At 60.4% G+C, this 113555-nt stretch carries 109 protein-coding genes and 1 pseudogene (2 of these 110 only partly in view); 63 read left to right on the plus strand and 47 right to left on the minus strand.

The window, feature by feature from the left end; genetic code table 11:
* A protein-coding gene (locus tag C4J90_RS04070) for a methyl-accepting chemotaxis protein (RefSeq protein WP_124419276.1) crosses the window boundary here: on the plus strand, positions 1-1476 show its 3' portion. 555 nt of this gene lie to the left of the window's left edge; 1476 of the gene's 2031 nt are visible here — the last part of the coding sequence; its start codon lies off the left edge, out of view; the stop codon is at positions 1474-1476.
* Between the two features lie 126 nt (positions 1477-1602).
* Positions 1603-2031 carry a hypothetical protein gene (locus C4J90_RS04075; RefSeq protein WP_124361252.1) on the plus strand — a complete coding sequence of 143 codons (429 nt, stop codon included), beginning with the start codon at positions 1603-1605 and terminating at the stop codon, positions 2029-2031.
* On the opposite strand, the gene C4J90_RS04080 is transcribed toward C4J90_RS04075, so the two are convergent.
* Positions 1978-2754, minus strand: coding sequence for a TatD family hydrolase (locus C4J90_RS04080; RefSeq protein WP_124419277.1), 777 nt, complete (start codon positions 2752-2754; stop codon positions 1978-1980). The genes C4J90_RS04075 and C4J90_RS04080 overlap by 54 nt on opposite strands.
* Positions 2755-2756: 2 nt before the next feature.
* Positions 2757-3752, minus strand: a complete 996-nt coding sequence (cra, locus tag C4J90_RS04085; RefSeq protein ID WP_124361254.1) for a catabolite repressor/activator — start codon at positions 3750-3752, stop codon at positions 2757-2759.
* A gap of 294 nt (positions 3753-4046) precedes the next feature.
* Between cra and ptsP the strand changes: the two genes are divergently transcribed.
* From ptsP to C4J90_RS04105, 4 genes and pseudogenes are all read left to right on the plus strand, one after another.
* Positions 4047-6905 carry a phosphoenolpyruvate--protein phosphotransferase gene (gene ptsP, locus C4J90_RS04090; RefSeq protein WP_124419278.1) on the plus strand — a complete coding sequence of 953 codons (2859 nt, stop codon included), beginning with the start codon at positions 4047-4049 and terminating at the stop codon, positions 6903-6905.
* Positions 6906-7825 (plus strand): annotated as a pseudogene (gene pfkB, locus C4J90_RS04095) (1-phosphofructokinase).
* Positions 7826-7836: 11 nt separating this feature from the next.
* Positions 7837-9537 (plus strand): PTS fructose-like transporter subunit IIB, encoded by a 1701-nt coding sequence (locus tag C4J90_RS04100; RefSeq protein WP_124419279.1) that lies wholly within the window; start codon positions 7837-7839, stop codon positions 9535-9537.
* 184 nt (positions 9538-9721) lie between these two features.
* The gene (locus C4J90_RS04105) at positions 9722-11263 is read left to right on the plus strand and encodes an alkaline phosphatase (RefSeq protein ID WP_124419280.1); all 1542 of its coding nucleotides are present in this window, start codon (positions 9722-9724) and stop codon (positions 11261-11263) included.
* A gap of 132 nt (positions 11264-11395) precedes the next feature.
* Here C4J90_RS04105 and C4J90_RS04110 read toward each other — a convergent pair whose 3' ends face one another.
* The gene (locus C4J90_RS04110; protein WP_124419281.1) at positions 11396-13933 is read right to left on the minus strand and encodes a sulfite reductase flavoprotein subunit alpha; all 2538 of its coding nucleotides are present in this window, start codon (positions 13931-13933) and stop codon (positions 11396-11398) included.
* Positions 13934-14068: 135 nt separating this feature from the next.
* Positions 14069-16354: a TonB-dependent siderophore receptor gene (locus tag C4J90_RS04115; protein ID WP_124413828.1), complete on the minus strand. Its 2286-nt coding sequence runs from the start codon at positions 16352-16354 to the stop codon at positions 14069-14071.
* Between the two features lie 205 nt (positions 16355-16559).
* Here C4J90_RS04115 and C4J90_RS04120 point away from each other — a divergent pair, with 205 nt between their 5' ends.
* Together C4J90_RS04120 and C4J90_RS04125 are read left to right on the plus strand one after the other, a co-directional pair.
* Positions 16560-17240: a Fe2+-dependent dioxygenase gene (locus C4J90_RS04120; protein ID WP_124419282.1), complete on the plus strand. Its 681-nt coding sequence runs from the start codon at positions 16560-16562 to the stop codon at positions 17238-17240.
* Position 17241: 1 nt separating this feature from the next.
* Positions 17242-17991: a tetratricopeptide repeat protein gene (locus C4J90_RS04125; protein ID WP_124419283.1), complete on the plus strand. Its 750-nt coding sequence runs from the start codon at positions 17242-17244 to the stop codon at positions 17989-17991.
* A gap of 183 nt (positions 17992-18174) precedes the next feature.
* On the opposite strand, the gene C4J90_RS04130 is transcribed toward C4J90_RS04125, so the two are convergent.
* From C4J90_RS04130 to C4J90_RS04150, 5 genes are all read right to left on the minus strand, one after another.
* Positions 18175-19338, minus strand: coding sequence for a type III PLP-dependent enzyme (locus C4J90_RS04130; RefSeq protein WP_124361263.1), 1164 nt, complete (start codon positions 19336-19338; stop codon positions 18175-18177).
* A 474-nt stretch (positions 19339-19812) separates the two neighbouring features.
* Positions 19813-20970, minus strand: a complete 1158-nt coding sequence (locus C4J90_RS04135) for a betaine/proline/choline family ABC transporter ATP-binding protein (protein WP_003171711.1) — start codon at positions 20968-20970, stop codon at positions 19813-19815.
* A complete protein-coding gene (locus tag C4J90_RS04140) occupies positions 20967-21620 on the minus strand; it encodes an ABC transporter permease (RefSeq protein WP_124361264.1) in 654 nt (217 codons plus the stop codon). Before C4J90_RS04140 ends, C4J90_RS04135 begins: the two co-directional genes overlap by 4 nt.
* 11 nt (positions 21621-21631) lie before the next feature.
* A complete protein-coding gene (locus tag C4J90_RS04145) occupies positions 21632-22528 on the minus strand; it encodes a glycine betaine ABC transporter substrate-binding protein (RefSeq protein ID WP_124365806.1) in 897 nt (298 codons plus the stop codon).
* Positions 22529-22548: 20 nt separating this feature from the next.
* Positions 22549-23265 (minus strand): ABC transporter permease, encoded by a 717-nt coding sequence (locus C4J90_RS04150; RefSeq protein ID WP_124365807.1) that lies wholly within the window; start codon positions 23263-23265, stop codon positions 22549-22551.
* Between the two features lie 332 nt (positions 23266-23597).
* On the opposite strand from C4J90_RS04150, the gene C4J90_RS04155 reads away from it, so the two are divergent.
* Both C4J90_RS04155 and C4J90_RS04160 read left to right on the plus strand, forming a co-directional pair.
* On the plus strand, positions 23598-25181 hold the full coding sequence (locus C4J90_RS04155; RefSeq protein WP_073524000.1) for a peptide chain release factor 3: 1584 nt from the start codon (positions 23598-23600) through the stop codon (positions 25179-25181).
* 296 nt (positions 25182-25477) lie between these two features.
* Positions 25478-25723 (plus strand): hypothetical protein, encoded by a 246-nt coding sequence (locus C4J90_RS04160; protein WP_124419284.1) that lies wholly within the window; start codon positions 25478-25480, stop codon positions 25721-25723.
* A gap of 96 nt (positions 25724-25819) precedes the next feature.
* On the opposite strand, the gene C4J90_RS04165 is transcribed toward C4J90_RS04160, so the two are convergent.
* The 11 genes from C4J90_RS04165 to C4J90_RS04215 form a co-directional block, all read right to left on the minus strand.
* The gene (locus C4J90_RS04165; RefSeq protein ID WP_124419285.1) at positions 25820-26179 is read right to left on the minus strand and encodes a hypothetical protein; all 360 of its coding nucleotides are present in this window, start codon (positions 26177-26179) and stop codon (positions 25820-25822) included.
* 401 nt (positions 26180-26580) lie between these two features.
* Positions 26581-27552: a peptide ABC transporter ATP-binding protein gene (locus C4J90_RS04170; RefSeq protein WP_124361269.1), complete on the minus strand. Its 972-nt coding sequence runs from the start codon at positions 27550-27552 to the stop codon at positions 26581-26583.
* Positions 27552-28520 carry an ABC transporter ATP-binding protein gene (locus C4J90_RS04175; RefSeq protein ID WP_124361270.1) on the minus strand — a complete coding sequence of 323 codons (969 nt, stop codon included), beginning with the start codon at positions 28518-28520 and terminating at the stop codon, positions 27552-27554. Before C4J90_RS04175 ends, C4J90_RS04170 begins: the two co-directional genes overlap by 1 nt.
* Before the next feature lie 10 nt (positions 28521-28530).
* Entirely contained in the window at positions 28531-29442 is a 912-nt protein-coding gene (locus C4J90_RS04180) for an ABC transporter permease subunit (protein WP_057724524.1), read from the minus strand.
* A 10-nt stretch (positions 29443-29452) separates the two neighbouring features.
* Positions 29453-30463 (minus strand): ABC transporter permease subunit, encoded by a 1011-nt coding sequence (locus C4J90_RS04185; RefSeq protein WP_124361271.1) that lies wholly within the window; start codon positions 30461-30463, stop codon positions 29453-29455.
* Between the two features lie 76 nt (positions 30464-30539).
* The gene (locus C4J90_RS04190) at positions 30540-32138 is read right to left on the minus strand and encodes an ABC transporter substrate-binding protein (protein WP_124365811.1); all 1599 of its coding nucleotides are present in this window, start codon (positions 32136-32138) and stop codon (positions 30540-30542) included.
* A gap of 80 nt (positions 32139-32218) precedes the next feature.
* A complete protein-coding gene (locus C4J90_RS04195; RefSeq protein ID WP_124413849.1) occupies positions 32219-33613 on the minus strand; it encodes an OprD family outer membrane porin in 1395 nt (464 codons plus the stop codon).
* A gap of 171 nt (positions 33614-33784) precedes the next feature.
* The gene (locus C4J90_RS04200) at positions 33785-35389 is read right to left on the minus strand and encodes an ABC transporter substrate-binding protein (protein WP_124361274.1); all 1605 of its coding nucleotides are present in this window, start codon (positions 35387-35389) and stop codon (positions 33785-33787) included.
* Between the two features lie 304 nt (positions 35390-35693).
* Positions 35694-37322, minus strand: coding sequence for an ABC transporter substrate-binding protein (locus C4J90_RS04205; RefSeq protein ID WP_124419286.1), 1629 nt, complete (start codon positions 37320-37322; stop codon positions 35694-35696).
* A 258-nt stretch (positions 37323-37580) separates the two neighbouring features.
* Positions 37581-39182: an ABC transporter substrate-binding protein gene (locus C4J90_RS04210; RefSeq protein ID WP_124419287.1), complete on the minus strand. Its 1602-nt coding sequence runs from the start codon at positions 39180-39182 to the stop codon at positions 37581-37583.
* Between the two features lie 92 nt (positions 39183-39274).
* Positions 39275-39988 carry an SIMPL domain-containing protein gene (locus C4J90_RS04215; RefSeq protein WP_124361277.1) on the minus strand — a complete coding sequence of 238 codons (714 nt, stop codon included), beginning with the start codon at positions 39986-39988 and terminating at the stop codon, positions 39275-39277.
* Positions 39989-40233: 245 nt separating this feature from the next.
* Between C4J90_RS04215 and C4J90_RS04220 the strand changes: the two genes are divergently transcribed.
* The 3 genes from C4J90_RS04220 (at position 40234) to C4J90_RS04230 (ending at position 43873) form a co-directional block, all read left to right on the plus strand.
* The gene (locus C4J90_RS04220) at positions 40234-41496 is read left to right on the plus strand and encodes an ATP-binding protein (protein WP_065893639.1); all 1263 of its coding nucleotides are present in this window, start codon (positions 40234-40236) and stop codon (positions 41494-41496) included.
* Positions 41489-42049 carry a response regulator transcription factor gene (locus C4J90_RS04225; RefSeq protein WP_124361279.1) on the plus strand — a complete coding sequence of 187 codons (561 nt, stop codon included), beginning with the start codon at positions 41489-41491 and terminating at the stop codon, positions 42047-42049. The genes C4J90_RS04220 and C4J90_RS04225 overlap by 8 nt, the downstream gene beginning before the upstream one ends.
* A gap of 99 nt (positions 42050-42148) precedes the next feature.
* Positions 42149-43873 (plus strand): ABC transporter ATP-binding protein/permease, encoded by a 1725-nt coding sequence (locus C4J90_RS04230; RefSeq protein WP_124419288.1) that lies wholly within the window; start codon positions 42149-42151, stop codon positions 43871-43873.
* Positions 43874-44067: 194 nt separating this feature from the next.
* On the opposite strand, the gene C4J90_RS04235 is transcribed toward C4J90_RS04230, so the two are convergent.
* Entirely contained in the window at positions 44068-44505 is a 438-nt protein-coding gene (locus tag C4J90_RS04235) for a YhcB family protein (protein WP_057724532.1), read from the minus strand.
* A 146-nt stretch (positions 44506-44651) separates the two neighbouring features.
* On the opposite strand from C4J90_RS04235, the gene C4J90_RS04240 reads away from it, so the two are divergent.
* From C4J90_RS04240 to zapE, 3 genes are all read left to right on the plus strand, one after another.
* On the plus strand, positions 44652-45281 hold the full coding sequence (locus tag C4J90_RS04240; protein WP_124361281.1) for an alpha/beta hydrolase: 630 nt from the start codon (positions 44652-44654) through the stop codon (positions 45279-45281).
* A 24-nt stretch (positions 45282-45305) separates the two neighbouring features.
* Positions 45306-46664 (plus strand): tryptophan--tRNA ligase, encoded by a 1359-nt coding sequence (locus C4J90_RS04245; RefSeq protein WP_124419289.1) that lies wholly within the window; start codon positions 45306-45308, stop codon positions 46662-46664.
* 79 nt (positions 46665-46743) lie between these two features.
* Positions 46744-47838 carry a cell division protein ZapE gene (zapE, locus tag C4J90_RS04250; protein WP_124365820.1) on the plus strand — a complete coding sequence of 365 codons (1095 nt, stop codon included), beginning with the start codon at positions 46744-46746 and terminating at the stop codon, positions 47836-47838.
* A gap of 129 nt (positions 47839-47967) precedes the next feature.
* Here the strand turns inward: zapE and C4J90_RS04255 are convergent, their stop codons facing one another.
* Positions 47968-48888 carry a GlxA family transcriptional regulator gene (locus C4J90_RS04255; protein ID WP_177412769.1) on the minus strand — a complete coding sequence of 307 codons (921 nt, stop codon included), beginning with the start codon at positions 48886-48888 and terminating at the stop codon, positions 47968-47970.
* Between the two features lie 220 nt (positions 48889-49108).
* Between C4J90_RS04255 and C4J90_RS04260 the strand changes: the two genes are divergently transcribed.
* On the plus strand, positions 49109-50245 hold the full coding sequence (locus tag C4J90_RS04260; RefSeq protein ID WP_124361285.1) for an acyl-CoA dehydrogenase family protein: 1137 nt from the start codon (positions 49109-49111) through the stop codon (positions 50243-50245).
* Positions 50246-50361: 116 nt separating this feature from the next.
* Here C4J90_RS04260 and C4J90_RS04265 read toward each other — a convergent pair whose 3' ends face one another.
* On the minus strand, positions 50362-51402 hold the full coding sequence (locus C4J90_RS04265) for an NADP(H)-dependent aldo-keto reductase (RefSeq protein ID WP_124419290.1): 1041 nt from the start codon (positions 51400-51402) through the stop codon (positions 50362-50364).
* 250 nt (positions 51403-51652) lie between these two features.
* Here C4J90_RS04265 and rplM point away from each other — a divergent pair, with 250 nt between their 5' ends.
* The 8 genes from rplM (at position 51653) to C4J90_RS04305 (ending at position 57448) form a co-directional block, all read left to right on the plus strand.
* Complete coding sequence (gene rplM / locus C4J90_RS04270; protein WP_003171742.1) at positions 51653-52081, plus strand: 50S ribosomal protein L13; 429 nt, start codon at positions 51653-51655, stop codon at positions 52079-52081.
* Between the two features lie 14 nt (positions 52082-52095).
* Positions 52096-52488: a 30S ribosomal protein S9 gene (rpsI, locus tag C4J90_RS04275; protein ID WP_003216038.1), complete on the plus strand. Its 393-nt coding sequence runs from the start codon at positions 52096-52098 to the stop codon at positions 52486-52488.
* Between the two features lie 266 nt (positions 52489-52754).
* On the plus strand, positions 52755-53348 hold the full coding sequence (petA, locus tag C4J90_RS04280) for a ubiquinol-cytochrome c reductase iron-sulfur subunit (RefSeq protein WP_034118089.1): 594 nt from the start codon (positions 52755-52757) through the stop codon (positions 53346-53348).
* Entirely contained in the window at positions 53348-54559 is a 1212-nt protein-coding gene (locus C4J90_RS04285) for a cytochrome bc complex cytochrome b subunit (RefSeq protein ID WP_003171746.1), read from the plus strand. The genes petA and C4J90_RS04285 overlap by 1 nt, the downstream gene beginning before the upstream one ends.
* Positions 54559-55338 carry a cytochrome c1 gene (locus C4J90_RS04290; protein ID WP_057724540.1) on the plus strand — a complete coding sequence of 260 codons (780 nt, stop codon included), beginning with the start codon at positions 54559-54561 and terminating at the stop codon, positions 55336-55338. Before C4J90_RS04285 ends, C4J90_RS04290 begins: the two co-directional genes overlap by 1 nt.
* A 147-nt stretch (positions 55339-55485) precedes the next feature.
* Complete coding sequence (locus C4J90_RS04295) at positions 55486-56103, plus strand: glutathione S-transferase N-terminal domain-containing protein (protein ID WP_124361287.1); 618 nt, start codon at positions 55486-55488, stop codon at positions 56101-56103.
* A 17-nt stretch (positions 56104-56120) separates the two neighbouring features.
* Positions 56121-56540, plus strand: coding sequence for a ClpXP protease specificity-enhancing factor (locus C4J90_RS04300; protein ID WP_124361288.1), 420 nt, complete (start codon positions 56121-56123; stop codon positions 56538-56540).
* 158 nt (positions 56541-56698) lie between these two features.
* The gene (locus C4J90_RS04305) at positions 56699-57448 is read left to right on the plus strand and encodes a FadR/GntR family transcriptional regulator (protein ID WP_016971564.1); all 750 of its coding nucleotides are present in this window, start codon (positions 56699-56701) and stop codon (positions 57446-57448) included.
* Between the two features lie 7 nt (positions 57449-57455).
* Here the strand turns inward: C4J90_RS04305 and C4J90_RS04310 are convergent, their stop codons facing one another.
* The gene (locus C4J90_RS04310) at positions 57456-57641 is read right to left on the minus strand and encodes a hypothetical protein (protein ID WP_124419291.1); all 186 of its coding nucleotides are present in this window, start codon (positions 57639-57641) and stop codon (positions 57456-57458) included.
* Between the two features lie 396 nt (positions 57642-58037).
* Between C4J90_RS04310 and kdgD the strand changes: the two genes are divergently transcribed.
* The 5 genes from kdgD to C4J90_RS04335 all read left to right on the plus strand — a co-directional run bounded on the left by kdgD (position 58038) and on the right by C4J90_RS04335 (position 64695).
* The gene (gene kdgD, locus C4J90_RS04315; protein ID WP_057724545.1) at positions 58038-58949 is read left to right on the plus strand and encodes a 5-dehydro-4-deoxyglucarate dehydratase; all 912 of its coding nucleotides are present in this window, start codon (positions 58038-58040) and stop codon (positions 58947-58949) included.
* A gap of 54 nt (positions 58950-59003) precedes the next feature.
* Entirely contained in the window at positions 59004-60449 is a 1446-nt protein-coding gene (locus tag C4J90_RS04320) for an aldehyde dehydrogenase family protein (RefSeq protein WP_124361291.1), read from the plus strand.
* A gap of 185 nt (positions 60450-60634) precedes the next feature.
* Complete coding sequence (locus C4J90_RS04325) at positions 60635-61999, plus strand: MFS transporter (protein WP_124361292.1); 1365 nt, start codon at positions 60635-60637, stop codon at positions 61997-61999.
* A gap of 10 nt (positions 62000-62009) precedes the next feature.
* The gene (gene garD, locus C4J90_RS04330; protein WP_124419292.1) at positions 62010-63563 is read left to right on the plus strand and encodes a galactarate dehydratase; all 1554 of its coding nucleotides are present in this window, start codon (positions 62010-62012) and stop codon (positions 63561-63563) included.
* Between the two features lie 190 nt (positions 63564-63753).
* Entirely contained in the window at positions 63754-64695 is a 942-nt protein-coding gene (locus C4J90_RS04335; RefSeq protein ID WP_124361294.1) for an AEC family transporter, read from the plus strand.
* Between the two features lie 16 nt (positions 64696-64711).
* On the opposite strand, the gene C4J90_RS04340 is transcribed toward C4J90_RS04335, so the two are convergent.
* The 5 genes from C4J90_RS04340 to gatC form a co-directional block, all read right to left on the minus strand.
* On the minus strand, positions 64712-65767 hold the full coding sequence (locus tag C4J90_RS04340; protein WP_164488033.1) for a calcium/sodium antiporter: 1056 nt from the start codon (positions 65765-65767) through the stop codon (positions 64712-64714).
* A 50-nt stretch (positions 65768-65817) separates the two neighbouring features.
* Positions 65818-66189, minus strand: coding sequence for a septal ring lytic transglycosylase RlpA family protein (locus tag C4J90_RS04345; RefSeq protein ID WP_124413859.1), 372 nt, complete (start codon positions 66187-66189; stop codon positions 65818-65820).
* A gap of 157 nt (positions 66190-66346) precedes the next feature.
* A complete protein-coding gene (gene gatB, locus C4J90_RS04350; protein ID WP_124406282.1) occupies positions 66347-67792 on the minus strand; it encodes an Asp-tRNA(Asn)/Glu-tRNA(Gln) amidotransferase subunit GatB in 1446 nt (481 codons plus the stop codon).
* A gap of 10 nt (positions 67793-67802) precedes the next feature.
* Positions 67803-69254, minus strand: coding sequence for an Asp-tRNA(Asn)/Glu-tRNA(Gln) amidotransferase subunit GatA (gene gatA / locus C4J90_RS04355; RefSeq protein WP_124419293.1), 1452 nt, complete (start codon positions 69252-69254; stop codon positions 67803-67805).
* A gap of 16 nt (positions 69255-69270) precedes the next feature.
* Positions 69271-69558, minus strand: a complete 288-nt coding sequence (gatC, locus tag C4J90_RS04360; protein ID WP_005784804.1) for an Asp-tRNA(Asn)/Glu-tRNA(Gln) amidotransferase subunit GatC — start codon at positions 69556-69558, stop codon at positions 69271-69273.
* 210 nt (positions 69559-69768) lie between these two features.
* On the opposite strand from gatC, the gene mreB reads away from it, so the two are divergent.
* The 8 genes from mreB to tldD all read left to right on the plus strand — a co-directional run bounded on the left by mreB (position 69769) and on the right by tldD (position 80952).
* Complete coding sequence (gene mreB / locus C4J90_RS04365; protein WP_002555108.1) at positions 69769-70806, plus strand: rod shape-determining protein MreB; 1038 nt, start codon at positions 69769-69771, stop codon at positions 70804-70806.
* A 139-nt stretch (positions 70807-70945) separates the two neighbouring features.
* Positions 70946-72040 carry a rod shape-determining protein MreC gene (gene mreC, locus C4J90_RS04370; protein WP_124419294.1) on the plus strand — a complete coding sequence of 365 codons (1095 nt, stop codon included), beginning with the start codon at positions 70946-70948 and terminating at the stop codon, positions 72038-72040.
* Complete coding sequence (gene mreD, locus C4J90_RS04375; RefSeq protein ID WP_124361299.1) at positions 72040-72528, plus strand: rod shape-determining protein MreD; 489 nt, start codon at positions 72040-72042, stop codon at positions 72526-72528. Before mreC ends, mreD begins: the two co-directional genes overlap by 1 nt.
* Before the next feature lie 50 nt (positions 72529-72578).
* Complete coding sequence (locus C4J90_RS04380) at positions 72579-73175, plus strand: nucleoside triphosphate pyrophosphatase (protein ID WP_124419295.1); 597 nt, start codon at positions 72579-72581, stop codon at positions 73173-73175.
* A 71-nt stretch (positions 73176-73246) separates the two neighbouring features.
* Entirely contained in the window at positions 73247-74704 is a 1458-nt protein-coding gene (rng, locus tag C4J90_RS04385; RefSeq protein ID WP_124361301.1) for a ribonuclease G, read from the plus strand.
* Between the two features lie 76 nt (positions 74705-74780).
* Entirely contained in the window at positions 74781-78596 is a 3816-nt protein-coding gene (locus tag C4J90_RS04390; protein ID WP_124419296.1) for a YhdP family protein, read from the plus strand.
* 48 nt (positions 78597-78644) lie between these two features.
* Positions 78645-79493, plus strand: a complete 849-nt coding sequence (locus C4J90_RS04395) for a carbon-nitrogen hydrolase family protein (protein WP_124419297.1) — start codon at positions 78645-78647, stop codon at positions 79491-79493.
* Positions 79494-79509: 16 nt separating this feature from the next.
* Positions 79510-80952 (plus strand): metalloprotease TldD, encoded by a 1443-nt coding sequence (tldD, locus tag C4J90_RS04400; RefSeq protein WP_124419298.1) that lies wholly within the window; start codon positions 79510-79512, stop codon positions 80950-80952.
* A gap of 45 nt (positions 80953-80997) precedes the next feature.
* Here the strand turns inward: tldD and yjgA are convergent, their stop codons facing one another.
* Positions 80998-81519 carry a ribosome biogenesis factor YjgA gene (gene yjgA / locus C4J90_RS04405; RefSeq protein ID WP_124361305.1) on the minus strand — a complete coding sequence of 174 codons (522 nt, stop codon included), beginning with the start codon at positions 81517-81519 and terminating at the stop codon, positions 80998-81000.
* Between the two features lie 108 nt (positions 81520-81627).
* Here yjgA and pmbA point away from each other — a divergent pair, with 108 nt between their 5' ends.
* The 6 genes from pmbA to C4J90_RS04435 all read left to right on the plus strand — a co-directional run bounded on the left by pmbA (position 81628) and on the right by C4J90_RS04435 (position 86880).
* Entirely contained in the window at positions 81628-82974 is a 1347-nt protein-coding gene (gene pmbA / locus C4J90_RS04410) for a metalloprotease PmbA (RefSeq protein ID WP_124361306.1), read from the plus strand.
* A gap of 146 nt (positions 82975-83120) precedes the next feature.
* Positions 83121-83516, plus strand: coding sequence for a FagA protein (locus C4J90_RS04415; RefSeq protein WP_124361307.1), 396 nt, complete (start codon positions 83121-83123; stop codon positions 83514-83516).
* Positions 83509-84885: a lyase family protein gene (locus C4J90_RS04420; RefSeq protein WP_124409055.1), complete on the plus strand. Its 1377-nt coding sequence runs from the start codon at positions 83509-83511 to the stop codon at positions 84883-84885. The genes C4J90_RS04415 and C4J90_RS04420 overlap by 8 nt, the downstream gene beginning before the upstream one ends.
* A 27-nt stretch (positions 84886-84912) precedes the next feature.
* Positions 84913-85341 carry a hypothetical protein gene (locus tag C4J90_RS04425; protein ID WP_124361309.1) on the plus strand — a complete coding sequence of 143 codons (429 nt, stop codon included), beginning with the start codon at positions 84913-84915 and terminating at the stop codon, positions 85339-85341.
* A 1-nt stretch (position 85342) separates the two neighbouring features.
* Positions 85343-85954 (plus strand): superoxide dismutase, encoded by a 612-nt coding sequence (locus C4J90_RS04430; RefSeq protein ID WP_124369664.1) that lies wholly within the window; start codon positions 85343-85345, stop codon positions 85952-85954.
* 32 nt (positions 85955-85986) lie between these two features.
* Complete coding sequence (locus C4J90_RS04435) at positions 85987-86880, plus strand: ZIP family metal transporter (protein ID WP_124361311.1); 894 nt, start codon at positions 85987-85989, stop codon at positions 86878-86880.
* Between the two features lie 25 nt (positions 86881-86905).
* On the opposite strand, the gene C4J90_RS04440 is transcribed toward C4J90_RS04435, so the two are convergent.
* From C4J90_RS04440 to C4J90_RS04485, 10 genes are all read right to left on the minus strand, one after another.
* Positions 86906-87178 (minus strand): HPr family phosphocarrier protein, encoded by a 273-nt coding sequence (locus C4J90_RS04440; protein ID WP_124361312.1) that lies wholly within the window; start codon positions 87176-87178, stop codon positions 86906-86908.
* Positions 87179-87194: 16 nt separating this feature from the next.
* The gene (rapZ, locus tag C4J90_RS04445; protein ID WP_124419299.1) at positions 87195-88052 is read right to left on the minus strand and encodes an RNase adapter RapZ; all 858 of its coding nucleotides are present in this window, start codon (positions 88050-88052) and stop codon (positions 87195-87197) included.
* 2 nt (positions 88053-88054) lie between these two features.
* Complete coding sequence (ptsN, locus tag C4J90_RS04450; RefSeq protein WP_124361314.1) at positions 88055-88519, minus strand: PTS IIA-like nitrogen regulatory protein PtsN; 465 nt, start codon at positions 88517-88519, stop codon at positions 88055-88057.
* A 10-nt stretch (positions 88520-88529) separates the two neighbouring features.
* Positions 88530-88835, minus strand: coding sequence for a ribosome hibernation-promoting factor, HPF/YfiA family (gene hpf / locus C4J90_RS04455; protein ID WP_057724572.1), 306 nt, complete (start codon positions 88833-88835; stop codon positions 88530-88532).
* Between the two features lie 76 nt (positions 88836-88911).
* Entirely contained in the window at positions 88912-90405 is a 1494-nt protein-coding gene (locus C4J90_RS04460) for an RNA polymerase factor sigma-54 (RefSeq protein ID WP_057724573.1), read from the minus strand.
* A 196-nt stretch (positions 90406-90601) separates the two neighbouring features.
* Entirely contained in the window at positions 90602-91327 is a 726-nt protein-coding gene (lptB, locus tag C4J90_RS04465; RefSeq protein ID WP_003171806.1) for an LPS export ABC transporter ATP-binding protein, read from the minus strand.
* Positions 91327-91860, minus strand: coding sequence for a lipopolysaccharide transport periplasmic protein LptA (lptA, locus tag C4J90_RS04470; RefSeq protein ID WP_043050759.1), 534 nt, complete (start codon positions 91858-91860; stop codon positions 91327-91329). The genes lptB and lptA overlap by 1 nt, the downstream gene beginning before the upstream one ends.
* Positions 91847-92419, minus strand: coding sequence for an LPS export ABC transporter periplasmic protein LptC (gene lptC, locus C4J90_RS04475; protein WP_124361315.1), 573 nt, complete (start codon positions 92417-92419; stop codon positions 91847-91849). The genes lptA and lptC overlap by 14 nt, the downstream gene beginning before the upstream one ends.
* An 8-nt stretch (positions 92420-92427) precedes the next feature.
* On the minus strand, positions 92428-92952 hold the full coding sequence (locus C4J90_RS04480) for an HAD family hydrolase (protein ID WP_124361316.1): 525 nt from the start codon (positions 92950-92952) through the stop codon (positions 92428-92430).
* Positions 92953-93927, minus strand: a complete 975-nt coding sequence (locus tag C4J90_RS04485) for a KpsF/GutQ family sugar-phosphate isomerase (protein WP_124419300.1) — start codon at positions 93925-93927, stop codon at positions 92953-92955.
* A gap of 307 nt (positions 93928-94234) precedes the next feature.
* Here C4J90_RS04485 and C4J90_RS04490 point away from each other — a divergent pair, with 307 nt between their 5' ends.
* The 10 genes from C4J90_RS04490 to hisC all read left to right on the plus strand — a co-directional run bounded on the left by C4J90_RS04490 (position 94235) and on the right by hisC (position 102276).
* Positions 94235-95044, plus strand: coding sequence for an ATP-binding cassette domain-containing protein (locus C4J90_RS04490; protein WP_057724577.1), 810 nt, complete (start codon positions 94235-94237; stop codon positions 95042-95044).
* Positions 95044-95841 (plus strand): lipid asymmetry maintenance ABC transporter permease subunit MlaE, encoded by a 798-nt coding sequence (mlaE, locus tag C4J90_RS04495; RefSeq protein ID WP_057021555.1) that lies wholly within the window; start codon positions 95044-95046, stop codon positions 95839-95841. Before C4J90_RS04490 ends, mlaE begins: the two co-directional genes overlap by 1 nt.
* Entirely contained in the window at positions 95841-96308 is a 468-nt protein-coding gene (gene mlaD, locus C4J90_RS04500; RefSeq protein WP_003171814.1) for an outer membrane lipid asymmetry maintenance protein MlaD, read from the plus strand. The genes mlaE and mlaD overlap by 1 nt, the downstream gene beginning before the upstream one ends.
* Before the next feature lie 11 nt (positions 96309-96319).
* The gene (locus C4J90_RS04505) at positions 96320-96967 is read left to right on the plus strand and encodes a phospholipid-binding protein MlaC (RefSeq protein WP_124361318.1); all 648 of its coding nucleotides are present in this window, start codon (positions 96320-96322) and stop codon (positions 96965-96967) included.
* A complete protein-coding gene (locus C4J90_RS04510; RefSeq protein ID WP_124361319.1) occupies positions 96964-97269 on the plus strand; it encodes a lipid asymmetry maintenance protein MlaB in 306 nt (101 codons plus the stop codon). Before C4J90_RS04505 ends, C4J90_RS04510 begins: the two co-directional genes overlap by 4 nt.
* Before the next feature lie 116 nt (positions 97270-97385).
* Positions 97386-97625 (plus strand): BolA family protein, encoded by a 240-nt coding sequence (locus C4J90_RS04515; RefSeq protein WP_124361320.1) that lies wholly within the window; start codon positions 97386-97388, stop codon positions 97623-97625.
* 23 nt (positions 97626-97648) lie between these two features.
* Positions 97649-98914, plus strand: a complete 1266-nt coding sequence (gene murA, locus C4J90_RS04520) for a UDP-N-acetylglucosamine 1-carboxyvinyltransferase (RefSeq protein ID WP_124361321.1) — start codon at positions 97649-97651, stop codon at positions 98912-98914.
* A 227-nt stretch (positions 98915-99141) separates the two neighbouring features.
* Positions 99142-99777, plus strand: coding sequence for an ATP phosphoribosyltransferase (gene hisG / locus C4J90_RS04530; protein WP_003171824.1), 636 nt, complete (start codon positions 99142-99144; stop codon positions 99775-99777).
* 126 nt (positions 99778-99903) lie between these two features.
* Positions 99904-101220 (plus strand): histidinol dehydrogenase, encoded by a 1317-nt coding sequence (gene hisD / locus C4J90_RS04535; RefSeq protein WP_124403098.1) that lies wholly within the window; start codon positions 99904-99906, stop codon positions 101218-101220.
* Between the two features lie 3 nt (positions 101221-101223).
* The gene (hisC, locus tag C4J90_RS04540) at positions 101224-102276 is read left to right on the plus strand and encodes a histidinol-phosphate transaminase (RefSeq protein WP_124419301.1); all 1053 of its coding nucleotides are present in this window, start codon (positions 101224-101226) and stop codon (positions 102274-102276) included.
* Between the two features lie 113 nt (positions 102277-102389).
* Here the strand turns inward: hisC and C4J90_RS04545 are convergent, their stop codons facing one another.
* Together C4J90_RS04545 and upp are read right to left on the minus strand one after the other, a co-directional pair.
* Positions 102390-103664 carry a uracil-xanthine permease family protein gene (locus C4J90_RS04545; RefSeq protein WP_124361324.1) on the minus strand — a complete coding sequence of 425 codons (1275 nt, stop codon included), beginning with the start codon at positions 103662-103664 and terminating at the stop codon, positions 102390-102392.
* 2 nt (positions 103665-103666) lie between these two features.
* Complete coding sequence (gene upp, locus C4J90_RS04550) at positions 103667-104305, minus strand: uracil phosphoribosyltransferase (RefSeq protein WP_017138223.1); 639 nt, start codon at positions 104303-104305, stop codon at positions 103667-103669.
* Positions 104306-104468: 163 nt separating this feature from the next.
* Between upp and C4J90_RS04555 the strand changes: the two genes are divergently transcribed.
* The 3 genes from C4J90_RS04555 (at position 104469) to C4J90_RS04565 (ending at position 105893) form a co-directional block, all read left to right on the plus strand.
* Positions 104469-105026: a hypoxanthine-guanine phosphoribosyltransferase gene (locus C4J90_RS04555; RefSeq protein WP_065885799.1), complete on the plus strand. Its 558-nt coding sequence runs from the start codon at positions 104469-104471 to the stop codon at positions 105024-105026.
* Positions 105027-105029: 3 nt separating this feature from the next.
* Complete coding sequence (locus C4J90_RS04560) at positions 105030-105497, plus strand: WbuC family cupin fold metalloprotein (RefSeq protein WP_124365850.1); 468 nt, start codon at positions 105030-105032, stop codon at positions 105495-105497.
* 108 nt (positions 105498-105605) lie between these two features.
* Positions 105606-105893 carry a PA4642 family protein gene (locus C4J90_RS04565; protein ID WP_124361326.1) on the plus strand — a complete coding sequence of 96 codons (288 nt, stop codon included), beginning with the start codon at positions 105606-105608 and terminating at the stop codon, positions 105891-105893.
* Between the two features lie 103 nt (positions 105894-105996).
* Here the strand turns inward: C4J90_RS04565 and mqo are convergent, their stop codons facing one another.
* Both mqo and C4J90_RS04575 read right to left on the minus strand, forming a co-directional pair.
* Entirely contained in the window at positions 105997-107535 is a 1539-nt protein-coding gene (mqo, locus tag C4J90_RS04570; RefSeq protein WP_124419302.1) for a malate dehydrogenase (quinone), read from the minus strand.
* Between the two features lie 700 nt (positions 107536-108235).
* Positions 108236-108469 carry a hypothetical protein gene (locus C4J90_RS04575; RefSeq protein ID WP_124361328.1) on the minus strand — a complete coding sequence of 78 codons (234 nt, stop codon included), beginning with the start codon at positions 108467-108469 and terminating at the stop codon, positions 108236-108238.
* A gap of 182 nt (positions 108470-108651) precedes the next feature.
* Between C4J90_RS04575 and C4J90_RS04580 the strand changes: the two genes are divergently transcribed.
* Entirely contained in the window at positions 108652-109236 is a 585-nt protein-coding gene (locus C4J90_RS04580) for a YajG family lipoprotein (RefSeq protein ID WP_124361329.1), read from the plus strand.
* Between the two features lie 55 nt (positions 109237-109291).
* Here the strand turns inward: C4J90_RS04580 and C4J90_RS04585 are convergent, their stop codons facing one another.
* The gene (locus C4J90_RS04585; RefSeq protein WP_124361330.1) at positions 109292-109501 is read right to left on the minus strand and encodes a hypothetical protein; all 210 of its coding nucleotides are present in this window, start codon (positions 109499-109501) and stop codon (positions 109292-109294) included.
* Between the two features lie 180 nt (positions 109502-109681).
* On the opposite strand from C4J90_RS04585, the gene C4J90_RS04590 reads away from it, so the two are divergent.
* Complete coding sequence (locus tag C4J90_RS04590) at positions 109682-109939, plus strand: hypothetical protein (protein ID WP_124413867.1); 258 nt, start codon at positions 109682-109684, stop codon at positions 109937-109939.
* A gap of 121 nt (positions 109940-110060) precedes the next feature.
* On the opposite strand, the gene C4J90_RS04595 is transcribed toward C4J90_RS04590, so the two are convergent.
* A complete protein-coding gene (locus C4J90_RS04595) occupies positions 110061-111224 on the minus strand; it encodes a 1-acyl-sn-glycerol-3-phosphate acyltransferase (RefSeq protein WP_177413387.1) in 1164 nt (387 codons plus the stop codon).
* Between the two features lie 133 nt (positions 111225-111357).
* Here C4J90_RS04595 and C4J90_RS04600 point away from each other — a divergent pair, with 133 nt between their 5' ends.
* From C4J90_RS04600 to C4J90_RS04615, 4 genes are all read left to right on the plus strand, one after another.
* Positions 111358-111540 (plus strand): CPXCG motif-containing cysteine-rich protein, encoded by a 183-nt coding sequence (locus C4J90_RS04600; RefSeq protein WP_124361333.1) that lies wholly within the window; start codon positions 111358-111360, stop codon positions 111538-111540.
* Between the two features lie 15 nt (positions 111541-111555).
* Positions 111556-111816, plus strand: coding sequence for a putative signal transducing protein (locus tag C4J90_RS04605; RefSeq protein ID WP_124361334.1), 261 nt, complete (start codon positions 111556-111558; stop codon positions 111814-111816).
* Between the two features lie 36 nt (positions 111817-111852).
* Entirely contained in the window at positions 111853-112473 is a 621-nt protein-coding gene (locus tag C4J90_RS04610) for an SOS response-associated peptidase (protein ID WP_124413868.1), read from the plus strand.
* 93 nt (positions 112474-112566) lie between these two features.
* On the plus strand, positions 112567-113385 hold the full coding sequence (locus C4J90_RS04615) for a M48 family metallopeptidase (protein ID WP_124361336.1): 819 nt from the start codon (positions 112567-112569) through the stop codon (positions 113383-113385).
* A 129-nt stretch (positions 113386-113514) separates the two neighbouring features.
* On the opposite strand, the gene C4J90_RS04620 is transcribed toward C4J90_RS04615, so the two are convergent.
* A protein-coding gene (locus C4J90_RS04620; RefSeq protein WP_124361337.1) for a TMEM165/GDT1 family protein crosses the window boundary here: on the minus strand, positions 113515-113555 show its 3' end. Its footprint extends 544 nt past the window's final position; only the last 41 of its 585 coding nucleotides appear in the window; its start codon lies beyond the right edge, outside the window — the gene reads right to left on this strand; its stop codon occupies positions 113515-113517.

The following is a 113555-nucleotide window of genomic DNA, read 5'->3' on the forward strand; positions in this document are numbered from 1 at the left end:
ACCGCCGTCACTCCACAAGTCACTCAGCTGCTGGGGGAGGGCCGGGCGATGGGCGCGTATTCCCTCGGCCAGGGTTTTATCAATTCATCCTCCAGCACACGCTTCGACGAACTGCTGCAGCAGCTGGAAAAACTCCAGGGCGAATATGCCTTGAAGCTGCAGGACGCGCTTGGCGCCAGCCATGCCGCGCAGGCAGCGCTCGATACTGCGGCGCAGGCCAGCCGGGCCAGCCTCAAGCAGGGTGCGGAGTTGTTCGAAGAACAAGTGGTGGTGGCTGAAACCCTCGACACACCGTGGCAGGGCTTTTACGACGGCGTCAGCCAACTGATGGCCAAGACCTATCAACTGGATGACGCCACCCTGGCATTCCTCAATCAGCAACTGGAGCAACGCCTGGCACAAAAGCGCCTGCACATGCTGCTGCTGGTCACGGCGCTAGCGGCGGTGTTTGCGCTGATTTTCTATTTATACGCGGGCTTCTATGCGTCCACGCGCATGACCTTGCGTAGCCTCGGGGCGATGATGGACAAGGTCGCGGCGGGCGATATGACTGTCACCTTCGTTGCCGACAGTCGCGATGAACTGGGAGACCTGGGCCAGGTATTCAATGGCACCGTGGCCAAGATCCACGACTTGATCGAACGCGTCGGGCACACGGTCGCCCAGGTCGAGTTGCAAGCCGGGCAGGTACAAACGGTTTCGGCGCAGAGCAACCAGGCAGTGGCCGGCCAGCGCAGTCAGATCGAGCAGGTGGCGACGGCGATGAACCAGATGTCGTCCACCGCACAGGAAGTCGCGCGCAGTGCCGCCGCCGCCGCCGGCAGCGCCCGCAGTGTCAACGATGAAACCGTCAGCGGCCGTGGGCTGGTGCAATCCCAGCAAGGCAGCATCGCGCGTCTGGCCACGGAGATCGATGAGTCGGTGCGGGTGATCAACCAGTTGGCGGCCGACAGCCAGGCCATCAGCAGCGTCCTGGAAGTCATCAAAAGCATCGCCGCGCAAACCAACTTGCTGGCGCTCAACGCGGCTATCGAGGCCGCGCGCGCGGGTGAGCAGGGGCGTGGTTTTGCGGTGGTGGCCGATGAGGTGCGTACGCTGGCCCAGCGTACCCAGCAGTCCACCGAAGAAATCGAGCAGATGATCGGGCGCCTGCACAGCGGCGTCGGCGCAGCGGTCAAGGCCATGGGCGCCAGCCATGACACGGCCAGTGGCACGGTGGGGCAGTCGGAAAAAGTCCAGCAGGCTTTGGAAAACATCCTTGGTGCGGTAGGAATGATCGTCGATCAGAACCAGCAGATCGCCGCCGCCGTTGAGCAGCAAACGGCCGTCGCCCATGATATCGATCAGAATATCGTCGCCATTCATCGTGCGGGCGAACACGCGGCGCAGGGCGCCGACCAGACCGAAGCGGCCAGCCGCGAGTTGTCGCTGCAGGTGACGCAATTGAAGCAATTGATTGGCGCGTTTCGCGTGTAGGAATTTTCGTTCGGATTTGATGCTGTTGGGTGTGGTGCATGTCCTGTTTTTGCTGACGGCCTTTCAAAGTACTGCGAATAGGTGAAAATTTGTATCACCTGGTCACGGTCTCAAGGAGGCACGGCGATGGCCGCTGTAATCGGCATCAAAGGGCATTGCGCCCACTGCGACATGACGTTTGAACTCAAACCCTGGCAACTGAACGCCATTGCCATCGACGAACCCTTTGTCTGTACGTATTGCCACGCCTGCCTGCAGCTGTGTTGCCAGAAACAGCTGCGCCAATTCCGCGCCCTGGACCAATGGGCGCTGGTGCGGCCGAGCATGATCATGCTGACATGCGCGACCTTGCTGGCGGCACTGTTTGCTGAATGGCTGGGGCTACTCACGGTGATCGGGCAGTTCAATATTTCCCTGACGACGCTGTTGATCCATTGCCTGGTGCTGCGCTACGCCCGTCATCGACAAAGGATGACCTTGAACCTGCAAGCTGTCAGCCCGCTACCAATTGAACACCTCGCACGCATTGCGTGTGCTCGCCTCAGCCAGCCGTGAAGCGCTGATACCCATCCGTTCGGCCAGGGCGTGGCAGATAGCCGGCAAGTGCTCGGGGCTGTTGCGCTGGCCCGGGTACATGGCCGGGGCCATATCCGGGGCGTCGGTCTCCAGCACCACGGCTTCCAGGGGCAATTGGGCCAGCACCTTGTGCATGCGCAAAGCCTGCGGCCAGGTGGCGGCGCCGCCCAGGCCCAGCTTGAAGCCGAGCTTGATGTACTCGCAGGCCTCTTCCCGGCTGCCGGCGAACGCATGGATGATGCCGCCGCGCGGCAGGCGGATGCGCTTGAGCGTGGCGATCACTGCCGCGTGGCTGCGGCGTACATGCAGCAAGGCCGGCAGTTGAACGTCCACCGCCAGTTGCAGCTGGGCCTCAAACAGCGCTTGCTGACGCTCGCGGTCCAGGTGCTCCAGAAAATAATCCAGGCCGATTTCACCCACGGCGCATAGCTGCCGATGGCCCTGCAGCCGCGTCAGCCAGTCGCCCAACTCCAAAAGGTCGGCGGGGCGATGCTCATCGAGATACACCGGGTGCAGGCCGAAGGCGGCGAACAAGCCTTCATCCTCCAGCACCAGATCCCATAACCTTTGCCAATTTTTCTGATAAACACCGAGCAGCACCATGCGCCTCACACCCTGATCGCGGCTGCGGGCGAGGACTTCGTGGCGATCGCCATCGAAGTCCGCAAAGTCCAGGTGGGTGTGGGTGTCGATCAGCTCCACGCTCAGGCCTCGTGAATGCGCTGCTTGAAGGTGCGGCTGATCCCGTGCACGCCGGGCTGGTAGTGTTCTTCTTCAATGGCGGCCAAAGCCAGGCGCAGGGCGGTGTCGGCGATCAGTTGATGTTGCTGGGCCATCGCATTGACCGGTAGCGGCAGGAAGTCCAGCAACTGTGTATCGCCGAAGGTGCCCAGGCGCAACGGCCGCGACTTGAGTGGGACGTCGTGCAATGCATCGAACACGCCTTGCAGCAGTACGTAGGACGTGGTCACCAGGGCGTCAGGCAAGTGCCCCAGGCGTTGCAGTAATTGCTCCATCAGCTGTCGCCCGCAGTCTCGGCTGAAGGCTTCGCCCTGTTCGATGATCACCTCACCAGTAAAACCGTGCAGGGCTTCACGGAAACCCGCGGCGCGTTCCTGGCTGATGCTCAGCTCCGGGCGCGCGCCGATCAGCGCGATTTGCTTGGGCAACGGTTGCAGCAGGCTGCTGGTGAGTTGCTGGCAGGCTTGGCGGTCATCGCTGACCACCGAGCAGAACTCGCTGGGCTCCATGACCCGGTCGATGGCGATCACCGGCAAGCCTTTGGCCTGCAGCTCGCGATAGCTATCATCGCTGGCTGGCAAGCAGCTGGCGACGAACAACGCATCGCAACGCCGTGCGCGGAACAGTTGCAGCAGTTGGCGCTCGCTGTCGGCCTCATCGTCGGAGCTGGCGATCAGCAATTGATAGCCGCGCGCCCGCGCCCCCTGTTCAAGCAACTTGGCAATGCGTGCGTAACTGGGGTTTTCCAGATCCGGCAGGATAAAGCCCAAGGTGCGCGTGTGCCGGCTGCGCAATCCGGCGGCTTGTGGGTTAGGCGTAAAACCATGGGCCTGGACCACGGCCCGCACTCGCTCGACAGTCGCGTGACTGATGCGCTGTTGTTCGGCCTTGCCATTGATGACATAGCTGGCGGTGGTCACGGACACACCGGCCAGACGTGCGATATCACTGAGTTTCAAACCGGGATTTCCTTGTTTTTTAGAGCGTGCCCCGACATTTTGTTCAATCCTAACCGATTCCAGCGTGCGACCAATGTCCCACAGCAGGCGCCGAGTGGCCCTTCAAGCTTGCGCAATTAACGCGTAATCTGCCATAAATTCTAGATTAAACGTTTCAGCAAGCGTATTTTTACGATGTTCGCCACTGAGTAGCTACTGCCAATTGACTGCTCAGTCAGTTGTTTCCGAACACCGCTAAGCTGATTTATTCAAAACAATACCTAGTGCGCACCTCGCACTAACTAGGAGAACGGCATGCTCGAGCTCACTGTAGAGCAGATATCCATGGGCCAGGTGGCGGTGGATAAATCTGCTGCCTTGCACCTGCTCGCTGAAAAACTGGTGGCCGATGGCCTGGTCGCCGAAGGTTATCTCAGCGGCTTACAAGCCCGTGAAGCCCAAGGCTCGACCTTTCTCGGCCAAGGCATTGCCATTCCCCACGGCACCCCGGAAACCCGCGATCAGGTGTTTTCCACCGGCGTGCGCCTGTTGCAGTTTCCCGAAGGCGTGGACTGGGGCGATGGCCAGGTCGTCTACCTGGCCATCGGCATCGCCGCCAAATCCGATGAACACCTGCGCCTGCTGCAACTGCTGACCCGCGCCCTGGGTGAAACCGACCTCGGCCAAGCGTTACGCCGTGCCGGTTCCGCGGAGGCCTTGCTGAAATTGTTGCAAGGCGCGCCGCAGGAACTGGCGCTGGATGCACAGATGATCAGCCTGGGCGTATCGGCCGATGATTTCGAGGAATTGGTGTGGCGTGGCGCGCGCCTGTTGCGCCAGGCCGACTGCGTGAGCAACGGCTTTGCCGCCGTGTTGCAGCAAGTCGATGCGCTGCCCCTGGGGGATGGCCTGTGGTGGCTGCACAGCGAACAGACGGTCAAGCGTCCGGGCCTGGCGTTCGTCACGCCGGATAAACCCATGCGCTATCTGGGCCAGCCGCTTAATGGCCTGTTCTGCCTGGCCAGCCTGGGCGAAGCGCATCAGGCGCTGCTTGAGCGCCTGTGCGCCTTGCTGATCGAAGGACGCGGCCAGGAGTTGGGCCGCGCCACCAGCAGTCGTGCCGTGCTTGAAGTGCTGGGTGGCGAGCTGCCGCCCGACTGGCCCAGCGCCCGCGTCACCCTGGCCAACGCCCACGGCCTGCACGCGCGTCCGGCGAAGATCCTCGCGCAACTGGCCAAGCAGTTTGACGGCGATATTCGCGTGCGTATCGTCGACGGCCCGGTCGGCGCCGTATCAGTCAAAAGCCTGAGCAAGTTGCTGAGCCTCGGCGCGCGGCGTGGCCAGGTGCTGGAATTCGTCGCCGAGCCGACGATCGCGGGCGATGCGCTGCCGGCGCTGTTGGCTGCCATTGAAGAAGGCCTGGGCGAAGAAGTCGAGCCGTTGCCGACGGTCAGCGCCCAGCCCGTCACTGCCGATATCGAACCGGTCATCAGCGCGCCGCTGCCCGGCAGCCAGATCCAGGCAATTGCCGCCGCGCCCGGTATCGCCATCGGCCCCGCGCATATCCAGGTGCAACAGGTGTTCGACTACCCGTTGCGCGGTGAGACCTGCGCCGTTGAACGCCAGCGTCTGCACACCGCGCTGAGTGAGGTGCGTCGCGATATTGAGGGCCTGATCGAGCGCAGCCAATCCAAGGCCATCCGCGAGATTTTCATCACCCACCAGGAAATGCTCGACGACCCGGAACTCACCGACGAAGTCGACACCCGTCTCAAGCAAGGCGAAAGCGCCGAAGCCGCGTGGATGAGCGTGATCGAAGCCGCCGCCAAGCAGCAGGAATCGTTGCAGGACGCCTTGCTCGCCGAACGCGCCGCTGACCTGCGCGATATCGGTCGCCGCGTATTGGCGCAACTGTGCGGCGTCGACACCGCTCAGGAACCTAATGAGCCCTACATTCTGGTAATGGACGAAGTCGGCCCTTCGGACGTCGCGCGCCTGGACCCGGCCCGTGTCGCCGGCATCCTCACCGCCCGTGGTGGCGCCACGGCCCACAGCGCCATCGTCGCCCGTGCCCTGGGCATTCCTGCGCTGGTTGGCGCCGGGGCGGCGGTGTTGCTGCTCAACGCCGGCACGCCTTTATTGCTCGACGGCCAGCGCGGCCGCCTGCACGTCAACCCCGACACCGCCACCCTGCAGCGCGCGACGGTGGAGCGCGACACCCGCGAACAACGCCTGCAAGCCGCCTCGGCGCAACGCCATGAACCGGCGCTGACCCGCGACGGCCACGCGGTGGAAGTGTTCGCCAATATCGGCGAAAGCGCCGGGGTTGCCGCTGCGGTGGAACAGGGCGCCGAGGGCATCGGGCTGTTGCGTACCGAACTGATTTTCATGGCCCACCCGCAAGCGCCGGACGAGGCCACTCAGGAAGCCGAATACCGTCGCGTGCTCGACGGCCTCGACGGGCGTCCGCTGGTGGTGCGCACCCTCGACGTGGGCGGCGATAAACCGCTGCCATACTGGCCGATTGCCGAAGAAGAAAACCCCTTCCTCGGTGTGCGCGGTATTCGCTTGACCTTGCAGCGCCCGCAGATCATGGAAGCGCAATTGCGTGCATTGTTACGCTCGGCGGACAACCGGCCGTTGCGCATCATGTTCCCCATGGTCGGCAGCGTGGATGAATGGCGTGCCGCCCGGGATATGACCGAGCGCCTGCGCCTGGAAATCCCGGTGGCCGACCTGCAACTGGGGATCATGATCGAAGTGCCTTCGGCCGCGCTGCTGGCACCGGTACTCGCCAAGGAAGTCGACTTTTTCAGCGTCGGCACCAACGACCTGACCCAATACACCCTGGCCATCGACCGTGGCCACCCGACCTTGTCGGCCCAGGCCGATGGCCTGCACCCGGCCGTCCTGCAATTGATCGACATCACCGTGCGCGCCGCCCACGCCCATGGCAAATGGGTCGGCGTGTGCGGCGAGTTGGCGGCCGACCCGCTGGCGGTGCCGGTGTTGGTCGGCTTGGGGGTGGATGAGTTGAGCGTGTCGGCGCGCAGCATTCCCGAAGTGAAGGCGCGCGTGCGCGAATTCAGCTTGAGCGAGGCCCAGGGCCTGGCGCAAAAAGCACTGGCGGTGGGCTCGCCCGCCGAAGTGCGTGCCCTTGTGGAGGCCGTGTAGATGGCAAAGATTCTGACCCTGACGCTGAACCCGGCGTTGGACCTTACGGTGCGCTTGGCGCACCTGGCGCCCGGCGCAGTCAACCGCAGTGAAACGCTCATCACCCATGCTGCCGGCAAAGGCGTGAACGTGGCGCAGGTACTGGCGGACCTCGGCCACGAGGTCAGTGTGAGCGGCTTTCTCGGCGCGGATAACCCCAAGCTTTCGAAGCCCTGATCGCCAGCCGTGGGTTTGGCGATTCGTTCATCCGCGTGCCGGGCGAAACCCGCAGCAACATCAAGATTGCCGAGCAAGATGGCCGGGTGACCGACATCAACGCACCGGGGCCGTTGGTGAGCGAGCAGGCGCAAAAAGAGCTGCTCAAGATGATCGCGATGGTCGGCCCCGAATTCGACGCGGTGGTGGTCGCCGGCAGCTTGCCGCGTGGCGTGAGCCCGCAATGGTTTCAGGCACTGATCGAGCAATTTAAAAACCTCGGTTTGAAAGTCGCCCTGGACACCAGCGGCGAAGCCTTGCGCGCCGGTTTGAAGGCAGGCCCATGGATGGTCAAACCCAATACTGAAGAGCTCGCCGAAGCGCTGGACAACGCCACCGATGCCATCAGCCAGCTGCATCAACAGGGTGTGGAACATGTGGTGGTCTCGGACGGTGCTGCCGGCGTGAACTGGTACAGCGCGGGCGCGGCCCTGCATGCCACGCCGCCCAAGGTGACGGTTGCCAGCACCGTAGGCGCCGGCGATTCGCTGCTGGCGGGCATGCTCCACGGCCTGCTGCGCGACGAAGCGCCCGAGCAGACCCTGCGCCGCGCCACGGCGATTGCCGCGATGGCGGTGACGCAAATCGGTTTCGGCATCAGCGATGACGCGCAGTTGGCGCGCCTTGAAAGCGGTGTCGATGTACACGCGCTGACAGAACAATAAGAGGGTTTGTGATGAAGTTAGCCATTGTTACCGCCTGCCCGAACGGCATGGTTACCAGTGTGCTGTGCGCCCGCTTGCTGGACGCCGCCGCACAGCGCCAGGGCTGGAGCACCAGTGTCGAAGTGGTGGACGTGCAACGCCCGGACAGCCAGCTGTCCCAGGCGACCCTTGATGACGCTGAGTGGGTGTTGCTGGTCAGCAGCACGCCGGTGGATATGCACCGTTTTGTCGGCAAGCGCGTGTTCCAGAGCACGCCGGCCCAGGCGTTGGCGGATGTCGACGCGGTGTTGCGTCGCGGCGCGGAGGAGGCGCAGGTGTATGTGGCGACCGAGGCGCCGGTCGGGAATGTCCCGCGCATTGTCGCGATTACCGCTTGCCCCACCGGCGTGGCCCATACGTTCATGGCCGCCGAGGCCTTGCAGCAGACCGCCAAGCGCCTGGGCTATGACTTGCAGGTCGAGACCCAGGGCTCGGTCGGTGCGCGTACGCCATTGACGCCTGAGGCCATCGCCAACGCCGACGTGGTGCTGCTGGCGGCGGACATCGAAGTCGCTACCGAGCGCTTCGCCGGCAAGAAGATTTACCGCTGTGGCACCGGCATTGCCCTCAAGCAATCGGAAGCCACGCTCAACAAGGCGCTGGCCGAGGGCGTGGTGGAAAGCGCCGCCAGCGGTGCGGTAGCCAAGTCGGAAAAAACCGGCGTGTACAAACACCTGCTTACCGGGGTGTCGTTCATGTTGCCGATGGTGGTGGCGGGCGGCCTGTTGATCGCCTTGTCCTTCGTGTTCGGCATTCATGCCTTTGAGGAGAAGGGCACCCTGGCGGCGGCACTCAAAACCGTCGGCGACCAGGCGTTCATGCTGATGGTGCCGTTGCTGGCGGGCTACATCGCCTACTCGATCGCCGATCGCCCCGGCCTGGCGCCGGGCATGATCGGCGGGTTGCTCGCGGGCACCCTGGGCGCTGGCTTCATTGGCGGGATCTTCGCCGGTTTCCTCGCCGGCTACAGCGTCAAGCTGATCTCACGCGCGGTGCGCTTGCCGCAAAGCCTGGAGGCCCTCAAGCCGATCCTGATCATCCCGTTGCTGGCAAGTTTGTTCACCGGCCTGGCGATGATCTATCTGGTCGGCCCTCCGGTGGCACGCTTGCTGACCGGGCTGACGGATTTTCTCAGCACCATGGGCACCACCAACGCGGTGCTGTTGGGCATCCTGTTGGGCGGCATGATGTGTGTCGATCTGGGCGGGCCGATCAACAAGGCGGCGTATGCGTTTTCCGTCGGCCTGCTGGCGGCGTCTAGCGGCGCGCCGATGGCCGCGACCATGGCGGCCGGCATGGTGCCACCGATTGGCATGGGCATCGCGACGTTCCTGGCCCGGCGCAAGTTCGCCCAGACTGAGCGCGAAGCCGGCAAGGCTGCGATGATTCTCGGCCTGTGCTTTATTTCCGAAGGGGCTATCCCGTTTGCGGCCAAAGATCCGTTGCGGGTGATCCCGGCCAGCATTGCGGGCGGCGCGCTGACGGGGGCACTGTCGATGTACTTCGGGTGCAAACTGGCCGCGCCTCACGGCGGGTTGTTCGTGCTGGTGATTCCGAACGCGATGAACCATGCGCTGCTGTACCTGTTGGCGATTGTGGCCGGTAGTGTGCTGACCGGGTTGGTGTATGCGCTGATCAAGCGGCCGGAGGCGGCCGAGTTGGCGGCGGGCTAAAAATGTGGGAGGGGGCTTGCTCCCGATAGCGGTCTGTCAGCCAGTGCATCTGGTGCCTGACACATTGCCATCGGGGGCAAGCCCCCTCCCACATTTGGATTTTCATTGGCTGTCATAGCGGTGTCATAACTGTTTCATCGCCGCGTGGTTAAGTGGCCCTTTTGATACTCAAGAGGGCACCTGCATGAGCCACTTCGATCTCGGCCGTCGCCGCGTGATGCAAGCTGTCGGCGCCGGCCTGTTGTTGCCGGGACTGGCGCCGGCGGTGATTGCGTCGGTAAAGGACCGACCGCTGCTCACCGATGGCGTGCAGTCCGGTGACCTGCTGGGCGACCGCGCGATGATCTGGAGCCGCAGCGACCGCCCGGCGCGGATGGTGGTGGAGTGGGACACCCGCAGTGTGTTTAGCAACCCACGCCGGTTCGTCTCGCCCCTGGCCGATAACCGCAGCGATTTTACGGCCCGCGTTGAACTCACCGGGCTGCCCGCCGACCAGGCGATTTTCTACCGCGTGCATTTCGAAGACGCCCAGACCGGCATCGCCAGCGAGCCGTGGTTCGGCCACTTGCGCAGCGTGCCGCAACAGCGTCGCGACATCCGCTTTGTGTGGAGCGGCGACACCGTCGGCCAGGGTTTCGGTATCAACCCGGACATCGGCGGCATGCGCATCTACGAAGCCATGCGCCTGCGCCTGCCGGACTTCTTTATCCACAGCGGCGACACCATCTACGCCGACGGCCCGGTGCCGGCGCAACTGGCCACTGAGGGCGGGCGCATCTGGCGCAATATCACCACCGAAGCCAAGAGCAAGGTTGCCGAAACCCTCGAAGAATATCGCGGCAATTACCGCTACAACTTGATGGATGAAAACGTGCGGCGCTTCAATGCCGAGGTGCCGCAGATCTGGCAGTGGGACGACCACGAAGTGATCAACAACTGGTCATCAAGCAAACAGTTGGACGAGCGCTACCAGACCCGCGACATCAATACCCTGGTCGGCCGTGCGCGCCAGGCCTGGCTGGAATATTCACCGATGCGCCGGCAAAGCGCCGACGGCGGCGGGCGGATTTATCGCAAGCTCAGCTATGGGCCGCTGCTGGATGTGTTCGTGCTGGACATGCGCAGTTATCGCGGCCCCAACGACGACAACCTGGGCGGCGCGAAACCCTTCCTCGGTCGCGAACAGCTCGACTGGCTCAAGCGCGAACTCAAGGCCTCCCAGGCGCAGTGGAAAGTGGTCGCGGCCGACATGCCCATTGGCCTGGGTGTGCCGGACGGTGAAGTCAGCCCTGGCGTGCCGCGCTGGGAAGCGATCGCCAACGGTGATCCCGGCCCGGCCCAAGGACGTGAGTTGGAAGTTGCCGAGCTGCTGGGCTTCCTGCGCGCACACCAGGTGCGCAACCATGTGTGGCTGACCGCTGATGTGCACTATTGCGCCGCGCATCACTACCACCCGGATCGGGCGGCGTTCCAGGATTTCGAACCGTTCTGGGAGTTTGTTGCAGGGCCATTGAATGCAGGCAGCTTCGGGCCGAATCCGTTGGACAAGACCTTTGGGCCAGAGGTGGTGTTCGAAAAGGCACCGCCTGCGCAAAACACCTCGCCGTTTGCCGGGTTTCAGTTTTTTGGCGAGGTGCAGATTGATGGGCAGACGGCGGAGTTGACGGTGATCCTTCGGGACTTGGACGGAGTCTCGGTGTTCGAACAAAAACTGCAACCCGTCTGATTTGGAACGCGGTAAAAACTGTGGGAGGGGGCTTGCTCTCGATAGCGGTGGATCAGCCAGCCTATTTTTAGCTGGTCCACCGCCATCGGGAGCAAGCCCCCTCCCACATTTGATCTTCAGTGTCTGTGAGGGTCAGTACACATCCCGGCGATAGCGGCCTTGCTCGATCAAACGCTCTACCGTTTCACTGCCGAGGATATCCACCAGCGCCTGATCCACCCCCGTCGCCATCCCCTGCAAGCTGCCGCACACATAAATCGCTGCGCCCTCGGCCAGCCATTTGCGCAACACGTCCGCCGATTCACGCAGGCGATCCTGCACGTAGATTTTCTCCTCCTGGTCCCGCGAGAACGCCAGGTCCAGCAGGGCCAGATCACCACTGGCCAGCCAGCCTTGCAGTTCTGCCTGGCACAGGTAGTCGTGGGCGATATGGCGTTCGCCGAACAGCAGCCAGTTACGCTGCTGACCGTCGGCGATGCGCGCCTTGAGCAAGCTGCGCAGGCCGGCCAGGCCCGTGCCGTTGCCCAGCAGGATCAGCGGCACCGCTGCTTCGGGCAGATGGAAACCGCTGTTGCGGCGCAAGCGCAGGCTGATGCCCGCGCCGATGGCTGCGTGTTCAGTCAGCCAGCCGGAACCCAGGCCCAGGCTGCCATCCGGGTGGCGTTCCTGGCGCACGATCAGCTCCAGCACACCGTCGCTGGCAATCGAGGCGATCGAATATTCACGCAGGCCCAGCGGTATCAGCGCATCGACCAGTGCCTGGGCATGCAGGCCGACCAGATGGGTGCGGTTGTCCGGCAACTGGCGCGTGGCCAGGGCCTGGTTGAGCGTTTGCGCCAGTCCTTCAATCAGCACGCCATCGCTGCCGGCCAGGCCCAGCCCTTCCAGAAAGTGCTCGACCGCTCGCGGGCTATTGCGTGGCAGGATTTCCACCAGGTCACCGGCCTGCCAACTGAGAGGAGAGGGCGGAGTGAGGCCGAGCAGGTAGACGGGTGCTCCGACGCTGCCAGGGTTGAGCAGGGAGCGTTGGCGCAGGGTCCAGTGTTCGAACTGGGCGGTCTGCCAGGCCGCTGCCGGCGTGTGGCCGGTGAGCTGGCCGAGCTGCTGTTGCCAGGTCAGCAAGGCCTCGGTATCGCCGCTGTCGACTTCCACCGGCGCAAACAGCGGGTTGCCGCCCTGGTGGGTCAGCCAGAAATGCAGGCGTCGGGCAAAGCCGCAGAAGTGTTCATATTGCCTGTCACCCAGGGCCAATACCGAGTAGTTCAAGCCCTTGAGGGACACGTCCTGGCCGAGCACGCTGCGTTCGAAGCCACGGGCGCTGTCGGGGGCTTCGCCGTCGCCGAACGTACTGACCACGAACAAGGCATTTTCCGACTGGCTCAGGTCGTGCTGGCTAAGCGTGCCCAAGGGCTGCACCTTCACCGGCAGACCTGCTGCCTGCAATTGCCCGGCCGTCTGCCAGGCCAATTGTTCGGCGAAACCGCTCTGGCTGGCGAAGCCGATCAACCAGGCCGGGGCATCGCTGGAGTGGGCGTCAAGACCCTTGCGTGCGTCCCTTACCTGGCGTTTTTTGCGGCGCCGGTCGAGGTACAGCAACCAGCCGGTAATGAAGAACAGCGGCATGCATAACGCGCTCAGGGTGAGCACGATCCGCCCTGCCAGCCCCCAATAGCTGCCGGTGTGCAGGGCATAGACGCTGGTCAACAACTGCGACTTATAGCTTTTGCTGGCGTAGCGCTCATGGGATTTGACCTCGCCGGTGGCCGGGTCCAGGTTGATCTGGTTCAGTGCACGGTCATGGGGTGAGTCTTCCAGCAGGTAATACACGGTGGCCGGTTGCCCGGCGACGGCCGGCAGCCGGATGTTGTAGGCGCTCAAGCCAGGCCCGGCGTTGCTGTAGATGCTGCTCCAGATGGCCTCATAGTTGGTCACGTAGCTGGCCACGGGCGCAGGGCCTGCGGGCGGCGGGCCGCGCTTGAGCGTGCGCTCGTTCTGCGGCGCGTCGGACAGCAGTTGGGTCACGCCACGGTTGTACCAGTCGTACGACCAATACAGCCCGGTCAGTGCCGCCAGCAGATAAAACAGCAGGCACCAGGTGCCGAACACCGAGTGCAGGTCCCAATTGAAGCTGCGGCCCTTTTTACGCCAGTCCAGGGTCAACCACACGCGCCAGTTCTTCACCTGGCGCGGCCAGCGCAGGTACAGGCCGGAGAGGCAGAAGAACAGCAGGATCAGGGTGCAGGCGCCAGTGATCGTGCGCCCGGTGTCGCCCATCGCCAGGAAGCGGTGCAACTGCAGGATGAAGCCGAATACATCCTGGCCGACGGCGTCGCCCAGGTAGTCGCCGGTATACGGGTCGAAGTAGCGTAGCGGGCCCCGGCGCTCGCCCGGTGGCGGGGTGAAGGACACGCGCCCGGCATTGCCGCTGTCGCGTTCCACCCAGAGCATCGCCACGGCCTTGCCTTCGGTGGCTTCCAGTTTGCGCACCAGTTCGGCGGGCGGCAGCACCCCGGCTTCGCGTTTTTCGACATGCAAGACGTGCGGGTTCAGCGCCCGCAGTATTTCATCCTGGAAGGAGTACGCAGCCCCGGTGATCCCCATCAAGGCCAGCACCAGCCCGGCAGTGATGCCGAAGAACCAGTGCAACTGGAACAGGGTTTTCTTCAACACGTCGGACCGCCTCGCTCAACTGGTTATGAATGTCACGGCGCGCATTATGCCGTGGCTTATCGAGAAATATTCTGTTTAGCATGCAAAAGCCCCACGCATCCGATGCGTGGGGCTCAAGTCGTGGCGCGCTTGCGCTTAGAAGTGGAAGCTGGTGGTCAGCAACGCCGTACGACCGGCCGCCTGGTTGGCGAAGTGCGAGGCGTAAGCCTTGTCGTAGTAGGTTTTGTCGGTAAGGTTCTGCACGTTCAATTGCAGGTCGACGTTTTTAGTCAGCTTGTAGCTGGCCATGGCGTCGTAGCGGGTGTAAGACGGCACGTACACCGTGTTGCCCGCATCGCCGTAAACCTCGTCGACGTAGAAGGCGCCGCCGCCGACGGTCAGCTTTGGCGTGATGTCGTAGGTGGTCCACAGACTGAACGAGTTCTTCGGCGTGTTGGGCATCTGGTTGCCAGCGTTGGAACCGGCGCTCACCACGCCGTTACGCCCGTTGAGGCCGGATTTGACCAATTCGCTGTCCAGGTAGGTGTACCCGGCGAACACTTGCCAGTGCTCGGTCAGCTTGCCGCTGGCGGACAACTCGACGCCGTCGACCCGTGATTCGCCGGCGTTCTCGTAGGTGAGTGCATCAACCAGGACGCGGGTGTTTTTCTTCTCGGTACGGAACACGGCGGCGGTCAGGGACAGGCGGTCGTGGAACAAGTCCCACTTGGTGCCCAGCTCGTAGTTGACTGTCTCTTCCGGCTGCAGGTCGCTGATGGCGGCACCGGCTGACAGCGGGTTGCCATCGGCGCCTTCACCCACCAGGCCACCGGCCGGCGTGGCCGACGTCGCGTAGGAAGCGTAGATACTGCCATTGTCCAGCGGCTTCCATACCAGGCCCGCCTGCCAGTTGAAGAACTGGCTGTCATCCTTGATTTTGCTGCGCCCGGTGGTGGCGTTGGTGTTGGCTTCGGTATCGAACGTATCGTAGCGCAGGCCCACGTTGAGCAGCCATTTCGGATCCAGCTCGATGGTGTCGAACACGTAGGCCGCGCGGCTGGTGGCCTTGGTGTTGGTGCCGTTGTAGTTGCGCGCGACGCTGCCGTTCCAGGCATCGTCCGGGTTCGGGTTGCTCAGCGAGGTGCACTGGCCGCCCAGGCTGCCCTTGGCCACGGTGCACACCGGGTTGGCGTTGGGGCTGACGGTATAGCCGCTGACACGGGTTTCTTCACCGGTGAATTCCAGGCCGGTGGAGTAGGTGTTCTTGAAGCCCAGCGCCTGGAAGCTGCCGAACAGGTCGGTCTGGTTGGTGGTCGTGGTGGTGGTCGAGACGCGGCTGTTGGCACGACGCCACACAGTGCCGAACTTGTTGACGTTGAGCTTGCTGTCATCCGGCTGGGTGAGCACATAGTCCTGGCCGGTGCTGCCGTGGCGCAGGGTGTTCTTCAGCGTCATGTTGTCGTTCAGGTCATGCTCGATGGAGAACGTGCTGATGTCGGCGCGGGTCTTGCGGAAGTCACGGCTCTTCAAGCCATAGAAATTGTTGCTGTCGCCACCGTCGTCGGGTTTGTCATGCCCGTGGGCTGTGGCGGTCGACGAACCGTAGCCATACGGCATTCCCGAATCCGGCAGGTCGTCGCTTTCCATGTGGTAGTAGCTGAGATTGACGCGGGTCGGTGTGCCCAGGCCAAAGGTCAGCGACGGCGCCACACCCCAACGGTCGTAATTGATCGCGTCGCGACCGGCCACGTTTTGTTCGTGGCTCATCAGGTTCAGGCGAAATGCCGCGCTGTCGTCGAGGAACTGGCGGTTCACGTCGAGCACGTAGCGGCGGGTCTGGTCGGAACCGTAGGTGAAGCCGCCGTTGGTGAAGTCCCGCGCTTGTGGGGTTTTGCTCACCAGGTTGAGGCTGCCCCCGGCTGAGCCGCGACCGCCGAAGGACGAGTTGGGGCCCTTGCTGACTTCGATCGATTCAATGTCGAAGATCTCCCGGCTCTGGCCGCCGGTATCGCGCACGCCGTCCAGGTAGGTGTCGCCTTGGGCGTCGAAACCACGGATGAACGGACGGTCGCCCTGGGGGTTGCCGCCTTCACCGGCGCCGAAGGTAATCCCCGGTACGGTGCGCAGGGCATCCTGCAGCGAGGTGGCGGCGGTGTCTTTGAGCACTTGCTGCGGGACCACGGTGACCGAGCGCGGTGTGTCTACCAGCGGTGCGGTGTATTTCTGCGAAGCGGCTTTTTCTACCTGATAGGAGGGGGTGACCTGCTCCTGACCGGTAATGTTGGTGGCGCCGAGGGAGATAGGGTTGCGCTCGCCTTGTTGTTCGGTGTTCTCAGCCGCCTGCGCCAAGTGGGCGGCTGAGCTGGCGCTGAGGGCTACGCCGATGGCCGAAGCCAGCATGCGTGGTGAACTGGCGGTGGTTGTTGGTGTGGTGCGCGACATGACGTGTCCTTTCCCCAAGGATGTGAGGTCGCGGAATATAGGGCTAACAAGACTTTCTATCAATTGCGATACATTGCTATTCGCATCGAATTTACATTCTTTACACTTTTTGCTTACGGTTTTTACGGACTCGTTCGTCTCGACGTTTTACACAGAGGATAAGAATCAATACCATTGGCACCCCTCTGATCGCAGGTATTGCCCCATGTTGCTGCATATTCCCGGCCTGTTCTCACGCGAGGAAGTGCAGCGCATTCGCCAAGCCCTGGAAGCGGCCGTATGGGCCGACGGCAAAGTCACCGCCGGCCATCAGTCCGCCAAGGCCAAGCACAACCTGCAATTGCCCGAAGGCCACCCGTTGGCCAAGGAAATCGGCGCGGCGATGCTGGAGCGCTTGTGGAGCAACCCGTTGTTTATGTCAGCGGCGTTACCGCACAAGGTGTTTCCGCCGTTGCTCAACTGTTACACCGCCGGTGGCAGTTTCGACTTCCATATCGACAACGCCGTGCGTCAACCCAAAGGCAGCCACGAGCGCGTGCGCACCGATCTGTCGTCCACGCTGTTCTTCAGCGACCCCGACGAATACGACGGCGGCGAGCTGGAAATCCAGGACACCTTCGGCCTGCAGCGCGTCAAGCTTCCCGCCGGCGATATGGTGCTGTACCCCGGATCCAGCCTGCACAAGGTCAACGCGGTGACACGCGGTGCGCGCTACGCCTCGTTTTTCTGGACCCAGAGCCTGGTGCGTGAAGACAGCCAGCGCACCCTGCTGTTCGAAATGGACGGCGCCATCCAGCAACTGAGCCGCGACGTGCCTGATCATCCGGCGCTGATCCAGCTCACCGGCACCTATCACAACCTGCTGCGTCGCTGGGTCGAGGTCTGAGATGGGATTCCTGTTGCGTCGCCAGGAAGTGTTCAGCGTCGAGCAGCTGCAATCGATGCTCGATGATTCACCGATACGCGCGGCCCAGGCGATCCTGATCGCGGCCACGGAAGGCGTGGTCGATGCCCAGGCCTTGCTCGGACAGATCCTGCTGCAAGGACGCGGCATCGCACGGGATGAAGCACTGGCGTTGCGCTGGTTCCGGATTGCCGCCCAGGGCGGGCATTTGATGGCGCGCAATATGATTGGGCGGTGTCTGGAGCATGGTTGGGGTTGCACGGTGGATGAGGCGACGGCTGCGCGTGAATACCGGTTGGCAGCAGAGGCCGGGTTGGATTGGGGGCAGTACAACTATGCCAACCTGTTGGCGACCGGCCGTGGCGTTGTGCAAGATCAGGCTCAAGCGCTGATGCTTTATCGCCAGGCGGCAGAGCAGGGCCATGCCAAGTCGATGAACCTGGTGGGGCGTTATCTGGAAGACGGGCAGTATTGCCCGAGGGATTTTGAAGCGGCCGTTGAGTGGTACCGGCGTTCAGCCGAAGCCGGGGATTTTCGTGGGCAGTTCAGTTATGCGGCGGTGTTGGCGGATGGTGGCCAAATCGAAGTGGCGCTGGAGTGGTTGCACAAGGCGCTGGCAGGCGGGAATCTCAAGTTCTTACGGATAGCACACCAGACGCTGGCGGCGGCCAACCATCCACAGATTCGCGCGATGGCTGAAGCCTTTCGACAACGCGCTGCCAATTTCTCTTAGCTCATCTGAGCCAGACCGGGGCATAAAAAGCGGGTGCTGAAGGATCATCGGTATGCGTCGCGGTCAGGTTTTCTGGCGACGGCAGCGCTGCGTGAGCTATCTGCCTCACGCAATGCGCGACATTCCACCTGACAGCCATAAAAAAACCCATGACACGTCATGGGTTTTTTATACGCAGCGTGCTTACACGTAAAACGACTTCAACGGCGGAAACCCATTGAACTCAACTGCGCTGTAGCTGGTGGTATAGGCACCGGTCGACAGCCAGTACATGCGGTCACCAATGGCCAGGTTCAGCGGCAGGCCGTACTTGTAGTTTTCGTACATGATGTCGGCGCTGTCGCAGGTCGGGCCGGCGATGACCACTTCTTCCATCTCGCCTTTCTTCTCGGTCCAGATCGGGAACTTGATGGCTTCGTCCATGGTTTCGATCAGGCCGGAGAATTTGCCCACGTCCGTGTACACCCAACGCTCGACGGCGGTTCGCGATTTACGCGCCACCAGCACCACTTCACTGACCAGGATGCCGGCGTTGGCGATCAACGAGCGGCCGGGCTCGAGGATGATTTCCGGCAGCTCATCACCGAAGTCTTCCTTGAGGAAACGGATGATTTCCTCGGCGTAGGTTTCCAGGCTGTTGGTGCGGGTGATGTAGTTGGCCGGGAAGCCGCCGCCCATGTTGATCAGCTTCAGATGAATGCCGTCTTCTTCCTTCAGGCGCTCGAAGATCACTTTGACCTTGGCGATCGCCGCATCCCATACGCTTATGTCGCGCTGCTGCGAGCCGACGTGAAACGAGATGCCGTAAGGCACCAGGCCCAGGTCGCGGGCGAGGATCAGCAGGTCCATGGCCATGTCGGTCTGGCAGCCGAACTTGCGCGACAACGGCCAGTCAGCCGTGGTGGAGCCTTCGGTGAGGATACGCACATAGACTTTCGAGCCCGGCGCGGCCTTGGCGATGTTGCGCAGGTCGGCTTCGGAGTCGGTGGAGAACAGGCGCACGCCTTTCTCATAGAAGTAGCGGATGTCCTTGGACTTCTTGATGGTGTTGCCGTAGCTGATACGGTCGGCGCTGACGCCGCGGTCCATGACCTTGTCCAGCTCGTAGATCGACGCGATATCGAAGCTCGAGCCCTTGTCTTTCAACAGGTCGATGATCTCGACGGCCGGGTTGGCCTTGACCGCGTAATACACCTTGGCGAATTCGAAACCGGCGCGCAGGTCATCGTAGGCCTGGCTGATCATCGCGGTGTCGATCACCACGAACGGGGTTTCTTGCTTGTCGGCGAACGCCTTCATTTTGTCAAACGTGGCGCGCGCGAAATAGTCTTCGACGTTGATCGACATGCTGGGAACTCCTAAGGGCAAACTGTAGTAATCAATGGGTGCAACTGAACGTCCTCCGTATCCCCACTTTGGTTCGCCTACTTCCCAAGGCATGTCGCCGAAAGCAAAAAGGCCATGGGATACGCTTCCCTTGGCCTTGCTGTCTCGTCGTCAGTACTTGAGCCGGATGGATCGTTTCCAGCATGGACGTTCGGCGCGAACTTTAGGGCGTGAGGGGCTTGAGATCAACTAAAAATGTCGCGTTTTTGCACGCGTTCGTCGCGCGACCCCGTGCAGCTACTATGTAACCGACCGGTGTGACGGATTGATGTTCCCCGGATGGGTGAAATCCACGGTATTTCCCTGACACACCAGAGAGCAAAATGTGGGAGGGGGCTTGCTCCCGATGGCGGTGGGTCAGTCACATCATCAGTCACTGAAACACTGCTATCGGGAGTAAGCCCCCTCCCACATTTTTAACTGTGTTGTGCCAAGTCAGGCCAGTGCGGTCTCAGCTGGGGAAACAATGCTGGTCTTGCCCCCACGCGACTTACCGGAACTCAGGTACTCGGCAATCGACTCCTGCGTCACCTCGCCCAGGAACACCCGCTCGGCATCCATCACCGGCAACCACGAACGGTTGAACTCGTACATCCGCGACAGCAGGATGCGCAAGTGCTCGTCATACGCGGCGGTGGCGTTGAATTCGCGCAGGTACTGGCCGCAGGTACCGGTCTGACGGTGCAAGTCGCGACGGCGTACATAGCCCAGCGCCTTATTCTCGGCGCAGGTGACCACCACATAGCGGCGGTCGTGCTCGTCCATCAGCTCCAGTGCATCGGCCACCGGTGTTTCCGGGCTCACCGACGGCGCGTTGTCCGCTGCATCTTCGGCCTTCACCAGCAGCAGGCGCTTGAGGGTGCTGTCTTGGCCGACGAAATTGCTCACGAACTCGTCCGCCGGGTGCGCCAGCAGCGTATCGGGATGGTCGATCTGCAGCAGCTTGCCGGCGCGGAAGATCGCAATCTTGTCCCCCAGCTTGATGGCTTCGTCGATGTCGTGGCTGACCATGATCACGGTCTTGTTCAGCGCGCGTTGCATCTCGAAGAATTCGTTCTGGATCATCTCGCGGTTGATCGGGTCGACCGCGCCGAACGGTTCATCCATCAGCAGCAACGGTGCATCCGCCGCCAGGGCGCGGATAACGCCGATGCGCTGTTGCTGCCCGCCCGACAGTTCACGCGGATAGCGATGCAGATACTGCTTGGGTTCCAGCTTGATCATGCTCATCAGCTCGCGGGCGCGGTCGTGGCATTTCTGTTTGTCCCAGCCGAGCAGCTTGGGCACCACCACGATGTTTTCTTCGATGGTCATGTTCGGGAACAGGCCGATCTGCTGGATCACGTAGCCGATATTGCGACGCAGGGTCACTTCATCGAGGTCGGTGGTGTCTTCGCCATTGATCAGGATCTTGCCCGAGGTGGGCTTGATCAGGCGGTTGATCATTTTCAGCGTGGTGCTCTTGCCACAGCCCGAAGGGCCGAGGAACACACAAATTTCGCCTTCGTTGACGGTCAGGCTGACATCGTTGACGGCGGTAACAGTCTTGCCGTTGCTTTGAAAAGTCTTGGACAGGTTTTGAAGTTCGATCATTTGAGCAATCCTTTTGGAGTCAGCGAGCGTTGCAGCCATTGCAAGAGCAGGTCGGCGAAGATGGCCAGGAGACTGACCAGCACGGCGCCGACGATCAGCATCGACATGTCGCTGCGGCTGATGGAAGCCAGAATAAGTACGCCCAGGCCGCCGGCACCGATGGTGGCGGCGATGGTCATCACGCCGATGTTCATCACCACGGCGGTGCGCACACCGGCGAGGATCACCGGCACGGCAATCGGCAGTTCGACCATGCGCAGGCGCTGGGCGAAGGTCATGCCAATGCCCTTGGCGGCCTCGCGAATGCCCGGTTCAACACCGGTGAGCGCCAGGTAGGTGTTACGCATGATTGGCAACAGGGAGTAGAGGAACACGGCGGTGATCGCCGGCATCGGCCCCAGGCCCTGGCCGAACTTGGAATAGAACGGCAGCAGCAGGCCGAACAGCGCGATGGACGGTACGGTCAGCAGCACCGTGGCGCTGGCCTGCAGCGGGCCGGCCAGGGTCGGGAAACGCGTCATCAGGATGCCCAGGGGCACGCCGATCAAGATTGCGAGGACAACCGCGACGCCGACCAGGGTGATGTGCTGCCAGGTTAGTTGCAGGACTTGGGCCCAATCAAGGTGGGAAAAGGCGTTGAGAAATTCCATGTCTTTTCCTCTTATTGATTGATCGGATGCTGGCGCAGGAAATCTGCGGCAACAGCGGACGGGCTTTCATGGTCGACGTCGACCCGCGCATTCAGCTGGCGCATGGTTGCGTCGTCGAACAGAGCGGCCAGTGGCTTGAGTTCGGCCGCCAGTTGCGGGTGCTGGTCGAGGTATTCCTGGCGGATCACCGGGGCGGCGGTGTAGTCCGGGAAGTAGTGCTTGTCGTCTTCCAGCAACTTGAGTTTGAAGGCATTCAGGCGACCGTCGGTGGTGTAGACCAAGCCTGCAAACACTTGGCCATTGCGCAGCGCGGTGTAGACCAGGCCTGCGTCCATCTGCCGGGTGTTTTTGCGCGTGAGGTTCATGTCGTACAGCTTGACCATGCCGGCCAGGCCGTCGGAGCGGTTGGCGAACTCGGTATCCAGGGCGACCAGGCGGTGTTCCCTGGTGTCTGCGGCCATGGCGTGGGTGAGGTCACTGATGCTGTTGATCTCGGGATGTTCCTTGGCGACTTTCTCCGGCAACGCCAGGGCGTAGGTGTTGCTGAAGCGCGACGGCGAGAGCCAGACCAGGCCTTTTTTTGCGTCGAGTTCCTTCACGCGAGCGTAGGACTGTGCGCTGTCGAGTTTCTCGTCGATGTGGTTGTACGCCACCAGCGACACGCCGGTGTATTCCCAGATCAGGTCCAGTTGCCCGCTTTCCTGGGCGCTGCGCGCCAGGTTACTGCCCAGGCCACCCGTCACGCGGGCGTCGTAGCCCTTGGTGCGCAGGTACTGGGAGGTGATTTCGGCGAGCAGGGTCTGTTCGGTGAACACCCGTGCGCCGATGCGGATTACCGGTTTTTCAGCGGCTTGCGCAAAACCTGCAAACAGCAGGGCGCAGCTCAATATCAGGGTCAGTTTTTTCATGTGATTTCCTTTGCCAAGCCTTAAGACGGACGCAACCCGCGTTCCAGCCAGAGGCGGCTGGCCATGGTCACCAGGCCGTCGAGCAGCAATGCCAGCAGTGCGGTGCATGCCGCACCGAGCAGCAGTTGCGGCTGGTTGTTCAGGGCGATGCCGGGGAAGATCAGGCTGCCCAGGCTGTTGGCGCCGATCAGGAACGCCAGCGGTGCGGTGCCGACGTTGATCGCCAGGGCCACACGCACGCCACCGATGATGATCGGCACGGCGTTGGGCAACTCCACGCGAAACAGCACCTGACGTGGCGTCATGCCGATGCCGGTGGCGGCTTCTTTCAGCGAGCCTTGAACGTTTTTCAGGCCTTCGTAAGTGTTGCGCACGATGGGCAGGAGGGAGGCGAGGAACAGCGCGAAAATGGCCGGGCCGCTGCCGATGCCGAGGACGCCGAGGGCGATGGCCAGTACGGCCAGGGGAGGGACGGTGTTGCCGATGTTGAAGATCTGCATGAAGCGTTCTGCACGCCCGACCATGTTCGGTCGGCTGAGCAGGATGCCGGCGGGAAGGCCCACAATCAGGGCGGCCAGCATGGAAACTAAAACCAGAATCAGATGAGCTTGCAGGTAAAACAACAAATCGTCGCGGTACAGTTCGATCGTGTTGATGCCGATCCAGTGGACCAGCAGGGCCAGGAGCGCGACGACAACCGCGCCTCCTATCAGCCCTTTGCCATAGCGAATAGCCACAGGCGGACTCCTTTTTTTCTTTTGTCGGCGAACACATTCTCCGGTGGCAATGCCATGGCTGGCTGCCTCTGAATGAGTTCGCGAAAAGCAGCTCGCCGATACTGGCAACGCAGTATGCGATCGAGCCATGAGCGCAGCCTCGTCAGGCTAACTTGCTGATTTTTCAGCCCCTGTTCCGAGTGCGATAGCAGGGGAGTGGACGTCTCTACCTTTTAAAAGGTTCCACACTTGGGAGCATTTAGCCACCCCCAATGGGCTCAACGGTGGTCTGTAACCCTGGGTTTGCGCTATACTCGCCGCCCTTTTTTGACTCACCTGCCAGGCGATTTCCCATGACCCACCAGGCCGCCGAAGTCGCGAAACGCCGCACTTTCGCCATTATTTCCCACCCCGATGCCGGTAAAACCACCATCACCGAAAAGCTCCTGCTGATGGGCAAGGCAATCGCGGTGGCCGGCACGGTGAAATCGCGCAAATCCGACCGCCATGCCACCTCCGACTGGATGGAAATGGAAAAACAACGGGGTATTTCCATTACCACGTCGGTCATGCAGTTCCCGTATCGCGACCACATGGTCAACCTGCTCGACACTCCTGGCCACGAAGACTTCTCCGAAGACACCTACCGCACCCTGACCGCGGTGGACTCGGCTCTGATGGTCCTCGACGGCGGTAAAGGCGTCGAGCCACGTACCATCGCGCTGATGGACGTATGCCGTTTGCGCGACACGCCGATTGTCAGCTTCATCAACAAACTCGACCGCGATATCCGTGACCCCATCGAGCTGCTGGATGAAATCGAAGCCGTCCTGAAGATCAAGGCCGCGCCGATCACCTGGCCGATTGGTTGCTACCGCGACTTCAAGGGCGTGTACCACCTGGCCGACGACTACATCATTGTCTACACCGCCGGCCACGGTCACGAACGCACCGATGTGAAAATCATCGAGAAGCTCGACTCCGACGAAGCCCGCGCCCACCTGGGTGACGAGTACGACCGCTTTGTCGACCAGCTCGAACTGGTACAGGGCGCCTGCCACGAATTCAACCAGCAGGAATTTCTCGACGGTCAACTGACCCCGGTGTTCTTCGGTACCGCCTTGGGCAACTTCGGCGTCGACCACGTACTCGACGCCGTCGTGAACTGGGCGCCAAAGCCCCTTGCCCGAGTTGCCAACGAGCGCACCGTGGAACCGGTCGAAGAGAAATTCACCGGCTTCGTGTTCAAGATCCAGGCGAACATGGACCCCAAGCACCGCGACCGCATCGCCTTCATGCGTATCTGCTCTGGCCGCTACGAAAAAGGCATGAAAATGCGCCACGTGCGCACCGGCAAGGACGTGCGCATCGGCGACGCCCTGACGTTCTTCTCCTCCGAGCGTGAACAGCTCGAAGAAGCCTACGCCGGCGACATCATCGGCCTGCATAACCACGGCACCATCCAGATCGGCGACACCTTCACTGAGGGCGAAGCACTGGGCTTCACCGGCATCCCGCACTTCGCCCCGGAACTGTTCCGCCGCGTACGCCTGCGCGACCCGCTCAAATCCAAGCAACTGCGCCAGGGCTTGCAACAGTTGGCCGAAGAAGGCGCCACCCAGGTGTTCTTCCCCGAGCGCAGCAACGACATCATCCTCGGCGCCGTGGGCGTGCTGCAGTTCGACGTGGTCGCCAGCCGCCTGAAAGAGGAATACAAGGTTGAGTGCTCCTACGAGCCGATCACCGTGTACTCCGCGCGCTGGATCGATTGCAGCGATAAGAAGAAGTTGGAAGAGTTCTCCAACAAAGCGGTGGAAAACCTGGCGATCGACGGCGGTGGTCACCTGACTTACCTGGCGCCGACCCGGGTCAACCTGGCGCTGATGGAAGAGCGTTGGCCGGATGTGAAATTCCGTGCGACTCGCGAGCATCATTAAGGGCTGAGCGGTAAAGAACAGGGGCGAAGCTGTGATGGCTTCGCCCTTTTTTATGCCTGCTGCAAAGCCAAAATGTGGGAGGGGGCACACTGTAGGAGCGAGCTTGCTCGCGAAAAACGTCCAGGCAACGAGTTCATTCTGGATAAACGCGGGGGCCCTGAGTTCTTCGCGAGCAAGCTCGCTCCTACAGTATTGAGGGCTTGCCCCCTCCCGCATTTGATCTTCATAACGCCATGAATTGGCGAGAACCCGGCTTCGGGTCTAGCGTTTACCCACCGACTGTAAAGGAGACTACCGTGCGAAATGCTCAACGCGTCATCCCTCTGGTGTTGCTGGCCATCCTGGGAGCGACGGCCCTTCCGGCATTGGCTGACGCCGGAGCGCCACAGTGGAAAGACACCGGCCCGGTAACCAAAAAAAAGCAGAACGAGGTCAACTCGGGCAGCTGGAAACCGCAGCCCCAGCCCACAGACGTCAGGGATCCGGAAAACCCCATCAATGAGGGGGAAGACAGTGTGACCTTCGACGACGGCGAAACTTGATTCCCTCTCAGGGTCACAGCGATTCCTGGCATGGCATGCAAAAGGGCGAAGCTGTCATGGCTTCGCCCTTTATTGCGTTTAGGAAATGACGGTGAGTTACGGTTGGTTTTGCCCCACTCGCAACAGTTTCAATGCCAGTTGGGTGCCCGCCTGGATGTATTCAACTTGTGCATACATCGCATCTTTTACATAGGCTTCCCCCAAGTCTGTAACTTCCTGCAATGCAGCATACTCGGCACTCAGGTACAGCAAATGCATGGAGATATCCATCGAGTTCTGAAACGATTTAAGCGTGTTATTTGGCCCTAATTCGTCAATGACCTTCTGCCAGCGAAGGTCGGCTTCGGCTTGGAGTGTCTTGTATTCGGCCAATGAAACCTCATCATCGGCATAGATGTCGTTAAGAAGGGTTTCCAGGGATTTGGAGATAGAAAGCTTTTCGCGGATTACAGTCATGAGATAGCCCGTTTGCTAATGAGGAGAGGCGGGCATTCTTAATCAGGCTTTATGGAATTAGAAGCGCGTTATCGTCGTTTTTTAGTTGCTGTTACATATTTAAGAAGTTTTCTTTTTGGCTTGAAGTTAGAGCGTGGAAGTCGTGTGGGAAGTTTGTAATTGTTTGGGTGGAAAACTGCCGCGACGATTCGGACGAAGGCGACAGCCAGACAGAGGCCGTGCGCAAAAAGAAGCCCCTCCCGCCCGGCTGATGCGCAACCTGACGGGAAGGGCTGTAGAACTCAGACTTTGATCGTTCCCACGCTCCGCGTGGGAATGCATCCCTGACGCTCCGCGTCACCTCAACGGCGGGACGCGGAGCGTCCTAGGCGGCATTCCCACGCGGAGCGTGGGAACGATCGTCAGGCCACGAATTGCTCCGCATAGTGGCAAGCCACCTGGCGATTATCCAACGGCCGCAACAGCGGCTCCTCGGTGCTGCAGCGTGCCGTCGCGTACGGGCAGCGCTTGTGAAAGGCGCAACCCGACGGCGGGTTCAGCGGGTTGGGCAGCTCGCCGACGATCTTGATCTTCGGCTTGTTCGGGTCCGGGTGGATGGTCGGCGTGGCCGACAGCAGCGCCTGGGTGTATGGGTGCAAGGGGCGGGCGTAGATGTCTTCCTTGGGGCCCACTTCCACCGGGCGGCCGAGGTACATCACCATCACGTCATCGGCAACGTGTTGCACCACGGCCAGGTTGTGGGAGATGAACACGTAGGCCGTGTTGAATTCCTGCTGCAGGTCCATGAACAGGTTGAGTACCTGGGCCTGGATCGACACGTCCAGTGCCGAGGTCGGTTCATCCGCCACCAGAACTTTGGGTTGCAGCATCATCGCCCGGGCCAGGGCGATACGCTGGCGCTGGCCACCGGAGAACATGTGCGGGTAGCGCTGATAATGCTCAGGGCGCAGGCCCACTTGCTTCATCATCGCCTGCACTTTCTCGCGGCGTTCGGCGGCGGATAGGTTGGTGTTGATCAGCAGCGGCTCGCCGAGCTGATCACCGACTTTCTGCCGTGGGTTCAACGACGCGTACGGGCTCTGGAACACCATCTGCACGTCTTTGCGCAATTGCTTGCGCTGAGCCTTGTCGGCGCCGGCCACTTCCTGGCCGGCGATTTTAAGGGAGCCGGATGACGGCTCTTCGATCAGCGTGAGGGCGCGGGCCAGGGTGGATTTGCCGCAACCTGATTCGCCTACGACGGCGAGGGTCTTGCCGGCTTCCAGTTCGAAAGACACGCCATTGAGGGCACGCACCGTAGCGTGGCCCTTGAACAGGCCACGGGACACTTCGTAGTGACGGGTCAGGTCGCGGGCGGTAAGAACGACGGCCATTACGCCACCTCCTGGTTCAAGGGGTAGAAGCAGCGCGCAAGGCTGTTGGTTTTCGGGTCGAGGGCAGGGCGCTCGGTACGGCAGTTCTCACGCACATACGGGCAGCGCGGCGACAGCAGGCAACCTTGCGGGCGGTCGTAACGGCCGGGCACGATACCCGGCAGCGTGGCCAGGCGTGTGGCGCCCAGGCTGTGCTCGGGGATCGCCTTGAGCAGCGCTTCGCTGTAAGGGTGCGCTGGAATGTCGAACAGTTGCGGGACCTGGCCGACTTCAACGGCCTGGCCGGCATACATCACGCACACGCGCTGGGCGGTTTCAGCCACCACCGCGAGGTCGTGAGTGATCAGCACCAGGCCCATGTTCTGCTCTTTTTGCAGGGCCAGCAGCAGGTCCATGATCTGCGCTTGAATCGTGACGTCCAACGCGGTGGTCGGTTCGTCGGCGATCAGCAGTTTGGGCTCGCCGGCAATCGCCATGGCGATTGCCACGCGCTGGCTCATACCGCCGGAGAGTTGGTGCGGGTAGGCATCCATACGGCTGGAAGCGCCAGGGATTTCCACTTTTTCCAACAGTTCGATGGCGCGCTTGCGCGCTTGCTTGCCGGACATTTTCAGGTGCAGGCGCAGCACTTCTTCAATCTGGAACCCCACGGTGTAGCTGGGGTTCAGCGCGGTCATCGGGTCTTGGAACACCATCGCCAGGTCTTTGCCGACGATCTGACGACGCTGACGGTTGCTCAGCTTGAGCATGTCCTTGCCGTCGAAGTTCAGGGCATCGGCGGTGACGATGCCGGGGTGCTCGATCAGGCCCATCAGCGCCATCATGGTCACGGATTTACCCGAGCCCGACTCGCCAACGATTGCCAGGACTTCGCCCTTGTCGACGGTAATGTCGAGGCCATCGACCACTGGCACGGCGGTCTCGTCGCCGAAGCGAACGTTGAGATTCTTGATTTCTAACAGTGACATGGGAATCTCCTCAGGCGGCGTTCTTGAGTTTCGGGTCCAGCGCGTCGCGCAGGCCGTCACCCATCAAGTTGATTGCCAGCACGCTGAGCAAAATGGTCAAGCCCGGCAAGCTCACGACCCACCAGGCGCGTTCGATATAGTCGCGGGCCGATGCCAGCATGGTGCCCCACTCCGGCGTTGGCGGTTGTACGCCAAGGCCGAGGAAGCCCAGGGCGGCGGCATCGAGGATCGCCGACGAGAAACTCAAGGTGGCCTGCACGATCAGCGGCGCCATGCAGTTGGGCAGCACGGTGATGAACATCAGGCGTGGCAGGCCGGCACCGGCCAAGCGCGCGGCGGTCACGTAGTCGCGGTTCAGTTCGCCCATCACCGCAGCGCGGGTCAGACGCACGTAGGACGGCAGCGACACAATGGCGATGGCGATCACGGTGTTGATCAGGCCAGGGCCGAGGATGGCGACAATCGCCACGGCCAGCAGCAGCGACGGCAGGGCCAGCATGATGTCCATCAAGCGCATGATGGTCGGGCCCAGCAGGCGCGGGAAGAACCCGGCGAACAGGCCAAGCAGGATGCCCGGGATCAGCGACATCACCACGGAGGACAAACCGATCAACAGCGACAGGCGCGAACCCTGGATCAGGCGCGAGAGCAAATCCCGGCCCAGTTCGTCGGTGCCCAGCAGGAACTGGATCTGCCCGCCTTCCAGCCATGACGGCGGAGTGAGCAGGAAGTCGCGGTATTGCTCGCTCGGGTTATGCGGTGCAACCCAAGGGGCGAAGATCGCGCAGAACACGATCAGCAACATGAACAGCAGGCCGGCAACCGCGCCTTTGTTCTTGGAGAAGGCTTGCCAGAATTCTTTGTACGGAGACGGGTACAGCAGGCTCTGATCGACTGCTGACACTGGAGTAGAGGTAGTCATGGTCATGATCTCAGCGCTGGTGACGGATGCGTGGGTTGGCGAAGCCGTAGAGGATGTCCACCACGAAGTTCACCAGGATCACCAGGCAGGCGATCAACAGAATGCCGTTTTGCACCACCGGGTAGTCCCGCGCGCCAATGGCTTCGATCAGCCATTTGCCGATGCCGGGCCACGAGAAGATGGTTTCGGTCAGTACCGCACCGGCCAGCAACGTGCCGACTTGCAGGCCGACCACGGTCAATACCGGGATCAGCGCGTTGCGCAGGCCGTGTACGAACACCACGCGCGCCGGCGACAGGCCCTTGGCCTTGGCGGTACGGATGTAGTCTTCGCGCAGCACTTCGAGCATCGACGAGCGGGTCATCCGCGCAATCACCGCCAGCGGGATGGTGCCCAGCACGATGGCTGGCAGGATCAGGTGGTGCAGGGCGTCCCAGAACGCGTCCGGCTCGTCGGCCAGCAGGGTGTCGATGAGCATGAAGCCGGTGCGCGGCTCGATGTCGTAGAGCAGGTCGATACGCCCGGAAACCGGGGTCCAGCCCAGGCTCACCGAGAAGAACATGATCAGGATCAGGCCCCACCAGAAGATCGGCATCGAATATCCCGCCAGGGAGATGCCCATCACCCCATGGTCGAACAGGGACCCTCGTTTCAAGGCCGCGATCACCCCGGCCAACAGGCCCAGGATACCGGCGAACAACAGGGCGGCGATGGACAGTTCCAGGGTCGCCGGAAAGAGTGCGGTGAACTCGGTCCACACGCTGGTGCGGGTACGCAGCGATTCGCCAAGATCGCCCTGGGCGAGCTTGCCGACGTAATCCAGGTATTGCGCATACAACGGCTTGTTAAGGCCAAGGCGCTCCATTGCCTGGGCATGCATTTCGGGGTCAACCCGCCGCTCGCCCATCATGACTTCTACGGGGTCGCCTGGAATCATGCGAATCAACGCAAAGGTCAGCAACGTGATGCCGAAGAACGTGGGGATCAATAACCCCAGTCGGCGGGCAATAAAACTAAACATCTTGGTGTGTACCTCAATCAGCCGGTTAGGCAGGTTCGGCGCCGTCACGGTCGACGGCGCCGAGCGTTTTTCTTATTTACTTCACCTGGGTGGTGGCGAAGTTATTAGTCCCCAGAGGGCTTTGGGTGAAGCCTTCTACGTTCTTGCGCATGGCGGTGAACAGTTTCGGATAAGCCATGGGGAGCCATGGTTGGTCCTTGTCGAAAACGTCCTGTGCTTGTTCATAGAGTGCAGCGCGCTGGGCGGGTTCAGCGGTGGCGCGCGCTTTGTCGATCAAGTCTTGAAACTCTTTGTTACACCAGCGCGCGTAGTTTTCGCCGTTTTTCGCTGCATCGCAACTCAGGTTTGGCGTAAGGAAGTTGTCAGGGTCGCCGTTATCACCGACCCAGCCAGCCGATACCATGTCGTGCTCGCCGTTTTTAGCGCGCTTGAGCATCTCACCCCATTCCATGACTTTGATATTCACCTTCAGGCCGATCTGCGCCAGATCCGCCTGCATGCGCTGGGCGCCGAGCATCGGGTTGGGGTTGGTCGGGCCGCCGCCGTTACGCGTGAACAGGGTGAATTCAGTGCCTTCCGGCACGCCTGCTTCCTTGAGCAGGGCGCGAGCCTTGTCCAGATCGCGGGGCGGATTCTTCAGTTTGTCGCTGAAACCCAGCAAGGTCGGCGGATAAGGACCAGTCCCCACCACCGCATTGCCTTTGCCGAACAGGGCTTCGGTGTAGCCGGCCTTGTCGAACGCGATATTGATCGCGTGACGCACCCGCGCATCGCTCATGTATTTGTGGGTCGTGTTCAAGGCGGTGTAACTGGTGGTCATCGCCGCCAGCTCATCGACTTTCAGGTTTGGGTCTTTCTTGATGCTTGGAATGTCATCCGGCTTGGGGAACAGTGCGATCTGACATTCGTTGGCCTTGAGCTTCTGCAGGCGCACGTTGTTATCGGTGCTGATCGCCAAGATCAGCGGGTCGACTGCCGGTTTGCCACGGAAGTAGTCGGGGTTGGCCTTGAAGCGCGCCTGGGCGTCCTTCTGATACCGGGTGAAGATGAACGGGCCAGTGCCGATAGGCTTGGCGTTGAGGTCTTCGGTCTTGCCGGATTTGAGCAACTGGTCGGCGTATTCCTTCGAATGGATTGAAGAGAATGCCATGCCCAGGTCGGCCAGGAAGGGTGCTTCAGGACGCGTCAGGGTAAAGACAACGGTGTAGTCGTCGGTCTTCTCTACGCTCTTGAGCAGTTCCTTGAAGCCCATGCTTTCGAAATACGGGTAGCCCACGAGGGACTTTTTATGCCACGGGTGATTCGGGTCCAGTTGACGCTGGAAACTCCAAAGCACGTCGTCGGCGTTCAGGTTGCGCGTGGGTTTGAAATAGTCGGTGGTGTGGAACTTGATGTCGTCACGCAGGTGAAAGGTGTAGGTCAGGCCATCGGCGCTGATCTCGGGCAGGTCTTTGGCCAGCGCGGGAACGACTTCGGTGGTGCCGGGCTTGAAATCCACCAGGCGGTTGAACATGGTTTCCGCAGCGGCGTCAGCGGTCACGGCGGTGGTATACAGGACCGGGTCAAAACCTTCCGGGCTGGCTTCGGTGCAGACCACCAGCGGTTTGGCCGATACGCCGATCGCCACGCTCAGCAGCGCAGCGGCCATGGCAGCTTGTAACGGGAGCATTTTCATTCAGAGCCCTCTGCAATCGATGGAGCCAGAAACGCGTAGGCGGCGGGCTCGTCCTGAGCCCGCCGCCTGCCTGGCGCTAATTAAAGAATGTTGAACGGAATGGTGGTGACCAGACGGAACTCTTTGATGCTGCCGTCGGACTGGAACTCGCTGCCACGGTGCTCAACATAGGTTGCGCGCACGGTAGTGGCTTTGAGTGGGCCGCTCTGCAGGGCATAAGAGGCGCCTACACCGTATTCCTGGTGCTTCTCGCCGTCCTGGGACTGAATGCCGTCGTAGGCGAACTTGGCCCGGCCGTTGTTGCCGGTGTAGTGGGTGCCGTCGATGTCCCAGCCGCGCGCCGAGTAGGCGTTGAACTTCAGGCCTGGCACGCCGTATTCGGCCATGTTGATGGCGTAGGCGATCTGGAAGGACTTCTCGTTCGGGCCGTTGAAGTCCGAGGTCAGGGAGTTGGCCAGGTAGATGCCGTTGGTTTCGTGCAGGTAGTCGAAGTACTCGTTACCGTTCACTTGCTGGTAAGCGAAGGTCAGGCTGTGTGCCTGGTGAGTCAGTCCCAGGGACAGGGAGAAAGTATCGTTGTCGATTTCCCCCATCTCTTTTTTGCCTTCATCGACCGTCTTGTAGTAGTTGAAACCGGTGGTCAGGCCCAGTTCCTTGGCGTCGCCCAATTCGTGGGTAGCGCCGAAGTAGTACTGGTTCCAGAAGTCCTTCACGTTGGCGGCGAAGAAGCTGGTCTTCAGGCTTTTCAGCGGCTGGTAGTTCACACCCAGGGTGGAGACTTTGTCGGTTTCTACGCCATTGCCGTATTCGCTGCGGAATTTCGACAGGCTCTGTTCGGTACGCGGTGACACGCGATCGAAAACACCGCCCTGGAACGACAGGTTGCTGAACTCTTCGCTGTTGAAGCTCACACCCTGGAAGCTGGAAGGCAGCGCACGGTTGCCGATGGTATCGACGATGCCGCTGCTGAAGTTCTGGCGACCGGCGGTCAAGGTGGTGTTGGACACACGGAACTGCACGTTGGCCAGGCCCAGTTTGCTCCACTGATCTACAGCGTCGCCGTTGGAATCGGCCAGGGTGCGGTTGGAGCCGCCTTTGATGTCACGCTTGCTGCGGTCCAACACCAGCGCGTTGTACACCGCCACTTCGGTCTTGACGCCAACAGTGCCCTGGGTGAAACCCGAGCTGGCGTTGAGGATGGTGCCCTGTACCCAGTTGGTACGGTTGCGGTCGGTACGGGTTTCGCCGTGCTTCTGGTAAGCGAAGGTGCCCCCACGGTATTTGCTTTCATGGGAGTACCAGTTACGCGTGGTACCGCCCAGGCTGAAATCTTCGATAAAGCCTTTGGCCTCGCTTTGCGCGCTGGTGCCGGCCAGGGTGGTAGGAACGAAGTCCTGGCTCTGCGTTTCAGCGTAGGCGGTGGCCGTGATGCTGCTGATGGCCAGGGCCAGAAGCGCTTTGCTGCTCAGTTTCATGGGTGAAGCTCCTTTGGTTCTCTTTTTTATGCCGGTCTTTTTAGGTGAACCGGCTATTGGGTGTGTAACTCGTTCAAGCTATTGCAAACGTTTGGCGTAGGAAAAATCCCAACAAAAGGCTGCACGTTTGCCGAAAGGCCGCCAGGCCCTTCGCCATCCGGTTATTTTTTCTTATGGGGTGATACTGACGCCCGAGAACACGTTGCGGCCGAAGGGGCTCACCTTGAAGCCTTCGACTTTGGCGCTCAACGGCTGGTTGACCGTCGAGTGGGCGACTGGCGTGATCGGCACCTGCTGCTTGAGCAGTTGCTGCGCCTGTTTGTACAGAACAGTCCTTTGTTCGCGGTCGGTCACGACCTTGGCTTGCTTGATCAGCTTGTCGTACGCCGGGTCACACCACATGGAGTAGTTGTTCCCGCCGATGGCGTCGCAGCTGTAGAGGGTGCCCAGCCAGTTGTCCGGGTCACCGTTGTCACCGGTCCAGCCGATCAGGCTGACATCGTGCTCGCCGTTCTTGGTGCGCTTGATGTATTCGCCCCATTCGTAGCTGACGATCTTCACTTTCAGGCCGATCTTGGCCCAATCGTTCTGCAGCATTTCCGCCATCAGCTTGGCGTTGGGGTTGTACGGCCGTTGCACCGGCATCGCCCATAGGGTGATCTCGGTGCCTTCCTTCACGCCGGCGGCCTTGAGCAGTTCCTTGGCTTTTTCCGGGTTGTAGGCGGCGTCCTTGATGCTGTCGTCGTAGGACCACTGGGTCGGCGGCATGGCGTTGACCGCCAGTTGCCCGGCGCCCTGGTACACCGCATTGAGGATGCTCTGCTTGTTCACCGCCATGTCCAGCGCCTGGCGCACTTCGAGCTGGTCGAAGGGTTTGTGGCGCACGTTGTAGGCGATATAGCCAAGGTTGAAGCCAGGCTTGGTCAGCAGTTGCAGGTTCGGGTCGGCCTTGAGTGCGTCGACGTCGGCGGGACGCGGGTGCAGGGTGACCTGGCATTCGCCGGCCTTGAGCTTCTGCACGCGCACCGAGGCGTCGGTATTGATGGCGAAGATCAATTGGTCGAGCTTGACCTTGCTGGGGTCCCAATACTGTTTGTTTGCCACATAGCGAATCTGCGAGTCTTTCTGGTAACGCTGGAACACGAACGGGCCAGTGCCGATGGGCTTCTGGTTGATATCGCTGGGTTTGCCTTCCTTGAGCAATTGCTCGGCATACTCGGCCGAGAGGATTGCGGCGAAGCTCATGGCGATGTTTTGCACGAACGCGGCATCCACCGTATTCAGGGTGATCACCACGGTGTGCGGGTCGGTTTTTTCAACCTTGGCAATGTTCTTGTTCAGGCTCATGCCGTTGAAGTACGGAAACTCGGTAGGGTAGGCCTTGCGGAACGGGTGGTCAGGGTCAAGCATGCGGTTGAACGTGAACAGCACGTCGTCGGCATTGAAGTCGCGCGTTGGCTTGAACTCCTTGTTGCTGTGGAACTTCACCCCTTCGCGCAGATGAAAGGTGTAGGTCAGCCCGTCTTCGGAAATATCCCACTTGGTTGCCAGCCCAGGCACTACGTCAGTCGCCCCTTTTTCGAACTCGACAAGTCGGTTGTATAACGGCTCAGCGGCATCGTTGTCGGTGGCGGTGGTGTATTGCGCCGTGTCAAAGCCCGCCGGGCTGCCCTCGGAGCAGAACACCAGGCTCTTCTTTTCGGCGGCCTGAGCCGTGGTGGCCACAGCCAGCAGGCTGGCGGCAAACATTGCGGATAGAACGGTGGTATGGCGCATGACGATTCCGATCCTTGTGTGTAGTTATCAACAGCGAGCAATCCCTCAGGCCTGTAGCCAAGGGGACATCACTGGTCCCACATGCGGTAAGTGCCTTTCCCGAATTGGTACCTCTGTAGTCCTACGACGTTATGGGTCGCGGACTTCACAGTAAATGCGCCAAATCGGATTGACCCTGTAGGCAACGGAGGCACGAAGCGCAGTTCATTGCTGTAAGGCGGCAACGCTTGCGGGTGTGGTCTGTTTCCTACGGGTCTGGCAGATGTAATAACGGCGACGTTATGAGCGTCGCCGCTATCGATCCTTACTTGCCGCTTACGCTGACGCCATAGAAGGAGTTCAAGCCAAACGGGCTGATCTTGAAGTCCTGCACGGTGTTGCGCATGGGTTGATACACCGTCGAGTGCGCGATAGGTGTGTAAGGCAGTTCACGTTTAAGCAGTTGTTGCGCCTGTTTGTACAGTTCGGTGCGCTTGGCAACGTCTGTGGTCGCCTTGGCCTGGCTGATCAGGGCGTCGTAGTCTTTGTTGACGAATTTGGAGAAGTTGTTGCCGTTCAATGCCGGGGATGAAAACAGCGTGCCGAGCCAGTTGTCCGGATCACCATTGTCACCGCTCCAGCCGATGATCATGGCCTGGTTTTCACCACCTTTGGAACGCTTGATGTACTCGCCCCACTCGTAGCTGACGATGTTGACCTTCAGGCCGATCTGTTTCCAGTCGCTCTGCAGCATCTCGGCCATCAGCTTGGCGTTCGGGTTGTACGGACGCTGTACTGGCATGGCCCACAGGGTGATCTCGGTGCCTTCCTTGATGCCGGCTTCCTTGAGCAGTTCCTTGGCTTTTGCCGGGTCGTACTTGGCATCCTTGATAGTGGTGTCATACGACCACTGGGTTGGCGGCATGGCGTTGACGGCCAATTGGCCAGCGCCCTGGTACACGGAGTCGATGATCTGCTGCTTGTTCACCGCCATGTCCAGCGCCTGGCGAACCCGCAGGTCCGCCAATGGGTTCGGCGTGGTCTGGCCTTTAAGCACAGGCATCACGTTATAGGCGATGTACCCCAGGTTGAAACCGGCCTGGTGCGGCATCTTCATGTCCTTGTCCGCTTCCAGTGGCTTGATGTCCGCCGGGCGAGGATAGGCCGTGATCTGGCACTCGTTTTTCTTCAGTTTCTGGATGCGGACCGATGGGTCCGTGGAGATTGCGAAGATCAGGTTGTCGATCTTGACGTCTTCAGGCTTCCAGTATTCCTTGTTGCCGGTGAAGCGAATATTGGAGTCTTTCTGGTAGCTCTTGAACACGAACGGGCCAGTGCCGATTGGCTTCTGGTTGATGTCGCTGGCCTTGCCTTCCTTCAACAGCTGGGCGGCGTATTCGGCCGACTGGATCGAGGCGAAGCTCATCGCCAGGTTCTGGATGAAGGCGGCGTCCACGGTGCCAAGGGTGAACTTGACGGTGTGGTCATCGACTTTTTCGATGTTCTTGATGTTCTTGTCCATCTCCATGTCGGAGAAGTACGGGAACTCAGTGGGGTAGGCTTTGCGGAACGGGTCGTCCTTGTTGATCATGCGGTTGAACGTGAAGAGCACGTCATCGGCATTGAATTCACGCGTCGGCTTGAAATACGGGGTGGTGTGGAACTTGACGCCTTCCCGAAGGTGGAAGGTATACGTCAGGCCGTCCGGGGACACGTCCCAGCTGGTAGCGAGGCCAGGAATCACGGCGGTGCCGCCACGTTCGAACTGGCTCAGGCGGTTGAACATGGTTTCGGCCGAGGCATCGAAGTCTGTTCCGGTGGTGTACTGGCCTGGGTCAAAACCGGCCGGGCTCCCTTCGGAGCAGAACACCAGGTTAGTTGCCGCTTGGGCAAACGGGGCTGCGGCCATAAGGCCAGCGCTCACTAAGAACGGAAGGACTGCGTGTTTAAGCATGTTGGCCTCATGATTTGTTGTCATTTTTGGTGGTGAGGGCGACCTCGTGAGTCGGCCTGCGGATACTTATGCAGGCGCCATACCCATTGCAAGATGTTGAACGGTTGCAAGCGCCAAACAGTGGGACGGGCGTACAAGAATGTCGCATTTATGAAAGTTTCGACATAAATGCATCTATTTGGCGGGTTTTTTCGGTGCGCCGTGCGCACCGAAAAGGCCCAATCGACGTGTCTAGTGCACTCGGTTGGGGCGTTGTTGTTACTTATCTAGACTCACGCCATAGAACGGTGTCAGCCCAAAGGGGCTGATCTTGAAATCGCGAACTTCCTTGCGCAGCGGCTGGAAAACCGTCGAGTTCGCAATAGGCGTTATAGGTACTTGTTCCTTAAGGATTTGTTGAGCCTGCTGATACCACTTGATGCGCTGCTCGCGGTCGTTGCTGACCTTGGCCTGCTGCACCAGCTTGTCATAGGCCGGGTTACACCATTTGGCGTAATTGCTGCCCTTGACTGCGGCACAACTGTAGAGCACGCCGAGCCAGTTATCCGGGTCGCCATTATCGCCGGTCCAGCCGTAGATCATGGCGTCATGCTCACCATTTTTGGCGCGCTTGATGTATTCGCCCCACTCATAGCTGACGATGTTGGCCTTGATGCCGACCTTGGCCCAATCCTGCTGGATCATTTGTGCCGACATGCGCGCGTTCGGGTTGGAGGCGCGTTGCACGGTCATTGCCCACAGGTTGATGGTGGTACCTGGTGCAACCCCTGCTTCTTTTAGTAGCGCCCGGGCCTTGGCCGGGTTGTAGGGGGCGTCCTTGATCGTCGGGTCATAAGACCATTGCGCAGGAGGGAGAGCGTTCTGCGCCAATTGTCCGGCGCTTTGGTAAACGGCCTTGATGATGGCCGGTTTGTCGATGGCCATATCCAGCGCCTGGCGCACCTTGAGTTGGTCCAGCGGCGGGTGGGTGACGTTGTACGCCAGGAAACCCAAATTGAAGCCGGCCTGCTGCTGCACGCGCAGGTTTGGGTCCTGCTTGATCACCTCGATGTCGGACGGGCGCGGGTAGCCGCTGACCTGGCATTCACCCGCCTTGAGTTTCTGCACGCGCGCGGCGGCGTCAGGGGTGATGGCGAATACCAGGTTGTCGAGCTTCACGTCCTCGGGTTTCCAGTACTGCTTATTGGCGACGTAACGGATCTGCGAGTCTTTCTGATAGCGCTTGAACACGAACGGGCCGGTGCCGACCGGTTTCTGATTGATGTCCTCGGCCTTGCCCTGCTTCAAGAGCTGGGCGGCATATTCGGCCGATTGCACCGAAGCGAAACTCATCGCCAGGTTCTGTACGAACGATGCATCAACGTTGTTCAGGTTGAAGCGCACGGTGTGTTCGTCGAGTTTGTCGAGGCTCTTGATCGTGGTGTTCAGGCCCATGTCGGTGAAGTAGGGCGACTCGGAGGGGTAGGCCTTGCGAAACGGGCTCTCGGCATCCAGCAGGCGGTTGAAGGTAAACACCACGTCATCGGCGTTGAAGTCGCGGGTGGGGGTGAAGAAATCGGTGGTGTGGAACTTGACGCCGTCGCGCAGGTGGAAGGTATAGGTGAGACCGTCTTCGGAGACCTCCCAACGGGTGGCGAGGCCGGGCTCGACTTCGGTACCGCCGCGCTTGAACTGGGTAAGGCGGTTGAATACGGTTTCGGCGGAGGCATCGAACTCGGTGCCGCTGGTGTATTGGCTCGGGTCGAAGCCGGCGGGGCTGGCTTCCGAGCAGTAGACCAGGGTGGTAGAGGCGTGTGCCAGCGGCATAACGGCCAGGAGGCCTGCGGCAAGGAGGAGCGGTTTGAAGGCGATTCTTTCCATGGAGACCCCTGAAATGGCAGCCCTATAAAAGCTGCGCAAACGAAAACGGCGGTCACCGAGGTTACCGCCGTTCAGGTGTGTCAGGTAGGGGGTTACTGCATTTGCACTTCAATCACGCCGTCGGCACTCATGTTGACCTGGCTGGTGCCGGCCTCCACTTCAGGCGTTGGCGCCGAATCCACCATGGCCGCTTTCATCATCATCCCGCCGCGCGCATACGGCTGTGGATAACCATTGGTGTTGAAGTTCAGGTTGACGATCTTGTAACCCTTGCCGCCCAGCGCATCGGTGGCCAGTTGCGCGCGGGCCTTGAACGCGGCAACCGCGTCTTTGAGCAGCGCGTCTTCGCTGGCCTTGCGCGTGCTGTCAGCGATGGCGAAGTCCATGTTGTCCATTTTCAGGGTGTTCAACAGCTCGCCGGTGAGTTTGGACAGCGCCGGGAAGTCCGCGCTTTCCAGGCGCAGTTCGGCGCGTTCGCGCCAGCCGGTGATTTTCTGATTCTTGCTGTCGTAGATCGGGTAGCTGTTGCGGCTGCCTTGGCGCAGGGTCACGGCCTTGACTTCACGAGCCTGGCCCAACGCCTGGTTCATGGTGGTGGTGATTTCAGCGGCAAGCTTGGCCGGGTCGGCGTTTTGCGCTTCGGTGTAAAGAGTGACGATCATCTTGTCGCGCGCCACTTCCTGGCTGACTTCGGCGCGCAGGGAGATCTGGTTGTAATGCAGTTCATCGGCGGCCATGGCCGGCAGGCTGGCCAGGGCGCTGGCGCCGAGGGTGAGAACCGCTGCACTGCGAGTGAAACGAGACATGAAAGCTCCTTGGGATTGTCGTGTTCGGTATGACTGTAGACGGTGGCATCGGGTTCTTCGGGTTTATGAATTAGAAAAAAGTTTCAAGCTACAAGCTACAAGTGAAAGCGAGGCTGACTTGCAGCTTTCAACTTGTGGCTTATAGCTACAGCGCCCACTGCGTCAAAGAGCCACACACCGAATGCCGAGGCGCTGCTTCGTTTATACTCGTGCCGATCCGCCTGCAGCGCCCATCGGGAGAGCTCATGCTCGCCGCCGTAAAACTGACTTCCGCCACCCGCCAGAACCTCTGGCGCCTGACGTTCATTCGCACCCTGGTCTTGGCCGCACAGGCAGGTTCCGTCGGGCTCGCCTATTGGTTCGACCTGTTGCCGCTGCCCTGGCTGCAACTGGCGGTGACCCTCGGATTCTCCAGCGTGCTGTGTGCGTTTACCGCGATTCGGTTGCGCACCACGTGGCCGGTCACCGAATTGGAATATGCCCTGCAATTGGCGTGCGACCTGTTTATCCACAGTGTGTTGCTGTATTTCTCCGGCGGTTCCACCAACCCATTCGTTTCTTATTACCTGGTGCCACTGACCATTGCCGCCGTGACGTTGCCGTGGCGCTATTCGGTGGTGCTGTCGGGCATCGCGCTAACGTTGTACACCTTGCTGCTGGCGCAGTTCTATCCTTTGCAGACGTTTCCCATCGCCCGGGAAAACCTGCAGATCTACGGGATGTGGCTGAGCTTTGCGCTGTCTGCCGCAGTGATCACGTTTTTTGCCGCGCGCATGGCCGAAGAGTTGCGCCGCCAGGAAGAACTGCGCGCAATTCGCCGTGAAGAAGGCCTGCGCGACCAGCAATTGCTGGCCGTCGCCACGCAGGCCGCAGGCGCCGCCCACGAGTTGGGCACGCCGCTGGCGACCATGAGCGTGCTGCTCAAGGAGATGACCCAGGACCATCACGACCCGGCGTTGCAGGATGACCTCAGCGTGCTGCAGGAACAGGTCAAGCAGTGCAAATTGACCCTGCAGCAACTGGTACGCGCCGCCGAAGCCAATCGACGCCTGGCGGTAGAAATGCAGGATGTCACCCAGTGGCTCGACGAAGCGCTTAACCGTTGGCACCTGATGCGTCCCGAAGCCAGTTACCGGTTCAGCCTGTTGGGCCAGGGCAGCGTACCGCGCATGGCGCCGCCGCCTGATCTCACCCAGGCGTTGCTCAACCTGCTGAACAATGCGGCCGACGCCTGCCCCGAGGGCTTGGGCGTGCAGTTGGACTGGGACGCGGAAAACGTCACCATCAGCATTCGTGACCACGGCGCGGGCGTGCCGCTGGCCATTGCCGAGCAGATCGGCAAACCGTTCTTTACCACCAAGGGCAAAGGCTTCGGCCTCGGCCTGTTTTTGAGCAAGGCCAGCGTGACCCGCGCGGGCGGCTCAGTGAAGCTCTATAGTCATGAGGAAGGTGGCACGCTCACCGAGCTGCGCCTGCCCCGTGTCGCACGAGGAGATATCGATGAGTGACGAGATCCAAGTCGAAGGCGAAGAACTGCCGCATCTGTTGCTGGTAGATGATGACGCCACCTTTACCCGCGTGATGGCCCGCGCCATGAGCCGTCGCGGTTTTCGCGTCAGCACTGCGGGCTCAGCCGAAGAGGGCCTGGCCATCGCCCAGTCCGACCTGCCGGACTACGCCGCGCTCGACCTGAAAATGGACGGCGACTCGGGCCTGGTGCTGTTGCCCAAGCTGCTCGAGCTCGACCCGGAAATGCGCGTGGTGATCCTCACCGGTTATTCCAGCATCGCCACCGCCGTAGAAGCGATCAAGCGTGGCGCGTGCAATTACCTGTGCAAGCCGGCGGATGCCGATGACGTACTCGCCGCGCTGCTTTCCGAGCATGCCGACCTCGACACCCTGGTGCCGGAAAACCCCATGTCGGTTGACCGTCTGCAGTGGGAACACATCCAGCGCGTACTGACCGAGCACGAAGGCAACATCTCCGCCACTGCTCGCGCCCTGGGCATGCACCGGCGCACGTTGCAGCGCAAACTGCAGAAGCGCCCGGTACGGCGCTGAACGAAGACTGAACAATCCGTCTCAGGCTGCACGGAGCCGTGAACCGATCGCCTATGATCGGTTCAAACGCCTGTCATAATTTCCTACCGAGCCTGAACGATGAATCAGAACGCTGAATACTCCGCGGTCAATGATGCGGTGCGTGGGCAATTCTTCCGCCGGACCTGGGCGATGATCACGCCGTATTGGCGCAGTGAAGAGAAGGGCAGGGCCTGGTTGCTGCTGGCCGCCGTGATTGGTTTGTCGCTGTTCAGCGTGGCGATCTCGGTGTGGATCAACCACTGGTACAAGGATTTCTACAACGCCCTGGAAAAGAAGGACACGGCCGCCTTCTGGCAATTGATCGGTTACTTCGGCGGCATCGCGGCCGTGGCGATCCTCGGCGCGGTGTATCGCTTGTACCTGACCCAGATGCTCACCATTCGCTGGCGTGCCTGGCTGACCGAAAAGCACTTCGCGCGCTGGCTTGCCCACAAGAACTACTACCAGCTGGAGCAGGGCGGCTACACCGACAACCCGGACCAGCGGATTTCCGAAGACCTCAATACCTTTACCACCAGCACCTTGAGCCTGGGCCTGGGACTGCTGCGCAACGTGGTCAGCCTGGTGTCGTTCTCGATCATCCTGTGGGGCGTGTCGGGCAGCATCGAAGTGTTCGGCATCACCATTCCCGGCTACATGTTCTGGTGTGCGCTGCTGTATGCCGCCGTGGGCAGTTGGCTGACGCACCTGATCGGGCGACGCTTGATCGGCTTGAACAACCAGCAACAGCGCTTCGAAGCGGACCTGCGTTTCTCCATGGTGCGGGTGCGTGAAAATGCTGAAAGCATCGCCCTCTACAACGGCGAGCCGAATGAAAAGCAGCGCCTGAGCTCGCGCTTCGGCAAGGTCTGGCACAACTTCTGGGACATCATGAAAGTGTCCAAGCGCCTGACCTTTTTCACCGCCGGCTACAGCCAGATAGCGATTATCTTCCCGTTTATCGTCGCCGCGCCGCGCTACTTCACCGGCAAGATCGAACTGGGCGAGCTGATGCAAATCAACTCGGCGTTTGGCAATGTGCAGGAAAACTTCAGTTGGTTCATCAACGCCTACTCGGAACTGGCGGCGTGGCGTGCCACCAGCGACCGTCTGCTGAGTTTCCAGCAGGCCATGAGCGACAACGAGGAGCGTGCTCCGGCCATCGATGTGCGCCCTGAAGGCGAACACCTGGTGATCAAGGATCTGGGCATGGACCTGGCCGATGGTCGTCACTTGCTCACCGACGCCGACATGACCGTGGAGCCGGGTCAGCGCGTGATGCTCAGCGGGCGTTCAGGCAGTGGTAAAAGTACGCTGCTGCGCGCAATGGGCCATTTGTGGCCGGCAGGGCATGGCAGCATTCGCCTGCCGGCGACGCGTTATCTGTTTCTGCCGCAGAAGCCTTATTTACCGATTGGCACGTTGAAGGCAGTGTTGAGTTATCCACAAGAGGACAGCGCTTACCCTGCGCCACGTTATGCACAGGTACTGGAAACCTGCCGCCTGCCGCATCTGGTCAGCCGTCTGGATGAAGCCAACCACTGGCAGCGCATGCTCTCGCCCGGCGAACAGCAGCGCCTGGCCTTTGCCCGCGCCTTGTTGTTCGCGCCGCAATGGCTGTACATGGACGAAGCCACCTCGGCCATGGATGAAGAGGATGAAGCGACGCTGTATCAGGCGTTGATCGATGAACTGCCGGGGCTGAGCATCGTCAGCGTCGGGCATCGCAGCAGCCTTAAGCGTTTCCATGGGCGGCATGTGCGCATCGAGGGTGGGCGGTTGCAGGAACAGACAGTGTCCTGAGGCGGGGCTCGGTCAATGTGGGAGGGGGCTTGCCCCCGATGGCGGTGGACCAGTTGATACCTGTGCTGGCTGACACACTGCTATCGGGGGCAAGCCCCCTCCCACATTTGATCTTCACTATTCTGGAGAATGAGCCCCAATAAAAAGCCCGGCTGATCATCGATCAGCCGGGCTTTGTGTTGCTGGAAGCTAACTTACTTCTTCAAGCCGTAATGCTCATCCAGCATGCCTGGGGCGTCCGGCGTTTTTGGCGCGTAGTCCCGTGGCGGTTCCTGGTTTTCCCGAGGCGGGGTCAGGCGTTCCCGTGGGGTCTGCGGTGCATCGGAATGCAACGCGGCCAGCAGGCGCTGGCGGGTGATGTCGTCGAGGGCCAGGCGGTTAGCGCCATCGGCGAGATGATCCTGTACTTCCTGGTAGCTCTGGGTGAGCTTCTTGACCAGGGTCGCGGTGCTGTTGAAGTGGGTAACAACCTCGTTCTGATAACTGTCAAAACGTTCCTGAATGTCATCCAGCTGACGCTGCGTGCGGTTAGGCGCGGCATTCGGCAGCAGGCGAGCAACCAGGAATCCAATGGCGACACCGGCAACCAGGGCAAGAGTCGGCAACAACCAAACTAAGAGCGAGTGTTCCACGAGTCCTTCCTCTATAAACGGCTTTGCTTTACGTTAACGGCTCAAACCTGCGCTGTATACCGCGATTAAGCTCGCAATGATGCCATGCACAGACTTTTAGCTAGACGAGTCGACCCCTTGAGAGGTCACGGAGTTCATCCTTGCTCATGCGTGAAACCCCCGTTTTGATCGATGGCCCGGTGGGTCAATTGGAAGCCCTGTACCTGGATCACCCCGCCCCACGCGGTCTGGCGCTGATCTGCCACCCTAACCCGGTGCAGGGCGGGACCATGCTCAATAAAGTTGTCTCGACCCTGCAACGCACCGCCCGCGACGCCGGCTTGATTACGTTGCGTTTCAATTATCGTGGCGTCGGCGCGAGTGCCGGTAGCCACGACATGGCCAGCGGCGAAGTTGACGATGCCGAAGCGGCCGCCACGTGGCTGCGGGAAAAACACCCCGATCTGCCGCTCACCCTGCTGGGCTTTTCCTTCGGTGGCTATGTGGCCGCCAGCCTCGGCGGGCGCCTGGAAGCCAAGGGCGAGAAGCTGGCGCACCTGTTCATGGTGGCTGCCGCAGTGATGCGCCTGCGTGACACGGATGTGCTGCCACATGATTGCCCGTTGACGCTAATCCAGCCGGAAACCGACGAAGTGGTCGACCCGCAAGTCGTCTACGACTGGTCTGGCGCCCTGAAACGCCCCCATGAGCTGCTGAAAGTGGCAGAATGCGGACACTTTTTTCACGGCAAGCTCACCGATCTGAAGGATCTGGTGCTGCCGCGCCTCTCGAATTGATAGCAGTCTGATAAGCGATTACCCATGACGACGCGTACCCGTATCCTCACCGGCATCACCACCACAGGCACGCCGCACCTGGGCAACTACGCCGGTGCGATCCGCCCGGCGATCCTTGCCAGCCAGGACGCCAATGCCGATTCCTTCTACTTCCTGGCCGACTACCACGCCCTGATCAAATGCGATGACCCGCAGCGCATCCAGCGCTCGCGTATGGAAATCGCCGCGACCTGGTTGGCCGGTGGCCTGGATGTGAACCGGGTGACGTTCTATCGCCAGTCCGACATCCCCGAGATTCCCGAGCTGACCTGGTTGCTGACCTGCGTGGCCGCCAAGGGCCTGCTCAACCGCGCCCATGCCTACAAGGCCTCGGTGGACAAGAACGTCGAGAGCGGCGAAGACCCGGATGCGGGCATCACCATGGGCCTGTACAGCTACCCGGTGCTGATGGCGGCGGACATCCTGATGTTCAACGCGCACAAGGTGCCGGTGGGCCGCGACCAGATCCAGCACGTGGAAATGGCCCGCGATATCGGCCAGCGTTTCAACCACCTGTTCGGCAACGGTAAAGAATTCTTCACCATGCCCGAGGCGTTGATCGAAGAAAGCGTTGCCACCTTGCCGGGCCTGGATGGCCGCAAGATGTCCAAGAGCTATGACAACACCATCCCGTTGTTCACCAGCGCCAAGGACATGAAGGAGGCGATCTCGCGGATCGTCACCGACTCGCGCGCGCCCGGCGAGGCGAAGGACCCGGACACTTCCCACCTGTTCACCCTGTACCAGGCATTTGCGAGCAAAGCCCAGGAACAGGAGCTGCGCAGTGAACTGTTGCAAGGCCTGGGCTGGGGTGAGGCAAAGAAGCGTCTGTTCCAACTGCTGGACAGTCAATTGGGTGAAGCGCGCGAGCGTTACCACCAACTGATGTCGCGCCCGTCGGACATGGAAGATCTGCTGCTGGTCGGCGCCAAGAAGGCTCGCGCCGTGGCGGCACCGTTCCTGGCAGAGTTACGTGAGGCGGTGGGCTTGCGTTCGTTTGTCAACCAAGACAGCTTCACCATTAGCAATAGCAAGAAAAAAACCGCAAAGTCTTCACGTATCGTCAGTTTCCGCGAAGGTGATAGCTTCCGTTTCCGTGTGCTCGCAGCCGATGGCTCGCAATTGTTGCTGTCGAGTAATTTCTCCGATGGAAAACGAGCAGGCGCGGTGATTAAGCAATTGCAATCGGGCCAAACGTTGGACATTCGCAGCGAACAGTTTGGTTTCACCGTTTGGCTTGAAGGCGAATGCGTGGCTGAAAGCTCTGCAATCTATCTCGGCGCTACTGAGCGAGACGCTGGCATTGCAGCTCTTCGCGCTGCGTTGGCCCCAGTCGAGGATTAACCCGACCAAGGGTTGATTGCCATTATCCGGGGCCGTCGTTACAGTGACGGCCCGTTTTTGTTGCCTTGCTAACGAAATTATGACGCCCCTAGAACGATATCAAGCTGATCTGAAACGCCCTGACTTCTTCCATGACGCGGCCCAGGAAAATGCGGTGCGTCATTTGCAGCGCCTGTACGAAGACCTGGTCGCGGCTTCGCAAAGCAAGCAGGGCATGCTCAGCAAGCTGTTTGGCAAGAAAGACCGCACGCCGGTCAAGGGCCTATACTTCTGGGGTGGCGTCGGCCGGGGCAAGACCTACCTGGTGGACACCTTCTTCGAAGCGCTGCCGTTCAAGGAAAAGGTCCGCACCCACTTCCACCGCTTCATGAAGCGCGTGCACGAAGAGATGAAGACCCTGCCGGGGGAGAAGAACCCGCTGACGATCATCGCCAAGCGTTTCTCCGACGAAGCGCGGGTGATCTGCTTCGATGAGTTCTTCGTTTCCGACATCACCGATGCCATGATCCTCGGCACATTGATGGAAGAGCTGTTCAAGAACGGCGTGACCCTGGTCGCCACCTCGAACATCGTGCCCGATGGTCTCTACAAGGATGGCCTGCAGCGCGCACGCTTCCTGCCGGCCATTGCGTTGATCAAGCAGCACACCGATATCGTCAACGTCGACAGCGGCGTCGACTATCGTTTGCGTCACCTCGAGCAAGCGGAGCTGTTCCACTTCCCGCTCAATGAGGCGGCCCACGACAGCCTGAAGAAAAGCTTCCGCGCGTTGACGCCGGAATGCACCCAGGCCGTGGAAAACGACAAGTTGATGATCGAAAACCGCGAAATCATCGCTTTACGTACCTGCGATGACGTGGCCTGGTTCGAGTTCCGTCAACTGTGCGACGGCCCGCGTAGCCAGAACGACTACATCGAATTGGGCAAGATCTTCCATGCGGTGATCTTGAGCGGTGTGGAACAGATGGGCGTGACCACCGACGACATCGCGCGGCGTTTTATCAACATGGTCGACGAGTTCTATGACCGTAACGTCAAGCTGATCATCTCGGCGGAAGTCGAACTCAAGGACCTCTACACGGGTGGTCGCTTGAACTTCGAATTCCAACGCACCTTGAGTCGTTTGCTGGAAATGCAGTCCCACGAATTCCTTTCGCGCGGACACAAACCGTAAGGCCAATGTAGATCAAAGTGTGGGAGGGGGCTTGCTCCCGATGGCGGTGGATCAGTCAGTGCATCTGTTACTGACAGACCGCTATCGGGAGCAAGCCCCCTCCCACATTGGTTTTGTGTGCATCCTCCGTCAGGCGGCCTGCTGGAACTGCTGGCGATACTGATTCGGCGACAACTCAGTGTGCTGCCTGAACAACCGCGCAAAGAAACTCGCATCGTCGTAACCCACCTCATAGCTGATGGTCTTGATGCTCTTGCGGCTGCCCGACAGCAGGCCCTTGGCCGTCTCGATGCGCAGGCGTTGCAGATAATGCAGCGGCTTGTCGCCGGTGGCAGTCTGGAAGCGTCGCATGAAGTTGCGGATGCTCATGCCGTGCTCGCGGGCGACGTCTTCAAAGCGGAACTTGTCGGCGAAGTGTTCTTCGAGCCAATGTTGGATCTGCAGGATGATCACATCCTGGTGCAGCTTCTGCCCGCCAAAACCGATGCGCCCTGGCGAGTAGCTGCGTTGCACCTCATACAGGATGTCGCGGGCCACGGCCTGGGCGATGTTGGCGCCGCAGAAGCGTTCGATCAGATAAATGTAGAGGTCGCAGGCGGAGGTGGTGCCGCCGGCGCAATACAGGTTATCGGCGTCGGTCAGGTGCTTGTCCTGGTTGAGTTGCACCTTGGGGAAGCGTTCGCTGAAGGCGGTGAAGAAGCGCCAGTAGGTGGTCGCCTCCTTGCCATCGAGCAGGCCTGCTTCGGCCAGCCAGAACACACCGGTGGCTTCTCCGCACAGCACGGCGCCGCGGGCGTGCTGTTCGCGCAACCAGGGCAGTACCTGTGGGTAGCGGGTGCACAAGGCCTCGAAGTCGTCCCAGAAGGCGGGCAGCACGATGATGTCGGCGTCTTCCAGGCCGCCGTCCACCGGCATGATCACATTGCTGAAGCTGCGCACCGATTGCCCGTCGGGGCTGACCAGGCGCGTCTCGAATGCGGGCGTCAGGCCCAGGCCCTGTTGCTTGCCATACCGCAGGCTGGCGAGATGGAAGAAATCCTTGGCTTGCATGAGGGTTGAAGCGAAGACCCGATCGACGGCCAGGATGCTGACGCGCCGCAAGGGCGTAGAGATTTGGTTAGACATAATTTCATTTATTCTTATAGGGGAAAGTGGTCACCAGACGGCTGGATCGTCTTATTTTTTGTCGCATGTGTCCAGTGTCCCGTGACGCATTCGCGGCATAGGCTCAGTGGGCTCATTCTTGTCCGACAATCCTCACAGGTGACCCATGATTCCCAGAACCTTGTTCAGCCCGGAGCACGAACTCTTCCGCGAAAGCGTGCGTACCTTCCTCGACAAAGACGCCGCGCCATTCCATGGGCAATGGGAGAAACAGGGGTACATCGACCGTAACCTCTGGAACAAGGCGGGGGAGGCGGGGATGCTGTGTTCGCACGTACCGGAAGAATACGGTGGGCTGGGCGCGGATTTCCTTTACAGCGCGGTCGTGATCGAAGAGATCAGCCGCCTGGGCTTGACCGGCATTGGCTTTTCCCTGCATTCGGACATTGTTGCGCCGTACATCCTGCATTACGGCAGTGAGGCGTTGAAGCACAAGTACCTGCCCAAGTTGATCTCCGGCGAGATGGTCACGGCCATCGCCATGACCGAGCCGGGGGCCGGTTCTGACCTGCAAGGGGTGAAGACAACGGCTGTGTTGGACGGTGATGACTATGTGATCAACGGCTCCAAGACGTTCATCACCAACGGCTACCTGGCCGACCTGGTTATTGTGGTGGCCAAGACCGACCCCAAGGCCGGCGCCAAGGGCACTAGCCTGTTCCTGGTCGAGGCCGACACGCCGGGCTTCGATAAGGGCAAACGCCTGGAGAAGGTCGGCATGAAGGCCCAGGACACCTCTGAGCTTTTCTTCCAGGACGTGCGTGTGCCCAAGGAAAACCTGCTGGGCCAGGCCGGCATGGGCTTCGCATATTTGATGCAGGAATTGCCCCAGGAGCGGCTGACGGTGGCGATTGGTGCGCTGTCGTCAGCTGAGGCGGCGTTGCAGTGGACGCTGGATTACACCCGCGAGCGCAAGGCGTTTGGCAAGGCGATAGCTGACTTTCAAAACACCCGCTTCAAGCTGGCAGAAATGGCCACCGAGATTCAGATCGGCCGTGTGTTCGTGGACAAATGCCTGGCGCTGCACCTGGAAGGCAAGCTGGATGTGCCCACGGCGGCGATGGCCAAGTATTGGGCCACGGACCTGCAATGCAAGGTGCTCGATGAGTGCGTGCAACTGCACGGCGGGTACGGTTTCATGTGGGAATACCCGATTGCGCGGGCGTGGGCGGACGCGCGGGTGCAGCGGATTTATGCGGGGACCAATGAGATCATGAAGGAGATTATTGCGCGGGCGCTTTGATGCTCGTTCCCACGCTCCGCGTGGGAATGCCTCAGATGACGCTCCGCGTCATGGCTCTTGCAGCGGACGCGGAGCGTCCAAGCCGGCGTTCCCACGCAGAGCGTGGGAACGATCAATCACGGCGCCGGATTCGGATGATCCTTCTGAATCGCCTCAATCCCGTCCAGCACTTCCTTGGACAATTTCAAATCGGCACTCGCAATGTTGCTGTCCAACTGCTCCAGGCTCGTGGCCCCGATAATATTGCTGGTCACAAACGGCTGTTGCGTCACAAACGCCAACGCCATTTGCGCCGGGTCCAGCCCATGCTCCCGCGCCAGTGCCACATAACGGCTGCACGCCGCTTCCGACTGTGGGTTGAAATAACGACTGAAGCGGCTGTACTCCGTCAGACGCGCCTTGGCCGGGCGTGCGCCGCCCTCGTACTTGCCGCTGAGCATGCCGAACGCCAGTGGCGAGTAGGCCAGCAAACCGCAGTGTTCGCGGATGGCAATTTCCGCCAGGCCCACTTCAAAGCTGCGGTTGAGCAGGTTGTAGGGGTTCTGGATCGACACCGCGCGGGTCCAGCCACGGGCTTCGGCCAGGGCCAGGAATTTCATGGTGCCCCACGGAGTTTCGTTGGACAGGCCAATGTGGCGGATCTTGCCGGCCTTGACCTGCTCATCCAGCGCTTCAAGGGTTTCCTCCAGCGGGGTGAGGTCGTCTTCGTCCTTGTGTTTGTAGCTCAACTGGCCAAAGAAATTGGTACTGCGCTCCGGCCAGTGCAACTGATAGAGGTCGATCCAGTCGGTTTGCAGGCGCTTGAGGCTGGCGTCGAGGGCGTCGACGATATGCTTGCGGTTGTGGCGCAGGTAGCCATCGCGGATATAGTCGATGGTGTTGCCGGGGCCGGCGATCTTGCTGGCGAGGATCCAGCCGGCGCGATCGCCACGGCTCTTGAAGTAATTACCGATATAACGCTCGGTGGTGGCGTAGGTTTCGGCCTTGGGCGGTACCGGGTACATTTCTGCCGTGTCGAGGAAGTTGATGCCCGCGGCCTTGGCCCGTTCGATCTGTGCGAAGGCCTCTGGCTCGCTGTTCTGCTCGCCCCAGGTCATGGTGCCCAAGGCAATCGCGCTTACGTTCAGATCGGTCCGGCCCAGCTGTCGATAATCCATCGAGTACTCCTTCAGGGGAAAACATTCATAAAAGCAGGTTGAATTTTTTTTCGCAATCTGCATAATTGCCCACCTCTTTCTGCAGTGGAAGTGATGCGCCGTCTGCCGAAGAATCTTGCCGTTGAACGGACGCGCTGACCCGAGCCCCCGATAGCGTCTGTATCCGGCTGCCTTTGACCTTGTCAAAGTACGCACTATTCAGTAAGATCCGCCGTCTAATTTACAGGGCGGCCCCTGAGGCTATTAAAGAATGACAACTTTTACTGCAAAACCGGAAACAGTTCAGCGCGACTGGTTTGTCGTCGACGCCGCTGGTCAGACCCTGGGTCGTCTGGCCACTGAAGTCGCCAGCCGTCTGCGTGGCAAGCACAAGCCTGAATACACCCCGCACGTTGATACCGGTGACTACATTGTCATCATCAACGCTGAGCAGGTACGTGTTACCGGCAACAAAGCGCAAGACAAAATGTACTACCGTCACTCCGGTTTCCCAGGCGGTATCAAGTCTTCCAACTTTGAAGGCCTGATCTCCAAGAAGCCTGAAGCCCCGATCGAAATCGCGGTCAAAGGCATGCTGCCTAAGGGCCCACTGGGTCGCGATATGTTTCGCAAGCTGAAAGTCTATGCGGGCGCTGTACACCCTCATGCTGCTCAGCAGCCCCAAGAACTGAAGTTTTAACGGAATAGTTCATTATGTCGGCGACTCAAAATTACGGCACTGGCCGTCGCAAAACCGCAACCGCACGCGTTTTCCTGCGTCCGGGCACTGGTAACATCTCGATCAACAACCGCACTCTGGAAAATTTCTTCGGCCGCGAAACTGCCCGCATGGTAGTTCGTCAGCCGCTGGAACTGACCGAGACTGTTGAAAAGTTCGACATCTACGTCACCGTTATCGGTGGCGGTGTAAGTGGTCAAGCTGGCGCAATCCGCCACGGTATCACTCGCGCTCTGATGCAGTACGACGAAACCCTGCGTGGCGCTCTGCGCAAAGCTGGCTTCGTTACTCGCGATGCTCGTGAAGTTGAACGTAAGAAAGTCGGTCTGCGTAAAGCGCGTAAGCGTCCGCAGTACTCGAAGCGTTAATTCGCTTTACGTTCCACAAAAACGCCCAGCCTCCTCACGGAGCTGGGCGTTTTTTATTGCCTGCGATTTATGCACATTTTTCGCCGTGACAACTTGCCACATCCACAGACCCCCTATACTACAAGGCCTGGGGGTGGTGGCCCGGGCAATTCCCTTGTCATCCGTGGGGCTTTTCATTACCATCCGTCAAAATTTTTATAAGTAAAGATTCAACACTTAGTAGACGCCTGATTTAACAGGCCAAAAAGCTGATGGGAGAGGACTGAATGAGCAATGACGGCGTGAATGCAGGCCGGCGTCGCTTCTTGGTAGCAGCCACATCCGTGGTGGGTGCTGCAGGAGCGGTGGGGGCTGCGGTCCCGTTCGTGGGGTCATGGTTTCCCAGTGCCAAGGCGAAAGCCGCAGGTGCACCGGTGAAGGTGAATGTCAGCAAGATCGAGCCAGGGCAGCAGATGATTGCTGAATGGCGCGGCCAGCCGGTATTCATTGTTCGTCGTACCGAGGAAATCCTGGGGAATCTGAAAAAGATCGAAGGCCAGTTGTCTGACCCTAAATCCGAGAATTCCGACCAGCCCGCCTACGCCAAGAACGAAGTGCGCTCGATCAAGCCAGAGATTCTGTTGCTGGTAGGTCTGTGTACCCACCTGGGTTGCTCACCCACCTTTCGCCCGGAAGTCGCCCCTGTCGACTTGGGCAAGGACTGGGTCGGCGGTTATTTCTGCCCGTGTCACGGTTCCCATTACGACCTTGCCGGCCGTGTCTACAAGTCTCAGCCCGCGCCCCTGAACCTGCCGGTTCCTCCGCATACCTACGAAACTGACGACCTCATTGTCATTGGCCTCGATAAGGAGAACGCGTGATGAGCAAGTTCATGGATTGGGTGGATGCGCGTTTCCCCGCCACCAAAATGTGGGAAGACCATCTCAGCAAATATTACGCGCCAAAAAACTTCAACTTCTTCTACTTCTTCGGCTCCCTGGCACTGCTGGTACTGGTCAACCAGATCGTCACCGGCGTGTGGTTGACGATGAGCTACACGCCGTCTGCGGAAGAGGCGTTCGCCTCCGTCGAATACATCATGCGTGACGTCGAGTACGGCTCGATCCTGCGCCTGCTGCACTCCACCGGCGCGTCGGCGTTCTTCATCGTCGTCTACCTGCACATGTTCCGTGGCTTGCTCTATGGCTCGTACCAGAAGCCGCGCGAACTGGTGTGGGTGTTCGGCATGCTGATCTACCTGGCGCTGATGGCCGAAGCGTTCATGGGCTATCTGCTGCCGTGGGGCCAGATGTCGTACTGGGGTGCCCAGGTGATCATCTCGCTGTTCGGGGCGATCCCGGTGATCGGCAACGACCTGACCCAGTGGATCCGTGGTGACTACCTGATCTCCGGCATCACCCTGAACCGCTTCTTCGCCTTGCACGTTGTCGCCTTGCCGATCGTGATCCTGGGCCTGGTGGTGCTGCACATCCTGGCGCTGCATGAAGTGGGCTCCAACAACCCGGATGGCGTGGATATCAAGAAGCATAAGGATGAGAACGGCATCCCACTCGATGGCATTCCATTCCACCCTTATTACACCGTGAAAGACATTGTCGGCGTGGTCGTGTTCCTGTTCGTGTTCTGCTCGATCGTGTTCTTTTTCCCGGAGATGGGTGGTTATTTCCTCGAGAAGCCTAACTTCGAACAAGCCAACGCGTTCAAGACGCCCGAGCACATTGCCCCGGTCTGGTACTTCACGCCGTTCTACGCAATCCTGCGGGCGATCCCCGACAAACTCATGGGCGTGATCGCCATGGGCGCGGCGATCGCGGTGCTGTTCGTGCTGCCGTGGCTGGACCGCAGCCCGGTCAAGTCCATGCGCTATAAGGGTTGGCTGAGCAAGATCTGGCTGTGGGTGTTCTGCATTGCATTCGTGATCCTGGGTGTGCTGGGCGTATTGGCGCCGACCCCTGAGCGCACGTTGCTGTCGCAGGTCTGCACCTTCCTGTACTTCGCCTACTTCATTCTGATGCCGTTCTACACCCGGCTCGAGAAGACCAAACCGGTTCCGGAAAGGGTGACTGGCTGATGAAAAAATTATTTGTTGCATTAGTGCTTGCGGCCCTGCCGCTTCTGTCTTTGGCTGCCGAGCATGGCGCGGAACTGGAAAAGGTCGACATCGACGTCGCCGATAAAGCCGCTTTGCAAGATGGTGCACGTACCTTTGCCAACTACTGCATGGGCTGCCACAGCGCCAAGTTCCAGCGCTACGAGCGGGTTGCCGATGACTTGGGCATCCCCCATGAGTTGATGCTGGAGAAACTGGTATTCACCGGAGCCAAGATCGGCGACCACATGAACATCGGCATGAAACCGGCGGACGCCAAGGCCTGGTTCGGTGCAGCACCGCCCGACCTGACCCTGGTGGCGCGCGTGCGTGGCACCGACTGGCTCTATGGCTACCTCAAATCCTTCTACGAAGACCCCGCCCGCCCTTGGGGCGTGAACAACAAAGTGTTCCCGAACGTCGGCATGCCTAACGTTCTGGTCGGCCTGCAGGGGCGCCAAGTGGTAGGATGCAAGCAAGTCCAGGTCGTTGAAGACGGCAAGAAGCAATATGATCCGTTGACCGGCACGCCGCTGACCCATGAGGCGTGCGATCAACTGACCATCGTGCCCAAGACCGGCACGCTGAATGAAGAGCAGTTCGACGAGAAGGTCAAGAACCTGGTGACCTTCCTGGCCTACTCGGCCAACCCGGTCAAACTGCAGCATCAGCGCATCGGTACCTACGTCTTGCTGTACCTGGCTTTCTTCTTCGTATTCGCCTATCTGCTCAAACGCGAGTACTGGAAGGATGTGCATTGATCCAACCGTAAGCAATTGCTGTTAATCTTGCGCGCCCAGCGGCATCTCTGAACACATAGCGTCGGTTGTTCCGGACGTTACAGAGGTGCTCCCTGGGCGCGCTCGTTTTTGAGCTTTCGATAATTTCAACAAGCGAGGAGGACCGCCATGGGCGTGACCAACCGGTTGGCCTGTTACTCCGACCCCGCCGACCACTATTCCCACCGAGTACGCATCGTGCTCGCAGAGAAGGGTGTCAGCGCCGAGATCATTAGTGTGGAAGCGGGCCGTCAGCCGCCGAAACTGATCGAAGTGAACCCTTACGGCAGCTTGCCCACCCTGGTCGATCGCGACCTGGCGTTGTGGGAGTCAACCGTGGTGATGGAATACTTGGATGAGCGTTATCCGCATCCGCCTTTGCTGCCGGTGTACCCGGTGGCGCGCGCCAACAGCCGCCTGCTGATCCATCGGATTCAGCGTGACTGGTGCCGGCTGGTGGATGTGATTCTGGATTCACGCAGCAAAGAGCCGGCCCGTGTCGTGGCGCGCAAGGAATTGCGCGAAAGCCTGACCGGCGTTTCGCCGCTGTTCGCCGACAAGCCTTTTTTCCTCAGTGAGGAACAAAGCTTGGTGGATTGCTGCCTATTACCCATACTCTGGCGCTTGCCGATTATGGGCATTGAACTGCCGCGGCCTGCCAAGCCGCTGCTTGATTACATGGAGCGCCAGTTTGCGCGTGAGGCTTTCCAGGCGAGTCTGTCTGGTGTCGAACGCGATATGCGCTAAGGCTTAAGGAGCCGCTGATGAACTCCAGTCGACCCTACCTGGTCCGCGCGCTCTATGAGTGGATTGTGGACAACGATTGCACCCCGCACATGCTGGTCAATTCCGAATTTCCTGCGGTGCAGGTTCCGCAGGGTTTTGCCAGTGACGGACAGATTGTATTGAACGTATCGCCCAGTGCCGTGCGCCACCTGCACATGGACAACGAAGCGGTCAGCTTCGAAGGGCGTTTCGGCGGTGTGCCGCATACGCTGTTTGTGCCGATTGGCGCCATCCTCGGGATTTATGCCCGTGAGAATGGCCAAGGCATGGTGTTCGATCTGGAGTCGCCTTTCGAGGATGACGAAACGATCGAAGGCGAAGGCGGCGATGATGTGCCGCCACCTGATAACGAGCCACCGCGCCCTACGGGCCGGCCGAGCTTGAAAGTGGTGAAGTAAGCGGCTGTTGTCTTCGGGCGAGCCTGAAAAATGCCTCGGCGGTTGCCGGGGCATTTTTTTGTCTGCCGCGCAGAAGTGAAAGTCTCGACAGGAACGGTGATCGTACAACCGCCATGGGCTATGATGCGTCTTCAGTTCGCCGAGAAAGATGATCCATCATGGAAAACGCCAACGCCGCCCCACGTCTGCCCCGCAAGCGCCGCAGCCTTGCCCAGGAATTGGTCACGGTGTTGTCCGAACAAATCCGCGACGGCCAGCTCAAGCGTGGCGACAAGCTGCCCACTGAGTCGGCGATCATGGATGCCCATGGTGTGAGTCGTACCGTGGTGCGCGAGGCCATCTCGCGCTTGCAGGCGGCGGGGCAGGTGGAGACGCGTCACGGTATCGGTACGTTTGTATTGGACACGCCAAGCCCGAGCGGTTTCCGGATCGATCCGGCCACCGTGGTGACGTTGCGCGATGTGTTGGCGATTCTCGAATTGCGGATCAGCCTGGAAGTGGAATCGGCAGGCCTGGCCGCCTTGCGCCGCAGTGACGAGCAACTGGCAGCCATGCGTGCGGCCCTCGATGCCTTGAATGAAAGCGCGGCCCACGCGGGTGATGCGGTGGCGTCAGACTTTGCGTTCCACCTGGAAATAGCGCTGTCCACCGGCAACCGTTATTTCACCGACATCATGACCCACCTGGGCACCAGCATCATTCCGCGTACCCGCCTGAATTCGGCGCGTCTGGCCCATGATGACCAGCAGCATTACATGGGACGCCTGAGTCGCGAACACGAAGAGATTTATGAGGCGATCGCGCGCCAGGATTCGGACGCGGCGCGTGCGGCGATGCGGTTGCATTTGACGAATAGTCGGGAGCGGCTGCGCCATGCACATGAAGAGGCAGAGGCGCAGCGTGGGTAAAGTTGGGCTACGGGAATAGATTAGGGGACTGCTCCAGGTAAATGACAATTTGGTTATTTACCTCGTCAAAAACCTTGCGCCTAACAATTTGTAAGCCAGCTATAGGATCGTTGACCTCGTCGCCAATTTGGGGCTCATAATCCAGCGAGCGTGGCGTTTTACCTGCGGTGCTTACTTTAAAATTCTTACTCATGGGTCACCTCCAACGTTATGAGAAGTAGCGTGCCTCCAATACCGCACCGTCTCTAGACTCGTTCACACGGTGATCGGGAAGTCGAATCCAGGTTATGACTGAAAGTGAGTAGAGCACTACTGTCAGAATTGACAGTAGTGACGGACGGTTCATGCCGCGTGAGGCATTGAAATAAAAATTGGGGCTGCCTCGAGTACTGCGCCCACAGGTCACGGATTGCCCGCTCGATCTCTCAACTGACTTCCCACGTCAACCAGGCACTACTCAACTCCTCCCTAAGTGAACACTGACGATTTGCAGTTGACGAATCTTTTTATAGTTGTACGATGACGTACGACATCACCAAAACCAACAATAACCTTTCGACAGAAAGTCTTTACCCAGGGTGTTCGAATAATGAATCCACAAGAACTGAAGTCCATCCTCTCCCACGGTCTGCTGTCTTTTCCGGTGACCGATTTCAACGCCCAGGGTGACTTTCACCAGGCGGGCTATATCAAGCGTCTGGAATGGCTTGCCCCATACGGCGCCACCGCGCTGTTCGCTGCGGGCGGCACCGGTGAGTTTTTCTCCCTGGCCGCCAGCGAATATTCCCAGGTTGTGAAGACCGCTGTTGATACCTGCGCCACCAGCGTGCCGATTCTTGCCGGTGTCGGCGGCGCGACCCGTCAGGCCATCGAGTACGCTCAAGAGGCCGAGCGCCTGGGTGCCAAGGGCCTGCTGCTGCTGCCGCACTACCTGACTGAAGCCAGCCAGGACGGGGTTGCCGCCCACGTTGAAGCGGTGTGCAAATCGGTCAAGATCGGCGTGGTGGTGTACAACCGCAATGTCTGCCGCCTGACCGCGCCGCTGCTCGAGCGCCTCGCCGAGCGTTGCCCGAACCTGATCGGCTACAAGGATGGCCTGGGTGACATCGAGTTGATGGTGTCGATCCGCCGTCGTCTCGGCGACCGTTTCAGCTACCTCGGCGGCCTGCCGACCGCAGAGGTTTACGCCGCTGCCTACAAGGCCCTGGGCGTGCCGGTGTACTCCTCGGCGGTGTTCAACTTCATCCCGAAAACCGCGATGGATTTCTACCACGCGATTGCCAAGGATGATCACGCCACTGTCTCCAGGATCATCGACGATTTCTTCCTGCCCTACCTGGACATCCGTAACCGCAAGGCCGGTTACGCCGTGAGCATCGTCAAGGCGGGTGCGAAAATCGCCGGCTATGACGCCGGCCCGGTGCGCACCCCGCTGACCGACCTGCTGCCGGAAGAATACGAAGCCCTGGCCGCGCTGATCGACAAGCAAGGCGCGCAATAACTTATCAACAAGGCCGCTGAGCAATCAGCGGCCTTTTGCGTCAGGAGAAGATTCGTGTCCCAAGCAAAACGTTTCGAGAACTACATCAACGGTGAATGGGTTACCGGCACCGACTACTGCACCAATATCAACCCGTCGGACCTTTCCGATGTGATTGGCGAATACGCCAAGGCCGATGTCGCCCAAGTCAACGCCGCTATCGAGGCCGCTCGCGCCGCATTTCCGGCCTGGTCCACCTCCGGCATCCAGGCGCGCCATGATGCGCTGGACAAAGTCGGCAGCGAAATCCTCGCCCGCCGCGAAGAGCTTGGCACCCTGCTGGCCCGGGAAGAGGGCAAGACCCTGCCCGAAGCCATCGGTGAGGTGACCCGCGCCGGTAACATCTTCAAATTCTTCGCCGGTGAATGCCTGCGCCTGTCCGGCGACTACGTGCCGTCGGTGCGCCCGGGCGTCAATGTAGAAGTTACCCGTGAAGCCCTCGGCGTGGTCGGCCTGATCACCCCCTGGAACTTCCCGATCGCCATCCCGGCCTGGAAAATCGCCCCGGCCCTGGCCTATGGCAACTGTGTGGTGATCAAGCCGGCCGAACTGGTGCCCGGCTGTGCCTGGGCCCTGGCCGACATCATTTCCCGCGCCGGTTTCCCTGCCGGGGTGTTCAACCTGGTGATGGGCAGCGGCCGCGTCGTGGGCGATGTGTTGGTCAACAGCCCGAAAGTCGACGGCATCAGCTTCACCGGTTCGGTGGGCGTGGGCCGTCAGATCGCTGTCAGTTGCGTGTCGCGCCAAGCCAAGGTGCAGCTGGAAATGGGCGGCAAGAACCCGCAGATCATTCTCGACGACGCCGACCTCAAGCAGGCAGTCGAGCTGTCGGTGCAGAGCGCGTTCTACTCCACCGGCCAGCGTTGCACTGCATCCAGCCGCCTGATCGTCACCGCCGGCATCCACGACCAGTTCGTCGCGGCCATGGCCGAGCGCATGAAGTCGATCAAGGTCGGCCACGCACTCAGCAGCGGTACCGACATTGGCCCGGTGGTCTCCCAGGCCCAGTTGGACCAGGACATGAAGTACATCGACATCGGCCAGAGCGAAGGTGCGCGGCTGGTCAGCGGTGGCGGTCTGGTGACCTGCGATACCGAAGGCTACTACCTGGCGCCGACGCTGTTTGCCGACAGCGAAGCCGCCATGCGCATCAGCCGTGAAGAAATCTTCGGCCCAGTGGCTAACGTGGTGCGCGTGGCCGACTACGAGGCGGCGCTGGCCATGGCCAACGACACCGAATTCGGTTTGTCGGCGGGCATTGCCACTACGTCGTTGAAGTACGCCAACCACTTCAAGCGTCATTCCCAGGCCGGCATGGTCATGGTCAATTTGCCCACCGCTGGCGTGGATTACCACGTTCCGTTCGGTGGCCGTAAGGGGTCGTCCTACGGTTCGCGTGAGCAAGGTCGCTATGCGCAAGAGTTCTACACCGTGGTGAAAACCAGCTACATCGGCTCGTAACACGCGACACAGACTCGCATCCCTGTAGGAGCGAGCTTGCTCGCGAAAAAACTCAAGGGCACCGCGTGCATCCTGAATGCCCGCGTATTCGTTGACGCTTTTCGCGAGCAAGCTCGCTCCTACAGGGGGCGGCACACAACAAGACAATTACCCGCAAAAAAAATAATTAGTGGGAGTACTTCTACATGCAAGCGACCAAGCCGACCCACGTCCGCTATTTGATCCTGCTCATGCTGTTCCTGGTGACCACGATCAACTACGCCGACCGTGCAACTATTGCCATCGCCGGTTCCAGCCTGCAAAAAGACCTCGGCATCGACGCGGTCACCCTCGGTTACATCTTCTCTGCATTCGGTTGGGCCTACGTCGCCGGGCAAATTCCCGGCGGTTGGCTGCTCGACCGGTTCGGCTCGAAAAAAGTCTATGCCCTGAGCATCTTCACCTGGTCACTGTTCACCGTGCTGCAAGGCTACGTCGGTGAGTTCGGTATCTCCACGGCCGTGGTTGCGCTGTTCATGCTGCGTTTCATGGTGGGCCTGGCCGAAGCGCCTTCGTTCCCCGGTAACGCACGTATCGTCGCGGCCTGGTTCCCGACCGCCGAGCGCGGTACGGCTTCGGCGATCTTCAACTCGGCGCAGTACTTCGCCACCGTGTTGTTCGCGCCGCTGATGGGCTGGATCGTCTACAGCTTCGGCTGGCAGCACGTGTTTATCGTGATGGGGGCGATTGGCATCGTGTTCTCGCTGATCTGGCTGAAAGTTATCCACAGCCCGCGCCAGCATCCGATGATCAACACCGCCGAGCTCGATTACATCGCGGCCAACGGCGCGATGGTGGACATGGACCAAGACAAGGGCAAGGGTAAGAAAACCGACGGACCGAAGTGGGATTACATCCGCCAGTTGCTGACCAACCGCATGATGCTGGGCGTGTACCTGGGCCAGTATTGCATCAACGGCATCACCTACTTCTTCCTGACCTGGTTCCCCGTTTACCTGGTGCAAGACCGTGGTATGACCATCCTCAAGGCGGGTTTCATCGCCTCGCTGCCGGCCATCTGCGGGTTTATCGGCGGCGTGCTGGGCGGGGTGATTTCCGACTACCTGCTGCGCAAGGGCCATTCCCTGACCTTCGCTCGCAAGGCGCCGATCATTGCCGGCCTGCTGGTGTCCAGCAGCATCATTGCGTGTAACTACGTCGACGTTGAATGGATGGTGGTGGGCTTCATGGCGCTGGCCTTCTTCGGCAAGGGCGTTGGCGCACTGGGCTGGGCGGTGGTGTCCGACACCTCGCCGAAACAAATCGCCGGCCTCAGTGGTGGCTTGTTCAATACCTTCGGTAATCTTGCCTCCATCACCACGCCGATTGTGATTGGCTACATCATCAGCACCACCGGCTCGTTCAAATGGGCCCTGGTATTCGTGGGCGCCAATGCGTTGGTGGCGGTGTTCAGCTACCTGGTCATCGTCGGCCCGATCAAGCGTGTAGTACTCAAAGAGCCGCCAGCCAAGGGCCCTGAGTTGACCAACCTAACCGAAGCGCATTCCTGAGGTTCGTGTGATGCAGTTGATTGAACATGCCGACTCGCCGCGCTCGATTCGTTTGCACGAGCGCGACAATGTAGTGATCGTGGTGAACGACCAGGGCGTCCCGGCCGGCACCGAGTTTCCGGATGGCCTGGTCACTGTGGAGTTCATCCCGCAGAGCCACAAGGTGACCCTGGAAGACATTCCCGAAGGCGGCCAGATCATTCGCTATGGCCAGACCATTGGCTACGCGCTGGCGCCGATCCCGCGTGGCAGCTGGGTGCAGGAAGACCAGTTGCGCATGCCCACCGCGCCGCCGCTGGACAGCCTGCCGTTGTCCACCGAGGTGCCTGGAACCCAGGCGCCGCTGGAGGGTTTTACCTTCGAGGGCTACCGCAACGCCGATGGCACCGTGGGCACGCGTAATATCCTCGGGATCACCACCACGGTGCAGTGCGTGACCGGCGTGCTGGACCATGCCGTCAAGCGCATCAAGGATGAATTGCTGCCCAAGTACCCGCACGTCGATGACGTCGTGGCGCTGACCCATAGCTACGGCTGCGGCGTGGCGATCACGGCCACGGACGCCTACATCCCGATCCGTACCGTGCGCAACCTGGCGCGCAACCCGAACCTGGGCGGCGAAGCCCTGGTGATCAGCCTGGGCTGCGAGAAATTGCAGGCCGGACAAGTGATGCACGACAACGACAGCTCCGTCGACCTGAGCGAGCCTTGGCTGTACCGATTGCAGGATTCCAGCCACGGCTTTACCGAGATGATCGAGCAGATCATGGCGCTGGCCGAGGTGCGCTTGAAAAAGCTCGACCAGCGCCGCCGCGAAACGGTGCCTGCGTCCGAGCTGATCCTGGGCATGCAATGCGGCGGCAGTGATGCTTTTTCCGGCATCACCGCCAATCCGGCGCTGGGTTATGCGTCAGACCTGTTGTTGCGTGCCGGGGCCACGGTGATGTTTTCCGAAGTGACGGAAGTCCGTGACGCTATTTACCTGCTGACGTCTCGGGCGCAGAGCAAAGAAGTGGCCCAGGAGCTGGTCAGAGAAATGGACTGGTACGACCGTTACCTGGCCAAGGGCGAGGCGGATCGCAGCGCCAATACCACGCCTGGTAACAAGAAGGGCGGGTTGTCGAACATCGTCGAGAAGTCGTTGGGCTCCATCGTTAAATCCGGCAGCAGCGCGATCAACGGCGTGCTCGGCCCTGGCGAGCGCGTCAAGGGCAAGGGCCTGATTTTTTGCGCAACCCCGGCCAGTGACTTTGTGTGCGGCACCTTGCAACTGGCGGCGGGCATGAACCTGCACGTGTTCACCACCGGGCGTGGCACACCTTACGGCCTGGCGATGGCACCGGTGGTGAAGGTGTCGACACGCACCGAGCTGGCCCAGCGCTGGCCGGACCTGATCGATATCGACGCCGGGCGCATCGCCACCGGGCGCGCGAGTATCGAAGAGCTGGGTTGGGAGTTGTTTCACTTCTACCTGGATGTGGCCAGCGGCAAGAAGCAGACGTGGGCGGAGCGGCACAAGCTGCATAACGACATCACGTTGTTCAATCCGGCGCCGATTACCTGAGACCGAGTCGCCTGCATCGGGGGCAAGTCGAATCGTCGCACCGCCCCTCCCACACTCGACCGCATTCCTACAGATAAATGCGGTCAAAATGTGGGAGGGGGCTTGCCCCCGATAGCGGTCTACCAGGCACCATCGAGCTGTATGGCTTATCATTAGCCAACTAACGACGCTCACCAAGGTTCTCCCCGGCATGCTGGCAATCTTCCTCACCACGCTCACCATCACCGCGCCGGTGTTCGCCATGCTCTTCCTCGGTGTGCTGCTCAAGCGCATCCGCTGGATCAACGACAACTTTATCCATACCGCCTCGTCCCTGGTGTTCAACGTCACCATGCCGGCGCTGTTGTTTCTCGGCATCCTGCATGCCGACCTGCATTCGGCGCTCAAGCCGGGTTTGCTGATTTACTTTGCCGTGGCCACGCTGGTGAGCTTTGCCATGGCGTGGGGCTGGGCGATTCTGCGCTGCAAGCGCGAAGACCGCGGCATCTACACCCAGGGCGCGTTTCGCGGCAATAACGGCGTGATCGGCCTGGCGCTGGCTGCCAGCATGTACGGCGACTACGGTATCTCCCTCGGGGCGATCCTCGCGGCACTGGTGATCCTGTTCTACAACACCCTGTCGACCATTGTGCTGGCGGTGTACAGCCCGGTGATCAAGTCCGACCCATGGAGCATCTTCAAGAGTGTGGTGGCCAACCCGCTGATCATCAGCGTGTTCGTCGCGGCGCCGTTCGCCTATTTCCAGATCGGCCTGCCCGGCTGGCTGGAAAAATCCCTGCAGTACCTGGCCGACACCACCTTGCCGTTGGCGTTGATCTGCATTGGCGGCACCCTGTCTCTGGCGGCGCTGCGCAAGAGCGGCAAGATGGCATTGAGCGCGAGCCTGATGAAGATGGTCTGGCTGCCGGTGATCGCCACAGGCGGCGCGTGGCTGCTGGGGTTCCGGGGGCCGGAGCTGGGGATTTTGTTCCTGTACTTTGGCGCGCCGACGGCGGCCGCAAGCTTCGTGATGGCCAGGGCCGCCGAAGGCAATCATGAACTGGCGGCAGCGATTATCGTGATCACCACGCTGATGGCGGCGGTGACCACCAATATCGGGATCTTCGTGTTGCAAGCCGGTGGCTGGATTTAAGCTCTTTTCTGAGCGGCTATTGCGATTCTCTCTTGTGTTGGCGGTGCCAGGCGCGCAGCGACGTGAACAACAGCCCCACCCCTAACGCCGGCAAGACGTAAAACAGCATCAAGTGCTCAAGCTTGGTGGCCAAGGGCATGCCGGTGGTAAACGCCATGACATGCAGGCCATACGCCAGGTACAGCCCCAGCAACACCAGGCCTTCGGCCCGCGTGACGCGGTAGCCGGTATAGAACACCGGCAGGCACAGGACGATGGCGCCGAGCATGACCGGCAGGTCGAAGTCCAGCGCGTTGGGCGAGACCGACAGCGGCGCAGGCGCCACCAGGGCGGTGAAGCCCAGCACTCCCAGCAGGTTGAACAGGTTGCTGCCGATCACATTGCCCACGGCAATCTCGCGCTCGCCACGCAGGGCGGCAATCAACGAGGTGGCGAGGCAGGGCAGCGAAGTGCCGACGCCGATCAGCGTCAGGCCGATGACGCGCTCGGACAAGCCCAAATCGCCCGCCACCTCCACGGCCGCACCCAGCAGCAAATGCCCGGCCAGCACCAGCACCAACAACCCGCCGAGCATCAACAGCACGCTGCTCAGCCAGGGTGCCTTGGTCATGCTGGCCAGCGTGCGTGGACGACGGGAGTGGCGCGTCTGGTAGTGCAGCACGCCAAGGTAGGCCAGCAGCGCAACCAGCAGCACCAGGCCGTCGAACGGCGTCAGCGCCTCGTTGGCAGCCAGGACGAACACCAGCAGGCCGGCGACGATCATCACCGGAATATCCAGACGCACCAAATGGCGCGACACCCGTAACGGAATGATCAGCGCGGACAGGCCCAGGGTGACGAGGATATTGAAGATGCTGCTGCCGATCACGCTGCCCACGGCAATATCGGTGTTGCCGGCCAGGGTGGCCTGCAGGCTGACGGCCATCTGTGGCGCACTGCTGCCGAAGGCCACGATGCTCAGGCCGATGATCAACGGCCGCACCTTGAGGCTGGCGGCCAGGCGCACTGCGGCCCGCACCAGGATTTCAGCGCCGACGATCAACAGCAGCAAGCCGCTGACCAGTTCGAGCAGGCTCCAGGGTGAGAGGGCGTTCAATCCAAAAATGCTCAAGGCTGCCTCGATCAGTTGTTCATGGCTTGCAAACGAACCCGTGCGGTGCCGCTGCCGAGCATACGCAGTTGCTCGGCGGCCTTGCGTGAAAGGTCGATCAGGCGGCCGCGGGTGTGGGGGCCGCGATCATTGATACGCACCACCACAGACCGGTTGTTGTCGAGGTTGGTCACCTTGACCTGGGTACCGAAGGGCAAGCGCCGGTGGGCGGCGGTCAGGCCGTTCTGGTTGAACGCTTCACCGCTGGCGGTGCGTTTGCCATGGTGCTTGGCGCCGTAATAGGAGGCGGTGCCGGTTTCGTCGTAGCCGTTGGGGTCGATGAGGCCGTTGGCGCAACCGGTCAGCAGGGAAAAGACAGCCAGGAGGCCGAGTAGACGCTTCATTCCAGGTATTCCCGTATCAAATGTGGGAGGGGGCTTGCTCCCGATAGCGGTGGGCCAGTCACTGATGTGTTGACTGAATCACCGCTCTCGGGAGCAAGCCCCCTCCCACAGGAGGTCCGAGTCGAGCATGGAAACTCACTCGGCTCCTTCACCGCTATCAGCCTTCGAGCTTGCTTTTGAGCAATTCGTTGACCTGTTGCGGGTTGGCTTTGCCTTTGGATGCTTTCATCGCCTGGCCAACAAAGAAGCCGAACATCTTGCCGCGCTTGGCTTCATCAGCCGCGCGATATTGTTCGACCTGCTCGGCGTTCGCCGCGAGCATTTCATCGAGCACGGCCGAAATAGCGCCGCTGTCGGTGACTTGCTTGAGGCCACGCTTCTCGATGATGTCATCGGCGCTGCCTTCACCGGCGGCCATCGCTTCGAACACGGTCTTGGCGATTTTGCCGGAGATGGTGTTGTCCTTGATGCGCAGCAGCATGCCGCCCAGTTGTTCGGCGCTAACCGGTGCTTCGTCGATTTCCAGGCCTTGCTTGTTCAACAGGCTGCCCAGTTCGACCATCACCCAGTTGGCCGCCAGCTTGGCGTCGCCGGCAATGCTCACGACCTTTTCGAAGTAGTTGGCTTGCTCACGGCTGGACGCCAAGACGCTGGCATCGTAGACCGACAGGCCGAACTGCGCCTGGAAACGTTCGCGCTTTTGCTGTGGCAGTTCCGGCAGGGTGGCGCGGATATCATTGAGGAACGAGTCCTCCAGCACCACCGGCAGCAGGTCCGGATCGGGGAAGTAACGGTAGTCGTTGGCTTCCTCCTTGCTGCGCATGGCGCGGGTTTCGTCTTTGTTCGGGTCGTACAGGCGCGTTTGCTGGATGACTTTGCCGCCGTCCTCGATCAGTTCGATCTGGCGACGCACTTCGCTGTTGATCGCCTTCTCGATGAAGCGGAAAGAGTTGACGTTCTTGATCTCGCAGCGGGTGCCGAACTCGACCTGGCCTTTGGGGCGGATCGACACGTTGCAGTCGCAACGTAGCGAACCTTCAGCCATGTTGCCGTCGCAGATACCCAGGTAGCGCACCAGCGCGTGGATTGTCTTGACGTAGGCCACGGCTTCCTTGGCGCTGCGCATGTCCGGCTCGGAGACGATCTCCAGCAACGGCGTGCCGGCACGGTTCAGGTCGATCCCGGTGGCGCCGGGGAATTCTTCGTGCAGGCTCTTGCCGGCGTCTTCTTCAAGGTGCGCACGGGTCACGCCGACACGTTTGATGGTGCCGTCTTCCAGCGGGATGTCCAGGTAGCCCTTGCCGACGATCGGCAGCTCCATCTGGCTGATCTGGTAGCCCTTGGGCAGGTCCGGGTAGAAGTAGTTCTTGCGCGCGAACACGTTGTGCTGGCCGATCTGGGCGTCAATCGCCAGGCCGAACATCACCGCCATGCGCACCGCTTCCTGGTTCAGCACCGGCAGCACGCCGGGCATACCCAGGTCGACCAGGCTGGCCTGGGTGTTGGGTTCTGCGCCGAACGTGGTGGCGCTACCGGAGAAAATCTTCGATTGGGTGGCGAGCTGGGTATGAATCTCCAGCCCGATCACAACTTCCCATTGCATAGTGTTCTCCTCAGAAGCCGGTAGGGGTGCGGGTGTGCCAGTCGGTGTTCAACTGGTACTGGTGCGCCACATTGAGCAGGCGGCCTTCCTGGAAATACGGGGCAAGCAATTGCACGCCGACCGGCAGGCCATCGACGAAACCGGCGGGCATGGACAAGCCCGGCAAGCCCGCGAGGTTGGCGGTGATGGTGTAGAGGTCTTCCAGATACTCGGCGATCGGGTCGCCGGTCTTGGCGCCGATCTTCCAGGCCGGGTTCGGCGTGGTCGGGCCGAGGATCACGTCGACTTCTTCAAAGGCTGCCATGAAGTCGTTCTTGATCAGGCGACGGATTTTCTGCGCCTTGAGGTAGTACGCGTCGTAGTAGCCAGCCGACAGGGCGTAGGCCCCGACCATGATCCGGCGTTGTACTTCCACGCCGAAGCCTTCGCCACGGGAGCGCTTGTACAGGTCGGTGAGGTCTTTCGGGTTTTCGCAGCGATAGCCGAACCGCACACCGTCGAAACGCGACAGGTTGGAGGAGGCTTCAGCCGGGGCGATCACGTAGTAGGCGGGAATCGCGTGCTGGTTGTTCGGCAGGCTGATGTGCTTGATCACGGCGCCGAGCTTTTCCAGCTCTTTGATGCTGTTGTGCACCAAGTCGGCGATACGTGGGTCGAGACCGGCGCTGAAGTATTCCTTGGGCACGCCGATGCGCAGGCCCTTGAGCGACGTGTTCAGGCTGGCGCTGTAGTCCGGCACCGGCTCATCGATGCTGGTGGAATCCTGTTTATCGAAACCGGCCATACCTTGTAACAATATCGCGCAGTCTTCAGCCGTGCGGGCCAGCGGGCCGCCCTGATCGAGACTCGACGCGTAGGCGATCATGCCCCAGCGGGACACGCGACCGTACGTCGGCTTCAAACCGGTGAGGTTGGTGAAGGCTGCCGGTTGGCGGATCGAGCCACCGGTGTCGGTGGCCGTGGCGGCCGGCAGGAAGCGCGCGGCAACGGCGGCGGCCGACCCGCCGGACGAACCGCCGGGTACGTGGTCCAGGTTCCACGGGTTTTTCACCGCGCCGTAGTAGCTCGACTCGTTGGCCGAACCCATGGCGAATTCGTCCATGTTGGTCTTGCCCAGGGTCACGGCCCCGGCGGCGGCCAGCTTGGACACTACGGTGGCGTCGTAGGGCGCCTTGAAGTTGTCGAGCATCTTCGAGCCGCAACTGGTGCGAATGCCCTGGGTGCAGAACAGGTCTTTGTGGGCGATCGGGGCGCCCAGCAGCGCGCCGTTCTCACCGTTGGCGCGACGCAAGTCGGCGGCCTTGGCCTGGCTCAGGGCCAGCTCTTCGGTGAGGCTGATGAAGCTGTTGACCTTGGGATCCAGCGCGGCGATGCGCGCCAGCAGGGTCTTGGTCAGCTCTTCGGAAGAAAATGTTTTGTCGGCGAGACCGCGGGCGATCTCGGCCAGAGTCATGTGATGCATGAAAGGCTCTTTCCCTTTAGTCGATGACTTTCGGAACCAGGTACAGGCCGTTTTCGACCGCTGGCGCGATGGACTGGTAGGCCTCGCGGTTATTGCGCTCGGTCACGACGTCTGCGCGCAGGCGCTGACTGGCTTCCAGCGGGTGAGCCAGGGGCTCGATGCCGTCGGTGTCGACGGCCTGCATTTGGTCAACCAGCCCGAGAATGCTGTTCAGGGCTGCGGTGGTCTGTGGAAGATCGGCGTCATTGAGGCCAAGCGAGGCCAGATGCGCGATTTTTTCCACGTCGGAGCGTTCAAGCGCCATGGGATTCTCCAGTGGAAAACAGAACGGAAGGCGTCCGTGTGTTAGATTGTCGGAACACTACCGCATTTCTACGGTCATAAGGCCGCGATTGTGGGGGTTGGTGCACAGAAAGTCGGCCAATTTAGCACATTGGCGCCTTGCCCAAAATCCCTGTCGTTGTTAGAGTTTGCCGCACTTTTTTACCCACGCGTTGCCTAGGGTCCCTTTCCCATGTTCAAGAAACTGCGTGGCATGTTTTCCAGCGATCTTTCCATTGACCTGGGCACTGCCAACACCCTTATTTACGTGCGCGAGCGCGGTATCGTCCTGAATGAGCCATCGGTTGTGGCCATTCGGACCCATGGTAATCAGAAAAGTGTCGTTGCCGTTGGCACCGAGGCCAAGCGCATGCTCGGCCGAACACCAGGCAATATTGCTGCCATTCGTCCGATGAAAGACGGCGTGATCGCCGACTTCAGTGTCTGCGAGAAGATGCTGCAGTACTTCATCAACAAGGTTCACGAAAATAGTTTCCTGCAGCCCAGCCCTCGTGTGCTGATCTGCGTCCCGTGCAAATCCACCCAGGTGGAGCGTCGTGCCATCCGTGAATCGGCCCTTGGTGCCGGTGCCCGCGAGGTGTTCCTGATCGAAGAGCCGATGGCCGCCGCAATCGGCGCCGGCCTGCCGGTTGAAGAAGCCCGCGGTTCGATGGTGGTGGATATCGGTGGTGGTACCACCGAGATTGCCCTGATTTCCCTGAACGGTGTGGTGTATGCCGAATCCGTGCGTGTCGGCGGCGACCGCTTCGACGAAGCGATCATCACCTATGTGCGTCGTAACTACGGCAGCCTGATCGGCGAATCCACCGCCGAGCGCATCAAGCAGGAAATCGGCACCGCTTACCCGGGCGGCGAAGTTCGCGAAGTCGATGTTCGCGGCCGCAACCTGGCCGAAGGCGTGCCACGTGCCTTCACCCTGAACTCCAATGAAGTGCTGGAGGCTCTGCAAGAGTCCCTGGCCACCATCGTTCAGGCGGTGAAGAGCGCCCTGGAGCAGTCGCCGCCGGAGCTGGCTTCCGATATCGCCGAGCGTGGCCTGGTACTGACCGGTGGTGGCGCCTTGCTGCGCGACCTCGACAAGTTGCTGGCCCAGGAAACCGGCCTGCCGGTGATCGTCGCCGAGGACCCGCTGACCTGCGTGGCGCGTGGCGGTGGTCGTGCACTGGAAATGATGGATAAACACACCATGGACCTGCTTTCCAGCGAATAAGCTTGTCTGGATGGTTCATGCTCGGTCGGCAGGCAGCACTTTGCAGTGCTGCCTGCTGGCGTTTATCTTCTTCAATCTGCATCCAGGCCGGTTTGATGCCGTATGAATAAAGAGAACATTTGCCTGGGAGGAGCGGCCTATTAAACCGCTCTTCGCCAAAGGCCCCTCATTGGGCGTGCGCTTGTTGGTGCTGACCGTGCTTTCGGTCGCGCTGATGGTGGTCGACGCCCGTTTTGCGCTGCTCAAGCCTGTGCGTAGCCAGATGTCGCTGGTGTTGATGCAGACTTACTGGATCACCGACCTGCCGCAACGTCTCTACCAGGGCGTGGCCAGCCAATTCGGCAGCCGCACCGAGCTGGTTGCCGAGAACGAAAAACTCAAGACCGAAAACCTGCTGTTGCAGGGCCGCATGCAAAAGCTCGCGGCCCTTACCGAGCAGAACGTGCGGCTGCGCGAGTTGCTCAACTCTTCGGCATTGGTCAACGAAAAGGTCGAAGTGGCTGAGTTGATCGGCATGGACCCCAACCCCTTTACCCATCGGATCATCATCAACAAGGGTGAGCGCGACGGCGTGGTCCTTGGCCAGCCGGTGCTCGATGCCCGTGGCCTGATGGGCCAGGTGGTTGAATTGATGCCCTACACCTCGCGCGTCTTGCTGCTGACAGACACCACCCACAGCATTCCGGTGCAGGTCAATCGTAACGGTTTGCGCGCGATTGCCAGCGGCACCGGTAACCCGGAACGCCTGGAGTTGCGGCACGTGGCCGACACCGCCGACATCAAGGAAGGCGACCTGCTGGTCAGCTCCGGCCTGGGTCAGCGCTTCCCGGCGGGTTACCCGGTGGCGACGGTCAAGGAGGTCATCCACGATTCCGGCCAGCCGTTTGCCATTGTGCGTGCCGTACCGACCGCCGCGCTGAACCGCAGCCGCTATCTGCTGCTGGTGTTCAGCGATAACCGCACCCCGGAAGAGCGCGCCAATGACGCCGCGCAGGCCCAGGAAGCGGAAGACAAGCAGAACGGCACCGCGCCTGTGATTCCCGCCACCGTGCCGAAACCGGCGTTCGTGGGGCCACCGGCGCCTGCGGTCGTACCCGCAACTGCAGCGCCTGTCGCCACACCGGCCAAACCCGCGGCACACAGTGCACGCCCGGCGAAACCGGCGGCGACCACCGCGCCTGCCGCCAGGCCTGCGACAACCGCCCCGGCCACCACGCGGCAGAGGGAGGAATAATGGCCAGTACTCATTCGCGCAATGGCTGGATTGTCTGGCTGACCTTCGCCATCGGCCTGTTGCTCAGCGTTTCACCGCTGCCACAATTCATGGAAATCCTGCGCCCGCTGTGGCTGGCGTTGCTGCTGGCATTCTGGTCGTTGAACCTGCCGCACAAGGTAGGCATGGTCACGGCGATGTGCCTGGGCTTGGCGGAGGATGTGCTCTATGGCACCTTGCTCGGCCAGAACGCGTTGATCCTGACCCTGATCACCTTCCTGGTGCTGTCGTTGCAGCAGCGCTTGCGCATGTTCCCGATGTGGCAGCAGTGCCTGGTGATCCTGGTGATCTTCGGCCTGGCGCAGTTGGTTCAGCTCTGGCTCAGCGCCCTGACCGGCAATCGCCAGCCTACTCTCGCGCTGGTATTGCCGGCCCTGGTCAGTGCATTGCTGTGGCCTTGGGTCAGCTTCGGCCTGCGCGGGCTACGTCGTCGCTACAAAATCAATTGACGGATTGCGAGGCTCTGCCTGGTTACCGAACCCTACAGGGAGAGTCTGCAATGAATATGCTTTATCTGGCCTCGGGCTCCCCGCGGCGACGTGAGTTGTTGACCCAGATCGGTGTGCCTTTCACCGTGGTCAGCGCCGCCATCGATGAAACGCCTCTTATTGACGAAACCCCCGTCGCCTATGTCGAGCGCCTGGCTCGAAGCAAGGCAGCGGCGGGTCTGGCTGCGCTCGAGCACAGCGCCGGCATTTGCGTGTTGGGTGCCGATACCGCTGTGATCGTGGATGGCAAGATTCTTGGCAAACCGGTGGATCAGGCCGATGCCTTGGCGATGTTGATGGCGTTGGCAGGGCGCGAGCATGAAGTCCTCACGGCCATCGCCCTTACCGACGGCCAGCGCTGTGAAACCCGCTGTGTAAGCAGTCGCGTGGGGTTTCGTGAGATTTCTGCCCAGGAGGCTACGACCTACTGGCACAGTGGCGAACCCCAGGACAAAGCCGGCGGCTATGCTATCCAGGGGCTGGGCTCGGTGTTCGTGAGCGGACTCAATGGCAGCTATTCCGCCGTGGTCGGCCTGCCGGTGTGCGAAACCGCGCAACTGCTAGGCCGATTCGGCATACCCTGTTGGCAAAACCTTACCGCGCGCTGAACGCCTCTACTTGCGCGCCAAGCCATAAGCGATCGGTCACTATTGTGAAAACGCCTGAACGAGACCCAGCCATGAGTGAAGAGATTCTGATCAATATCACGCCGATGGAATCGCGCGTGGCGGTGGTAGAGAACGGTGTTCTGCAAGAAGTGCATGTGGAGCGCACCCAGAAGCGCGGGATCGTCGGCAATATCTATAAAGGCAAGGTGGTGCGCGTATTGCCGGGCATGCAGGCGGCGTTCGTCGACATCGGCCTGGACCGCGCCGCCTTCATTCATGCTTCGGAAATCTCCCTGCGCGAAGGCCCGGCGGTGGAAAGCATCAGCGCCCTGGTGCACGAAGGGCAGAGCCTGGTGGTGCAGGTCACCAAGGACCCCATCGGTTCCAAGGGCGCCCGGCTGACTACCCAACTGTCGATTCCGTCGCGGTACCTGGTGTATATGCCGCGCACCGCCCATGTCGGTATTTCCCTCAAGATCGAGGATGAGGCCGAACGCGAGCGCCTGAAGAAGGTGGTCAGCGACTGTGTCGCCGCCGAGGGCATCAAGGAAGCCGGTGGTTTTATCCTGCGCACCGCCGCCGAGGGCGCGGGCGCCGATGAAATCCTGATGGATATCCGCTACCTGCGGCGTCTGTGGGACCAGATCGCGGCGCAGATTCAGACCATTGGCGCGCCAAGCGTCATCTATGAAGACCTCGGCCTGGCGTTACGTACCTTGCGCGATCTGGTCAGCCCGAAAATTGAGAAAATTCGCATCGACTCGCGGGAAACCTTCCAGCGCACCACGCAATTCGTCGCCGAGCTGATGCCGGAAATTGCCGACCGCCTCGAGCACTATCCGGGCGAGCGGCCGATCTTCGACCTGTATGGCGTCGAAGACGAAATCCAGAAAGCCCTGGAGCGCAAGGTCCCGCTCAAGTCCGGTGGCTACCTGGTGGTGGACCCGGCAGAAGCCATGACCACCATTGACGTCAACACGGGCGCGTTCGTGGGGCACCGCAACCTCGAAGAGACCATCTTCAAGACCAACCTTGAAGCTGCCACGGCGATTGCGCGCCAACTGCGCCTGCGTAACCTGGGCGGCATCATCATCATCGACTTCATCGACATGGAAGACGCAGAGCACCAGCGCCAGGTACTGCGCACCCTCGAAAAACAGCTGGAACGCGATCACGCCAAGACCAACATCATCGGCATCACTGAGCTGGGCCTGGTGCAGATGACCCGCAAGCGCACCCGCGAGAGCCTTGAGCAAGTGCTGTGCGAACCCTGCAGCAGTTGCCAGGGCCGGGGTAAATTGAAAACCCCGGAAACGGTCTGCTACGAAATTTTCCGTGAAATCCTACGGGAGGCACGCGCCTATCAGGCCGAAGGTTATAGAGTGCTCGCCAACCAGAAAGTGGTCGATCGCCTGCTCGACGAAGAGTCGGGCAACGTCGCCGAACTGGAGGGGTTTATCGGGCGCACTATTCGTTTTCAGGTCGAAACCATGTATTCCCAGGAACAATACGACGTGGTGCTGCTCTGATCCCCATTCGTTTTTCTTTTCCGAGACCGGCAGGCATTGATCTGTCGTCCGACTACCGCTTTGAGGGTCGCCTGACATGGAGCGTCTGATACGCTTTTTTGCCGCTTTGACCCGTTGGGGGCTGGGCCTGTGTGCCTTACTGCTGGTTTCGGCGGCGGTGTACGTGAGCCTGGGGCGTGAATTGACCCCGCTGGTGGCCGAATACCGCGCTGAAGTCGAAACCAAGGCCCAGGCTGCGGTGCAGATGCCGGTGCATATCGGTAGCCTCGAAGGCCGCTGGAGCGGGTTTGCGCCGATCTTGCTGGCCCACGACGTGATGGTCGGCGAGGGCAGCAGTGCGTTGCGCCTGGACCAGGTCGAGGTGGTGCCCGACCTCTGGGCCAGCCTGATGGCCCGTGAAGTACGCATCGCCCATCTGCAAGTCAGCGGCTTGCAGCTGAGTGTCAAGGAAGACCAGGACGGCAGTTGGACGCTGCAGGGCTTGCCGTTACAGGACAGCCCGTCACTGGACCCGCAACAACTGCTCACCCGTATGCAAATGGTCAAGCGCGTTTCGGTGCTCGACAGCCAGGTGACCTTGCAACCGTTCGACCGGGCGCCGGTGACCGTAACGTATGTAGGCCTGAGCCTGCACACCGGCATGGCCCGGCAGCGCCTGGACGCGCGCCTGACGCTGCCCGACGGCCAACCGCTCGCCCTGAGCCTGCGCAGCCGTATACGCGCCAGCCAATGGAAAGACGCTGAGGTCGAGGCCTACCTGAGCCTGCCTCAAAGCGACTGGGCCAAGTGGATTCCATCCCGGCTGACCCAACAATGGAAGCTCACCCAGCTCAAGGCCGGCGGTGAGTTCTGGCTCAACTGGGCCAACGGCACCGTGCAAAGCGCGGTGGTGCGCCTAAATTCGCCGCAGGTAAAGGGCAGCTATGCCGAGCGTCAGCCGGTGCATATCGAAAACCTGGCCCTGACCGCGTATGTGCAACGCAGCGACAGCGGCCTCAAGGTGCTGTTGGATTCGCTGGCGATGAACATCGGCGAAACCCGTTGGGAATCGCGCGTGCAACTGCAGCAGAGCCTGGCCACCGATAAAACCCAGGAAGAGTGGAAACTCCAGGCCGATCGGCTCGACCTGACCCCCATCACGCCATTGCTCAATGCCCTGGCACCGCTGCCGGAAGGTTTCGCCAAGGCCGTCGAGCACCTGAAAGCCACCGGCTTGTTGCGCAATGTGCTGGTGGACTTCCGCCCCCAGGACACCACCGATCAAAAAGTCAGTTTTGCCGCCAACCTTGAACGTGTCGGTTTTGACGCGTACTTCGGCGCGCCGGCCGCGCGCAATGTGTCCGGCAGCATCAGCGGCGACCTCGGCCATGGCGAGTTGCGCATGGACAGCAAGGACTTCTCCCTGCACCTGTTTCCGATCTTTGCCAAGCCATGGCAATACATCCAGGCCAATGCGCGCCTGACTTGGACGTTGGACAAGCAGGGCTTCACCCTGATCGCGCCGTATATCAAGGTGTTGGGGGAGGAAGGCAAGGTCGCGGCGGATTTCCTGATTCGCCTGCATTTCGACCATAGCCAGGAGGACTACATGGACTTGCGGGTCGGCATGGTCGATGGCGATGGTCGTTTTACCCCCAAGTATCTACCGGCAGTGCTGAGCCCGGCGCTGGATGAATGGTTGCGCACGGCGATCCTCAAAGGCGCGGTAGACGAAGGTTTTTTCCAGTACCAGGGCTCCTTGAGCCACAACGCGCTGCCGGCTTCGCGCAATATCAGCCTGTTCTTCAAGGTGCATGATGCCGAGCTGGCCTTCCAGCCGGGTTGGCCCCATGTGAACAAGGTCAATGGTGAAGTGTTCGTCGAGGAGAGCGGCGTGCGTATCCTGGCCAGCAAGGGCCAACTGCTCGATACCCAGGTCAAGGACGTTTACGTCAATATCCCCCACGCGCCGGCCGGCAAGGACAGCCACCTGCTGCTCACCGGCGGATTTTCCGGTGGGTTGGGCGACGGTTTGAAAATCCTCCAGGAAGCCCCCATCGGTACGGCATCCACCTTTGCGGGCTGGAAGGGCGAGGGCAACCTGCAAGGCAGTCTGGACCTGGACGTGCCCTTGGCCAAAGGCACCGAGCCTAAGATCGTGGTCGACTTCAAGACCGATAAAGCGCGCCTGCAACTGGCGGAGCCCACCCTGGACCTGACCCAGCTCAAGGGTGACTTCCGTTTCGACAGCGCCAAGGGCCTGAGCGGCCAGAATATTTCGGCCCAGGCGTTCGACCGTCCGATCACCGCGCAGATTTTTGCCGAGGGCACACCCGGCAATATCAACACCCGCGTTACCGCCAAGGGGCAGGTGACGGTCAAGCGGCTCACCGACTGGTTGAAAATCAGCCAGCCGCTGCCGGTGTCCGGCGATATTCCGTACCAGTTGCAAGTGATCCTGGACGGCGCGGACAGTCAGTTGATGGTCAATTCCAATCTCAAGGGCGTCGCGGTAGACCTGCCGGCGCCGTTTGGCATGCCGGCGAGCCAGGGCCGTGACAGCACGTTCCGCATGACCTTGCAGGGCGCTGAACGGCGTTACTGGTTTGACTACGGTGAGCTGGCGAATTTCACGTTTGCGGCGCCGCCGGACAACTTCAATGAGGGCCGCGGCGAATTGTTCCTCGGCGATGGCGACGCGGTGTTGCCCGGCGCCAAGGGCCTGCGCATTCGCGGGGTGCTTTCGGAGCTGGACATCGACCCGTGGAAACAACTCGCCAGCCGCTACGCTGGTAACGATCCGGGCGGCAATGCCAAGCAACTGCTCAGTGGCGCTGATTTCAAGGTAGGCAAGCTGACTGGGTTTGGTACTCAGTTCAATCAGGTCAAACTGCAACTGGATCGCAAGCCCGTGGCCTGGGGCCTGCAGTTCGACAGCCAGCAAGCCAAGGGCACGGTCAACCTGCCGGACGCGAAGGGCGCACCTATCGCAATCAACCTGCAGTACGTGAAGCTGCCTGCGGTCGACCCGACCGTACAGGCGGACGAGAACGCGCCGGACCCGTTGGCCGATATCGATCCCAAGGATATTCCGGCATTGGATATCGCCATCGATCAACTGTTCCAGGGCCCGGACCTGGTGGGCGCCTGGTCGCTGAAAGTCCGGCCGACCGCCAAAGGCCTGGCCTTCAACAGCCTGGACCTGGGCCTCAAGGGCATGCAACTCAATGGCGCCGGTGGTTGGGAAGGCGCGCCGGGGGCCAGCAGCAGTTGGTATAAGGGGCGACTGGACGGCAAGAACATTGCCGACGTGCTCAAAGGCTGGGGCTTTGCGCCCACAGTAACCAGCGAGGACTTCCATCTGGACGTGGATGGCCGTTGGCCCGGTTCGCCCGCCTGGGTTGGGCCCAAGCGGTTCTCCGGTAGCCTGGATGCAGCGTTCCGTAAAGGCCAGTTCGTGGAAGTGGAAGGTGGCGCCCAGGCGTTGCGGGTGTTCGGCCTGCTTAACTTCAATTCCATCGGCCGCCGTTTGCGCCTGGATTTTTCCGACTTGCTCGGCAAGGGCCTGAGCTATGACCGGGTCAAGGGCTTGCTCGCAGCCAGTAACGGCGTGTTCGTGACCCGTGAGCCCATCACCATGACCGGGCCGTCCACCAACCTTGAGCTGAACGGCACCCTCGACCTGGTGGCGGATCGCGTCGATGCCAAGTTGCTGGTGACGCTGCCGGTCACCAACAACCTGCCCATCGCGGCATTGATTGTCGGCGCGCCGGCCATTGGCGGCGCATTGTTTCTGATCGACAAGCTGATCGGTGACCGGGTATCGCGCTTCGCCAGCGTGCAGTACACCGTGCAAGGCCCGTGGAAAGACCCGAAAATCACCTTCGACAAGCCATTTGAAAAGCCAAACTGAGAGGCTGTGGAGTAGCATGGCCCCATGCCCTTTACGGAGTGTCGGCCCATGTCCTTTGCGGTAATTCAAATGGTCAGCCAGAGTGATGTGCTGGCGAACCTGGCTCAGGCGCGCCGCCTGCTGGAGAGCGCGGCGGCGCAGGGCGCCAGGCTTGCGGTACTGCCGGAGAACTTCGCCGCAATGGGCCGCCGTGACATGGCTGACATTGGTCGCGCCGAGGCCCTGGGTGAAGGCCCGATCCTGCCATGGTTGAAACAGGCCGCTCGCGACCTCACCTTATGGATAGTGGCCGGCACACTACCGTTGCCACCCAAGGACCAACCGAACGCCAAGCCCAACGCCTGCTCGCTGTTGATCGACGACCGCGGTGAAATCGTCGCTCGCTACGACAAGCTGCATTTGTTCGATGTGGATGTGGCGGATGCCCGGGGTCGTTATCGCGAATCCGACGACTATGCTTTCGGAAGCAACGTGGTGGTGGCGGATACGCCGGTGGGACGCTTGGGGCTGACGGTGTGCTACGACCTGCGCTTCCCCGAGCTGTACAGTGAGCTGCGCGCGGCGGGGGCTGAGTTGATCAGCGCGCCCTCGGCGTTTACGGCGGTGACCGGGGCTGCGCATTGGGATGTGCTGATTCGTGCACGGGCCATCGAAACCCAGTGTTACCTGCTGGCGGCTGCCCAGGGCGGTGTGCACCCGGGGCCACGGGAAACCCACGGGCACGCGGCGATTGTCGACCCCTGGGGGCGGGTGTTGGCCCAACAGGATCGAGGCGAAGCGGTGTTGGTGGCCGAACGCGACAGCAATGAACAGGCGTCGATACGGGCGCGCATGCCGGTGGTCAATCACCGGCGCTTTTTCTCGCAGGGCGCACAGCGACCTGCTTCAGAACGATGAATTTAAGGCCAAACCTATGAGCGAGTTGTTGTCCTCAGTCAGTGAACATCTCCTGGCACCCGGTGGCGTGACCATCGAAAGTCTGCAAACCGTGCTGGGCGATCTGGCCGGACCCGGCATCGACGCGGCCGACCTGTATTTCCAGGGGCAGATTTCCGAGTCCTGGGCGTTGGAAGACGGCATCGTCAAGGAAGGCAGTTTCAACCTTGACCAGGGTGTAGGCGTTCGCGCGCAATCCGGAGAAAAAACCGGTTTTGCCTACAGCAATGCCATTACGTTGGAGGCCCTGGGTCTGGCTGCGCGTGCGGCCCGTTCGATTTCCCGCGCAGGGCAGAACGGCACGGTGCAGGCATTCAGCACCCAGGACGTGGCGCAGTTGTACGCGCCGGACAATCCGTTGGAAGTGATCAGCCGCGCAGAGAAGGTCGAGTTGCTCAAGCGTGTGGACGCGGCGACTCGCGCCCTGGACCCGCGCATCCAGCAGGTCACCGTGAGCATGGCCGGCGTGTGGGAGCGCATCCTCGTGGCGTCTACCGACGGCGGGCTGGCGGCCGATGTGCGGCCACTGGTGCGTTTCAATGTGAGTGTGATCGTCGAGCAGAATGGTCGCCGCGAGCGCGGCGGCCATGGCGGTGGCGGGCGCACCGATTACCGTTATTTTCTCGCCGAGGACCGCGCCATGGGCTACGCCCGTGAAGCGCTGCGCCAGGCACTGGTCAACCTGGAAGCGATTCCGGCGCCGGCCGGTACCTTGCCGGTGGTGCTGGGTTCGGGTTGGTCCGGTGTGCTGCTGCACGAAGCCGTGGGCCATGGGTTGGAAGGCGACTTCAACCGCAAGGGCAGTTCCGCCTATAGCGGGCGTATGGGCGAGATGGTCGCCTCCAAGCTGTGCACCATTGTCGATGACGGTACCTTGGCCGGTCGCCGGGGTTCGTTGAGTGTGGATGACGAGGGCACGCCCACGGAGTGCACCACCCTGATCGAAAACGGCGTACTCAAGGGCTATATGCAAGACAAGCTCAACGCCCGCCTGATGGGCGTGGCGCGCACCGGCAACGGTCGCCGCGAATCCTATGCCCACCTGCCTATGCCACGCATGACCAACACCTACATGCTCGGTGGCCAAAGCGATCCGGCAGAAATCATTGCTTCCGTGAAGCGCGGCATCTACTGCGCCAACCTCGGCGGCGGGCAGGTGGATATCACTAGCGGCAAGTTCGTATTTTCCACCAGCGAGGCGTACTTGATCGAAGACGGCAAGATTAGCGCGCCGGTCAAGGGAGCCACATTGATTGGTAATGGGCCGGAGGCCATGAGCAAGGTGTCGATGGTCGGTAACGACCTGTCGCTGGACAGCGGCGTGGGCACGTGCGGGAAGGATGGGCAGTCGGTGCCGGTGGGCGTGGGCCAGCCAACCTTGAAAATCGATGCGATCACCGTGGGTGGCACGGGCTCGTAAGCCCGCAAGCTTCGGATGGCGAAGGTCGCCACCCGGGGAAGAGGATCAGCGCAGGCCGCGTTGAGTCTCGTCCAGCTCACGGATGTATTTGAAGATTTTACGGCTGGTGGCCGGCGCCTTGTTATGCGCCATTTCATGTTGGGCTTGACGGATCAGGGAGCGCAATTGCTGGCGGTCCGCTTCCGGATAGTCCAATACGAATTTTTCCAGCACTGCGTCATCGCCCTCGATCAGGCGGTCACGCCAACGCTCCAGGTTATGGAAGCGTTCGTTGTACTGGCGAGTGGAGGCATCGGTTTGATCGAGCAAGGCCAGAATGGCGTCAGTATCCTGATCGCGCATCAGCTTGCCGATAAACATGATGTGCCGTTTGCGCGCGATATTCGCGGTGTGCTTAGGCGCATCGGCCAAGGCCCGACGCATTTCGTCGGTCAGTGGCAGTTTTGCAATCAAGTCCTTTTTGAGCGTTGTAAGGCGCTCGCCAAGGTCAACCAGAGCATGCAGCTCACGTTTGACCTGGGTTTTGCTTTTCTCCCCATCGAGGGAGTCGTCGTAAGAATCAACCATGGTGGCAGTCCGCAAAGAAACGCCGCCATGATAACCAGTCGGGGGCCGCTTGTCCGGCCCGGTCGCTCGATGGCCTTAACCGAGAGCAGAATTTGAGTGGAGAAAACCATGAGTGCAGCCCAAAGCGTCGGTCCGCAAGCGTTACCGGCACTGCAGGAACAAGTCGAGCAGATTCTTGCCGAAGCCAAGCGCCAGGGGGCCAGCGCCTGTGAGGTAGCGGTGTCACTGGAGCAGGGACTGTCGACTTCGGTGCGTCAGCGGGAAGTGGAGACCGTAGAATTCAATCGCGACCAAGGGTTTGGGATTACCTTGTATGTGGGCCAGCGCAAAGGTTCGGCCAGTACCTCGGCCAGTGGCCCGGAGGCGATCCGCGAGACCGTTGCCGCCGCGTTGGCAATCGCCAAGCACACCTCTGAGGATGAAAGCTCAGGCTTGGCCGACAAAGCGCTGATGGCCAAGGACCTGCAGGATTTCGACCTGTTCCACGCCTGGGATATCACGCCTGAGCAAGCCATCGAACAGGCGCTGACCTGCGAAGCCGCGGCATTCGACGCCGATGCGCGTATCAAGAACGCCGACGGCACCACCCTGAGTACGCATCAGGGCTGCCGTGTCTACGGTAACAGCCACGGTTTTATCGGCGGCTATGCGTCCACGCGTCACAGCCTGAGTTGCGTCATGATCGCCGAAGCCGACGGCCAGATGCAGCGTGATTACTGGTACGACGTCAACCGTCAAGGCGAGTTGCTGGCCGACCCGGTAAGCATTGGCCAGCGTGCGGCGCAGCGTGCAGCCAGTCGTTTGGGCGCACGCCCGGTGCCCACGTGCGAAGTGCCGGTACTGTTTTCCGCAGAGTTGGCCGGTGGTCTGTTCGGTAGTTTTCTCGGAGCGATTTCCGGCGGCAACCTGTATCGCAAATCTTCATTCCTCGAAGGCGCGATCGGCCAGAAGCTGTTCCCGGAGTGGTTGACCATCGATGAGCGCCCGCACCTGATGCGCGCTATGGGCAGCGCCTCGTTCGACGGCGACGGCCTGGCCACGTATGCCAAGCCGTTCGTTGAGAAGGGCGAGTTGGTGTCTTATATATTGGGCACCTACGCTGGACGCAAGCTTGGCCTGCCAAGCACCGCCAACTCCGGCGGGGTTCACAACCTGTTCGTGACCCATGGCGATGAAGACCAGGCGGCTCTGTTGCGTCGCATGGGGCGCGGCCTGCTGGTGACCGAATTGATGGGCCAAGGGCTGAACATGGTGACGGGTGACTATTCCCGTGGCGCGGCGGGGTTCTGGGTGGAAAACGGTGAGATTCAGTTCGCCGTCCAGGAAGTGACGATCGCCGGCAACATGCGCGATATGTTCAAGCAGATCGTGGCCGTGGGTAACGACCTGGAATTGCGCAGCAATATCCGCACGGGCTCGGTGTTGATCGAGCGGATGACAGTCGCCGGTAGCTGACCTGCAACGTTTCAGCAAAAAGGCGCGCCATATCGATGATGGCGCGCCTTTTTTTGTGCCGCTGGCAGAAAGGATTAATCTGCTGTTCTTGTTTTGATTCTTAATATCATTTAATAATCAATATCATTACTGAATGAGTGTGGATCATGAGTTCTGTCTTGCGTGAGGACCCGTACCTGGAAAGTTGGCGGTGGATGAGTCGTCAGATTCGCTGTGGGCTCGACCCCAATGAGCCTCGCCTGATCGAACATTACCTCAATGAGGGACGCTACCTGGCGTGTTGCACCGCGACCCACCCATGGACGATCGCCGAAACGTCATTTCGATTGCTCATCGACACCGCCAACGATATCGCGCTGCCCTGGCATTGGCGCTCCTCGTGTCTGGACCAGGCCTGGCGCCCCCTGCGAGACCTGGAAAAACTCTCCCACTGTGCCTGCCGCCTCAAGCGCTGGCAGGCCTTCGCCTGGCAATTGGCGACATGCCAATTGCTGCCATCCCTCTCTCACGCCGACTTGGTGCAAGGATCTGATGATGAGTAACACCCGTATCGAACGCGACAGCATGGGCGAACTGCAAGTCCCCGCCGAGGCCTTGTACGGTGCGCAAACCCAGCGCGCGGTGAACAACTTTCCGATCAGCCATCAGCGTATGCCCGCGCAGTTCATTCGCGCGCTTATCCTGGCCAAGGCCGCTGCCGCCAGGGCCAACGTCGACCTCAAGCAAATCAGCGAAGGGCAGGGCAAGGCCATTGTCGATGCTGCCCAAGGCTTGCTGGAAGGCGACTACATGCAGCATTTCCCGGTGGATATCTTCCAGACCGGCTCCGGCACCAGCTCCAACATGAATGCCAACGAAGTGATTGCGACCCTGGCCAGCCGGTTGCTGGGTGAGGTGGTAAACCCCAATGACCACGTCAACTGCGGACAAAGCAGCAACGATATCATCCCGACCACCATTCATGTCAGCGCCGCGCTGGTGCTGCACGAGCAAACACTGCCGGCCTTGCTGCACCTGGTGCAGGTGATCGAGCAAAAGGCCGAAGCGGTCCACCCGTTTATCAAGACCGGTCGTACCCACTTGATGGATGCCATGCCGGTGCGCATGAGCCAGGTGCTCAATGGCTGGGCGCAGCAGCTCAAGGCCAATGTCGGCCACCTGCAAGACCTGCTGCCGGCGCTGCAAGCGCTGGCCCAGGGTGGCACGGCGGTAGGCACCGGCATCAACGCACACCCGGAGTTTGCCGCACGTTTCAGCCAGCACCTGAGCCACCTGACCCAGGTGACGTTCACGCCGGGCAAGAACCTGTTTGCGTTGATTGGCTCCCAGGACACCGCCGTCGCCGTCTCCGGCCAGTTGAAAGCCACCGCTGTATCGCTGATGAAGATCGCCAATGACCTGCGCTGGATGAACTCCGGCCCGTTGGCCGGCCTCGGCGAAATCGAGCTGGAAGGTCTGCAGCCGGGGTCGTCGATCATGCCGGGCAAGGTCAATCCGGTAATCCCGGAAGCCACGGCCATGGTGGCTGCCCAGGTCATCGGCAACGATACGGTGATCACCGTCGCCGGCCAATCGGGCAACTTCGAGCTGAACGTGATGCTGCCGATCATCGCCCAGAACCTGCTCAGTAGCCTGGAGTTGCTGGCCAACGCCAGCCGTTTGCTGGCGGACAAGGCCATTGCCAGCTTCAAGGTCAACGAAGCCAAACTCAAGGAGGCGTTGTCGCGCAACCCGATCCTGGTCACCGCCCTCAATCCGATCATTGGTTACCAAAAGGCCGCTGAAATCGCCAAGCAGGCTTATCAGCAGGGTCGTCCGGTGATCGATGTCGCCCTCGAACACACCGACTTGCCGCGCAGCCAACTGGAAGTCCTGCTGGACCCGGAAAAGCTTACGGCGGGCGGCGTGTAATCACCGACCCTGTTTTGGAGGCTCACCATGGAGCACTGGAAACGCACGATCGAACGGGCCAATCGCTGTTTTATGGCGGGCGAGCTGGTGGACGCACGCGAGGCCTATTTGCAAGCCCTGGCCCTGGCCCAAGTGTTGTTCGAACGCTGGGCGGACGCCGATGAAGCCGTGGCGGCTTGCGTCATTTCCCATCACAACCTGGCAGACCTGCACCTGCGCCTGAACCAGCCTGAAGAAAGCGCGGAATACCTCTGCGCCATTCACCAGCGCCTGCTGCAGACCATGCAGGACCCACGCCTCAGTCCGCAGTTGCGCGAGGCCGCGTTGCGCCAGAGCAGCAAAACCTATGTCGAACTGTTGAATTTCATCAGCGATCACGGCGAGTACCCGCGCACCCATCGCTTGCTGGGCGGTGCCGCGTCGCAACCGACCCCCTCTCACTATGGAGCACATTGATATGACCTATACCCTGCCGGCTTTGCCTTACGCCTACGACGCCCTCGAACCCCATATCGATGCGCAAACCATGGAGATTCACTACACCAAGCATCACCAAACCTACATCAATAACCTTAATGCCGCCGTCGAAGGCACCGAGTTCGCTGGCTGGCCGGTGGAGAAGCTGGTTTCCAGCGTCGAAAAATTACCGGAGCAATTACGCGCTGCCGTGGTCAACCAAGGAGGTGGGCATGCCAACCACTCGCTGTTCTGGGCGGTCATGTCGCCCACAGGTGGCGGAAAGCCTGAGGGGGAACTGGGCAAGGCGATCGACGAGCAACTGGGGGGCTTCGACAGTTTCAAGGAGGCCTTTACCAAAGCGGCGTTGACCCGTTTCGGCAGCGGCTGGGCCTGGTTGAGTGTCACCCCGCAGAAGACCTTGGTGGTGGAAAGCAGCGGCAACCAGGACAGCCCGCTGATGAGCGGCAACACGCCGATCCTCGGTTTGGACGTTTGGGAGCACGCTTATTACCTGCTGTATCAAAACCGACGACCGGAGTATATCAATGCATTCTATAGCGTCATTAACTGGCCCGAGGTCGCCGCGCGCTACCAGGCCGCTTTGGCCTGATAGTCACCCTATAACAAGATCTAAGGCCGACTATGGGCACTGAAACACTGGCGATTAGCAGCGTGCGATTATTTCGCTACGCGTTTGGCTCCCTGCTTGTATTAGTCGGTACGGCATTATTGGTGGCCCATGGGCTGGCTTGGCTCGACTTGGAGCCGCGCATCTTGCGCGCCTTGCAGGGCGGAGCGATCTGCGCACTCGGTACCGCGTTGGGCGCGGTGCCGGTGCTGGTGATTCGCCGAATGCCAGCGGCGTTGAGCGATACCTTGCTGGGGTTTGGAGCAGGGGTAATGCTGGCGGCGACCGCCTTTTCGCTGGTCGTGCCCGGCATTGCCGCCGCTGAAAGCCTGGGGCTCTCGCCGTGGGGTGCGGCTGGCTTGATCAGCTTCGGCATCATGCTGGGTGCATTCGGGCTGTATCTGGTAGACCGCAAGGTGTCCGGCGCCAGCCCGGAAATGTTGGTGGGCACGCCGGATAAGCCGGTTATTCCGCCGCGCATCTGGCTCTTCGTGTTTGCCATCATTGCCCACAACATCCCGGAAGGCATGGCTGTAGGAGTTTCTGCGGGTGGCGGCATGGCGGATGCCGACAGCCTCGCCATGGGCATTGCCCTGCAGGACGTGCCGGAAGGCCTGGTGATTGCGCTGGTATTGGCTGGGGCGGGGATGTCGCGGATCAAGGCGTTCCTGATCGGCGCTGCGTCCGGTTTGGTCGAACCGGTATTTGCAGTGCTGTGCGCGTGGTTGGTGAGCCTTGCCGAAGTGCTGTTGCCCCTGGGGCTGGCGCTGGCTGCTGGCGCGATGCTGCTGGTGGTGACCCATGAGGTCATCCCCGAGTCACGCCGAAACGGTCACGATAAGCTCGCCAGCCTGGGGTTGTGCATCGGGTTCTGCTTGATGATGATGATGGATACGGCGTTGGGTTGAAGCTTGCTCCTACAGCGCAAGGCGGTTATTCGCCTTCATCAAAGTAGTTATTGATCAGCTTCACCAGCGCGTCCATGGCTTCCTGCTCTTGTTCGCCTTGGGTTTCCAGATGGATCTTGGTGCCTTTGCCTGCGGCAAGCATCATCATCGCCATGATGCTTTTACCGTCGACCATCGTTTCCGGCGTGCGCCCGGCGCGGATCTGGCAGGGGAACTGCCCGGCAACGCCGACAAACTTGGCTGAAGCCCGGGCGTGCAAACCCAGCTTGTTGATGATTTCAATTTCCCGAGCCGGCATCGCAGTGGTGTTCCTTTCAGCTAAGGTCGCGGTGGCGAACCTGGACATTCTTGAGGGTTTGTTGCAGCGCCTGGCCGAGCCGTTCCGTCAGGTAGACGGAGCGGTGGTGGCCACCGGTGCAGCCAATGGCAATGGTGACATAGGCGCGATTGCTCGCGGCAAAGCGCGGCAGCCATTTGAGCAGGTAGGTGGAGATGTCCTGGAACATCTCTTCCACATCCGCTTGTGCCGCCAGATAGTCGATCACGGGCTGATCGAGCCCGGACTGATCGCGCAATTCCGGTTTCCAATAAGGATTGGGCAGGCAACGCACGTCGAACACCAAGTCGGCATCCACCGGCATGCCACGCTTGAAACCAAATGACTCGACCAGAAACGCTGTGCCAGGCTCCGGCTGGTTCAGCAATCGCAGTTTGATCGCATCGCGCAGCTGGTACAGGTTCAGGTTGGTGGTGTTGATCTTGAGGTCGGCCAGATCGATGATCGGCCCCAGCAGCTTGGTCTCGTCCTGGATGGCTTCCGCCAGGGAGCGGTTGGCGCTGCTGAGCGGATGGCGTCGACGGGTTTCGGAGAAACGCTTGAGCAGGGTTTCTTCGTCGGCATCCAGGTACAGCACGTCGCAATGAATATGCTTGGCGCGCACTTCCTCAAGCAGTTCGGGGAAGCGCGAGAGATGGCTGGGCAGGTTGCGGGCGTCGATCGACACGGCGACCAGCGGTTGCGCCAGTTCGGTGTGGATCAAGGCGCGCTCGGCCAATTCCGGCAGCAGCCCGGCGGGCAGGTTGTCGATGCAGTAGAAGCCGCTGTCTTCAAGCACATTGAGGGCAGTGCTCTTGCCCGAGCCGGAACGGCCGCTGACGATGATCAAACGCATGATTATTGCCCGCTTTGCTCATCCAGGACGACCTGATACAACGCCTCATTACTCTTGGCACTGCGCAGTTTTTCGCGTACTTCCTTGCGGTCGAGCATGCTGGCGATCTGCCGGAGCAGTTCCAGGTGCGCATCGGTGGCAGCTTGTGGGACCAGCAGAACGAACAGCAGGTCGACCGGAGCGCCGTCGATGGCATCGAAATCGATGGGGTGATCCAGGTGCAGCAGGGCGCTGACCGGTGTTGTGCAGCCTTTGAGGCGGCAGTGGGGGATGGCGATGCCGTTGCCAAAACCGGTCGAGCCAAGTTTTTCACGGGCGATCAGAGCCTCGAAGACATCTTGCATCTCCAGGTCAGGCACTTGGCTGCTGATCAGGTTGGCAATTTGTTCGAGGGCTTTTTTCTTGCTGCCGCCCGGCACGTTCACGAGGGAACGGCCGGGGGTCAGGATGGTTTCAAGTCGGATCATGGGGGGAGAGTTAACGACCTGTACCTTGCATCAGGTGCAGATTCTTTTCCTTATGCTTTTTGAGTTGGCGGTCAAGCTTGTCGGTGAGCAAGTCGATCGATGCATACATGTCTTCATGCTCGGCGTTAGCAACCACTTCGCCACCGGGTATCTGCAGGGTCGCTTCAATTTTCTGCTGAAGCTTATCGACCTTCATGATGACCTGCACGTTGGTGATCTTGTCGAAATGTCCTTCAAGCTTTTTCAGCTTCTGTTCGACGTATTCGCGCATGGGTGGGGTGACTTCTACATGGTGTCCACTGATGTTGACTTGCATACAGCTTCTCCTTCGTTGCCAGTGCATAAAGCGGCAGGCGAAAAGCGCCTGCCACTGGAACGCTGTGCCCCGCCCGTCACATCAAACGCTTTCGCTCGCTGGAAGGCGCGATCCCGAGAGACTCGCGGTACTTGGCGACGGTTCGACGGGCGACCTGAATGCCTTGTGCCTCCAGTAAACCAGCGATCTTGCTGTCACTCAACGGCTTTTTCTGATTTTCCGCGGCAACCAGTTTTTTGATGATCGCGCGGATCGCCGTGGAGGAGCATTCGCCGCCTTCGGAGGTGCTTACATGGCTGGAGAAAAAGTATTTCAGCTCATAAATACCCCGTGGGGTATGCATGAATTTTTGCGTGGTCACCCGTGAAATCGTCGATTCGTGCATGCCGACCGCTTCAGCGATGTCGTGCAGTACCAGTGGCTTCATCGCCTCGTCGCCATATTCCAGGAAGCCGCGTTGGTGCTCGACAATCTGGGTGGCCACTTTCATCAGGGTTTCGTTGCGGCTTTGCAGGCTCTTGATGAACCAGCGTGCTTCCTGCAGCTGGTTGCGCATGAAGGTGTTGTCGGCGCTGGTATCGGCGCGGCGCACGAAGCCGGCGTATTGCGGGTTGACCCGCAGACGTGGCACCGACTCCTGGTTCAGTTCCACCAGCCAGCGCTCGTTGTCTTTGCGCACGATCACATCAGGCACGACATATTCGGCTTCGCTGGACTCGATCTGCGAGCCCGGGCGAGGGTTGAGGCTCTGAACCAGCTCGATAACCTGGCGCAGCTCGTCTTCCTTGAGCTTCATGCGACGCATCAGCTGGCTGTAGTCGCGGCTGCCGAGCAGGTCGATGTAGTCGCTGACCAGGCGCTTGGCTTCAGCGAGCCAGGGGGTCTTGGCCGGTAGCTGGCGCAGTTGCAGCAACAAGCACTCGCTGAGCGTACGGGCGCCAATGCCGGCGGGCTCGAATTGCTGGATACGGTGCAGGACGGCTTCGATCTCGTCCAGCTCGATATCCAGCTCCGGGTCGAAGGCTTCAAGAATTTCTTCGAGCGTTTCGTCCAGATAACCCTGGTTATTGATGCAGTCGATCAGGGTGACGGCGATCAAGCGATCGGTGTCGGACATCGGCGCCAGGTTCAGTTGCCACAGCAAGTGGCTCTGCAGGCTCTCGCCGACCGACGTACGGGTGGTGAAGTCCCATTCGTCGTCGTCATTGCTGGGCAGGCTGCTGGCGCTGGTCTGGTAGACGTCTTCCCATGCGGTGTCCACCGGAAGCTCGTTGGGAATGCGTTCGTTCCATTCGCCGTCCTCGAGGTTGTCCACCGTAGGGGCGGTTTCCTGATAGGACGGTTCCTGTACATCGGGATTGGGCTTTTGCTCGATATTGTCTGCCAAGGGGTCGGTATTGTCGAAGTCGTCGCCTTCTTCCTGGCGTTCGAGCATCGGATTGGACTCCAGGGCCTCCTGGATTTCCTGTTGCAGGTCCAGGGTCGACAATTGGAGCAGGCGGATGGCCTGTTGCAGCTGCGGTGTCATCGTCAGCTGCTGGCCCATTCTCAGGACTAGCGATGGTTTCATGGCAGGGGCTTAACACCTTATTCGCCGGCGCAATGCGCCATCCACGACAGGGCGCGTGAGCGCCAAACATAAGCAAATTATATGCCTGATATCGGGGCCTTTGCCTAGAGCGCGGTAACAATAAAAAAGCTGAGAAAAAAGCTGAGGTTTTTATTGACTCGCTCGCGCTCTCGCAAAGGGCCCGATATCACCGTGTTTACAGGCGGAACTCGTGACCCAGATAAACTTCCTTCACCAGTTCGTTGGCCAGGATCGTCGCTGAATCACCTTCGGCAATCAATTGCCCGTCGTTGACGATATAAGCGGTTTCGCATATATCGAGGGTCTCACGGACGTTGTGGTCGGTGATCAGCACACCAATGCCCTTGGCCTTGAGGTGATGGATGATCTGCTTGATATCGCCCACCGAAATCGGATCAACGCCAGCGAACGGTTCGTCCAGCAGAATGAATTTGGGGGCGGTTGCCAGGGCGCGGGCGATCTCCACGCGGCGACGCTCACCACCGGACAAGCTCATGCCGAGATTGTCGCGAATGTGGTTGATGTGGAATTCCTGCAACAGGCTTTCCAGTTCCTTGCGGCGGCCGTCGCGGTCGAGTTCCTTGCGGGTCTCGAGGATTGCCATGATGTTGTCGGCTACCGACAGTTTGCGGAAGATCGACGCCTCCTGCGGAAGATAGCCGATACCTGCGCGCGCACGGCCGTGCATCGGCTGATGGCTGACGTCCAGGTCGTCGATTAATACACGCCCCTGGTCCGCCTGGACCAGCCCGACGATCATGTAGAAGCACGTGGTCTTGCCGGCACCGTTGGGGCCAAGCAGGCCGACAATCTGGCCGCTGTCGATCGACAGGCTCACATCGCGTACCACCTGGCGGCTTTTATAGGCCTTGGCCAGATGCTGGGCTTTCAGGGTTGCCATTACTCGGCCTTCTTCTTCGGCTGGATGACCATGTCGATCCGTGGGCGAGGCGCGGTGACCTTGTTGCCATTGGCGCGACCCGCCTGGGCGACCTGGGTCTGGGTGTTGTAGACGATCTTCTCGCCTTCGGTGGAGTTACCGTCGGCACTCAGCACCTTGGCCTGGTCGATCAATACGATGCGATTTTGCTGGGCATGGTACTGGATAGTCTTGCCATAGCCTTTCATCGGCCCTGGGTCTTCTGCCTTTTGCTTCTGCTCGAAGTAAGCCAGGTTGCCCACCGAGGTCACGACGTCGATATCGCCAGCCTGGGTGCGAGTCAGTGTCACCGTATTACCGGTGATCTTCATCGAGCCCTGGGTGATGATCACGCCACCGGTGTAGGTCGCGACGCCTTGCTTGTCATCCAGCTGCGCATCGTCAGCCGAGATGTGGATCGGTTGCTGGCTATCGTTCGGCAGAGCCCAGGCGCTCACGCTTCCCAGTGCTGCGCCCAGACCGAGCAAAATAGGGAGGGTTTTAACGAGCCTCATACTGTCCTCTTACGTTCGATAGCAGGTGTATCCTGCTTTCTTTCAAATACGCTTTCATTCCCTTGCCGGTCGATACACCGCCAGCGCCGTCGATTCTAACGTCTTGCTCGGTCTGCGCATATTGCTGTTGTGGGAATACCGTCATGCGACTGCTGGTAATGATGGTGTCGCGGTTCTGCGCGTCTGTACGTGCGACGCGCACCGAGTCGATCAGTTCGATTTCGGTGCCGTCCGGATTGACCTCGCCACGCAGGCTGGTGACGTGCCACGGCAGTTCGGTGCCACGGTACATGTTCAAGTCCGGGTTGGTCAGCAGGCTGACTTCCGAGGCTTTCAAGCGCTCGACCTTGTCGGAGACCAACTCGTACTGCACCTTGCCATCGGGCAGGAACTGCACGGTATGGGTGTTGGTGGCGAAGTTGTCGATGACACTTTCATCAACCTGCACGACAGGCTTGTCGAGAAAGCGCTCCGGGCTGATATTCCAGTAGCCCACCGCGAGCAACAGCGCGGCGATGGCTCCGAATAGCAGGAAGTTGCGAATCTTTTTGCTCAGCATATAACGCTCTATAAGTAGGCGGCGTGGGCCGCTTCAAGACTGCCCTGGGCACGCAGGATCAACTCGCAGAACTCGCGGGCGGCACCTTCGCCACCGCGGGCGGCGGTAATGCCATGGGCGTGTTCACGCACAAACGCTGCGGCATTGGCGACGGCCATGCCCAGGCCTACCCGACGGATCACCGGCAGGTCAGGCAGATCGTCACCCAGATAGGCGACTTGTTCATAGCTTAGGTTGAGTTGGCCAAGAAGCTCGTCCAGCACCACCAGTTTATCCTCGCGGCCTTGATACAGGTGAGGAATCCCGAGGTTTTGTGCGCGACGTTCCACAACGGGGGTCTTTCGACCGCTGATAATCGCTGTTTGCACGCCTGCCGCCATCAACATCTTGATGCCCTGGCCGTCGAGCGTGTTGAACGTCTTGAATTCGCTGCCGTCTTCGAGAAAGTACAGGCGGCCATCGGTCAGCACGCCATCGACGTCGAATATCGCCAACTTGATGTTTTTACCGCGTTGCAACAGGTCGCTGGTCATTTACATCACTCCTGCACGCAACAAGTCGTGCATGTTCAGGGCGCCGATAGGGTGGTCGTGGTCATCGACCACCACCAGCGCGCCGATCTTGTGGTCTTCCATGATCTTCAGGGCTTCGGCTGCCAGCATCTCGGCGCGCGCGGTCTTGCCGTGGGGCGTCATCACAGCATCGATGGTTGCGGTATGGATGTCGATGGCCCGGTCCAGGGTGCGCCGCAGATCACCGTCGGTGAACACGCCGGCCAGTCGGCCGTCGGCTTCCAGAATTACGGTCATGCCCAGGCCCTTGCGGGTCATTTCCATCAGCGCGTCCTTGAGCAAGGTGCCGCGTTGCACGTGGGGCAGTTCATCGCCCGCATGCATGACGTTTTCCACTTTCAACAGCAAGCGGCGGCCCAGGGCGCCGCCGGGGTGCGAAAACGCGAAATCTTCAGCGGTGAACCCGCGAGCCTCAAGCAGCGCCACCGCCAGCGCGTCGCCCATGACCAGTGCCGCAGTCGTCGACGAGGTGGGCGCCAGGTTCAGCGGGCAGGCTTCATGGGCGACATGAACGTTCAAGTTCACTTCGGCGGCCTTGGCCAGTGTCGATTCCGGGTTGCCGGTGACGCTGATCATCTTGATGCCCAGGCGCTTGATCAGCGGCAGCAGGGTGACGATTTCGTTGGTGGTGCCGGAGTTGGACAATGCCAGAATCACGTCATCCTTGGTAATCATGCCCATATCACCATGGCTGGCTTCGGCCGGGTGCACGAAGAACGCTGTGGTTCCGGTGCTGGCCAGCGTAGCGGCGATCTTGTTGCCGACGTGGCCGGACTTACCCATGCCAACCACGACAACGCGGCCTTTGCTGGCCAGAATCATCTCGCAGGCGCGTACGAAATCTGCGTCGATATGCGCCAGCAAACCTTCTACGGCTTCCAGCTCGAGGCGGATGGTGCGTTGTGCGGATTGGATGAGGTCGCTGGATTGGCTCATGTCTGAAGTCGTATAGCCTGACGAAAAGTCGGCGATTATAGCGGTAATGATCGATTCGCTCACATAAGTTCGTCAGGCTTTATTCTGAGCGTCTCCAGGATTCGTCTGAATAACATCGCCGGCAACGTTTTTCGCTGTGCTGAATCTGAACAAGCGCTGTTCCGGCCTTGGGGGCTCTGCACCAGCAGTGATATAGTTCGCGGCCAGTTCGGTCCGCCCAACCCATGGCGTAACTATTGCACATCCATTGCAAACCAAATTCGCATACATGGTGTCTGAGTGAAAGGCTGCATCCCAAGGAGATTAGATGAGTGCCGATAACGCCTACGCGGTCGAGCTGAAGGGCCTTTCCTTCAAGCGCGGTACGCGCAGCATCTTCAATAACGTCGATATTCGCATTCCTCGCGGAAAAGTCACGGGCATCATGGGGCCTTCCGGTTGCGGCAAGACCACCTTGTTGCGCCTGATGGGCATGCAATTGCGCCCCAGTGCCGGTGAAGTGTGGGTCAACGGCCAGAACCTGCCGACGCTGTCGCGCAGCGATCTGTTCGATGCGCGCAAGCACATGGGCGTACTGTTCCAGAGCGGTGCGCTGTTTACCGACCTCGATGTTTTCGAAAACGTAGCGTTCCCGCTGCGGGTGCATACCCAGCTGTCCGATGAGATGATTCGTGACATTGTGTTGCTCAAGCTGCAGGCCGTAGGGCTTCGCGGGGCCATCGACCTGATGCCTGACGAATTGTCCGGTGGCATGAAGCGTCGTGTCGCCCTGGCGCGAGCCATCGCCCTCGACCCGCAGATCCTCATGTATGACGAGCCTTTCGTGGGCCAGGACCCTATCGCCATGGGCGTACTGGTGCGCCTGATCCGTCTGCTCAACGATGCCTTGGGCATCACCAGCATCGTGGTGTCTCACGACCTGGCCGAAACCGCGAGCATCGCTGACTACCTCTATGTAGTGGGTGATGGTCAGGTGCTGGGGCAGGGGACGCCAGAAGAGCTGATGAACGCCGATAACCCGCGCATTCGCCAATTCATGACCGGCGATCCTGATGGCCCGGTGCCTTTTCACTTTCCGGCAGCGGACTACCGCGCAGATCTTCTGGGGAAGCGCTGATGCGCAAGACATCTCTTATCGAAAAGGTTCGCCTTTTCGGTCGCTCGGGCATCGACATCGTCGAAGTCCTCGGGCGTTCGACTATTTTCCTGTTCCACGCCTTGCTCGGCCGCGGCGGCATCGGCGGCGGCTTTGGCTTGCTGCTCAAGCAACTGCATGCGGTCGGCGTGATGTCTCTGGTGATCATCGTGGTCTCCGGGATGTTCATCGGCATGGTGCTGGCGCTGCAAGGCTTCAACATTCTGTCCAGCTACGGTTCAGAGCAGGCGGTAGGGCAGATGGTTGCCCTGACGCTGTTGCGTGAACTGGGGCCGGTGGTCACCGCGTTGCTGTTCGCCGGGCGTGCAGGTTCTGCGTTGACCGCCGAAATCGGTAACATGAAGTCCACCGAACAGCTGTCCAGCCTGGAAATGATCGGTGTGGACCCGCTCAAGTACATTGTTGCCCCGCGCCTGTGGGCCGGCTTCATTTCCCTTCCGCTGCTGGCGATGATCTTCAGCGTGGTCGGGATCTGGGGCGGTTCGTGGGTGGCGGTGGACTGGTTGGGGGTCTATGACGGTTCCTACTGGGCCAACATGCAAAACAGCGTGACCTTCACGGGCGACGTGCTCAACGGCATCATAAAGAGCATCGTCTTCGCCTTTGTAGTGACCTGGATCGCCGTATTCCAAGGCTATGACTGTGAGCCCACTTCAGAAGGGATCAGTCGCGCCACCACCAAGACCGTTGTATACGCCTCGCTGGCGGTACTGGGCCTTGACTTCATTTTGACCGCCTTGATGTTTGGAGATTTCTGATGCAAAACCGCACTGTGGAGATCGGTGTCGGCCTTTTCTTGCTGGCTGGCATCCTGGCTTTACTGTTGCTGGCCCTGCGGGTCAGTGGCCTGTCGGCCAGCCCCACCGCCGACACCTATAAACTTTATGCGTACTTCGACAATATCGCCGGTTTGACGGTCAGAGCTAAAGTGACCATGGCCGGTGTGACCATCGGCAAGGTCACGGCAATCGATCTGGATCGCGATAGCTTCACCGGCCGAGTGACGATGCAGTTGGACAAGAAGGTAGATAATCTGCCGACTGACTCTACGGCATCCATCCTCACTGCTGGCCTGCTGGGCGAGAAGTACATCGGTGTCAGCGTAGGCGGGGAAACAGCCCTGCTCAAGGATGGCTCGACCATCCACGACACACAGTCGTCGTTGGTGCTTGAAGATCTGATCGGTAAATTCCTGCTCAACACGGTCAATAAAGACGCCAAATGAGGAATCTGTTCATGCTCTCTACCTTGCGACGTGGCCTTCTGGTTCTGCTTGCAGCGCTGCCGTTGATGGCCAACGCAGCCGGTTCTGCCCACGAACTGGTGCAGGACACCACCAACAAAATGTTGGCTGACCTGTCGGCCAACAAGGAAAAGTACAAACAAGACCCGAGCCAGTTCTACAACGCGCTCAATACCATTGTCGGTCCGGTGGTGGATGCCGAAGGCATCTCCAAAAGCATCATGACCGTCAAGTATTCGCGCAAGGCCACACCTGCGCAGATGCAGCGTTTCCAGGAAAACTTCAAGCGCGGCCTGTTCCAGTTCTACGGCAACGCCTTGCTTGAGTACAACAACCAGGGGATTACCGTCGCTCCGGCCGGTGATGAGTCGGGTGACCGCACCAGCGTCAACATGACCGTCAAAGGTACCAATGGTGCCGTGTACCCTGTGCAGTACACGCTGGCGAAGGTCGGCGGCGAGTGGAAACTGCGTAACGTGATCATCAACGGCATCAATATCGGCAAGCTGTTCCGTGACCAGTTCGCCGACGCGATGCAGCGCAATGGCAACGACCTGGACAAGACCATCAATGGTTGGGCCGGCGAAGTGGCCAAGGCCAAGGAAACTTCCGATAAGGAAGCCGGGAAACCAGCGCCATGACCGAGTCGGCTGTTCGTATCGGCGATGCCGGCGAGCTGTTCCTCAGCGGCGTGCTCGATTACCGCACCGGGCCTGACCTGCGCAAGCAGGGCCAGGCACTGATCAAGGCCAGCACTGCGCCCGCGCTGGTGCTGGATTGCTCGGCGGTAACCAAGTCCAGCAGCGTCGGTTTGTCGTTGCTGTTGTGCTTCATGCGCGATGCTGCTGCGGTAAAAAAGCCGGTCAGTCTCCGTGCGTTGCCTGAAGACATGCGCGAGATCGCCGAGGTTTCCGGCTTGACCGAGCTGTTGGCACACCCGTAATACACATTTATCAGAGAAGCCCTCCGTCAGAGTCCTGCTATGCGGGGTTCGCAGGCGCGGGGCTTTTTTTGTATGATGTGCGACCCGTGCGCACTGGGCGCCGATAGAGGTTGAGCATGCAGGCCCTAGAAGTTAAGAGCTTCCTTGAAGGAAAGCTGCCGGACACGGCTGTAGAAGTTGAAGGCGAAGGCTGCAATTTCCAGCTGAACGTGATCAGCGATGAACTGGCGGCATTGAGCCCGGTCAAGCGTCAGCAGCAGATCTATGCCCATTTGAACCCATGGATCACCGATGGCAGCATCCATGCGGTCACTATGAAATTTTTCAGCCGCGCGGCCTGGGCCGAGCGCACCTGAGCCCCCAAGGCGTCGAGATTCTTATGGATAAATTGATTATTACCGGCGGTGCCCGCCTCGATGGCGAGATCCGCATTTCCGGTGCGAAAAACTCCGCCTTGCCGATCCTCGCAGCGACCCTGCTGTGCGACGGCCCTGTCACGGTGGCCAACCTGCCGCACCTGCACGACATCACCACCATGATTGAGCTGTTCGGTCGCATGGGCATTGAGCCGGTGATCGACGAGAAGTTGTCTGTCGAAATCGACCCACGCACCATCAAGACCCTGATCGCCCCGTACGAGCTGGTGAAAACCATGCGTGCGTCGATCCTGGTGCTTGGCCCGATGGTCGCGCGTTTCGGTGAAGCCGAAGTGGCCCTGCCTGGCGGTTGCGCCATTGGTTCGCGTCCGGTCGACCTGCACATCCGTGGTCTCGAAGCCATGGGCGCGGTCATCGACGTCGAAGGCGGCTATATCAAGGCCAAAGCGCCGGAAGGCGGCTTGCGTGGCGCGAACTTCTTCTTCGATACCGTCAGCGTGACCGGTACCGAGAACATCATGATGGCCGCTGCCCTGGCCAATGGCCGCAGCGTCCTGCAAAACGCCGCGCGCGAGCCGGAAGTGGTCGACCTGGCCAACTTCCTCAACGCCATGGGCGCGAAGGTTTCCGGCGCTGGCACCGACACCATCACTATTGATGGTGTAGAGCGTCTGCACACCGCTACCTATAAAGTCATGCCTGACCGCATTGAGACCGGCACGTACCTGGTTGCCGCTGCCGTTACCGGTGGCCGCGTGAAGGTCAAGGACACCGATCCGACCATTCTCGAAGCCGTCCTGGAAAAACTCAAGGAAGCCGGCGCAGAAATCACCACCGGTGAAGACTGGATCGAGCTGAACATGCACGGCAAGCGGCCAAAAGCTGTCAACGTGCGTACAGCCCCGTACCCGGCATTCCCGACCGACATGCAGGCGCAGTTCATTTCCTTGAACGCGATTGCTGAAGGCACTGGTGCCGTGATCGAGACCATCTTCGAAAACCGTTTCATGCATGTGTACGAACTGCACCGCATGGGCGCCAAGATCCAGGTCGAGGGCAACACCGCCATCGTTACCGGCATCGACAAGCTCAAGGGCGCGCCAGTGATGGCAACTGACCTGCGTGCTTCGGCCAGCCTGGTGATCTCGGCACTCTGCGCCGAAGGCGATACGCTGATCGACCGCATCTACCACATAGACCGTGGCTACGAGTGCATCGAAGAAAAGCTGCAGATGCTCGGCGCTAAAATCCGCCGCGTTCCGGGCTGATGCCCGCTGTTCTGTAGGAGCGAGGGGGACGCCTAGTTCTTGCTCGCGAAAAACGTCAACGATAACGGGTTTATCCAGAATAAACGCGGTGCCCATGAGTTCTTCGCGAGCAAGCTCGCTCCTACACACACCGGTTTGTTTCAAATCGAGGCTGTAAGGGCCTCGATCTGTGTCTGGCGCCGTTTGCGACCGGACAGCAATAGCCTGATGAAGGACTGACATTTCCCATGTTGACCATCGCACTGTCCAAGGGCCGCATCCTTGACGACACGCTGCCGCTTCTGGCTGAAGCGGGCATCGTGCCGACCGAGAATCCGGACAAGAGCCGCAAGCTGATCATCCCCACGACCCAGGACGACGTTCGTCTGCTGATCGTGCGGGCTACCGACGTGCCGACCTACGTTGAACATGGCGCCGCCGACCTCGGTGTGGCCGGTAAGGACGTGCTGATGGAATACGGTGGCCAGGGTCTCTACGAGCCACTGGACCTGCGGATCGCGCTGTGCAAACTGATGACCGCCGGCCGTGTTGGCGATGTCGAGCCCAAGGGCCGCCTGCGGGTGGCGACCAAGTTCGTCAACGTCGCCAAACGCTACTACGCCGAACAAGGCCGTCAGGTCGATATCATCAAGCTTTACGGCTCGATGGAGCTGGCGCCGCTGATCGGCTTGGCCGACAAGATCATCGACGTGGTCGACACCGGCAACACCCTGCGCGCCAACGGTCTCGAGCCCCAGGATTTTATTGCCGACATCAGCTCCCGCCTGATCGTCAACAAAGCGTCGATGAAAATGCAACATGCCCGTATCCAGGCGTTGATCGACACCCTGCGCACGGCAGTGGAGTCGCGACACCGCGGTTGACTCACCCGCGTAGCCCAAAGGCTGCGCCCGTCTATCCGCCTCATAGCCAGAATTCTCAGGTGCCCAAGCGGAGCGAACGGTAGTTTAGGGCACCTGAGTTTTTGCCAATCTATTGAGGCCCTCGCTATGACCACGTCCACTGCAATTGCCCGACTCAACGCTGCCGACCCGGATTTCGCCGATCATCTGGATCATCTGCTGAGCTGGGAAAGCGTGTCCGATGACTCGGTCAACCAGCGGGTGCTCGAGATCATCAAAGCCGTGCGCGAGCGCGGCGATGCAGCACTGGTGGATTTCACCCGTCAGTTCGACGGCCTGGACGTCAAGTCCATGGCGGACCTGATTCTGCCTCGTGAACGCCTGGAACTGGCCCTGACGCGCATTACCGCGCCCCAGCGTGAAGCCCTGGAAGTGGCTGCGGCGCGGGTGCGCAGCTATCACGAAAAGCAGAAACAGGATTCCTGGAGCTACACCGAGGCCGACGGCACCGTACTGGGCCAGAAGGTCACGCCGCTGGACCGCGCGGGCCTGTACGTGCCGGGCGGCAAGGCCTCGTACCCGTCGTCGGTGCTGATGAACGCGATTCCGGCCAAAGTGGCAGGCGTGACCGAAGTGGTCATGGTGGTGCCGACCCCCCGTGGTGAAATCAACGAGCTGGTGCTGGCTGCCGCCTGCATTGCCGGCGTCGACCGCGTGTTCACCATCGGTGGCGCCCAAGCGGTTGCCGCGTTGGCCTATGGCACCGAAAGCGTACCAAAGGTCGACAAAGTAGTGGGGCCGGGCAATATCTACGTCGCCACCGCCAAGCGCCATGTGTTTGGCCAGGTCGGTATCGACATGATCGCCGGCCCCTCGGAAATCCTCGTGGTGTGTGACGGCCAGACCGATCCGGACTGGATCGCCATGGACCTGTTCTCCCAGGCCGAGCACGACGAAGACGCCCAGGCGATCCTGGTCAGCCCCGACGCCGCGTTCCTTGATCAGGTCGCCGCCAGCATCAACAAGCTGTTGCCGACCATGGAGCGCGCCGAGATCATCGAGAAATCGATCAATGGCCGTGGCGCACTGATTCTGGTCCGCGACATGGAGCAAGCCATCGAAGTGGCCAACCGTATCGCGCCGGAGCACCTTGAGCTGTCCGTAGCGGACCCACAGGCGTGGCTGCCGTCGATCCGTCACGCCGGCGCGATCTTCATGGGCCGCCACACCAGCGAAGCCCTGGGCGACTACTGCGCAGGTCCGAACCACGTATTGCCGACCTCCGGCACCGCGCGCTTTTCGTCGCCGCTGGGGGTGTATGACTTCCAGAAGCGTTCATCGATCATCTTCTGTTCGCCCCAGGGCGCGTCCGAATTGGGCAAGACCGCCTCGGTGCTGGCCCGTGGCGAATCGCTGAGCGCCCACGCGCGCAGCGCTGAATATCGCATCCTCAAGGGAGAGTAAGGCATGAGCAAATTCTGGAGCCCTTTCGTCAAGGACCTGGTGCCTTACGTGCCCGGCGAGCAGCCAAAGCTGACCAAGCTGATCAAGCTCAATACTAACGAAAACCCCTATGGCCCTTCGCCCAAGGCGTTAGAGGCCATGCGGGCCGAGTTGAACGACGACCTGCGTTTGTACTCGGACCCCAACAGTGACCGACTCAAGCAAGCGGTGGCGAAGTATTACGGCGTCGAGGCGAATAAGGTGTTCCTTGGTAATGGCTCCGACGAAGTCCTGGCGCATATCTTTCACGGCCTGTTCCAGCACGAGTTGCCGCTTTTGTTCCCGGATATCAGCTACAGCTTCTATCCGGTTTACTGCGGTCTTTATGGCATCAAGTCTGATCCTGTGCCGCTGGACGAACAGTTCCAGATCAACGTGGCGGATTACGCCAAGCCCAATGGTGGGATCATCTTCCCCAACCCGAACGCGCCAACCGGTTGCCTGCTGGCGCTGGACGCTGTGGAGCAAATTATCAAGGCCAACCCGGAATCAGTCGTGGTTGTGGACGAGGCTTATATCGACTTCGGTGGCGAAACTGCAATCACCCTGGTGGATCATTACCCGAACCTGCTGGTGACCCAGACATTGTCCAAGTCGCGCTCGCTGGCGGGCCTGCGGGTTGGCCTGGCGGTGGGACATCCGGACCTGATCGAAGCGTTGGAGCGGGTCAAGAACAGCTTCAACTCCTACCCGCTGGATCGCCTGGCGATTGTCGGCGCTGCCGTGGCGTTTGAGGACCGTGAATACTTTGAGAAGACCTGCGGGTGGGTGATAGACAGCCGTGAAAAACTCACCGGCCAGTTGCAGGCCAAGGGGTTTGAAGTGTTGCCTTCGGCGGCCAACTTCATCTTTGCGCGCCACCCACAGCATGATGCGGCGGGCCTGGCGGCCAAATTGCGTGAGCAAGGGGTGATCGTGCGGCATTTCAAGCAGGAGCGGATTGCCCAGTTCCTGCGGATCAGCATCGGGACGCCGGAGCAGAACCAGGCGCTGATCGATGGGCTTGGCGAGCTCTAAGCCACACTGAAGATCAAAATGTGGGAGGGGGCTTGCTCCCGATGGCGGTGTGTCAGTCAACAGATGTATTGACTGTTACACCCCTATCGGGAGCAAGCCCCCTCCCACATTAGTTAGAGCAACGGCTCATCCGGCTTTTTGTGCTTCCAACCATCATTGCCCGGCAACAGCAGGTTCAAACCAATCGCTACCACCGCGCACAAGGCGATGCCCTTGAGGCCGAAATCGTCCGGGCCGGTGCCGGTACCCACCAGAACACCGCCAATCCCGAACACCAGCGTCACCGACACAATCACCAGATTGCGCGCTTCACCCAGGTCAATCCTGTGGCGAATCAGCGTATTCATCCCCACCGCCGCAATCGAGCCGAACAGCAGGCACAGAATTCCGCCCATCACCGGCACCGGAATGCTCTGCAGCAGCGCGCCGAATTTGCCGATGAACGCCAGGCTGATGGCAAACACCGCGGCCCAGGTCATGATTTTCGGGTTGTAGTTCTTGGTCAGCATCACCGCGCCCGTCACTTCGGCGTAGGTGGTATTGGGCGGGCCGCCAAACAGGCCGGCGGCCGTGGTAGCAATCCCGTCACCCAGCAACGTGCGGTGCAGACCGGGCTTCTTCAGGTAGTCGCGACCGGTCACGCTGCCGACCGCTATCACGCCACCGATATGTTCGATCGCAGGGGCCAGGGCCACCGGGACGATAAACAGGATCGCCTGCCAGTTGAACTCCGGCGCGGTGAAGTGGGGCAGGGCGAACCACGGCGCGGCGGCGATCTTCGCCGTGTCGACCACGCCAAAGTAGAACGACATGGCAAACCCCACCAGCACGCCGGAGATGATCGGCACCAGGCGGAAGATGCCCTTGCCGAACACCGCCACGATCAAGGTGGTCAGCAGCGCGGGCATCGAGATCAGCATGGCCGTCTGGTAGTGGATCAGCTCGGCGCCGTCGCCGGACTTGCCCATCGCCATATTGGCGGCAATTGGCGCCATGGCCAGGCCGATGGAAATGATCACCGGGCCGATCACCACCGGCGGCAGCAGTCGGTCGATGAAACCGGTGCCTTTGACCTTCACGGCAAGGCCCAGGAAGGTATAGACGAAACCCGCCGCCATCACCCCGCCCATGGTCGCTGCCAGGCCGAATTGGCCCTTGGCGAGAATGATCGGGGTGATGAATGCAAAGCTCGAGGCCAGGAACACCGGCACCTGCCGCCCGGTCACCACCTGGAACAGCAACGTGCCTAAGCCTGCGGTGAACAGTGCGACGTTTGGATCAAGGCCTGTGATCAGCGGCATCAACACCAGCGCGCCAAATGCTACGAAGAGCATTTGTGCGCCAGACAGGATCTGGCGCCAAAGCGGGTCGTTGAATTCATCCTGCATGCTCACGCGTCCTTCTGCTTGGTGCCGAAGATCTTGTCACCGGCATCGCCCAGGCCTGGGATGATGTAGCCGTGTTCATTCAGGCGCTCGTCGATGGAGGCGGTGTAGATCTGTACGTCAGGGTGCGCTTTCTCGACGGCGGCAATGCCTTCGGGCGCGGCGACCAGCACCATGGCGCGGATGTCCTTGCAGCCGGCTTTTTTCAACAGGTCGATGGTGGCGACCATGGAACTGCCGGTGGCGAGCATCGGGTCGATGATCATGGCCAGGCGTTCGTTGATTTCCGGGACGAGTTTTTCCAGGTACGTGTGGGCCTGCAATGTTTCTTCGTTGCGGGCCACGCCGACGGCGCTGACCTTGGCGCCCGGGATCAGGCTGAGCACGCCTTCGAGCATGCCGATACCGGCGCGCAGGATCGGCACCACGGTAATTTTCTTACCGGCAATTTTCTCGACCTGTACGGGACCGGCCCAACCGGGGATCTCGTAGGTTTCCAAGGGTAAGTCCTTGGTGGCTTCGTAAGTGAGCAGCGCTCCAACTTCCTGAGCAAGCTCACGGAAATTCTTCGTGCTGATGTCGGCACGGCGCATAAGGCCGAGTTTGTGTCGGATCAGCGGGTGGCGGATCTCGCGAGTGGGCATGGGAAAGGCTCCGGCGGCGGGCAAAAAAACCGGCCTAGATTAATCTATCCGAGGGTGTTGTCCTATAGACATCTAGCACGTTAGTCCATTAAGGCTTGCTCGGAGCGCAGTAGAAGCGTAACTTCGCCCGCTTTTCTTGCCACAGCACCCCTTGGAGAGCGCCATGTCCGCTGATCTCGAGCATATCCGTCAAATCATGCACGAGGCTGACTGCCTGTACACCGAAGCGCAAGTCGAAGCAGCGATCGCCAAGGTCGGCGCGCACATCACCCGCGAAATGGCCGACACCAACCCGGTGGTCTTCTGCGTGATGAACGGTGGCCTGATCTTCGCCGGCAAATTGCTCACTCACCTGCAATTCCCGCTGGAAGCCTCTTATCTGCACGCTACCCGCTATCGCAACGAAACCAGCGGCGGTGATCTGTTCTGGAAGGCCAAGCCGGAAGTTTCGTTTATCGACCGTGACGTGCTGATCATCGATGACATCCTCGACGAAGGGCACACCCTGGGCGCGATCATCGACTTCTGCAAGCATGCCGGCGCGCGCAAAGTGCACACCGCCGTGCTGATCGACAAAGACCACGACCGCAAGGCGCGCCCTGAGCTCAAAGCCGATTTCGTCGGGCTGCCGTGCATCGACCGCTATATCTTCGGTTATGGCATGGACTACAAGGGCTACTGGCGCAACGCCAATGGCATCTACGCGGTTAAAGGAATGTAATCGATGGCCCGCTTTCTTGATCAGACGTTATTTGCAGAGTTGGCCGAGAAAGCGGGCGCCAGCCCCCGTGGCCGGCACCATCACAATTTCCACCAGATGGAAGAGCCGTGTCATCGCCTCGCCGTGGCCCTGCAGCCGAGTACCTATGTACCGCCGCATCGGCACTTGAGCGCGGACAAGGCGGAGACCTTGCTGGTGCTCCAGGGGCGACTGGGCCTGCTGATATTCAGCGACACCGGTGAGGTCATCACCAAGCGCGTGATGCAGGCAGGGGGCGAGTGCGCGGGCGTCGACCTGCCGCCGGGCGTGTTCCATGGCTTGGTCGTGCTGGAGCCTGATACGGTGATGTTCGAGTGCAAGGCCGGGCCCTATCGACCGGTGGGCGAGGGTGAGTTGGCCGATTGGGCGCCCCGCGAGGGCGATGCCGGTGTGGCTGACTACCAACGCTGGATGCTCGCCCAGTTCGACTGAGCTGCAGTGCTGCTGTAGCCAGAACACTGGCTCTTCAGCGCTTTCGAAGCCTGTGCACCACAGGTAGACTTCAACCCCCGTATCAATGTCTGCAGGCTGGAGTCGGTAATGCGTAAAGATAAAAAACAGGTGATCGGTGACGAGATCGGCGACGACCAGATCAAATTGTTCCTGGACTTCGAGCCGGTCGATGCGACGTCCCCGTCCCTGCACAAACTGATCAAGGCCTATCGCGGCCTGCGTATCGACGACTTCGAGCGCTTCCTGGGATTCTTCAAGGAAGCCGGTCTGGACCTGGATGGCAAGGATGAGCACGGCCAGACCTTTGTCGATCTGATCAAGGACCAGCGCAACGCCGCCGAGTACATCGAGCTGATCGACAAAGCCCGCGGCTGATTATCCGAGCCATAAAAAAACGCCCCGGCCTCATAAGAGTCCGGGGCGTTTCGCTTTTAACGGTAGGAGCGAGCTTGCTCGCGAAGAACCTGAAAGCGCCGCGTCAAACCAGATGCGCTGCGTTATCGTTATCGTTTTGCGCGAGCGAGCTCGCTCCTGCAGGATCCACCAGCTCCAGGCTGATGTTGTTCTGCGTATTGATCTTGCGATACAGCTCGGCATCCGTCTCCAGCACGTTCTCGCGCGCCGGGAAGATCTCGTGCAGCTTGGTCGCCCATTCGCCCTTGGCTTTCTCCGGGAAGCAGCGCTCGATCAGGTCAAGCATGATCGACACCGTCACCGAAGCGCCCGGCGAGGCACCCAGCAGCGCCGCCAGCGAACCATCCTTGGCCGCCACCAGCTCGGTGCCGAATTGCAGCACGCCGCCTTTCTTCGGGTCTTTCTTGATGATCTGTACCCGCTGGCCGGCCACTTCCAGACGCCAGTCTTCGGCTTTCGCCTCGGGGTAGAAACGGCGCAGGGATTCCAGGCGCTGCTCCATGGACTGGCGCACTTCGCTGACCAGGTACTTGGTCAGGTCCATGTTGTCGCGCGCCACGGCGAGCATCGGGCCGATGTTGCCGGCACGAATCGACATCGGCAGGTCCAGGAACGAGCCGTGCTTGAGGAATTTGGTGGTGAACCCGGCGTATGGCCCGAACAGCAGGGACTTCTTGCCATCCACCACGCGGGTATCCAGGTGCGGTACGGACATCGGTGGCGAGCCCACGGCGGCCTGGCTATAGACCTTGGCCTGATGCTGTCTGACCACTTCCGGATTGTCGCAGCGCAGCCACTGGCCGCTGACCGGGAAACCGCCAAAGCCTTTGCTTTCTTCGATGCCCGACGCCTGCAGCAGCGGCAACGCCGCACCGCCGGCGCCGAGGAAGACGAACTTGGCATCCACGTCGCGGCTGTTGCCGCTGTTGACGTCCTTGATGCTGACGGTCCAGCCGGCACCATTGCGCTTGAGGCCGGTGACGCGCTTGCAGTACTTGACCTGGGCGTCCGCCGAACTGGTCAGGTGGCTGAGCAGTTGGTTGGTCAGGGCGCCGAAGTTGACGTCAGTACCGTTCATCACGCGGGTCGCGGCGATTTTTTCGTCCAGCGGGCGGCCCGGCATCATCAGCGGCATCCACTCGGCCATCTCGCTGCGGTCTTCGGTGTAGTGCATGTCCGAAAACGCATGGTGCTGGCTGAGGGTTTCAAAACGCTTCTTGAGGAAGGCAACGCCGTTTTCGCCCTGCACGAAACTCAGGTGCGGGACCGGGCTGATAAAGGATTTGGACGAGCCAAAGGTGCCTTTTTTGGTCAGGTACGCCCAGAACTGTTTCGACACCTCGAACTGGGTGTTGATGTGCACGGCTTTCTTGATGTCGATGGAGCCATCGGCGGCCTGCGGCGTGTAGTTCAGCTCACACAGCCCGGCGTGGCCGGTACCGGCGTTGTTCCACGGGTTGGAACTCTCCGCGGCACCCGAATCCATCAGCTCAACGACTTCCAGCTTGAGGCCGGGGTCGAGCTCCTTGAGCAGTACGGCCAGGGTGGCACTCATGACGCCGGCCCCTACCAGAACTACGTCGACTGCTTCGTTATGCGCCATTTAACGCGTCTCCAAAATCTGCAGCACCAAATTGACGGCATGGCTGCCAGGAGTGACGGGGCGGTTCACGTGTTGCCCCAGGTTACCCATGGCCAGGATCGCCATGTCCGTTTCGCAATTCTTTGCAACTTCAGCGCACGCTTCCTGCCCGGCTAATCTGCCTATGAACGCATTCATGGGCGCCTGTGGCAATTCGACTTATGGTCAAAGCGCGCGATCCGTGCAACCAATCCGTAGCGGACAGGCTCAAGCTCCGGTTGTCGAGGAGTACTCGGTCCTGTGTTGGGCTGTTCCAGACGCTGATGGTGCTTGTACAAACGCCAAACTATTCATTTGCTCGCCACACTCTTGTGAAGTTGTGAAAACCCGTTTTTTCACGCTCTTTTGAAGACGTGAACCTCAAAAAAGGGCTGCCCAGCCTGGCACCTGGCCCGTGAAACGGGCAACAAACTCAAGTGGCCGAGCGCAATGGCAGCTCTGGCAGATTCGATAAAGACGGGTGGTTTGCAAAGGAAACAGCAAGCACGCCAGCTTCACTCGATCTGTGTGGGCGGCTCTCTGTGGGCAATTGGGAGGTTAATGCCGAGGCAATAACGATGCTGCGGGGCCCGATCAGGAGACGTCCTTATAATCGGGGGGAGATTGTAGCGAAGAACGCCGGGGAAATGGGCGTGTTTTATGACTTTTATTAGTGCGCTGGTCAGGAGGCCAACGCTTGTCGCGAAGATGCGCGTACAAACTCGGGGCTGACCCGTGCACTGGCCGGCAGCGGGCGGTGCATCCAGCCAAGGTGTGTCTCTGCAACTTCCACCCAGCCTTCACCGACGGGCGGCAAGCTGCATTGCTTGAACGCCAGGCAATGGCCGTGGGCGTCGAGCAGGGCGAAGTGGCGATGACGGGCGTGGGAGAAGAACAATGACTTGAGAAGGCGCATGACGATGTACCGGTTGCGTTACATGCTTGAAGGTTCTCAGTCTGCCATGACATTGGAATGACGATTTTATGTGAAATTGTAATTTGCCCATGCCTTCAGCTGCGGTTCAGGATTGCTGGTGAGTGACGCGCGAGCACCGTTATACTGGCGGCCTGTGTGCGCCTAGTCCTGGAGAAATGAGTATGTTGCAACGCCTGTTGTTCGGTTTGATCACTGTGACCAGTTTGGCTTTGGTTGGCTGCGCCAACAGCCCGCAACAACTCAGCCCGCAACCCAAAGTCACGGCGCAGTTGGCCCCGGTCGGTCACGGCCAGCCGGTGTCGGTGCGTGTGGTAGATGGCCGTCCGTCACCTACGCTGGGTTCGCGTGGCGGCCTGTACCCGGAGACCGCGCTGATTTCGGTGACCGGCGAGGACGTGCTGCCCAAGCTGCAGGCCCAGGCTGAAGCCGCTGTGCGCTTGTTGGGCTTTACCCCGACCAACACGCCGGGTGCGCCGCAACTGACCGTCACCCTGGCCGAACTGAAATACCAGTCGCCCAAGGAAGGCCTGTATGTGACCGAAGCGTCCATCGGCGCGACCTTCAAATCCGACGTCAGCGCCGGTACGCGTCGCTACAGCGGCCGCTACGCCGCATCCCTCAACCAGCGCTTCGGCATGTCGCCGAACCAGGAAACCAACACCAAGCTGGTCAGCGATGTGCTCAGCGATGCCTTGACCCGACTGTTCAAGGACCCAAGCATCGGCCAGTTGCTCAGTTCGCAATAAGCTGTTCAAAAAACCGGGCTCATCGCTGAGCCCGGTTTTTTTTCGCCTGGCGCTTTCACGCCGCCGTGTCGACATAAAAATCCAACATGCTCACGCCAGTGAGTAAATCCAGCTCCGGCAGGTCGGCATGCACCTGCCCGGCGAGGGCGCAATACACCAGCCAGTGGCGGTCCTGGACGTTGAACGCAAGGCCGCCAACCAACGCCTCCTGTTCATCGCTTGGGGCAATCAGATACAGCCGGTCCTGGTTTTGCGCATGCAGCATGACAAGCACCTCACGTCGAAGGGCATCAGAGTGGCTTGTTAAGGTGACGTTCAGGTGACGCTGTAAATTACTGGATACATTAGCCGTCAACGGGGAGGGAGCAGTAACGGCGCAGGAAGCCACTATCGTTCAGGTTTGTATCTGGACCGATACCCGAATACTGTTTCGCCGAGGTTTGCGATGGCGTTGCCCGCGCTGCTCATCAATGCTGTAGCCCTATTGATTGCCTGCTCGGGCGCCGTAGTGCTGTTCCTGACCCGCCTGCGCGCGCAGCGTGCGATGGCCGACCTCGCGCTGCGCAGCGAAGAGCGGGCCATAGACCAACCGATGCTGTTTCTGGATACGCGCACCGAACGGGCCTATCGCCAGGCTTACCGCGTCGGGTTTGCGGGCCTGGGGCTGGCGCTGGTTCTATCCTGGCTCAGCACCCACCTTTAAAGACACCGGAGCAAAATGTGGGAGGGCGCTTGCCCCCGATGACGGTGTGCCAGTCGATATATCCACTGGCTGACCCACCGCTATCGGGAGCAAGCCCCCTCCCACATTTTTTGATCGGTGTTTACAAAGGAATTCCGGCTTTTACCCGATATTGATTACGCACCGGCGTCGCATATTGCGTCACCAGGTACGGACGATGCTCGGATGGGCATTCGTGCAAGCGCCGCTCCCACTCCGCCTTCGCCTTGGCCAGTTCGTCGGCCGGGAATACGTCTGCGGCCTTGGGCACTTGCAGTTGTGGGTCGGCATCGTTCCATTGGGCATACGCCAGGTAGTGCACCGGGAACAACCGATAACCGCCCAGGATCTGGCGGTCCATTTCGGCAGCCAGCAGCTTGGTGTCTTCGAAGTGCTCGGTAATTGGCGGCGCGAAGTTCACGTGCACCCGGCCTTTGTAGCCGGTGATGCCCAGCGCAATACTCACGTCATCCTCGCCCGGCGCCTTGCAGTAGGTGCCGGTGGTGGCGCGGATATACAGCTCGCGGGCCTTGGCGGCGTCGCACGGATCGTACTCGTAGCTGATCGACACCGGCGTCAGGTTCAACGACTGGATGACTTCGGCGAACGGCTCGTCCTTGCGGCTGACGTGGAACATCTTGAGGATCGCCGATTCGGTGCGATCATCCCCATCCTTTGCCCGACCTTCGGCCTGGGCGATCCAGATCGACTGGCAGTCGTTGCGGATCGAATGGTTGATGTAGGCCGACAGCAACTGGTAGGCCGCCATCTTTTCCTTTCGCCCGGTGATCGAGCGGTGCACGATGAAGCTCTTGTTCAAGCGCATCAGGTCGCTGACAAACGGCTTTTGCAGCAGGTTGTCGCCGATGGCGATGCGCGGCGTCGGCAGGCCGGCATGGTAGACGGCGTAGTTGACGAAGGCCGGGTCCATCACGATGTCGCGGTGGTTGGCCAGAAACAGGTAGGCGCTGCCGGATTTCAATTGCTCGACGCCGGTATAGGTGACGCCGTCAGTCGCGCGGTCGATGGTATGGTCGACGTAATACTCGACTTTATCCTGCAGCGTCGCCACGGTGGTGACACCGGCGAATTCACGGCGCAGTTTGCGCGCGATCATCGGCTTGAGCAGCCAGCCCAGCGCGCCGGCGAAGCGCGGGAAGCGGAAGTGGGTCAGGATGTCCAGAAAGGCCTTGTCACGGAACAGCCGGTCCAGCACTGCCGGGACTTCGCTGTCGTTGTAAGGTCGGATGGTATCGAATTCGCCCATCATGCTCTCTTGTTAGAAACGGCTAGGGTAAGTAGAGGAAATACCAGGGTGCGGCCTGAGTAATGGGCTCAGCCGAAATATCACCCTGTAAATAGACCGGCGATTATACGCACAAGTCACTCAGGAGACTGCGATGCTGGAAACTGCGCTGTACGATTGTCCTTATTGTGGTGAAACGGTCGAAACGACGGTGGACTTGTCCGGCGGTGATCAGGTTTACATCGAGGACTGTCAGGTGTGCTGCAGGCCGATCAGTTTCAACCTGCAGGTGCATGATGACGAGTGGATGCTCGAGACCCGCAGCGAGAACGAATAAACAACAGGTAATGCGATGCAGCGAATCTACGAACCGGAAAACCTCATGGAAGGCGAGCTGCTGCAACAGATGCTCGCCAGCGAAGGAATCGAGGCGCACCTGGTGGGGCGCCATTTGCTCGGTGGCACGGGCGAACTGCCGATCTTCGGCTTGCTGGGGCTGGAGGTCGACAATGATCAGGCCGCCTACGCCCGCGAACTCATCACCGCCTATAACGCCGCGCAACCCTTGCCCGGCGACGAACCCGACAGCTTCCCCGACGTATTGGTCTGTTAGGCTGTCGGTCGGTTTACCCAAGAGTCGTGTTGCCCCATGTGTGGACGTTATGCCCTGTTTCGCTGGAACCCCGCTTTTGCTGCCTTGCCGGGGTTCCCGGCCGACCAGCAGGCCCAGTGGAATATTTCCCCCAATGATTCGGTGCTGATCCAGCGCGCCCTCGACGGCCAGCTCACCCTGGCGCGCGCACGTTGGGGCCTGACGCCGCCCTGGCTCACTGACCTGTCCCGCACGCCGGCCCATGCCCGCGCCGAAACCCTGGCCGAGCAACCGATGTTTCGCGAAGCGTTTCGCCAACGTCGTTGCCTGCTGCCGGCCAACGGATTTTACGAATGGCGCGGCACCCAGCGCAAACGCCCGTACTGGCTGACGCCGGGGGAGGGCTCCACGTTGTTTTTCGCGGCGATCTGGGAAGCGTATCCGGTGCAGGAGCAGGTGTGGTTGAGTACGGCGGTGGTCACGCAAGCTGCACAGGCTCAGCGCCGGCCATTGATCCTGGATGAGGCGGGGCAGGCCGCCTGGCTGGACCCCGCGACACCGCTGGCGGTGCTGCAAGGTCTTCTGGCCAGTGAGCCCGGCGCTTTGCGCGAGCGGGTCCTGGCCAATATGGTCAATGATCCCAAGCTCAATGGTCCGGAGTGCCTGACCCCGGCTTGAACCGTCGACATTCAGCAGTTAAATGTCTGATGTATCTGGCGCCGATACAAATGTACGCCTACGATACGCGCCATGTTTTCAGGGAGAGTGTTCATGAAGAAGTCATTGGCGGTAAGCGGGTTGGTGGCAGCGATGCTGCTGGCCGGGTGTCAGTCGGTCAATACCACCAGCGGCGGCGCGGTTGGGGTTGAGCGCAAGCAGTACATGTTCAGCATGCTGTCGAGCCAGGAAGTCGACCAGATGTACGCCCAGTCCTACCAGCAGACCCTGGGTGAGGCGAGTGGCAAAGGCGTGTTGGACAAGACCAGCGCCAACGCCAAGCGCGTGCAGGCCATTGCCAATCGCCTGATCGCCCAGGCGCCGACCTTCCGCCCGGATGCGGCGCAATGGAAGTGGGAAGTGAACCTGATCAAGAGCGATGAGATGAACGCCAACTGCGGGCCGGGTGGCAAGATCCTGGTGTACAGCGCGTTGATCGACAACCTCAAGCTCACCGATGACGAACTGGCCGCCGTGATGGGCCATGAAATCGCCCACGCCTTGCGTGAACACGGCCGCGAAGCCATGTCCAAGGCCTACGGCATCGAGATGGCCAAGCAGGGCGCCGGTGCATTGTTCGGCCTGGGCCAGGACAGCCTGGCGCTGGCCGATACCGTGGCCAACTATGGCATGACCTTGCCCAACAGCCGCAGCAATGAGAACGAAGCCGACCTGATCGGCCTGGAGCTGGCCGCCCGCGCCGGCTACAACCCGAACGCCGCCATCACGCTGTGGAACAAGATGGCCAAGGCTTCGGAAGGCGCGCCACCGGAGTTCATGAGCACGCACCCGGCTTCCGACAGCCGTATTGCTTCGTTGCAGGCGGCGATTCCGAAGGTGATGCCGCTCTATCAGCAGGCCAAAAAATCCTGAAGCCTGACTGAGATCAAAATGTGGGAGGGGGGCTTGCCCCCGATGGCAGTGCCTCAGTCAATGCATCTGTTGACTGACACTCCGCTATCGGGGGCAAGCCCCCTCCCACATTGGATTGGGTTTGCAGATTCAGATCCAGCCGCTGCTTTGCATGGCCTTGTAGACCGCTA

Origin of the sequence: Pseudomonas sp. R2-60-08W (assembly GCF_003852335.1) — a bacterium.
In the GTDB taxonomy this organism is placed as follows: Bacteria; Pseudomonadota; Gammaproteobacteria; order Pseudomonadales; family Pseudomonadaceae; genus Aquipseudomonas.

Coding starts and splice junctions, on each gene's coding strand:
- C4J90_RS04190 (WP_124365811.1), bottom strand. CDS start 32,138: ATGAAAATGCTCCCGTTACAAGCTGCCATGGCCGCTGCGCTGCTGAGC.
- C4J90_RS04075 (WP_124361252.1), top strand. CDS start 1,603: ATGGCCGCTGTAATCGGCATCAAAGGGCATTGCGCCCACTGCGACATG.
- rplM (WP_003171742.1), top strand. CDS start 51,653: ATGACAACTTTTACTGCAAAACCGGAAACAGTTCAGCGCGACTGGTTT.
- C4J90_RS04255 (WP_177412769.1), bottom strand. CDS start 48,888: ATGCAAGCCAAGGATTTCTTCCATCTCGCCAGCCTGCGGTATGGCAAG.
- mreD (WP_124361299.1), top strand. CDS start 72,040: ATGGCCAGTACTCATTCGCGCAATGGCTGGATTGTCTGGCTGACCTTC.
- C4J90_RS04155 (WP_073524000.1), top strand. CDS start 23,598: ATGACCCACCAGGCCGCCGAAGTCGCGAAACGCCGCACTTTCGCCATT.
- C4J90_RS04310 (WP_124419291.1), bottom strand. CDS start 57,641: ATGAGTAAGAATTTTAAAGTAAGCACCGCAGGTAAAACGCCACGCTCG.
- C4J90_RS04220 (WP_065893639.1), top strand. CDS start 40,234: ATGCTCGCCGCCGTAAAACTGACTTCCGCCACCCGCCAGAACCTCTGG.
- mqo (WP_124419302.1), bottom strand. CDS start 107,535: ATGGCGCATAACGAAGCAGTCGACGTAGTTCTGGTAGGGGCCGGCGTC.
- C4J90_RS04590 (WP_124413867.1), top strand. CDS start 109,682: ATGGCGTTGCCCGCGCTGCTCATCAATGCTGTAGCCCTATTGATTGCC.
- C4J90_RS04610 (WP_124413868.1), top strand. CDS start 111,853: ATGTGTGGACGTTATGCCCTGTTTCGCTGGAACCCCGCTTTTGCTGCC.
- C4J90_RS04425 (WP_124361309.1), top strand. CDS start 84,913: ATGGAGCACTGGAAACGCACGATCGAACGGGCCAATCGCTGTTTTATG.
- C4J90_RS04555 (WP_065885799.1), top strand. CDS start 104,469: ATGTCCGCTGATCTCGAGCATATCCGTCAAATCATGCACGAGGCTGAC.
- C4J90_RS04420 (WP_124409055.1), top strand. CDS start 83,509: ATGAGTAACACCCGTATCGAACGCGACAGCATGGGCGAACTGCAAGTC.
- mlaE (WP_057021555.1), top strand. CDS start 95,044: ATGCGCAAGACATCTCTTATCGAAAAGGTTCGCCTTTTCGGTCGCTCG.
- rapZ (WP_124419299.1), bottom strand. CDS start 88,052: ATGCGTTTGATCATCGTCAGCGGCCGTTCCGGCTCGGGCAAGAGCACT.
- kdgD (WP_057724545.1), top strand. CDS start 58,038: ATGAATCCACAAGAACTGAAGTCCATCCTCTCCCACGGTCTGCTGTCT.
- yjgA (WP_124361305.1), bottom strand. CDS start 81,519: ATGGTTGATTCTTACGACGACTCCCTCGATGGGGAGAAAAGCAAAACC.
- zapE (WP_124365820.1), top strand. CDS start 46,744: ATGACGCCCCTAGAACGATATCAAGCTGATCTGAAACGCCCTGACTTC.
- C4J90_RS04415 (WP_124361307.1), top strand. CDS start 83,121: ATGAGTTCTGTCTTGCGTGAGGACCCGTACCTGGAAAGTTGGCGGTGG.
- C4J90_RS04195 (WP_124413849.1), bottom strand. CDS start 33,613: ATGAAACTGAGCAGCAAAGCGCTTCTGGCCCTGGCCATCAGCAGCATC.
- C4J90_RS04175 (WP_124361270.1), bottom strand. CDS start 28,520: ATGTCACTGTTAGAAATCAAGAATCTCAACGTTCGCTTCGGCGACGAG.
- C4J90_RS04205 (WP_124419286.1), bottom strand. CDS start 37,322: ATGCTTAAACACGCAGTCCTTCCGTTCTTAGTGAGCGCTGGCCTTATG.
- lptB (WP_003171806.1), bottom strand. CDS start 91,327: ATGGCAACCCTGAAAGCCCAGCATCTGGCCAAGGCCTATAAAAGCCGC.
- C4J90_RS04515 (WP_124361320.1), top strand. CDS start 97,386: ATGCAGGCCCTAGAAGTTAAGAGCTTCCTTGAAGGAAAGCTGCCGGAC.
- ptsP (WP_124419278.1), top strand. CDS start 4,047: ATGCTCGAGCTCACTGTAGAGCAGATATCCATGGGCCAGGTGGCGGTG.
- C4J90_RS04240 (WP_124361281.1), top strand. CDS start 44,652: ATGCGTGAAACCCCCGTTTTGATCGATGGCCCGGTGGGTCAATTGGAA.
- C4J90_RS04260 (WP_124361285.1), top strand. CDS start 49,109: ATGATTCCCAGAACCTTGTTCAGCCCGGAGCACGAACTCTTCCGCGAA.
- C4J90_RS04325 (WP_124361292.1), top strand. CDS start 60,635: ATGCAAGCGACCAAGCCGACCCACGTCCGCTATTTGATCCTGCTCATG.
- C4J90_RS04100 (WP_124419279.1), top strand. CDS start 7,837: ATGAAGTTAGCCATTGTTACCGCCTGCCCGAACGGCATGGTTACCAGT.
- lptC (WP_124361315.1), bottom strand. CDS start 92,419: ATGCTGAGCAAAAAGATTCGCAACTTCCTGCTATTCGGAGCCATCGCC.
- C4J90_RS04490 (WP_057724577.1), top strand. CDS start 94,235: ATGAGTGCCGATAACGCCTACGCGGTCGAGCTGAAGGGCCTTTCCTTC.
- C4J90_RS04380 (WP_124419295.1), top strand. CDS start 72,579: ATGAATATGCTTTATCTGGCCTCGGGCTCCCCGCGGCGACGTGAGTTG.
- C4J90_RS04575 (WP_124361328.1), bottom strand. CDS start 108,469: ATGCGCCTTCTCAAGTCATTGTTCTTCTCCCACGCCCGTCATCGCCAC.
- C4J90_RS04600 (WP_124361333.1), top strand. CDS start 111,358: ATGCTGGAAACTGCGCTGTACGATTGTCCTTATTGTGGTGAAACGGTC.
- C4J90_RS04295 (WP_124361287.1), top strand. CDS start 55,486: ATGGGCGTGACCAACCGGTTGGCCTGTTACTCCGACCCCGCCGACCAC.
- hisD (WP_124403098.1), top strand. CDS start 99,904: ATGACCACGTCCACTGCAATTGCCCGACTCAACGCTGCCGACCCGGAT.
- C4J90_RS04245 (WP_124419289.1), top strand. CDS start 45,306: ATGACGACGCGTACCCGTATCCTCACCGGCATCACCACCACAGGCACG.
- C4J90_RS04115 (WP_124413828.1), bottom strand. CDS start 16,354: ATGTCGCGCACCACACCAACAACCACCGCCAGTTCACCACGCATGCTG.
- hpf (WP_057724572.1), bottom strand. CDS start 88,835: ATGCAAGTCAACATCAGTGGACACCATGTAGAAGTCACCCCACCCATG.
- rpsI (WP_003216038.1), top strand. CDS start 52,096: ATGTCGGCGACTCAAAATTACGGCACTGGCCGTCGCAAAACCGCAACC.
- hisC (WP_124419301.1), top strand. CDS start 101,224: ATGAGCAAATTCTGGAGCCCTTTCGTCAAGGACCTGGTGCCTTACGTG.
- C4J90_RS04230 (WP_124419288.1), top strand. CDS start 42,149: ATGAATCAGAACGCTGAATACTCCGCGGTCAATGATGCGGTGCGTGGG.
- gatB (WP_124406282.1), bottom strand. CDS start 67,792: ATGCAATGGGAAGTTGTGATCGGGCTGGAGATTCATACCCAGCTCGCC.
- C4J90_RS04545 (WP_124361324.1), bottom strand. CDS start 103,664: ATGCAGGATGAATTCAACGACCCGCTTTGGCGCCAGATCCTGTCTGGC.
- pmbA (WP_124361306.1), top strand. CDS start 81,628: ATGAGTGCAGCCCAAAGCGTCGGTCCGCAAGCGTTACCGGCACTGCAG.
- upp (WP_017138223.1), bottom strand. CDS start 104,305: ATGCCCACTCGCGAGATCCGCCACCCGCTGATCCGACACAAACTCGGC.
- C4J90_RS04565 (WP_124361326.1), top strand. CDS start 105,606: ATGCGTAAAGATAAAAAACAGGTGATCGGTGACGAGATCGGCGACGAC.
- C4J90_RS04285 (WP_003171746.1), top strand. CDS start 53,348: ATGAGCAAGTTCATGGATTGGGTGGATGCGCGTTTCCCCGCCACCAAA.
- C4J90_RS04615 (WP_124361336.1), top strand. CDS start 112,567: ATGAAGAAGTCATTGGCGGTAAGCGGGTTGGTGGCAGCGATGCTGCTG.
- petA (WP_034118089.1), top strand. CDS start 52,755: ATGAGCAATGACGGCGTGAATGCAGGCCGGCGTCGCTTCTTGGTAGCA.
- C4J90_RS04265 (WP_124419290.1), bottom strand. CDS start 51,402: ATGGATTATCGACAGCTGGGCCGGACCGATCTGAACGTAAGCGCGATT.
- gatC (WP_005784804.1), bottom strand. CDS start 69,558: ATGGCGCTTGAACGCTCCGACGTGGAAAAAATCGCGCATCTGGCCTCG.
- C4J90_RS04390 (WP_124419296.1), top strand. CDS start 74,781: ATGGAGCGTCTGATACGCTTTTTTGCCGCTTTGACCCGTTGGGGGCTG.
- C4J90_RS04305 (WP_016971564.1), top strand. CDS start 56,699: ATGGAAAACGCCAACGCCGCCCCACGTCTGCCCCGCAAGCGCCGCAGC.
- garD (WP_124419292.1), top strand. CDS start 62,010: ATGCAGTTGATTGAACATGCCGACTCGCCGCGCTCGATTCGTTTGCAC.
- C4J90_RS04510 (WP_124361319.1), top strand. CDS start 96,964: ATGACCGAGTCGGCTGTTCGTATCGGCGATGCCGGCGAGCTGTTCCTC.
- lptA (WP_043050759.1), bottom strand. CDS start 91,860: ATGAGGCTCGTTAAAACCCTCCCTATTTTGCTCGGTCTGGGCGCAGCA.
- C4J90_RS04140 (WP_124361264.1), bottom strand. CDS start 21,620: ATGGAATTTCTCAACGCCTTTTCCCACCTTGATTGGGCCCAAGTCCTG.
- C4J90_RS04105 (WP_124419280.1), top strand. CDS start 9,722: ATGAGCCACTTCGATCTCGGCCGTCGCCGCGTGATGCAAGCTGTCGGC.
- C4J90_RS04585 (WP_124361330.1), bottom strand. CDS start 109,501: ATGCTGCATGCGCAAAACCAGGACCGGCTGTATCTGATTGCCCCAAGC.
- gatA (WP_124419293.1), bottom strand. CDS start 69,254: ATGCATCACATGACTCTGGCCGAGATCGCCCGCGGTCTCGCCGACAAA.
- murA (WP_124361321.1), top strand. CDS start 97,649: ATGGATAAATTGATTATTACCGGCGGTGCCCGCCTCGATGGCGAGATC.
- C4J90_RS04335 (WP_124361294.1), top strand. CDS start 63,754: ATGCTGGCAATCTTCCTCACCACGCTCACCATCACCGCGCCGGTGTTC.
- hisG (WP_003171824.1), top strand. CDS start 99,142: ATGTTGACCATCGCACTGTCCAAGGGCCGCATCCTTGACGACACGCTG.
- C4J90_RS04485 (WP_124419300.1), bottom strand. CDS start 93,927: ATGAGCCAATCCAGCGACCTCATCCAATCCGCACAACGCACCATCCGC.
- mlaD (WP_003171814.1), top strand. CDS start 95,841: ATGCAAAACCGCACTGTGGAGATCGGTGTCGGCCTTTTCTTGCTGGCT.
- C4J90_RS04605 (WP_124361334.1), top strand. CDS start 111,556: ATGCAGCGAATCTACGAACCGGAAAACCTCATGGAAGGCGAGCTGCTG.
- C4J90_RS04300 (WP_124361288.1), top strand. CDS start 56,121: ATGAACTCCAGTCGACCCTACCTGGTCCGCGCGCTCTATGAGTGGATT.
- C4J90_RS04210 (WP_124419287.1), bottom strand. CDS start 39,182: ATGGAAAGAATCGCCTTCAAACCGCTCCTCCTTGCCGCAGGCCTCCTG.
- C4J90_RS04215 (WP_124361277.1), bottom strand. CDS start 39,988: ATGTCTCGTTTCACTCGCAGTGCAGCGGTTCTCACCCTCGGCGCCAGC.
- C4J90_RS04145 (WP_124365806.1), bottom strand. CDS start 22,528: ATGAAAAAACTGACCCTGATATTGAGCTGCGCCCTGCTGTTTGCAGGT.
- C4J90_RS04435 (WP_124361311.1), top strand. CDS start 85,987: ATGGGCACTGAAACACTGGCGATTAGCAGCGTGCGATTATTTCGCTAC.
- C4J90_RS04225 (WP_124361279.1), top strand. CDS start 41,489: ATGAGTGACGAGATCCAAGTCGAAGGCGAAGAACTGCCGCATCTGTTG.
- C4J90_RS04440 (WP_124361312.1), bottom strand. CDS start 87,178: ATGCCGGCTCGGGAAATTGAAATCATCAACAAGCTGGGTTTGCACGCC.
- C4J90_RS04200 (WP_124361274.1), bottom strand. CDS start 35,389: ATGCGCCATACCACCGTTCTATCCGCAATGTTTGCCGCCAGCCTGCTG.
- C4J90_RS04395 (WP_124419297.1), top strand. CDS start 78,645: ATGTCCTTTGCGGTAATTCAAATGGTCAGCCAGAGTGATGTGCTGGCG.
- C4J90_RS04135 (WP_003171711.1), bottom strand. CDS start 20,970: ATGATCGAACTTCAAAACCTGTCCAAGACTTTTCAAAGCAACGGCAAG.
- C4J90_RS04170 (WP_124361269.1), bottom strand. CDS start 27,552: ATGGCCGTCGTTCTTACCGCCCGCGACCTGACCCGTCACTACGAAGTG.
- C4J90_RS04480 (WP_124361316.1), bottom strand. CDS start 92,952: ATGACCAGCGACCTGTTGCAACGCGGTAAAAACATCAAGTTGGCGATA.
- C4J90_RS04460 (WP_057724573.1), bottom strand. CDS start 90,405: ATGAAACCATCGCTAGTCCTGAGAATGGGCCAGCAGCTGACGATGACA.
- C4J90_RS04505 (WP_124361318.1), top strand. CDS start 96,320: ATGCTCTCTACCTTGCGACGTGGCCTTCTGGTTCTGCTTGCAGCGCTG.
- C4J90_RS04125 (WP_124419283.1), top strand. CDS start 17,242: ATGGGATTCCTGTTGCGTCGCCAGGAAGTGTTCAGCGTCGAGCAGCTG.
- C4J90_RS04130 (WP_124361263.1), bottom strand. CDS start 19,338: ATGTCGATCAACGTCGAAGACTATTTCGCGCGCGCCACGTTTGACAAA.
- C4J90_RS04290 (WP_057724540.1), top strand. CDS start 54,559: ATGAAAAAATTATTTGTTGCATTAGTGCTTGCGGCCCTGCCGCTTCTG.
- mreB (WP_002555108.1), top strand. CDS start 69,769: ATGTTCAAGAAACTGCGTGGCATGTTTTCCAGCGATCTTTCCATTGAC.
- C4J90_RS04580 (WP_124361329.1), top strand. CDS start 108,652: ATGTTGCAACGCCTGTTGTTCGGTTTGATCACTGTGACCAGTTTGGCT.
- ptsN (WP_124361314.1), bottom strand. CDS start 88,519: ATGATCCGACTTGAAACCATCCTGACCCCCGGCCGTTCCCTCGTGAAC.
- C4J90_RS04345 (WP_124413859.1), bottom strand. CDS start 66,189: ATGAAGCGTCTACTCGGCCTCCTGGCTGTCTTTTCCCTGCTGACCGGT.
- rng (WP_124361301.1), top strand. CDS start 73,247: ATGAGTGAAGAGATTCTGATCAATATCACGCCGATGGAATCGCGCGTG.
- C4J90_RS04595 (WP_177413387.1), bottom strand. CDS start 111,224: ATGGGCGAATTCGATACCATCCGACCTTACAACGACAGCGAAGTCCCG.
- C4J90_RS04185 (WP_124361271.1), bottom strand. CDS start 30,463: ATGTTTAGTTTTATTGCCCGCCGACTGGGGTTATTGATCCCCACGTTC.
- C4J90_RS04560 (WP_124365850.1), top strand. CDS start 105,030: ATGGCCCGCTTTCTTGATCAGACGTTATTTGCAGAGTTGGCCGAGAAA.
- C4J90_RS04120 (WP_124419282.1), top strand. CDS start 16,560: ATGTTGCTGCATATTCCCGGCCTGTTCTCACGCGAGGAAGTGCAGCGC.
- C4J90_RS04180 (WP_057724524.1), bottom strand. CDS start 29,442: ATGACTACCTCTACTCCAGTGTCAGCAGTCGATCAGAGCCTGCTGTAC.
- tldD (WP_124419298.1), top strand. CDS start 79,510: ATGAGCGAGTTGTTGTCCTCAGTCAGTGAACATCTCCTGGCACCCGGT.
- C4J90_RS04430 (WP_124369664.1), top strand. CDS start 85,343: ATGACCTATACCCTGCCGGCTTTGCCTTACGCCTACGACGCCCTCGAA.
- C4J90_RS04165 (WP_124419285.1), bottom strand. CDS start 26,179: ATGACTGTAATCCGCGAAAAGCTTTCTATCTCCAAATCCCTGGAAACC.